100 protein-coding genes and 5 pseudogenes (1 of these 105 running past the window's edge) are annotated in these 112247 nt (G+C 70.9%); 54 read left to right on the forward strand and 51 right to left on the reverse strand.

The window, feature by feature from the left end; genetic code table 11:
* Positions 1-924 precede the first annotated feature (924 nt).
* The gene (locus tag ASG48_RS03610; protein WP_055845478.1) at positions 925-2001 is read left to right on the forward strand and encodes an acyl-CoA dehydrogenase family protein; all 1077 of its coding nucleotides are present in this window, start codon (positions 925-927) and stop codon (positions 1999-2001) included.
* Positions 1998-3347 carry a bifunctional PIG-L family deacetylase/class I SAM-dependent methyltransferase gene (locus ASG48_RS03615; protein ID WP_055845482.1) on the forward strand — a complete coding sequence of 450 codons (1350 nt, stop codon included), beginning with the start codon at positions 1998-2000 and terminating at the stop codon, positions 3345-3347. The genes ASG48_RS03610 and ASG48_RS03615 overlap by 4 nt, the downstream gene beginning before the upstream one ends.
* Here the strand turns inward: ASG48_RS03615 and ASG48_RS03620 are convergent.
* The gene (locus ASG48_RS03620; RefSeq protein WP_162243897.1) at positions 3262-4455 is read right to left on the reverse strand and encodes a glycosyltransferase family 2 protein; all 1194 of its coding nucleotides are present in this window, start codon (positions 4453-4455) and stop codon (positions 3262-3264) included. The two genes, ASG48_RS03615 and ASG48_RS03620, sit on opposite strands and share 86 nt — an antisense overlap.
* 68 nt (positions 4456-4523) lie before the next feature.
* On the opposite strand from ASG48_RS03620, the gene ASG48_RS03625 reads away from it, so the two are divergent.
* The gene (locus ASG48_RS03625; protein ID WP_244486748.1) at positions 4524-5501 is read left to right on the forward strand and encodes a hypothetical protein; all 978 of its coding nucleotides are present in this window, start codon (positions 4524-4526) and stop codon (positions 5499-5501) included.
* Here ASG48_RS03625 and ASG48_RS03630 read toward each other — a convergent pair.
* Both ASG48_RS03630 and ASG48_RS03635 read right to left on the reverse strand, forming a co-directional pair.
* Complete coding sequence (locus ASG48_RS03630; RefSeq protein ID WP_055845796.1) at positions 5492-6697, reverse strand: glycosyltransferase family 4 protein; 1206 nt, start codon at positions 6695-6697, stop codon at positions 5492-5494. The two genes, ASG48_RS03625 and ASG48_RS03630, sit on opposite strands and share 10 nt — an antisense overlap.
* A gap of 2 nt (positions 6698-6699) precedes the next feature.
* Positions 6700-7737: a glycosyltransferase family 4 protein gene (locus ASG48_RS03635; RefSeq protein ID WP_055845487.1), complete on the reverse strand. Its 1038-nt coding sequence runs from the start codon at positions 7735-7737 to the stop codon at positions 6700-6702.
* Between the two features lie 63 nt (positions 7738-7800).
* On the opposite strand from ASG48_RS03635, the gene ASG48_RS03640 reads away from it, so the two are divergent.
* Together ASG48_RS03640 and ASG48_RS03645 are read left to right on the forward strand one after the other, a co-directional pair.
* Positions 7801-9858 (forward strand): HAD-IIB family hydrolase, encoded by a 2058-nt coding sequence (locus tag ASG48_RS03640; protein ID WP_055845488.1) that lies wholly within the window; start codon positions 7801-7803, stop codon positions 9856-9858.
* The gene (locus tag ASG48_RS03645) at positions 9855-10718 is read left to right on the forward strand and encodes a galactosyltransferase-related protein (RefSeq protein ID WP_082529219.1); all 864 of its coding nucleotides are present in this window, start codon (positions 9855-9857) and stop codon (positions 10716-10718) included. The genes ASG48_RS03640 and ASG48_RS03645 overlap by 4 nt, the downstream gene beginning before the upstream one ends.
* Here the strand turns inward: ASG48_RS03645 and ASG48_RS03650 are convergent.
* The gene (locus ASG48_RS03650; protein ID WP_055845491.1) at positions 10711-11823 is read right to left on the reverse strand and encodes a glycosyltransferase; all 1113 of its coding nucleotides are present in this window, start codon (positions 11821-11823) and stop codon (positions 10711-10713) included. The genes ASG48_RS03645 and ASG48_RS03650 overlap by 8 nt on opposite strands.
* A gap of 171 nt (positions 11824-11994) precedes the next feature.
* A complete protein-coding gene (locus tag ASG48_RS03655; protein WP_055845492.1) occupies positions 11995-12612 on the reverse strand; it encodes a hypothetical protein in 618 nt (205 codons plus the stop codon).
* Positions 12613-12744: 132 nt separating this feature from the next.
* On the opposite strand from ASG48_RS03655, the gene ASG48_RS03660 reads away from it, so the two are divergent.
* On the forward strand, positions 12745-13068 hold the full coding sequence (locus ASG48_RS03660) for a hypothetical protein (RefSeq protein WP_055845495.1): 324 nt from the start codon (positions 12745-12747) through the stop codon (positions 13066-13068).
* 138 nt (positions 13069-13206) lie between these two features.
* Here the strand turns inward: ASG48_RS03660 and pyrC are convergent, their stop codons facing one another.
* Both pyrC and speB read right to left on the reverse strand, forming a co-directional pair.
* Positions 13207-14265 carry a dihydroorotase gene (pyrC, locus tag ASG48_RS03665; protein ID WP_055845499.1) on the reverse strand — a complete coding sequence of 353 codons (1059 nt, stop codon included), beginning with the start codon at positions 14263-14265 and terminating at the stop codon, positions 13207-13209.
* A gap of 69 nt (positions 14266-14334) precedes the next feature.
* Positions 14335-15273: an agmatinase gene (gene speB, locus ASG48_RS03670; RefSeq protein WP_055845802.1), complete on the reverse strand. Its 939-nt coding sequence runs from the start codon at positions 15271-15273 to the stop codon at positions 14335-14337.
* A 213-nt stretch (positions 15274-15486) separates the two neighbouring features.
* Here speB and ASG48_RS03675 point away from each other — a divergent pair, with 213 nt between their 5' ends.
* From ASG48_RS03675 to ASG48_RS03690, 4 genes are all read left to right on the forward strand, one after another.
* A complete protein-coding gene (locus tag ASG48_RS03675) occupies positions 15487-16032 on the forward strand; it encodes a prolyl-tRNA synthetase associated domain-containing protein (RefSeq protein ID WP_055845502.1) in 546 nt (181 codons plus the stop codon).
* The gene (gene trxA, locus ASG48_RS03680; RefSeq protein WP_055845504.1) at positions 16029-17015 is read left to right on the forward strand and encodes a thioredoxin; all 987 of its coding nucleotides are present in this window, start codon (positions 16029-16031) and stop codon (positions 17013-17015) included. The genes ASG48_RS03675 and trxA overlap by 4 nt, the downstream gene beginning before the upstream one ends.
* Before the next feature lie 121 nt (positions 17016-17136).
* Complete coding sequence (locus ASG48_RS03685) at positions 17137-17820, forward strand: LON peptidase substrate-binding domain-containing protein (protein WP_055845508.1); 684 nt, start codon at positions 17137-17139, stop codon at positions 17818-17820.
* Positions 17821-17826: 6 nt separating this feature from the next.
* Positions 17827-18015, forward strand: a complete 189-nt coding sequence (locus tag ASG48_RS03690) for a Trm112 family protein (protein WP_055845805.1) — start codon at positions 17827-17829, stop codon at positions 18013-18015.
* Between the two features lie 49 nt (positions 18016-18064).
* Here the strand turns inward: ASG48_RS03690 and ASG48_RS03695 are convergent, their stop codons facing one another.
* The 8 genes from ASG48_RS03695 to ASG48_RS03725 form a co-directional block, all read right to left on the reverse strand.
* Positions 18065-18409 carry a hypothetical protein gene (locus tag ASG48_RS03695; protein ID WP_055845510.1) on the reverse strand — a complete coding sequence of 115 codons (345 nt, stop codon included), beginning with the start codon at positions 18407-18409 and terminating at the stop codon, positions 18065-18067.
* A gap of 199 nt (positions 18410-18608) precedes the next feature.
* A complete protein-coding gene (locus ASG48_RS18150) occupies positions 18609-18770 on the reverse strand; it encodes a hypothetical protein (RefSeq protein ID WP_156381441.1) in 162 nt (53 codons plus the stop codon).
* Positions 18770-20512 (reverse strand): sulfate adenylyltransferase subunit CysN, encoded by a 1743-nt coding sequence (gene cysN / locus ASG48_RS03700; protein WP_055845513.1) that lies wholly within the window; start codon positions 20510-20512, stop codon positions 18770-18772. The genes ASG48_RS18150 and cysN overlap by 1 nt, the downstream gene beginning before the upstream one ends.
* A complete protein-coding gene (gene cysD, locus ASG48_RS03705) occupies positions 20512-21459 on the reverse strand; it encodes a sulfate adenylyltransferase subunit CysD (protein WP_200939563.1) in 948 nt (315 codons plus the stop codon). The genes cysN and cysD overlap by 1 nt, the downstream gene beginning before the upstream one ends.
* Positions 21460-21547: 88 nt before the next feature.
* Complete coding sequence (locus tag ASG48_RS03710; RefSeq protein WP_055845519.1) at positions 21548-22312, reverse strand: phosphoadenylyl-sulfate reductase; 765 nt, start codon at positions 22310-22312, stop codon at positions 21548-21550.
* A 6-nt stretch (positions 22313-22318) separates the two neighbouring features.
* A complete protein-coding gene (locus ASG48_RS03715; protein WP_055845521.1) occupies positions 22319-22828 on the reverse strand; it encodes a DUF934 domain-containing protein in 510 nt (169 codons plus the stop codon).
* Entirely contained in the window at positions 22825-24513 is a 1689-nt protein-coding gene (locus ASG48_RS03720) for a nitrite/sulfite reductase (protein WP_055845524.1), read from the reverse strand. The genes ASG48_RS03715 and ASG48_RS03720 overlap by 4 nt, the downstream gene beginning before the upstream one ends.
* A 104-nt stretch (positions 24514-24617) precedes the next feature.
* Positions 24618-24980, reverse strand: coding sequence for a DUF2849 domain-containing protein (locus ASG48_RS03725; RefSeq protein WP_055845526.1), 363 nt, complete (start codon positions 24978-24980; stop codon positions 24618-24620).
* A 442-nt stretch (positions 24981-25422) separates the two neighbouring features.
* On the opposite strand from ASG48_RS03725, the gene ASG48_RS18570 reads away from it, so the two are divergent.
* The 3 genes from ASG48_RS18570 to ASG48_RS18920 all read left to right on the forward strand — a co-directional run.
* On the forward strand, positions 25423-26163 hold a 741-nt coding region (locus tag ASG48_RS18570; protein ID WP_210168284.1), incomplete at its 3' end, for a flagellin.
* 676 nt (positions 26164-26839) lie between these two features.
* Complete coding sequence (locus ASG48_RS03730) at positions 26840-27790, forward strand: flagellin (protein WP_055845530.1); 951 nt, start codon at positions 26840-26842, stop codon at positions 27788-27790.
* Positions 27791-27818: 28 nt separating this feature from the next.
* A complete protein-coding gene (locus tag ASG48_RS18920) occupies positions 27819-27941 on the forward strand; it encodes a hypothetical protein (protein ID WP_280137997.1) in 123 nt (40 codons plus the stop codon).
* Between the two features lie 88 nt (positions 27942-28029).
* On the opposite strand, the gene ASG48_RS03735 is transcribed toward ASG48_RS18920, so the two are convergent.
* The 3 genes from ASG48_RS03735 to ASG48_RS03745 form a co-directional block, all read right to left on the reverse strand.
* Positions 28030-29268, reverse strand: a complete 1239-nt coding sequence (locus ASG48_RS03735) for a ubiquinone biosynthesis hydroxylase (protein WP_055845532.1) — start codon at positions 29266-29268, stop codon at positions 28030-28032.
* 165 nt (positions 29269-29433) lie between these two features.
* The gene (locus tag ASG48_RS03740) at positions 29434-30096 is read right to left on the reverse strand and encodes an outer-membrane lipoprotein carrier protein LolA (protein WP_055845808.1); all 663 of its coding nucleotides are present in this window, start codon (positions 30094-30096) and stop codon (positions 29434-29436) included.
* 176 nt (positions 30097-30272) lie between these two features.
* Complete coding sequence (locus ASG48_RS03745; RefSeq protein WP_055845535.1) at positions 30273-33521, reverse strand: DNA translocase FtsK; 3249 nt, start codon at positions 33519-33521, stop codon at positions 30273-30275.
* A 281-nt stretch (positions 33522-33802) separates the two neighbouring features.
* Between ASG48_RS03745 and ASG48_RS18705 the strand changes: the two are divergent.
* A pseudogene (locus ASG48_RS18705) lies at positions 33803-34288 on the forward strand (protoglobin domain-containing protein); the annotation flags it as partial.
* 54 nt (positions 34289-34342) lie between these two features.
* Positions 34343-34876 (forward strand): annotated as a pseudogene (locus tag ASG48_RS18710) (methyl-accepting chemotaxis protein); the annotation flags it as partial.
* 257 nt (positions 34877-35133) lie between these two features.
* Here the strand turns inward: ASG48_RS18710 and ASG48_RS03755 are convergent.
* The 4 genes from ASG48_RS03755 to ASG48_RS03770 form a co-directional block, all read right to left on the reverse strand.
* Positions 35134-36516 (reverse strand): ammonium transporter, encoded by a 1383-nt coding sequence (locus ASG48_RS03755; protein WP_082529225.1) that lies wholly within the window; start codon positions 36514-36516, stop codon positions 35134-35136.
* Between the two features lie 17 nt (positions 36517-36533).
* Positions 36534-36872 carry a P-II family nitrogen regulator gene (locus ASG48_RS03760; RefSeq protein ID WP_055845540.1) on the reverse strand — a complete coding sequence of 113 codons (339 nt, stop codon included), beginning with the start codon at positions 36870-36872 and terminating at the stop codon, positions 36534-36536.
* Between the two features lie 240 nt (positions 36873-37112).
* Positions 37113-37985 carry an acyl-CoA thioesterase II gene (gene tesB, locus ASG48_RS03765; RefSeq protein ID WP_055845543.1) on the reverse strand — a complete coding sequence of 291 codons (873 nt, stop codon included), beginning with the start codon at positions 37983-37985 and terminating at the stop codon, positions 37113-37115.
* 86 nt (positions 37986-38071) lie between these two features.
* Positions 38072-38953 carry an alpha/beta hydrolase gene (locus tag ASG48_RS03770; RefSeq protein ID WP_055845545.1) on the reverse strand — a complete coding sequence of 294 codons (882 nt, stop codon included), beginning with the start codon at positions 38951-38953 and terminating at the stop codon, positions 38072-38074.
* A gap of 161 nt (positions 38954-39114) precedes the next feature.
* On the opposite strand from ASG48_RS03770, the gene ASG48_RS03775 reads away from it, so the two are divergent.
* Positions 39115-39918: an exodeoxyribonuclease III gene (locus tag ASG48_RS03775; protein ID WP_055845549.1), complete on the forward strand. Its 804-nt coding sequence runs from the start codon at positions 39115-39117 to the stop codon at positions 39916-39918.
* A 90-nt stretch (positions 39919-40008) separates the two neighbouring features.
* On the opposite strand, the gene ASG48_RS03780 is transcribed toward ASG48_RS03775, so the two are convergent.
* Both ASG48_RS03780 and ASG48_RS03785 read right to left on the reverse strand, forming a co-directional pair.
* Positions 40009-40464 (reverse strand): Crp/Fnr family transcriptional regulator, encoded by a 456-nt coding sequence (locus ASG48_RS03780; protein WP_055845550.1) that lies wholly within the window; start codon positions 40462-40464, stop codon positions 40009-40011.
* Between the two features lie 309 nt (positions 40465-40773).
* Positions 40774-41457, reverse strand: a complete 684-nt coding sequence (locus tag ASG48_RS03785; RefSeq protein WP_055845553.1) for a response regulator transcription factor — start codon at positions 41455-41457, stop codon at positions 40774-40776.
* A gap of 119 nt (positions 41458-41576) precedes the next feature.
* Between ASG48_RS03785 and ASG48_RS03790 the strand changes: the two genes are divergently transcribed.
* Both ASG48_RS03790 and ASG48_RS03795 read left to right on the forward strand, forming a co-directional pair.
* Positions 41577-42107, forward strand: a complete 531-nt coding sequence (locus tag ASG48_RS03790; RefSeq protein WP_055845556.1) for a L,D-transpeptidase family protein — start codon at positions 41577-41579, stop codon at positions 42105-42107.
* A gap of 151 nt (positions 42108-42258) precedes the next feature.
* Positions 42259-44589 carry an FdhF/YdeP family oxidoreductase gene (locus ASG48_RS03795; protein WP_055845559.1) on the forward strand — a complete coding sequence of 777 codons (2331 nt, stop codon included), beginning with the start codon at positions 42259-42261 and terminating at the stop codon, positions 44587-44589.
* Between the two features lie 64 nt (positions 44590-44653).
* On the opposite strand, the gene ASG48_RS03800 is transcribed toward ASG48_RS03795, so the two are convergent.
* Positions 44654-45298 (reverse strand): 5'-methylthioadenosine/S-adenosylhomocysteine nucleosidase, encoded by a 645-nt coding sequence (locus ASG48_RS03800; RefSeq protein WP_055845562.1) that lies wholly within the window; start codon positions 45296-45298, stop codon positions 44654-44656.
* 43 nt (positions 45299-45341) lie between these two features.
* Positions 45342-45917, reverse strand: a complete 576-nt coding sequence (locus tag ASG48_RS03805) for a TetR/AcrR family transcriptional regulator (protein ID WP_055845564.1) — start codon at positions 45915-45917, stop codon at positions 45342-45344.
* 173 nt (positions 45918-46090) lie between these two features.
* Between ASG48_RS03805 and ASG48_RS03810 the strand changes: the two genes are divergently transcribed.
* Positions 46091-46321 carry a hypothetical protein gene (locus ASG48_RS03810; protein ID WP_055845567.1) on the forward strand — a complete coding sequence of 77 codons (231 nt, stop codon included), beginning with the start codon at positions 46091-46093 and terminating at the stop codon, positions 46319-46321.
* A 122-nt stretch (positions 46322-46443) separates the two neighbouring features.
* Here ASG48_RS03810 and ASG48_RS03815 read toward each other — a convergent pair whose 3' ends face one another.
* Positions 46444-48972, reverse strand: coding sequence for a heavy metal translocating P-type ATPase (locus ASG48_RS03815; RefSeq protein WP_055845570.1), 2529 nt, complete (start codon positions 48970-48972; stop codon positions 46444-46446).
* 109 nt (positions 48973-49081) lie between these two features.
* Positions 49082-51208 (reverse strand): heavy metal translocating P-type ATPase, encoded by a 2127-nt coding sequence (locus ASG48_RS03820; protein WP_055845574.1) that lies wholly within the window; start codon positions 51206-51208, stop codon positions 49082-49084.
* Between the two features lie 348 nt (positions 51209-51556).
* Here ASG48_RS03820 and ASG48_RS03825 point away from each other — a divergent pair, with 348 nt between their 5' ends.
* Positions 51557-52021, forward strand: a complete 465-nt coding sequence (locus tag ASG48_RS03825) for a helix-turn-helix domain-containing protein (RefSeq protein WP_055845577.1) — start codon at positions 51557-51559, stop codon at positions 52019-52021.
* Positions 52022-52147: 126 nt separating this feature from the next.
* Here the strand turns inward: ASG48_RS03825 and ASG48_RS03830 are convergent, their stop codons facing one another.
* The 3 genes from ASG48_RS03830 to hisD all read right to left on the reverse strand — a co-directional run bounded on the left by ASG48_RS03830 (position 52148) and on the right by hisD (position 56200).
* On the reverse strand, positions 52148-53710 hold the full coding sequence (locus ASG48_RS03830) for an aldehyde dehydrogenase (NADP(+)) (protein WP_055845580.1): 1563 nt from the start codon (positions 53708-53710) through the stop codon (positions 52148-52150).
* A 77-nt stretch (positions 53711-53787) separates the two neighbouring features.
* A complete protein-coding gene (locus ASG48_RS03835; RefSeq protein WP_055845583.1) occupies positions 53788-54714 on the reverse strand; it encodes a dihydrodipicolinate synthase family protein in 927 nt (308 codons plus the stop codon).
* A gap of 160 nt (positions 54715-54874) precedes the next feature.
* Complete coding sequence (gene hisD, locus ASG48_RS03840; RefSeq protein ID WP_055845585.1) at positions 54875-56200, reverse strand: histidinol dehydrogenase; 1326 nt, start codon at positions 56198-56200, stop codon at positions 54875-54877.
* A gap of 141 nt (positions 56201-56341) precedes the next feature.
* Here hisD and ASG48_RS03845 point away from each other — a divergent pair, with 141 nt between their 5' ends.
* From ASG48_RS03845 to ASG48_RS03865, 5 genes are all read left to right on the forward strand, one after another.
* A complete protein-coding gene (locus tag ASG48_RS03845; RefSeq protein WP_055845587.1) occupies positions 56342-56890 on the forward strand; it encodes a cupin domain-containing protein in 549 nt (182 codons plus the stop codon).
* A gap of 143 nt (positions 56891-57033) precedes the next feature.
* Positions 57034-58059, forward strand: coding sequence for an ABC transporter substrate-binding protein (locus ASG48_RS03850; RefSeq protein ID WP_244486754.1), 1026 nt, complete (start codon positions 57034-57036; stop codon positions 58057-58059).
* Positions 58060-58134: 75 nt separating this feature from the next.
* Entirely contained in the window at positions 58135-59202 is a 1068-nt protein-coding gene (locus ASG48_RS03855; protein WP_055845591.1) for an ABC transporter ATP-binding protein, read from the forward strand.
* Positions 59199-60377, forward strand: coding sequence for an ABC transporter permease (locus tag ASG48_RS03860; RefSeq protein WP_055845595.1), 1179 nt, complete (start codon positions 59199-59201; stop codon positions 60375-60377). The genes ASG48_RS03855 and ASG48_RS03860 overlap by 4 nt, the downstream gene beginning before the upstream one ends.
* 3 nt (positions 60378-60380) lie before the next feature.
* On the forward strand, positions 60381-61172 hold the full coding sequence (locus ASG48_RS03865) for an ABC transporter permease (RefSeq protein WP_055845598.1): 792 nt from the start codon (positions 60381-60383) through the stop codon (positions 61170-61172).
* A gap of 97 nt (positions 61173-61269) precedes the next feature.
* Here ASG48_RS03865 and ASG48_RS03870 read toward each other — a convergent pair whose 3' ends face one another.
* The 10 genes and pseudogenes from ASG48_RS03870 to ASG48_RS03915 all read right to left on the reverse strand — a co-directional run.
* Positions 61270-62643: an aspartate aminotransferase family protein gene (locus ASG48_RS03870; RefSeq protein ID WP_055845814.1), complete on the reverse strand. Its 1374-nt coding sequence runs from the start codon at positions 62641-62643 to the stop codon at positions 61270-61272.
* Between the two features lie 122 nt (positions 62644-62765).
* A complete protein-coding gene (locus ASG48_RS03875; RefSeq protein WP_055845601.1) occupies positions 62766-64397 on the reverse strand; it encodes an FGGY-family carbohydrate kinase in 1632 nt (543 codons plus the stop codon).
* 48 nt (positions 64398-64445) lie between these two features.
* On the reverse strand, positions 64446-65174 hold the full coding sequence (locus ASG48_RS03880) for an SDR family oxidoreductase (protein WP_055845603.1): 729 nt from the start codon (positions 65172-65174) through the stop codon (positions 64446-64448).
* A gap of 37 nt (positions 65175-65211) precedes the next feature.
* Entirely contained in the window at positions 65212-66459 is a 1248-nt protein-coding gene (locus ASG48_RS03885) for an ABC transporter permease (RefSeq protein WP_055845606.1), read from the reverse strand.
* Positions 66456-67277 (reverse strand): ATP-binding cassette domain-containing protein, encoded by an 822-nt coding sequence (locus ASG48_RS03890; protein WP_055845609.1) that lies wholly within the window; start codon positions 67275-67277, stop codon positions 66456-66458. The genes ASG48_RS03885 and ASG48_RS03890 overlap by 4 nt, the downstream gene beginning before the upstream one ends.
* A 161-nt stretch (positions 67278-67438) precedes the next feature.
* On the reverse strand, positions 67439-68503 hold the full coding sequence (locus ASG48_RS03895) for a sugar ABC transporter substrate-binding protein (RefSeq protein ID WP_055845612.1): 1065 nt from the start codon (positions 68501-68503) through the stop codon (positions 67439-67441).
* A gap of 122 nt (positions 68504-68625) precedes the next feature.
* The gene (locus ASG48_RS03900) at positions 68626-69726 is read right to left on the reverse strand and encodes a LacI family DNA-binding transcriptional regulator (RefSeq protein ID WP_055845615.1); all 1101 of its coding nucleotides are present in this window, start codon (positions 69724-69726) and stop codon (positions 68626-68628) included.
* A 355-nt stretch (positions 69727-70081) separates the two neighbouring features.
* Positions 70082-70549 (reverse strand): SRPBCC family protein, encoded by a 468-nt coding sequence (locus ASG48_RS03905; protein WP_055845618.1) that lies wholly within the window; start codon positions 70547-70549, stop codon positions 70082-70084.
* Positions 70550-70652: 103 nt separating this feature from the next.
* The gene (locus ASG48_RS17815; protein WP_082529227.1) at positions 70653-71756 is read right to left on the reverse strand and encodes a tlde1 domain-containing protein; all 1104 of its coding nucleotides are present in this window, start codon (positions 71754-71756) and stop codon (positions 70653-70655) included.
* Between the two features lie 383 nt (positions 71757-72139).
* A pseudogene (locus ASG48_RS03915) lies at positions 72140-72475 on the reverse strand (Lrp/AsnC family transcriptional regulator); the annotation flags it as partial.
* Between ASG48_RS03915 and ASG48_RS18715 the strand changes: the two are divergent.
* Positions 72472-72588: pseudogene (locus ASG48_RS18715) on the forward strand (ornithine cyclodeaminase); the annotation flags it as partial. The pseudogenes ASG48_RS03915 and ASG48_RS18715 overlap by 4 nt on opposite strands.
* Before the next feature lie 9 nt (positions 72589-72597).
* Here the strand turns inward: ASG48_RS18715 and ASG48_RS03920 are convergent.
* On the reverse strand, positions 72598-73623 hold the full coding sequence (locus tag ASG48_RS03920; RefSeq protein ID WP_055845817.1) for a GlxA family transcriptional regulator: 1026 nt from the start codon (positions 73621-73623) through the stop codon (positions 72598-72600).
* A gap of 150 nt (positions 73624-73773) precedes the next feature.
* Here ASG48_RS03920 and ASG48_RS03925 point away from each other — a divergent pair, with 150 nt between their 5' ends.
* The 10 genes from ASG48_RS03925 to ASG48_RS03970 all read left to right on the forward strand — a co-directional run bounded on the left by ASG48_RS03925 (position 73774) and on the right by ASG48_RS03970 (position 87376).
* A complete protein-coding gene (locus ASG48_RS03925) occupies positions 73774-75027 on the forward strand; it encodes a sarcosine oxidase subunit beta family protein (protein ID WP_055845621.1) in 1254 nt (417 codons plus the stop codon).
* A gap of 11 nt (positions 75028-75038) precedes the next feature.
* Positions 75039-75323, forward strand: coding sequence for a sarcosine oxidase subunit delta (locus tag ASG48_RS03930; protein ID WP_055845623.1), 285 nt, complete (start codon positions 75039-75041; stop codon positions 75321-75323).
* 11 nt (positions 75324-75334) lie between these two features.
* On the forward strand, positions 75335-78322 hold the full coding sequence (locus tag ASG48_RS03935) for a sarcosine oxidase subunit alpha family protein (protein WP_055845626.1): 2988 nt from the start codon (positions 75335-75337) through the stop codon (positions 78320-78322).
* The gene (locus tag ASG48_RS03940; protein WP_055845629.1) at positions 78315-78899 is read left to right on the forward strand and encodes a sarcosine oxidase subunit gamma family protein; all 585 of its coding nucleotides are present in this window, start codon (positions 78315-78317) and stop codon (positions 78897-78899) included. The genes ASG48_RS03935 and ASG48_RS03940 overlap by 8 nt, the downstream gene beginning before the upstream one ends.
* 81 nt (positions 78900-78980) lie before the next feature.
* Positions 78981-80258 (forward strand): aromatic ring-hydroxylating dioxygenase subunit alpha, encoded by a 1278-nt coding sequence (locus tag ASG48_RS03945; RefSeq protein WP_055845637.1) that lies wholly within the window; start codon positions 78981-78983, stop codon positions 80256-80258.
* Positions 80255-81367 (forward strand): hybrid-cluster NAD(P)-dependent oxidoreductase, encoded by a 1113-nt coding sequence (locus ASG48_RS03950; protein ID WP_055845642.1) that lies wholly within the window; start codon positions 80255-80257, stop codon positions 81365-81367. Before ASG48_RS03945 ends, ASG48_RS03950 begins: the two co-directional genes overlap by 4 nt.
* 42 nt (positions 81368-81409) lie before the next feature.
* Complete coding sequence (locus ASG48_RS03955; RefSeq protein WP_055845645.1) at positions 81410-83464, forward strand: NADH:flavin oxidoreductase; 2055 nt, start codon at positions 81410-81412, stop codon at positions 83462-83464.
* 5 nt (positions 83465-83469) lie between these two features.
* Entirely contained in the window at positions 83470-85413 is a 1944-nt protein-coding gene (locus ASG48_RS03960; RefSeq protein ID WP_055845649.1) for a DUF3483 domain-containing protein, read from the forward strand.
* On the forward strand, positions 85410-86624 hold the full coding sequence (locus ASG48_RS03965) for an electron transfer flavoprotein subunit alpha/FixB family protein (protein ID WP_055845652.1): 1215 nt from the start codon (positions 85410-85412) through the stop codon (positions 86622-86624). Before ASG48_RS03960 ends, ASG48_RS03965 begins: the two co-directional genes overlap by 4 nt.
* Positions 86621-87376, forward strand: coding sequence for a hypothetical protein (locus ASG48_RS03970; RefSeq protein ID WP_055845654.1), 756 nt, complete (start codon positions 86621-86623; stop codon positions 87374-87376). The genes ASG48_RS03965 and ASG48_RS03970 overlap by 4 nt, the downstream gene beginning before the upstream one ends.
* A gap of 129 nt (positions 87377-87505) precedes the next feature.
* Here ASG48_RS03970 and betA read toward each other — a convergent pair whose 3' ends face one another.
* The 4 genes from betA to betI are packed head-to-tail and all read right to left on the reverse strand — an operon-like array spanning position 87506 to position 92798.
* Positions 87506-89170, reverse strand: coding sequence for a choline dehydrogenase (gene betA / locus ASG48_RS03975; protein WP_055845657.1), 1665 nt, complete (start codon positions 89168-89170; stop codon positions 87506-87508).
* A gap of 18 nt (positions 89171-89188) precedes the next feature.
* The gene (betB, locus tag ASG48_RS03980) at positions 89189-90652 is read right to left on the reverse strand and encodes a betaine-aldehyde dehydrogenase (protein ID WP_055845660.1); all 1464 of its coding nucleotides are present in this window, start codon (positions 90650-90652) and stop codon (positions 89189-89191) included.
* 41 nt (positions 90653-90693) lie between these two features.
* A complete protein-coding gene (betC, locus tag ASG48_RS03985; protein WP_055845663.1) occupies positions 90694-92211 on the reverse strand; it encodes a choline-sulfatase in 1518 nt (505 codons plus the stop codon).
* The gene (gene betI, locus ASG48_RS03990; protein WP_055845666.1) at positions 92208-92798 is read right to left on the reverse strand and encodes a transcriptional regulator BetI; all 591 of its coding nucleotides are present in this window, start codon (positions 92796-92798) and stop codon (positions 92208-92210) included. The genes betC and betI overlap by 4 nt, the downstream gene beginning before the upstream one ends.
* 127 nt (positions 92799-92925) lie before the next feature.
* Here betI and choX point away from each other — a divergent pair, with 127 nt between their 5' ends.
* The 4 genes and pseudogenes from choX to ASG48_RS18720 all read left to right on the forward strand — a co-directional run.
* Positions 92926-93867 carry a choline ABC transporter substrate-binding protein gene (gene choX, locus ASG48_RS03995; protein ID WP_055845668.1) on the forward strand — a complete coding sequence of 314 codons (942 nt, stop codon included), beginning with the start codon at positions 92926-92928 and terminating at the stop codon, positions 93865-93867.
* A gap of 173 nt (positions 93868-94040) precedes the next feature.
* Positions 94041-94880 (forward strand): choline ABC transporter permease subunit, encoded by an 840-nt coding sequence (gene choW, locus ASG48_RS04000; RefSeq protein ID WP_055845670.1) that lies wholly within the window; start codon positions 94041-94043, stop codon positions 94878-94880.
* Positions 94877-95926, forward strand: coding sequence for a choline ABC transporter ATP-binding protein (gene choV / locus ASG48_RS04005; protein WP_055845673.1), 1050 nt, complete (start codon positions 94877-94879; stop codon positions 95924-95926). Before choW ends, choV begins: the two co-directional genes overlap by 4 nt.
* A gap of 14 nt (positions 95927-95940) precedes the next feature.
* Positions 95941-96039: pseudogene (locus ASG48_RS18720) on the forward strand (IS630 family transposase); the annotation flags it as partial.
* Between the two features lie 529 nt (positions 96040-96568).
* On the opposite strand, the gene ASG48_RS18725 reads toward ASG48_RS18720, so the two are convergent.
* Positions 96569-97294, reverse strand: coding sequence for a cell wall hydrolase (locus tag ASG48_RS18725; RefSeq protein ID WP_244486751.1), 726 nt, complete (start codon positions 97292-97294; stop codon positions 96569-96571).
* Positions 97295-97608: 314 nt separating this feature from the next.
* Between ASG48_RS18725 and rplU the strand changes: the two genes are divergently transcribed.
* The 14 genes from rplU to ASG48_RS04080 all read left to right on the forward strand — a co-directional run bounded on the left by rplU (position 97609) and on the right by ASG48_RS04080 (position 110076).
* Positions 97609-97995: a 50S ribosomal protein L21 gene (gene rplU / locus ASG48_RS04015; protein WP_055845675.1), complete on the forward strand. Its 387-nt coding sequence runs from the start codon at positions 97609-97611 to the stop codon at positions 97993-97995.
* A gap of 78 nt (positions 97996-98073) precedes the next feature.
* Positions 98074-98343, forward strand: a complete 270-nt coding sequence (gene rpmA / locus ASG48_RS04020) for a 50S ribosomal protein L27 (RefSeq protein WP_055845678.1) — start codon at positions 98074-98076, stop codon at positions 98341-98343.
* 127 nt (positions 98344-98470) lie between these two features.
* Positions 98471-99043 (forward strand): GNAT family N-acetyltransferase, encoded by a 573-nt coding sequence (locus ASG48_RS04025; protein WP_055845681.1) that lies wholly within the window; start codon positions 98471-98473, stop codon positions 99041-99043.
* The gene (locus ASG48_RS04030; protein WP_055845684.1) at positions 99040-99603 is read left to right on the forward strand and encodes a DUF3833 family protein; all 564 of its coding nucleotides are present in this window, start codon (positions 99040-99042) and stop codon (positions 99601-99603) included. Before ASG48_RS04025 ends, ASG48_RS04030 begins: the two co-directional genes overlap by 4 nt.
* 121 nt (positions 99604-99724) lie before the next feature.
* On the forward strand, positions 99725-100807 hold the full coding sequence (gene obgE / locus ASG48_RS04035) for a GTPase ObgE (protein ID WP_055845687.1): 1083 nt from the start codon (positions 99725-99727) through the stop codon (positions 100805-100807).
* Positions 100804-101958, forward strand: coding sequence for a glutamate 5-kinase (proB, locus tag ASG48_RS04040; RefSeq protein ID WP_055845690.1), 1155 nt, complete (start codon positions 100804-100806; stop codon positions 101956-101958). The genes obgE and proB overlap by 4 nt, the downstream gene beginning before the upstream one ends.
* 4 nt (positions 101959-101962) lie before the next feature.
* On the forward strand, positions 101963-103279 hold the full coding sequence (locus tag ASG48_RS04045; protein ID WP_055845691.1) for a glutamate-5-semialdehyde dehydrogenase: 1317 nt from the start codon (positions 101963-101965) through the stop codon (positions 103277-103279).
* Positions 103276-103941 carry a nicotinate-nucleotide adenylyltransferase gene (locus ASG48_RS04050; RefSeq protein WP_244486753.1) on the forward strand — a complete coding sequence of 222 codons (666 nt, stop codon included), beginning with the start codon at positions 103276-103278 and terminating at the stop codon, positions 103939-103941. The genes ASG48_RS04045 and ASG48_RS04050 overlap by 4 nt, the downstream gene beginning before the upstream one ends.
* Before the next feature lie 112 nt (positions 103942-104053).
* Positions 104054-104431, forward strand: a complete 378-nt coding sequence (gene rsfS, locus ASG48_RS04055; RefSeq protein WP_055845694.1) for a ribosome silencing factor — start codon at positions 104054-104056, stop codon at positions 104429-104431.
* An 82-nt stretch (positions 104432-104513) separates the two neighbouring features.
* Positions 104514-104996, forward strand: coding sequence for a 23S rRNA (pseudouridine(1915)-N(3))-methyltransferase RlmH (gene rlmH / locus ASG48_RS04060; protein WP_055845696.1), 483 nt, complete (start codon positions 104514-104516; stop codon positions 104994-104996).
* 195 nt (positions 104997-105191) lie between these two features.
* Positions 105192-106805: a peptidoglycan DD-metalloendopeptidase family protein gene (locus ASG48_RS04065; RefSeq protein WP_055845699.1), complete on the forward strand. Its 1614-nt coding sequence runs from the start codon at positions 105192-105194 to the stop codon at positions 106803-106805.
* Positions 106795-108159: a S41 family peptidase gene (locus ASG48_RS04070; protein ID WP_055845703.1), complete on the forward strand. Its 1365-nt coding sequence runs from the start codon at positions 106795-106797 to the stop codon at positions 108157-108159. The genes ASG48_RS04065 and ASG48_RS04070 overlap by 11 nt, the downstream gene beginning before the upstream one ends.
* Before the next feature lie 179 nt (positions 108160-108338).
* Positions 108339-109481 (forward strand): divergent polysaccharide deacetylase family protein, encoded by a 1143-nt coding sequence (locus ASG48_RS04075; RefSeq protein ID WP_055845704.1) that lies wholly within the window; start codon positions 108339-108341, stop codon positions 109479-109481.
* Between the two features lie 79 nt (positions 109482-109560).
* Positions 109561-110076: an RNA pyrophosphohydrolase gene (locus ASG48_RS04080; protein ID WP_055845707.1), complete on the forward strand. Its 516-nt coding sequence runs from the start codon at positions 109561-109563 to the stop codon at positions 110074-110076.
* Positions 110077-110145: 69 nt separating this feature from the next.
* On the opposite strand, the gene ASG48_RS04085 is transcribed toward ASG48_RS04080, so the two are convergent.
* From ASG48_RS04085 to atpD, 4 genes are all read right to left on the reverse strand, one after another.
* Complete coding sequence (locus ASG48_RS04085; RefSeq protein ID WP_055845712.1) at positions 110146-111474, reverse strand: MFS transporter; 1329 nt, start codon at positions 111472-111474, stop codon at positions 110146-110148.
* Between the two features lie 174 nt (positions 111475-111648).
* Entirely contained in the window at positions 111649-112053 is a 405-nt protein-coding gene (locus tag ASG48_RS04090; RefSeq protein WP_055845714.1) for a F0F1 ATP synthase subunit epsilon, read from the reverse strand.
* A complete protein-coding gene (locus ASG48_RS04095) occupies positions 112046-112246 on the reverse strand; it encodes a hypothetical protein (RefSeq protein WP_055845717.1) in 201 nt (66 codons plus the stop codon). Before ASG48_RS04095 ends, ASG48_RS04090 begins: the two co-directional genes overlap by 8 nt.
* On the reverse strand, positions 112246-112247 hold a 2-nt sliver of the coding sequence (atpD, locus tag ASG48_RS04100; protein ID WP_055845720.1) for a F0F1 ATP synthase subunit beta. The gene runs 1447 nt beyond the window's last position; only 2 of the gene's 1449 nt are visible here; the start codon falls outside the window, past its right edge — the gene reads right to left on this strand; the stop codon is cut by the window's right edge — 2 of its three bases fall inside, at positions 112246-112247. Before atpD ends, ASG48_RS04095 begins: the two co-directional genes overlap by 1 nt.

The raw sequence follows: 112247 nt of genomic DNA on the forward strand, positions 1-112247 counted from the left end.
TCGCAAAAATACCCCGCATCCCCAGCAAACCAGCAGCCCCCGAGGTCCATCCCACGGGGGCCTTCGCGCGTCCGGACCTCCGATCCGCAATGCAGGACAGGCAGCCGGGGCCCGAGCGAAGGCCTGCCGCCGAAAAGGCGGTGAGAGAGCGCGCGCGACTCCCGGCGTCGCAGCTCGAGCGATGTGACGCTCCGTTCTCCGAACTAAAGAAGCCAGCCAAACGTCCGAGGCCCGAGCCGCCACGCGTTATCGCTCCAAACCGAGCAGTCTTCCCTGGAGGCGGAAGGGGAGGGGCAGCTATCGGCCCCTGGTCGTGAGCGCATACAGCGCTATCGCCGCTCGTCGGCGGACCGACATCGTGTTCCCTGACGCGGCGGGGTTCGGAACGGTGAGCAGCTTTGCACCGCCTCACGATCGGACGTCCGCCTTGCGTCGCCTCTTCGCACAGGGTCCGGCCGCTTCCTGAAAAGATCGAAGACCGAGAGTCTCTATAGGGCTGGCGCGCCTCGACCGGTTCCTGACGGACCCCGCACGAGTCATGTCCTCCGACGCGCTCCGGGCCCCGCAACCGCGCGGGACCTCGCCCCAAACCACACACGCGGGTGTCCTGCCGCCGCGCCGACCGACGGTGCAGACACCGAAGGCCACACGGTGGGCTTGCCCTCCGAACGACGCATCGCATGCGTCGTAGCGCTAAGGCCTCTCATCGATCCGTCCGAACCATCGTCATTTCTGGAGCAGCCGGGCATTCGCTGCGAGGCTTTCGATAGCCGGCGCTTCGAAACGAGCACGCGAATCCCGCCCTGTCTCGGCCGCGCCATTGCTCCCCTACGCTCCACCGCTAGATTTCGCATGATCGTATGAACCCCTGGCTTTCGCGTCCTGCCGAGCCATGCCCATGCGCTGGCGGAGAGGCTGGACGACATGCTGGACCGGACGACATCCGACCCCGACGTCTGGCGTCGCGAGATCGCCGCCCTGACGGGAGCCGGCGGCGACGATCCGGCGCCCTTCATCGCGGTTCTGCACCGGCACGGGCTTCTCGAGCGCCCGATCGTCGGTCGGGACGATGGCGGGTATGGTTACGCCCTCTCCTGGCACGAGGCCTTCGAGACGCTCGTGGCGCTCGGCGCCGGCGACCTGTCGACGGCACGGCTCTACGAAGGGCATCTCAACGCCCTGCAACTCGTCGCCCTCTACGGTCGGTCCGGGCAACAGGCGCGCGTGGCGCAGGCGGTTCGCGCTGGCGTGCTGCTCGGCGTCTGGGGGGCGGACGCTGCGGTTCCCGTGACGGTGATGGCGATGCCGGAAGGAGGCGCGGTCTTCAGGGGCGCGAAACGCTACGCGTCGGGGACGGGGCATGTCGGCCTGGCTCTCGTGCCGGTGACGGCGCCCGACGGCGTGATGCAGCTTCATCTTCTCGACGTCGATGATCCCGGGCGTTCCGACGTCGCGGGCTGGGACATGCGCGGCATGCGCCGGTCCGCTTCCGGCAGCTACCGGTTCGACGGGATCCCCCAGCGGGTCGAGGATCTGATCGGGGGGCCCGACGACTATCGGCGCGAGCCCTATTTCGTCGGCGGCATCTGGCGCTGCGCGGCCGCGCAGCTGGGGGCCGTCGAGGCGATCACGGGGGCCATCGTCGACGATCTGACGGCGAGCGGGCGCAACGCCCATCCGCTCCAGGCCGCGCGGATCGGGCGGGCGATCCTCGCCGCGCGCACCGCACGCCTCTGGGTCGAGGATGCCGCGGCCCGCGTCGAGAGCGGAGAGGATGTCGATCGCGCGGTGGCGCTTGCCGCCTATGCGCGCCTTGCGACCGAGGAGGCGGCGATGACCGTCATCGACCTCGCCGAGCGCGGGGTCGGGCTCGCCTCCTTCGATCGCGGCCATCGGCTGGAGGCGATGACGCGCGATCTCGCCGTCTATATCCGCCAGGCCAATCCCGACGCCGTGCTCCTGCAGCATGGCCGCACGCTCGCGCGGGACTACGCGACATGACGGGCCCGGCGCCCGTCGCCGACACCTGGGGGGCGTTCCGGCGGCGGTCCGAGCAGGCGCCCCTTTGCGAGGCCGCGCGGCTGATCGGGCCCGGCGGCCTCGTCGTCATCGCGCCCCATCCCGACGACGAGAGCATCGGCGCCTCCGGCCTCCTCGTCGCGGCGGAGCAAGCGGGGCGACGCGTCGGACTCGCCGCGCTGACGGACGGCGACGCCTCGCACGATTTTCCGCGCGAGGCGCTCGCCGAGCTGCGGCGACGCGAGCAGGCGGCGGCGATGCGCGCGCTCGGATGCGGCGACGCGCCGATCCTGCGCCTCGGTCTTCCCGACGGCGGTTCTTCCCGCGATCCGGGCTTTGCCGGCGCCGCCGGAACGGTGGCCGCCTTCCTCGACGAGATCGGCGCCGACACGCTCGCCGCGCCCCATCCCGACGATCCCCATCCCGACCATCATGCCGCGGCGGATCTCGCGCTGGCGGTGCGCGCCCTGCGCCCCGCCCTGCGGCTTCTCTTCTACCCCGTCTGGTCGCTGCGCCTTGCCGACGCGGCGCCCTATCGCGGCGCCGATCTGACGCCGTTCCGGATCGCGACGGATGCCTTCGCCAAGATCCGCGCGATCGCCTGCCACGAAAGCCAGCTCGGCACCGTGAAGGCGCTGGAAGGGCGCGGCTTCGTGCTGCCGGACGCCTTCATCGCGGCCCATTCGACGGGTGTCGAGACCGTCTCCTGGGCCGCCATGCCGGGAAGGCCGCCGGAGCCGGCGCATTTCGAGCGTCTCTATGCCGGCGACGGCGATCCCTGGCATGTGCGCTCGTCGGCTTACGAAGCCGGCAAACGAGAGGCGACGATCGGGATTCTGGGCGATCTCCGGTGCGAGCGCGCGCTGGAGCTCGGCTGCGGCGAAGGCCATCTCACCGCCGCGCTCGCGACCCATGCCCGGCAGATCGTCGCCGTCGATCGGGATGCGGGCATCGTCGAACGGGCGCGGCGCGTCCACGGGGATCTTGCCGGCGCGCGTTTCGTCGAGGCGGCGATGCCGCGCGACCTGCCCTCCGGCCCGTTCGACCTCGTGGTGCTCTCGGAAGTCCTCTATTTTCTCGACGAGGCGGCGCTCGGCGAACTCGCGCAGACGCTGCGCGCCGCGATGCGGCCGGGCGCCGCCCTACTCCTGTGCAACTATCTCGGGGCGACCGGCACGCCCCTGTCGGGCCGGGATGCGGCGGATGTCTTCGTCTCGCTCTTCGGCCGGGATCTCGAGCCCGTCAGCCGCGCGCAGACGGACGACTATCTGGCCGAGCATCTTCGGTTTCGGCCACGAGGGCCCGAAGGGCGGGCAGATGGCGCCTGAGATCGGACAAAGTGAGTCGGCGGCGCAAAAGCCGCGGGCTCTCCTCTTCCGCCGCCTGGAAGGCCCGCACCGGCAGGGGATCGGAGAGAAGCGCCGCGATGCGGAGGGGCGCCAGATCCAGAAGGGCAAGGGCGTCCTGCCTTTCGCTCCGGCTGCGGTCCGAGGCGAAGGCGGCGCGCAGGCGAAGGCGCAGGGCGAGCCGCTCCGGCGGCTCCAGCGCCTCGTCGACGATGGGATCTGCCTCCAGCCGGTTGCGGCGCAATTCGTCCGAGAGGCCGCCGCTCGCGCGGCCGACGAGCCGGCAGGAGGTCTCGACGCGCGGGCCGTCGCTGTAGCGGATGCGCAGGCCCCGCGCCTCGACGGCGCGCCGCAGGGCGCGATCCTCGCCGAAGGGGACCAGCGGCAAGCGGCCCGCCGCGCGATAGGCCTGCGCGCGGACGGCGAAATTCGCCCCGCCGATATTGCCGTGATGGGGAAAGGGATTGTCGGCGTCGGGCGCGATCAGCGCGGCGAGGCGGCGCGACAGGGTCCGGTAGTCGCGGATGATGCGCTCGTGGTCGGGATCGGGCTCGGGAAGCTGCGCCGCTTCCTCCGGATCGAAGCCGATGCGCCCGCAGACGAGATCGAAGCCGCGGTCGAACTCCGCGCGATAGGCCGCTCGGTAGCCGGGCAGCACGCGCGTGTCGGCGTCGAGCGAGAGGAGAATGGCAGCGCGGTTCGCCGCGTCCGCGAGATCGAGCGCGATGCGGCGGGCCTGCGGGGCGCTTCCCTCGCCCTCGTGCCAGGCGAGGTCGATCAGCCGAAAGGCGAGGGCGCCGGCGCGCAGGCGCTCGGCGGCGATGGACGCCGTGCGGTCGTCGCTGCCGTTCACGACGAGCACCACCCCGTCGCCGGGTCGCAGTTCGGCCATAAGCGCGTCGAGGCAGCGGGGCATCCAGGCCTCTTCCCGGCAGGCGGGAATGCAGGCGATGACGGGCGCCGCCGCGAGATCGCCGCGGTCGAGGATCGAGGCGCTTGCGACCGGCAGGCCCGCAAGGAGCTGCGCGGCGGCCGCCGCGTCAAGGTGCCGGCGCGTCTCCTTCGATGCGTCGCGTCCTTCCCTGTCCATGTCGTGCCGCATCCCCGTCAGCGTCGGTGGACCGACGGCGTGCCGGGTTTCGCCGGCAGGCCGTCGTCGTGAGCGATCGCGGGCCGCGCTGTCCGGTCTGCGAGGCCGAGGATTTCCGGGCGACCCGGCGTGGGCTCGACTTCGTCGAAGGGGCGCGCGCCTTCCCGCTCGAATGCAGCCATTGCGGGCTGCTCGTCGATCGCGGCGCATCGCGGGCGGTGCTCGACGCGGCGCTGGCCGCTTCGATGGCGGCATCGGATCTCCGGCTCTCGCCCACCCTGCCGCTCGGCTTCGAGGCCTACACCGCCCGCACCGCCGCGCTGCGTCTCGGTCTCCTCTTCGAGCCCGCCGACGCGCGTCAGGTCGAGGCGCGGCACGCGCCCTACCACCGCAGACCGGCGGCGGGCGGGCTGCGGCCGCTCGCCGATCTCGATCCGCTGGCGATCTCGGTCGCCATTCTCTGCCGGCCGCAGGAGGAGGCGCAGGCGCGACGCCTCGCCGCCGAGCTCGGGACGTGGAGCGACGACGTCCTCCTCCTCCTCGACGCCGCGGAGGCTCATGAGAGGGAGGCGGAGGGCGACGGGCTGCGCCTTGCCGCACGCCCGCTCGGCGGCGACTTCTCCGCCCAGCGCAACGCCGCGCAGGACCTGGCGCGCCGCGACTGGGTGCTTCAGCTCGACGCCGACGAGACGATGGCGCCGGCCGCCCTGTCCTCGCTCGGTCGTCTCGCCGCGCTCGCCGAGCGGGACGGCTGCCTCTGCGTCGGCCTGCCCCGGCGCAATCTCGTCGACGGCGTCCTCTCCGCGCTGCATCCCGACATCCAGTACCGCCTCAACCGGGCAAGCGTGCGCTATCGCGGCAGGGTGCACGAACGCCCGGACCTGCCCGGCGGCTGGCGCGACAGCTTCATCGCGCCGGGGGCGGCGATCGACCATCATCTCGCGCGCGCCCATGTCCTGTCCCGTTCGAAGGCCTACGAGGCGATGGCGCCCGGCGAGGGACGCCTGTTCGAGATGCGCCGTCTCCTGACGCCCTTTCATGCCTGACGGCCCGTGCGCGAGACGCCGGGTCTGCGCTCGGCCAGCACGCGTTCGTAGAAGGCCTTCGTCTCGCGGCCGAGGCTCGCGCGGGTGAAGCGGCCCGAGGCGGCACGCGCGCGCTCGTGCAGATCGGCGCGAAGCGCGCCATTCGCGAGGAGGGGGCGCAGGGCGTCGGCGAGCGCGGCGGCCGTCGGCTCCGGGGCCAGAGCGCCCGCGCCGGGCTCCCCCACGAAGGCCCGGGCGCTCGCGTCCAGCGCCAGCCCGACGACGGGACGGCCGAAGGCGAGGGCCTCCTGATAGACGAGGCCGAAGGATTCGTAGCGCGAGGGCGCGACGACGAGATGGCAGTCGCGATAGGCCGCGTCGAGCGCGGCATCGTCGAGCCGGCCGGGCAGGGCGAGGCGTTCCCGCAGCGCCGGGGGCGCCGCCGCCACGTCGCCGGGCGCGATGCCGACGAGGGTCAGCCGGAGGTCGGGGCCGCCCCGCTCGGCTTCGGCGCAGAGGAGCGCCCCGGCCTCGAGGAGAAGGTCGAAGCCCTTGCGGGCCTCCGGGCGTCCGACGAAGAGGAGGCGGATCGGCCCGTCCGCCCCGCCGGGATAGGGCGCGTTCGCGGCCCGGGCCAGACGCTCGGGCGGCAGGGACAGGCCGATGACGGTGCGCGGCATCGTCGGCGGCAGGCGGTAGAGCCGCTCGATGGCGGCGCCGTGCTCGGCCGTGTTGGCGATGAGGCCGGCGCCGGCGCGGGCCGAGAAGGCCTCCAGCGCGCAGGCGAAGCGCCCGTCGAGCCGGTCGCGAAAGGGACCGGAGACGGCGCCCGTGCCCTGCGCCGGCGTCGAGGCACGGGTCACCAGCGGCAGGTCGCGCGACAGGGCGAGGAGCGCGCCCGGCGCGTACCAGTTGGTCGCCTCCACGAGAGCGAAGGGCGCGGCGCGATGCTCGGCCATGACGGCGCGCCGGAACCAGGCGGGCGCGACGAGATGGCCGAGCGCCGCGCGGCGGCGCAGGATCGCGCCAGCCCCCTCGCGTGCCGGACGGCAACCGACGAGCGTGACGCCGTTCTCCTGCGACCGCCCCACGCGGTCGAGCGTGAAGACGCTGACCGGGACACCGGCCTCGAGCAGGCTCTCGGCGATCTCGCGCGCGGCGACCGCGAGCCCGCTGGCGGAGGGCGGATAGTCGAAGGCGAGGAGGGCCGTTCGCAGCGTCATCGTGCGGCGAGCGTTTCGTAGAGCGCCAGATAGTCGGTCGCCATGCGCTCGGCGGTGAAGCGGGCCTCGAAGCGGCGGCGGATCGCGGCGCGGTCGAGCGTGTCGATGCGCCCGAGCGCCTCGATCGCGCCGGCCTCGTCCTCGACCACGAAACCGGTGACGCCGTCCTCGACGATCTCGGGCACCGAGCCGCGGCGAAAGGCGACGACCGGCGTGCCGCAGGCCATGGCTTCGATCATCACGAGGCCGAAGGGCTCCGGCCAGTCGATGGGGAAGAGGAGCGCCGAGGCATGGCCGAGAAGCGCCTGCTTGCCGCCATCGTCGAGGGCGCCGAGATGCACGGCGTCCGCGCTGAGAAGCGGGCGCACGCGCGTGTCGAAATAGGTGGGGTTGCCGACGTCGATCGCGCCGGCAAGGCGGATGTCGCGCCCGGCCCCGCGGGCGATGCGGATGGCGGCGTCCGGCTGCTTCTGGTCCGTCATCCGCCCGATGAAGGCCACGGGCCCGCCGCCGGGTCCAAGGTGGTAGCGCCCGCGCGCGATGCCGTGATGCACGATGCCGGCCCGGTTCGGCGCGGGGATGCCCGCCTCCTGCGCGGCGGAAATGGCGGCGACCGGAAGATCGGGAAAGGCCGCGAAGAAGAGCCGGCGGTCGAGTTCGTCCACGCGCCAGTGGATCGTCGTCAGCGAGTGCCGGCGCCGCTTGCCGAGAAGCGCGGCGTGGAAGAACTCGCCATGGCAGTGGACCACGTCGAACGTGTCGAGCCGCCGGCGCAGGGCCTCCATCTGCACCGCTTCCAGAACCTGCGGGATCGAGGGCGGCACGGATCCGTGCCGCGCCTCGAGACCGGAGAGGCTCGGCAGGTCGCCGATGCGCGCAATGTCGCAGGCCGAGTCGCTCGGACCGAAGAGGGTGACGCAAACGCCCAGCGACTCCAACGCCTTGGACAGATCGTGAACGATCCGTTCCGTTCCGCCGGACGTCAGAGGCGGTGTCGGAAATATGTTAGGTGCGACTTGGGCGACTCGAAGCATTTTCATAGCCCGCCATATGGCATCGAAACCTGTTTCGACAGGGCCCGCGAAGGAGTTTCGTGTATGTTTATCCTTCATATCGCTCTGCAAGGCTGTCTCAAGGGTCGCGACGTCGATTATGGACTGACCGCCGACACGGGCGGGCACATCAAATACTTGCTCGAACTGGTCGAGGCTTCGGCGCAAGACTCTGCGGTGACGCGTATCGTCATGGCGACCCGCCGCTTCGAAAGTCCCTACGGACCGGCTTACGAGGCCCCTCACGAACAGGTCTCGCCCAAGGTCGAGATCGTGCGCCTCGCCAGCGCCGATCCCGGCTATCTGCCCAAGGAGGCGCTGCACCGCGAGATCGAGAGCTACACGCGCGCCCTTCTCGACTGGATCGCCGCGCAGCCCTGCCGGCCGGACCTTCTCCACGCCCATTACGCCGATGCGGGCGCCGTCGCCGCGGCGGTGAAGCGGGCGACGGGCATCCCCTTCGTCTTCACCGCCCATTCCCTCGGCCGGGTGAAGGCGAGCGTGATGACGCTCGCGCCCGGCGAGGCGGCGGGCCTCGAGCGGCGCATCGCGGCGGAGGAGACGGCGCTCGCCAAGGCCGATCTCGTCATCGCCTCCTCGCGCGACGAGGCGGAGGTGCAATATGCCGGCTACCGCGCCTACGATCCGGGCGCCATCCGCATCCTGCCGCCGGGCAGCGACCTCTCCGCCTTCCGCGCCGCCAGCGCCAGCGCGAGCGCCTGCGCCCTGCTGACGCCCTTCCTGCGCGACCCGCAAAAGCCGCCGGTTCTCGCCATCGCCCGCCCCGTGGCCAAGAAGAACCTGCCCGCGCTGGTGCGGGCCTTCGGCGAGAACGCCTATCTGAGGGAGAACGCCAACCTCGTCGTCGTCGCCGGCATCCGCGGCGGGTTCGAGGCGCTCGACGACGAGCGAGCGGGCGAGATGCGCGCGATCCTCGAACTCGTCGACCGCTACGACCTCTACGGCAAGGTGGCGCTGCCCAAGTCCCACCGGCCCGAGGACGTGCCGGCGCTCTACGCCTTCGCGCGCGAGCGGCGCGGCGTCTTCGTCAATCCGGCGCTGAACGAGCCCTTCGGCCTGACGCTGCTGGAGGCGGCCGCCGCCGGCCTGCCGCTGGTCGCCACCGATTGCGGCGGCCCGAACGACATCATCGAGATGTGCCACAACGGCCTCCTCGTCGATCCGCGCTCGCCGGGCGCCATCGCCGGCGCCTGCGAGACGATCCTGCGCGACCCCGCCCGCTGGGACGCCTTCTCCAGGGCGGGCGCGCGGGCGGTGGATGCCTACGACTGGCCGCGCCATGCCGCGCGCTATCACGGGCTCGCCGCCCGGCTTCTCGCCGCGCCCGAGCCCGAAGCGCCGGTGCGCCAACTCCTCGTCTGCGATATCGACAACACGCTCGTGGGCGGCTCGGCCTGCGTCTCCACCTTCCGCGACTGGCACGCGCGCCAGTCGGGCCTCGGCTTCGCGGTCGCCACCGGGCGCTCGCTCCATTCGGCGCTCTCGATCCTCGAGCAGCAGGACGCGCCGAGCCCGCGCGTCATCGTCTCCTCGGTCGGCTCGGAGATCTATCGCCTGCGCGCCAACGGCACGACCTATCGCCAGGATGCCGGCTGGCGCGCGCATATCGCGGTCGGCTGGCAGCGCGAGGCCGTCGCGCGCGTTCTGGCCGGCATGGCCGGGATCGCGCCGCAGGGGCCGCTCGAGCAGCGCGCCTTTAAGCTGAGCTATTTCGCGCCCGGCGGGCGCGGCGTGGCGGCCGCGGTGCGGCGCCGGCTGCAGGAGGCGGGATTGTCGGCCTCCGTCATCCACAGCCATGGCAAGTATCTCGACATCCTGCCGGTGCGCGCCTCCAAGGGCGCGGCGGTCGCCTATCTGCGCAAGGCGTTCGATCTGGCGGAGAACGCCGTCTTCGTGGCGGGCGACAGCGGCAACGACATCGAGATGCTGCGCTCGGTCCCGCAGTCGATCATCGTGGCGAACTATTCCGACGGTCTCGCCGCGCGCCCCGATCTCGCTCATTCCTACGTGGCGCGGCAGGCCTACGCGCTCGGCATCATCGAGGGCGTCGCCCATTTCCGCCGCCGGGCGGCGCTCGCGTGAGCCTGTCGGTCCTGACGCTCGTGCGGGGACGGCGGGCCCATCTCGTCAACCTGATGAAGAGCCTCGCCCTCCAGAGCGAGGCGCCGGACGAACTGGTGATCGCCTGGATGCAGGAGGCGGCGGAGCCGGACCTGCCCGATCCCGGCTGTCCCGTGCGCCACGTCTTCGTGGCCGGCGAGGCCCTGCCGCTCGCCGCCGCCCGCAACGCGGCGGCCCGCGCCGCGCGGGGCGGGACGCTCGTCTTCCTCGACGTCGACTGCCTCGCCTCGCCGGGCCTCGTGGCGCGCTACCGCGCAGCCGCCGACGAGCACGACGGTCTGTTCCTCGGGGAGGTGCTGTATCTTCCGGGCGGCGCGGTGGGCGCGGCGCTCGATTTCGAGCGTCTCGACGCGCTCGGCCTCGTCCATCCCGCCAAGCCCGCGGTTCCGGAGCTTGGCCTTCGCCGCGAGCCGGACTGCGGCGAACTCTGGGGCCTCTCCTTCGCGCTGCGGGCGCGGACCTATGCCGCGCTCGGCGGCATGGACGAGAGCTTCGTCGGCTACGGGGCGGAGGAGACCGACTTCGCCCACCGGCTCGGCGCGGCCGGCGTGCTGCTCTACTGGACGGCGGGGGCGCGGGCCTATCACCAGCACCACGCCGTGCACGTGCCCCCGCTCCACCATTTCGACGCCATCCTCGCCAATGCCGCGCGGTTCCGGGCCAAGCACGGGCGCTGGTGCATGGAGTACTGGCTCGGCCAGATGACGCGCTCCGGCCATATCGAATGGGACGAAGCGGCCGAGGCGATCGCGCTGCGCCGGCGCCCGAGCGAGGCGGAGATCGCCGCCGCGCGCCAGCCGGACGCGGTTCGCTTCAGCTGACGGCCGGCGCCCCCTCCCAGAGCTCGTCCGTCAGCCCTTCCAGCCAGCGCGCGGCCTTCGTGGCGGCCTGCGGATCGTAGAGCGACTGCAGCGTCTCGACGGGCAGGGCGCGCGCGGCCTCGAGGAGGCGGTTCCAGTTCGGGATGTCGCCCGGCCAGGCGGGCGCGTGGATCGCGGCCCCCAGCCGCGCCAGCGCCTCGGCCTTGCGGCCCTGCTCGCCGAAATAGCGCCATTCCGGCACGACCACGAAGGGCCGCCCGACGCGGGCGATCTCGGTGACCGTGTTGTCGCCGGCCGAGGCGATGACGAGATCGGCGGCCGCGATATGGTCGGTCACCCCGCGCACCCAGCCGAGCTCCTTCAGATTGGAGAAGTCGGTCTCGTGGCCCTCCTTGTGCACCGGGCCGAGGACGAGCCAGAGCGCGTCGGGCGCGGCGCGCGCGCCCACCGTCAGCGGCGCGTAAGGGGTGCCCGAGCCGCCGCCGCCGGTGAGGACGAGGATGATCTCCTTGTCCGCCGGCAGGCCGAGGCGCGCGCGGGCCTCCTGGCGCGTCGGCACCGCGTCCGTCGTCGTGCACAGCCCGCCGGCATAGAAGGTGCGCGCCCGCTGGGCGGCGGGGTAGTCGTCCTGCTCCAGCCGCTCGTCGAAGGGCGCGAGCATGCCGACGCTCGCCTCGTAGGAGCCGATATGGCCGATGTCGGAGCGGTCGCCATGCATGCGGATCTGCGCCGCCGGGACGCTGGCGATGCGCGACAGGAGCGCGATCTCGGAGGAGACGTCGACGACGAAGAGCCCGGTGCCGCGCTCGTCGAGATGGTCGAGGATCATGCGCATGGTGCGGCGCATCTCGTTGAGGCCGAGCGGCACGCAGTGCATGACCTGAGGCGTCGCCTCCGCGAAGAGCCGGGGCGTCGGCACCGCCGCGCCGATCATGTTCGGCAGGGCGACGATCTCGATGTCGCGTGAGAAGCCGTCGAAGAGATGCGGGCCGGCGGTCAGCACCGAGACCGGGCGATCCGCCGAGAAGCGCTCGGCGATGGCCATGGTGCGGTTGGCATGGCCGCGCCCCTGATGGTGGACGAAGAAGGCGATCGGGCGCTTCATCGCGCCGGACCGGCAGCGTGTCTGGCAACGGTACGCTTGGCGGGCATGGCGTTCCTCTCGGGGGGCGCGCTGGACAGGCGCGGCGGCGAGGCAACCGTCGTCGCCCGGAGTGAACAGATAGCGGGGGGGCGCCGAAGGGCAGGCGCTATTTGCGTGGACGGCGCACGATCGTCAGCGTCCCGGCGGATGCAGGGCGAGGCGCCCGCGCTCCGCCTGCGCCTCGAAGAAGCGCCGCTCGGCCTCGAACCGGTGACCCGGCCAGCCCTCGAAGCCGAAGCCATAGGCCTCGATCCGCTCGCCGGGCGCGACCCGCTCCAGCGCCCAGAGAAGCCCGATCAGCCCGGTGGACGGCGCCGCCATGCCCCGCTCGGGCCGCGCATAGCCGATGACGCGGCAGGCCTTGAGGAAGAGGCGCGCCGGCAGGATCTCGACCGTCCGGCCGCCTTCGGCCGCAAGCCGCGCCAGCGCCTCGCCCGCGTGGTTGCGCCCGTCCGGCTCGGCGCGCTCGGCCGCGGTCAGCGGCGGGTCGTAGGCGTCGTCCTTGTCGGGATGGATCGGCAGGAGGATCGCCGGCGCGGCGCTCACCTGCGGGCGCTGTTCGAACTGCGGGTCGTCCAGCCACTCGCGCATCTGCCCGCCGCAATTGACGAGGAAGAGATGCGTGACGCGCCGCCCGGTCGCGGCGCCGAACCCGTGGGCGTTGTTGAAGCGCAGGACGGTCCCGCAGGCGTCGATGGCCTCGGCGGCGCCGCTCTGGCCGGGGGCGTTGCCGACGAGGCAGATGGTCATGGGTCCGTCTCCGGGAGGGCGGGGCGCAAGGGGAGCGCCCCGCCGAAGGTGGGGCGGCGCGCGAACCGGACCAGCGCCGGGATCGCGGCGAAGCCTTGCGCCGTTCTGCGGGGGACGGGGAGGCGCCGCGACATGGCCGAGGATCATCCGAGAACCCCGGACGGGCGCTACTTCGTGGTGCGCGGCCGGCTGTGGCGTCTGTCGAACCCGGCGCTCGGCGAGGAGGAGCGGGCGCGCCTCGTCTCAAGCCTCATGGCCGCGCGCCGGGCCGTGCGCGAGGCCGCCGGCGATCCGCCGGCCCTTGCGAAGGCACGGGCGCGGGTGGATGCGGCCAAGCGCGGCCTCGGAGAGCGCGGGCCGGTCTGGTGGCGGGACGGCGCGCCGGACCTGAACCGGCACATGGCGCGCAACACGCCCTATGCCGCATGGTACGAGGGGCTCGGGCTGGAGGACTGATACCGCCGCGCGTTGGGAAATGACCCATCTTGGCCTTTCCCGCGCGGCGGCAGCCCGCGCGGCGTCTTAGCGTTTCCCGGCACCGCATGGAGGGACCCGAAGGGGCACTTCATAAGCGGGCCGGTATGACGCCTGCCCTCAGGCCGCGACGCGCCCGATCGACCAGGGCAGGTCCTCGCCGCCGCGATAGACGACGACCTCGGTGTCCTCCACGGCCACCGCCGCGGGCATGCGGCCGGGCCGGCGCAGGAGTTCGATCGTGCCCGCGTTCACGGGGATGCCGTGGAAGTTCGGCCCGTTCAGCGAGGCGAAACCCTCGAAATGGTGCAGCGCGCCTTCCTCCTCGAAGACCTGGACATAGGTCTGCAGCGCCGTCGGGCCGACGAAGAGGCCGGCGCAGCCGCAGGCCGCTTCCTTGTCGCCGCGCCGGTGGGGCGCCGTGTCCGTGCCGAGGAAGAAGCACGTCTCGCCCGAGGTCGCGGCCTTGCGCAGCGCGAGGCGATGGCGCTCGCGCTTGGCGACGGGCAGGCAGTAGAGATGCGGGCGCAGGCCCCCCTGGAAGATCGAGGTGCGGTTGATCGTCAGGTGGTGCGGCGTGATCGTGCCGGCGACGCGGGGACCGTGCGCCCTGACGATGTCGAGCGTCTCGGCCGTCGTGATGTGCTCCAGCACGACCTTCAGCCCCTGATGGCGCTTCAGGAGCGGCAGCAGCGTCTCCTCCATGAAGATGCTCTCGCGGTCGAAGATGTCGGTCGCCGGATCGGTCGCCTCGCCGTGGATGGAGAGGGCCATGCCGATCCTCTCCATGCGCTCCAGGACGGGGGCGAGCGCCGCGATATCGGTCACGCCGTGATGGGCGTTGGTCGTGGCGCCCGCCGGGTAGAGCTTGGCGCCGAGCCAGACCTGTTCGGCAAAGCCCGCCTCGATCTCGTCGGGGCGCGTCGTGTCCGTGAGGTAGCAGGTCATCAGCGGCTTGAAGTCCGAGCCTTCGGGCCGCGCGGCGAGGATGCGCTCGCGATAGGCGCGCGCGGCCGAGACGTCCGTCACCGGCGGCACGAGGTTCGGCATGACGAGGGCGCGGGCGAACTGGGCGGCGGTGTGCGGCAGGACGGCAGCGAGCATCGCCCCGTCGCGGAAATGCACGTGCCAGTCGTCGGGGCGGCGGATGGTCAGCGAAGCGGGCACGGCGGCGCTCATCGGGCGGTCCTCGAGGTCTGTTTCGCGGGATCGCCCCGCTTTGGCACGAAGCGCCGCGCTCCGGAAGCCTCAGGCGCCCGTCATGGCGCAGAGAAGCTCGAACAGGATCGTGGCGCCGGTCAGCGCGGTCAGCCCCGTCGGATCGAGGGGCGGGGAGACCTCGACAATGTCGGCGCCCGCGATCGTCACGCCCTTCAGAGCCCGCACCAGGGCCTGCGCCTCGCGCGTCGTCACGCCGCCGATCTCGGGCGTTCCGGTGCCGGGCGCGAAGGACGGGTCGATAATGTCGATGTCGAAGGAGACATAGGCCGGCGCCGCCCCGACGAGCGCGCGCGCCTCCTCCATCACGTCGGCGATCCCGCGCGCCGCGAGCTCCTCGATGAAGACGATGCGGATGCCCTCGGCCTTGGCGAAATCGTAGTTCGAGGCATCCGAGATGGCGCCGCGGATGCCGATCTGGATCATCCGCTTCGGATCGAGCAGACCCTCCTCGACGGCCCGGCGGAAGGGCGTGCCGTGATTGTAGCGGTTGCCGAAGAAGCTGTCATAGGTGTCGGAATGGGCGTCGAAATGGATGAGGCCGAGCGGCGTGCCGGGCGAGATGCCGCGCAGGATCGGCAGCGTGACCAGATGGTCGCCGCCCGCCGTCAGCGGCCTTGCGCCGGCGCTCGCGATCTCGCGGAAGAAGCGCTCGATTCGCTCCAGGCTGTCGGCGGGGTCGACGGGGTTCACCGGCGCGTCGCCGCAATCGGCGATGCGGGCGCGCTCGAAGGGCGAGAGGCCGCTGACGTGATGGACCGGGCGCACGAGGCTCGACTGGTTGCGGATCTCGCGCGGCCCGTGGCGCGCGCCCGTGCGGTTCGTGGTGCCGCCGTCGAAGGGCACGCCGACCAGCGCGATGTCGACCTCGGACGGGGCCGCCAGCGGCAGGCGCATGAAGCTGGCGGGGCCGGCGAAGCGCGGCACCGTGCCCGAATCGAGCGGGCGGAACGGGGTCTCGAAGCTCATGCCCGGCGACCTCGGCCGGGCGCTGCGCATCGGGGCCGGAAACGGGGGAGCGGCATGTCTGTCCTCCTGCGCGGAAGGCCCGCCGATCGGCGCGATCGCGAAAGGCCCGCCCCTGTTGGATAGAACGCCCGCGCCGCGCGAGAAAGGCCTCTTGCATCGAAGCGCCGATGGCCGGCATGTGACGCCCGACCGCGACACCCACGAGGCGACCCCATGTCCGACGAACAGAGCCCGGACGGCAGCAATCGCGAGGCGCGCGCCGCGCTCTTCGCCCATCTCGAACGGCTCGGCATCAAGACGCGCACGGTGGAGCACGAGGCGCTCTTCACCGTCGCGCAGTCGCAGGCGCTGCACGAGGCGGTGGCGGGCGGCCACACCAAGAACCTCTTCGTGAAGGACAAGAAGGGCCAGCTCTTCCTCATCGTCGCCGAGCAGGCGACGGCGGTGGACCTGAAGAACCTGCACAAGGTGATCGGCGCCTCCGGCCGCCTCTCCTTCGCCTCGCCCGAGCAGATGCGTGCCCATCTCGCCGTCTCGCCGGGCTCCGTCACCGCCTTCGGCGTGATGGCGGACAGGGCCGGGGCGGTGCGGCTCGTTCTTGATGAGCGGCTGACGATGCACGATATGGTCAACTGCCATCCCATGACCAACGAGGCGACGACGACGATCGCCCGCGACGATCTTCTCGCCTTCTTCCGGTCCACCGGGCACGAACCGCTGGTCGCCGACCTCAGCGAACGACAGGACGCAACCGCATGAGCGACAATCGATACGGCGCCGCCCAGGGCGGCTATGGCGCGCAGACCACGAGCGCGATCGGCGGCGGCAAGCCGGCCGTCGCCGGTTTCGGCGCCGCGCCGGCCGCGCCCGCCGGCGATCTCGTGAAGGACACGACGACGGCGAGTTTCGCGGTGGACGTCGTGCAGGAATCGCGCCGCCAGCCGGTGCTCGTCGATTTCTGGGCGCCCTGGTGCGGCCCCTGCAAGCAGCTGACGCCGATCATCGAGAAGGCCGTGAAGGCGGCCGGCGGCGCGGTGAAGCTCGTGAAGATGAACATCGACGACCATCCCTCGATCGCCGGCCAGCTCGGCGTGCGCTCGATCCCGGCCGTCTTCGCCTTCGTCGACGGCCAGCCGGTCGACGGCTTCATGGGCGCGCTGCCCGAGAGCGAGGTGAAAGCCTTCATCGAGCGCCTGACCAAGGGGCGCGGGGGCGACCCGATCGCCGAGGCGCTGGAGGAGGCGAAGGGCCTTCTGGCGGCCAAGGATCTCGGCGGCGCGGCCGAGCTCTTCGGCGCCATCCTCCAGCACGAACCGGGCCACCAGGGCGCGAGCGCCGGCCTTGCCGAATGCTACATCGCGGCCGGCGACACCGAACGCGCCAGGGCGCTGGTCGACGCCCTGCCCGAGGCGCCCGGCGAGGACGCCGCGCTCTCGGCCGTGCGCACCAAGCTGAAGCTCGCCGCCGAGATCGCCCATCTCGGCGATCCCGTCGCGCTGCAGGCGCGCATCGAGGGCGATCCCGACGACCATCAGGCCCGCTTCGACCTCGCGCTCATCGCGCAGGCGAAGGGCGAGCGCGATGCCGCCGCCGGCCATCTCCTCGAGATCATCCGGCGCGACCGCGCCTTCGACGACGACGGCGCGCGGCGCAAGCTCCTGGAATTCTTCGAGGTCTGGGGTCCGATGGACCCGGCCACGCGCGAGGCGCGCCGGCGCCTCTCCTCGCTCCTCTTCGCCTGAGGGCCAGCGGGGCGCCGGGCGAGGAGCCGGGCGCCCTGCGGCCGTTCGGCTCAGCCTCTGCGCCGGGGCCTTGAGTTCGCCGCCGCGTGCCACAGATCACCACGGGTCACGGAGGCCCGAATTGGTTCACGCCGGGAATTACAATTACACGGGCGAGGCCGACCTGCCGAAGACGATCCCCGTCTTCCCGCTGTCGGGCGCCTTGCTCCTTCCGGGCGGCCAGATGCCGCTCAACATCTTCGAACCGCGCTATCTCGCGATGATCGACGAGGCGATCCGCGGCGACCGGCTGATTGGCATGATCCAGCCGCGCCTCGACGGCGCCTTGCGGCCGGACGGCGAGCCGGAACTGTGCGCCGTCGGCTGCGTCGGTCGCATCACCTCCTTCGCCGAGAGCGGGGACGGTCGCTACGTCGTCAACCTCACCGGCGTCGTGCGGTTCCGCGTGCTGGAGGAACTGGAGAGCCGCGAGCCCTTCCGCGTCTGCCGCATCGCGAGCTTCGTCGCCGATCTCGACCTCGGGCTCGGCGCCGGCGAGGTGGACCGCGACAGTCTCCTGACCGCCTTCCGCGACTATCTGGAGGCCAACCAGCTCGAGGCGGACTGGGAGAGCGTGTCGCGCTCCTCGACCGAGACGCTCGTCAACGTGCTCTGCATGATGATCGCGCCCAACGGCCCGGCGGAGAAGCAGGCGCTGCTCGAGGCGCCCGACCTTCGCACCCGCGCCGAGACGCTCGTCGCCATCACCGAGATCAGTCTCGCGCGCGAGGCCGGCGAGGACGGGCCGACCCGCACGCTGCAATAGATGTCCATGGACCAGAAACGCCCCCGCCGGCCCGACCCGAAGCTGCTCGAGCTTCTGGTCTGCCCGCTGACCAAGGCCTCGCTGACCTACGACCGCGAGCGAAACGAGCTGGTCTCCACGGCGGCCAAGCTCGCCTTTCCGATCCGCGACGGCATCCCGATCATGCTCCCCTCCGAGGCGCGCGTCCTCGACTGAGAATGGCGGGCCGCCGAAACGCGGCCGCGTCTCCTCGGGGATGTCGCCTTTATCTGGCGGGCGCGGCCGGCGCCGCGCCGGGCGCGCGGGCCTGAAGCTTCAGAACCACGTCGTTCTGGGCGAGCACGAGGGCGCGGATGCACTCCGCCTCGGCACCTTTGCCCTGTGCCGTGCGGGCGGCGTCGATCTGCGCCTTGGCGCCGGACGTGTCGATCCCGTCGCCTTCGGCCTCCTTCACCAGCGCCTCGATCTGCGGCAGCGCCTCCGCGCAGGACGGCGTCTCCTGCGGCTCGCCCATGCCGGGGGGCGCATATTGGGCGCGGGCGGCACCGCCCGACGCGAGAGCGATGGCGAGGCCGAAAGCGGCGGCCCGAAGGCTGAAGCTGGCATGCATGGCGTTTATTCCTCCATCGCCGCGACGGCGGGCCCCGAGCGTCCGAAGGGATCGGGGCGGCAGCGTCGCGACCGTCGGGCACGCGCCGACGGCGGCGCGGCCCTTGTCCCGGTGTCCGCCTGCGATGAACGCCAAGACGGGCCCGCCCGCAAGCGGCAAGCGGGCGACGGGAGGGCGCGCCGCCCCAACGATCGCGTGTTCAGGGGGCGAGGCCGCAGACGAGCGCGAGGCACACGGCGAGCGACAGGGCGAAGAGGACGCGCTCGGCGACCGGCGCGCGACGCGCCTCGGCATAGCGCGCGAACCGGGCCTCGCGGGCGCTGGGCGCGGACTCGCTCTGCGCGCAGATATCGCGACCCATCAGATGCCCTCGCCGTCGCGCCCGCTCGACGGATCGGTCGAGATCCGCGAGGAGACTTCGCCGCCGAGGACGAGATAGGCGATGAAGGGCCGCACCGCGAAGTCGATCGCGCCCATGAGAAGGGCGAGGAGCAGCGGCAGGCCGAAGAGCGAAGCGACGAAGGCGACGAAGAGCGAGCCGAAGGCGCGCGAGCGCAGGACCGCCCGGCGCCATTTCGCCCCGCCCGGCGCGAGCGCCCCGTACCAGATGGCCGCAAGCCCCGAGAGCGCGCCCTCCTGCGCGGCGGCCGGCACCGGCGCCGCCTCGTCCTGCACCGGCGCGACGCCCGTCTCGCGCACCACGCCGAGCGCCACGGTCTCGTTGGAGAGCGGATCGATGAGGATGAGCGAGCCGAGTTCCCGGTTCTCCTCGTAGCGCGTGGCGACCGGCGGGCGCTCGAAGGCGAGCGTCACGCGGCCGATCTCGTTCATGAGGAGCGTGTTGGCGGGGCGGCGCTCGTAGGAATGGATGTCGACGCTCTCGTCGAGCGTCCTCACCGTCGCGGGCGTCTGCGCCGAGCCGAGCTTGGCCACGAGCCGGCCGCCGGCCACGAGCGGACGGTCGACCATCCAGAGGATCTCGGCCACGACCTGGCGCTGCGGCGCGGCCGTGTCGCCGTCCGCCACCAGCACGTCGCCGCGCGAGACGTCCACCTCGTCGGCGAGCGTCAGCGTCACGGCCTCGCCCGCGCCCGCCTCGTCCACCCAGCCGTCCGGACCGTAGAGGCCGGCGACGCTGGAGCGCCGGCCGCTCGGCAGGACGGTGATCGCCGCCCCCTTGGCGATGCGCCCGCCGACGATGGTGCCGGAGAAGCCGCGGAAGTCGAGATTCGGGCGGTTCACCCATTGCACCGGCAGGCGGAAGGGCTCGGCGCCCGCGTCGAAGGTCTGCGGCGTCGCCGTCTCGAGATGGCCGAGCAGCGTCTCGCCCTCGTACCAGGGCGTGTTCGCCGAGCGCGTCGTGATGTTGTCGCCGTTCTTGGCCGAGAGCGGGATGAAGGCCACGTCGGTGAAGCCGAGCCCGGGCAGGATCGCCCGATAGCCCGCCTGGATCGCCTCAAAACGCTCCTGCGAGAACTCCACGAGGTCCATCTTGTTGACGGCCACGACGATGCTCTTGATGCCGACGAGCGAGGCGATGAAGGAGTGGCGCCGCGTCTGGGGCAGGATGCCCTTGCGCGCGTCGACGAGGATGATCGCAAGCTCCGCCTGGCTCGCGCCCGTCGCCATGTTGCGCGTGTACTGCTCGTGGCCCGGCGTGTCCGCGATGATGAAGGCACGGTTGGCCGTGGAGAAGTAGCGATAGGCGACGTCGATCGTGATGCCCTGCTCGCGTTCGGCCGAGAGGCCGTCGACGAGGAGCGCGAAGTCGAGATCGGCGCCGGTCGTGCCGAACTTGCGGCTGTCGCGCGTCAGCGCCTCCAGCTGGTCCTCGTAGACGGCGCCGGTCTCGTAGAGGAGACGGCCGATGAGGGTCGACTTTCCGTCGTCCACCGAGCCGCAGGTGATGAAGCGCAGGAGCGAGGCCGCCGGCGAGACGAGCGGCGCCATATGCGCCTGCGGATCGACGATCGCGCCCCCGTCCGGGGCGGGACCTGCGAAGCGCGCGTCCTCGGCGAGGACGGCGGGCGAGGGGGAGCCGGCGGCGGCCGGGGCGCTCGCGGGGTCGAGCGGCGAAGGCTTGGGCGCGAGGGCGCTGGTCATCAGAAATAGCCTTCCTGCTTCTTCTCTTCCATCGAGGCGCCCGAATCCTGGTCGATCACCCGGCCCTGGCGCTCGGAGGTGCGGCTGTCGCGCATCTCGGAGATGATCGCGCCGAGATCGCCGGCCGAGGATTCCACCGCGCCCGTCAGCGGGTAGCAGCCGAGCGTGCGGAAGCGCACCATCATCGTCTCGACGCTTTCGCCCGGCCGCAGTTCCATGCGCTCGTCGTCGCGCATGATGAGCGCGCCGTCGCGCTTCACGATCGGGCGGGGGGCGGCGAAGTAGAGGGGCACGACGGGGATGTTCTCGAGCGCGATATAGTCCCAGACGTCGGCCTCGGTCCAATTGGACAGGGGGAAGACGCGGAAGCTCTCGCCCGGCTTCTTGCGCGTGTTGAACAGGCGCCAGGGCTCGGGACGCTGGTTCTTGGGCTCCCAGCGGTGCTCGGCCGAGCGCAGCGAGAAGACGCGCTCCTTGGCGCGGCTCTTCTCCTCGTCGCGCCGGGCCCCGCCGAAGGCCGCGTCGAACTTGTACTTGTCGAGCGCCTGCTTCAGCGCCTCGGTCTTCATCACGTCGGTGTGGACGCGGCTGCCGGAGGCGAAGGGGTTCACGCCCGCGCGCACGCCCTCCTGGTTGATGTGGACGATGAGGTCGAGCCCGAGCTCGCGGGCGCGCCGGTCGCGGAACTCGATCATCTCGCGGAACTTCCAGGTCGTGTCGACATGGAGAAGCGGGAAGGGCGGCTTGCCCGGCGCGAAGGCCTTCATGGCGAGATGCAGCATGACCGCCGAATCCTTGCCGATGGAATAAAGCATCACCGGGTTCTCGGCGGTGGCGGCGACCTCGCGCAGGATGAAGATCGACTCGGCCTCGAGCCGCTGCAGATGGGTCATGGGCTTCATGGAACACGTCCTCGTCCGGGCCGCGGAAGAGCCGCGGCGGCGGATGGCGAAACGGGCGCGGGAGAACCCGGCGCCCGCGAAGGGAAAGGGGAGGGATGGCCCAAGGGCGGGCGGACCTGGGCCCGGCCGGCCGTCAGATGCCGGCGCCGTCCACGATGTCGCCGCCATTGGCGACGGCCGTCGCGTCCGCGACATGGAGCCCGCATTCGCGCTTGGTCTCCTCCTCCCACCACCAGCGGCCGGCGCGCTCGGGCTCGCCGGGGCGCAGCGCCCGCGTGCAGGGCGCGCAGCCGATGGAGAGGAAGCCCTTGCCGTGCAGCTCGTTGACCGGCACGCCCTCGCGCGCGGTGAAGTCGGCGACGCGGGCCCGGCTCCAGTCGAAGATCGGATTGGCCTTGATGAGCCGGCGCTGCCCGTCGAAGGAGACGAAGTCCATGCCCTCGCGATTGGCCGACTGGTCGGCGCGAAGGCCGGTGATCCAGCCCGCCGCGCCGTCGAGCGCGCGCTTCAGCGGCTCCACCTTGCGCACGCCGCAGCAGGCCTTGCGGAACTCCGGCGCATAGTAGAATCCGTCGATGCCCTGGTCCTCGACGAGGGCCTCGAGGCTTTCCGCCTGCGGATACTTGGCGTGGATGCGCCGGCCGTATTTCTCCTCCGTCTCGCGCCACACGGCGTAGGTCTCGGGAAAGAGACGGCCGGTGTCGAGCGTGACGACGTCGATCCTGATGTCGTTGGAGAAGATCAGATGGGTGATCATCTGGTCCTCGATGCCGAGCGAGGTGGTGAAGACCAGCTTGCCCTTCACCTGCTCGCGCAGCATCCTCAGGCGCTCCAGCGGGTCGACGCCCGCGAAGGCGGCGTCGAGCGTCTCGGCGAGGAGCTTGGGATCCTGGATCATGGGAAATCAGCCTTTCCGCGCCGCGAGGCGCTTCTGAAGGATGCTGTCGCCGGTGCCGTAGCCCGTCTGATAGTGGTCGCGCACGATGGTGCGGGCCGCCTCCCACTGCGCGGCCGGCTGGCGCGCGGCGGAGGGCTCGGGCAGTTCCACCTCGTCGAAGCCGCAGGCCAGCGCCTCGGCGAACTGGTCGGCGATCAGCGGGCCGCTAGCGCGCAGCGTGCCGGAAAAGCCGGCGCGGCGCAGGCGCCTGGCAAGGCTCAGGCCCCGCCCGTCCGAGAAGGACGGGAAGGCGACGGCGATGAGATCGACGCTGCCGAGATAGGGCTCGAGCGCAAAGACCGGCGTGTCGTTGGAGACGATGAGCCCGATCGGCGCGTTGCGCCGGTCGGCGAGCGCGGCCTCCACGACGGTCAGCGGAACGAGGATGGGCCCCGAGGCCAGCGACAGATCCGCCGCCGTCTCGACCCTGGCATAGGCGTCCGCCGCCTCGCCGCCCTGCGTGATCAGCATCGTCATTGCGCGGCCTCGCTCGTCGTCTCCGCCTTGCCGACGAAGGCCTGGAAACCGGACTTGAAGGGCTCGAGCCCGGTGCGGCGCAGCGTGTCGAGGAACTCCTCGCCCGGCCGGCGTTCGGCGAGATAGACCGCGACGATCGCCTCCACGGCGCCCGGCACGTCCTCGGCGTCGATGCCGGGGCCGAGGCGCTCGCCGAGCGCTGCCTTCTCGGTGGCATCGCCCCCGATGGTGATCTGGTAGTTCTCGCGCCCGCCCTTCTCGAGGCCGAGAATGCCGATGGCGCCGACGTGATGGTGGCCGCAGGCGTTGATGCAGCCGGAGATCTTGATCGGCAGATGGCCGATCTCGCGCTGGCGCTCCTCGTCGGCGAAGGCCCTGGCGATCTCCTGCGCGATCGGGATCGACTTGGCGGTGGCGAGCGCGCAGTAGTCGAGGCCGGGGCAGGCGATGATGTCGGTGACGAGGCCGGCATTGGCGCTGGCGAGCCCCGCCGCCTTCAGCGCCGCATGGACCGCCGGCACGTCGTCGAGCCGCACATGCGGCAGGACGAGGTTCTGGTTGTGCGCCACGCGCAGCTCGTCGAACGAATAGCGCTCGGCGATGTCGGCGAAGGCCTCCATCTGGTCGGCGCTCATGTCGCCGGGCACCTCGCCGACGGCCTTCAGCGCCACGGTCAGCGCGATATAGCCGGGCTGGCGATGGGCAAAGCCGTTCTGGTCGACGAAGCGGTCGAGTTCGCGGTCGGCGGCGCGGGCGCGCTCCAGAGCCACGCTCGTTTCCGGCAGGGTCTCGTAGGCGGGCGGGGCGAAATAGGCCGCGATGCGCGCGACCTCCTCCTCCGGCGCGTTCACGCTCGGGCCGTTCATCGCGGCATATTCGGCCTCGACGCGGCGGCGGAACTCCTCCTCGCCCGTCTCGTGGACGAGGATCTTGACGCGCGCCTTGTACTTGTTGTCGCGCCGGCCTTCCGCGTTGTAGACGCGCATGACGGCTTCCAGATAGGCGAGCAGCTCGTCCTTGGGCAGGAACTCGCGCACCACCTTGCCGATCATCGGCGTGCGGCCGAGGCCGCCGCCCACGATCACCTGATAGCCGACCGCGCCCGCCTCGTTGCGGCGGATCTTCAGGCCGATGTCGTGGACGAGGATCGCCGCCCGGTCGTGCTCGGCGCCGGTGACGGCGATCTTGAACTTGCGCGGCAGCCAGGAGAATTCCGGGTGCAGGCTCGACCATTGCCGGATGAGCTCGGCGGTCGGGCGCGGGTCCTCCACCTCGTCGGCGGCGACCCCGGCGAACTGGTCGGAGGTCACGTTGCGGATGCAGTTGCCGCTCGTCTGGATGCAGTGCATCTCGACATCGGCCAGGAGATCGAGGATCTCCGGCACGTCCTTCAGCTTCGGCCAGTTGAACTGCAGGTTCTGGCGCGTGGTGAAGTGGCCGTAGCCCTTGTCGTAGTCGCGCGCGATGCGGGCGAGCTGGCGCAGCTGGCGCGAGCGCAGCGTGCCGTAGGGCACGGCGATGCGCAGCATATAGGCGTGGAGCTGCAGATAGAGCCCGTTCTTCAGGCGCAGCGGCTTGAACTCGTCGTCGGACAGCGACCCGTCGAGGCGGCGCTCCACCTGGCTGCGGAACTGCGCGACCCGGTCGCGCACGAAGCGCTCGTCGAACTCGTCGTAGCGATACATCTCGTCTTCCTTCAGCGGCTCGGGCGGCGAGCCCCGGTCATGCGTCTCGTCGAGGGGCGGGAGCGGGAGCCCCTGCGGGCACGCCGCGCAACGGCCGCGGGCCGTCAGGGGCGCGGGCCGAACTCGGCCTGCTTGCCCATGTCGGGATGGATGGAGGGCCCCTTCTGGCGGATCGCCTCGCGGAAATGCAGGGCGCGGGCGAACCCGTCCGCCTCGATCGCCACGGGCACCAGATAGGGCTCGACGATGAGGTTGGCAGCCGCGGCCGCCTTGCCTTCCGCCTCCATCGCCTCGGCCTCCTCCGCGGACTGGCCGACGCGGGCCGCGCGCGGATCGCGCGTCCAGCCGTCGACGCCCAGATAGACGACGTCGCCCTCCAGGAGATCGTTGCCCGAGAGGATGACGGGAAGCTGCGGCCCCTTGCTCTTGGGCGTCGCCTTCGGCCCAGCCTTGATGTCGCGTGCCATGGTCGTTGTTCCCGGCCCGTCGCGGGCCCGTTTCGAAGCGGATCGCCGATGCGATGACGGCCCGGCCGGCCGGAAAGCCGACCGCCCGAGTTTGTAGACGCTCTAACTAGGCCTGTCTGCCCGCCGCCGCCGCGTACGGCTTTGCGAATTGTGCGCCCGCCGCGAAAGATTTTGCTCCGCCACGCGCGGCGTCGCCCCGAGCGACGCCGAAAGACCGGTCATCGCCGCGCGGAGCGCGCCGTCCGTTTCGCCGTGCTCAAGACTTTTCGTAAAATGCGATGGATCGGCAGGCAAATAAAAACCATCTAAAGTCATCGCGTCTCGCAGATGGCAGATGCGTAAAATGCGATATATTGCAGAATGCAGTCGTTCCGACTTGGCGCGCTATCCCTGTTCTCGAAGCAGACACAAGCAAGCTTCGAACGAAAACGGGGAAAATACAATGGTTTCGATCAACTCTTCCGCCACGCTCGCCATCCGTAATCTTCAGTCGATCACCAAGTCTCTGGCCGAGACGCAGGGTCGCATGACCACCGGCTTCAAGGTCCGCTCGGCCAAGGACAACGCCTCGGTCTGGCAGGCTGCGACGACGCTGCGCTCGGAGATCAAGACGAGCTCGGCCATGTCCGCCAAGCTCGACGGCGTCCAGGCCGCCGCCGACATCGCCGTCGTCGGCGTCGACACGATCGTCGACACGCTTGGCGCGATGAAGTCGAAGCTGACCGCCTACGGTCTGGAAAGTGACACCGACCGCAAGGCGATCCTTCTCGTCGACATTAACGCCCTGAAGCGCGAGATCATCACGACGATCTCCGCCGCCGAGTACAACGGCGCCAACTGGCTTGACGGCTCGGCCACGACCATCAGCTACAGCGCGACCTTCGAGGCCGATGGCGACGAGGAAAGCACCTCCTTCACGCTGACCAACCTCAAGACATCCCTGTCGACGCAGACCACCGACATCACGGATTTGTTGACGATCGACACGACGACCGAGATCGACGCGATCAACACGGCGATCGATGTGAAGATCAAGGCGGCGAAGCTCTACTCATCGCAGATTTCGGGCCTCAGCAGCCGCATTACCTCGCAGCAGGACCTTCTCCAGAAGATCGCGGACGTGAAGGAGACGGCGCTCGGCTCGCTCGTCGACGCCGATCTGGAGGAGGAGGCCGCCAAGGCCNACCTCGCAGCAGGACCTTCTCCAGAAGATCGCGGACGTGAAGGAGACGGCGCTCGGCTCGCTCGTCGACGCCGATCTGGAGGAGGAGGCCGCCAAGGCCAGCGCGCTCCAGGTCAAGCAGCAGCTCGCCTATCAGGCGATCTCCATGTCCAACGCTTCCACGCAGAACATCCTGCGCCTCTTCCAGTAAGGCCGGCTCGCGGCGCGAGCGTCTCCCCGTCGCGAAGCGTCGCGACCGGACTTGCTGCAATGCCCCCGGTGCCGAACGGCGCCGGGGGNCTTCCAGTAAGGCCGGCTCGCGGCGCGAGCGTCTCCCCGTCGCGAAGCGTCGCGACCGGACTTGCTGCAATGCCCCCGGTGCCGAACGGCGCCGGGGGTTTTCTTGCGTGCAGCGTCGAAGAAGGGCCGCAGGGCAGTGCGTGCTGACCAGAACTCGCCGCCCGATCCGTTAGTTGCCGCCGCGCGGAGGGCGCCGTCAGTTTCGCCGCGCTCAAGATTTTTCATAAAATGCAACGGATCGGCAGGCAAATAAAAACCATCTAAAATCATCGCCTCTCGCAGATGCCGGATGCATAAAATGCGAGATATTGCGGAATGCAGTCGTTCCGACTTGGCGCGTTATCCCTGTTCTCGAAGCAGACACAAGCAAGCTTCGAACGAAAACGGGGAAAATACAATGGTGTCGATCAACTCTTCCGCCACGCTCGCCATCCGTAATCTTCAGTCGATCACCAAGTCTCTGGCCGAGACGCAGGATCGTATGACCACCGGCTTCAAGGTTCGCTCGGCTAAGGACAACGCCTCGGTCTGGCAGGCCGCGACGACGCTCCGCTCGGAGATCAAGACGAGCTCGGCCATGTCCACCAAGCTCGATGCCGTGAAGACCGCCGCCGATGTCGCTCTGGTCGGCATCGACACGATCACCGAGACCCTCGGCGACATCAAGTCCAAGGTCACGGCTTACTCGCTCGAAGGCGACACGGGCAGAAAAGCCGTCATCGCGCTCGATATTGCCGCGCTGCAGAAGCAGATCGTCACGACGATCGCCGCGGCCGAGTATAACGGTGCCAACTGGCTCGACGGCTCCGCCACGAGCATCAGCTACAGCTCGACCTTCGAGGCCGACGGCGACGAGGAAAGCACGAGCTTCACCCTCACCGATTTCGAGGACAAGGTGACGAACAGCGCCATCCATGACGATGCCGACAATACCAAGGACATCACGACGTTCGTCACGACCTTCACCGCGACGGATATCGCGAAAGTCGATGGCGTGACGAACATCAACGCCGACATCGACACCTACATCAAGGCGGCGAAGCTCTACTCGGCACAGATTTCGGGCCTCAGCAGCCGCATCACCTCGCAGCAGGACCTTCTCCAGAAGATCGCGGACGTGAAGGAGACGGCGCTCGGCTCGCTCGTCGACGCCGATCTGGAGGAGGAGGCCGCCAAGGCCGGACTTGCTGCAATGCCCCCGGTGCCGAACGGCGCCGGGGGCTTCCGGCGTTTTCCCGGCCGCCGTTTACCATTCCTGAAGAAAGACGCGGGGCGCGGCGGTTCGTTCACAGGTTCGTTCGCGTTTGGCCGCTATGGCTGGACGAGACGACCTCAAAACTCCGCCTGAGCCAAGGCGGCCGGACCGAAGACGCGCCATGACGGCTGACCCGAAACCCCCGATCCCCTTCACGCCGCGGCGGCGGCCGACGCTGGCCGCCCTGCCGGCCCTGCCACCGCTCAGTCCGAAGGTCGAGACGGTTCTGGCCCTGTTTCGCTGAGGAGCCGGTTCGCCAATCCGGCGCTCGGCCGCGTTGACGAACCGGCTCGCAGGATCCGCCATCCGCCCCGTGCCGCCCGCGACGCGCCTCAGATCGGCTCGCCGCGCAGGAGCCGCGGTGCGCCCGTGTCGCCGCGCCCCGCCGCTTCGCCGATGAAATAGCCCTTCAGCATCGGCGCCCGGTCGACGAGCGACAGGCCGAAGCCGCGCGCCGCCCGCAGGAGCGGGTTGTCGTTGGAGAAGAGGCGGTTGAGCACGTCCGTCGTCAGCCCCATGCGCACCGTGTCGAAGCGGCGCCAGCGCTGGTAGCCTTCGAGGACGTCGATCGAGCCGATGTCGAGGCCGAGGCGCGCGGCTTCCACCACCGTCTCGGCGAGCGCCGCCGCGTCCTTGAAGCCGAGATTGAGACCCTGGCCGGCGATCGGATGGATGCCGTGCGCGGAATCGCCGGCAAGCGCGATGCGCGGGCGCACGAAGTCGCGCGCGAGCGTCAGCCCGAGCGGGAAGGCGCGCCGGCCTCCCTCCAGCGAGAGGGCGCCGAGCTTGTGGCCGAAGCGCTGCTCCAGCTCCAGCTCGAAGAGCATGTCGTCGGCCGCCACCAGCCGCTCGGCCTCGCGGGTGGATTCGGTCCAGACCAGGGAGGAGCGGTTGCCGGTCAGCGGCAGGATGGCGAAGGGGCCGGAGGGCAGGAAATGCTCCTCGGCCCGGCCGTGATGGGGGCGCTCGTGGCGCACCGTCGTCACGATGCCGGACTGGCCGTAATCCATCGAGACGGTGCGGATGCCGGCCATGGCGCGGATCCTGGAATGGAGCCCGTCGCAGGCGACGAGGAGCCGGGCGCGCAGCGTGTCGCCGCCCGAAAGCGTCACCTCGACGTCGCCGGGGCCGATATCGAGCGCGGAAACGGCGCTCGCTCCGCGAATCTCGATGCCGAGCGCCTGCGCTCGCTCGCGCAGCGCCCCGTTCAGCGCCACGTTCGGCACCATATGCGCGAAGGGCTCGCCAGGGGCGGCCGTGTCGCCGAAGGTGAGGAAGGTCGGGCGTACGGGATCGGAGCGGCGCGAGTCGGTGACGATCATCTCGGTGATCGGCTGCGCCTCGCGCGCGATCTGCGGCCATACGCCGAGTTCCTCCAGCATGCGCACGGCCGCCGCCGCGATCGCCGAGGCGCGCTCGTCGCGCCGCCAGACCTCGCCAGGCGCCGCGTCCACCACCGCCACCCTCATCTGCGGCGCGGCCTGCGCGATCGCCACCGCGACGGTGAGGCCGACATAGCCGGCGCCCGCGACGAGAATGTCGAGGACTTGCGGGGGGGCCTTGTCGGTCATGGTCTGTCGCGTCCCGTTGCTCAGGGGGCGGGGCGCTCGCGCGCGGCCGCCGGTGCGACCACACTTGGAACGCCGATGCCCCGCCTGCAAGCGCGCGCCCGCCATTTCGGCGTGGCGCCGCGTCGCAAGCCGGGTCGAGAGCGTCCGGGCGACCCCGGGGCCGGCCTACTTCTTCTTGTTGCCGGTCTGCCCTTGCGCGATCGCCGTGTAGGGGATGTCGAAGGCCGAGTTCTGGATGTCCGTGCCCTGCTGCACGTCGTAGATCATCACCGTCGTGTCCTTCCCCTGGCCGTCGCGGATGGTCCACTGCTTCAGCTCGTAGGATTTGGGATCGAACATCATGGTGATGCGCGAGGAGCCGAAGATCGAGCGGTCGCCCATGACGATCGTGGTGAGGTCCGGCTCCTCCTTCACGCTCTGGATGTTGGCGGCCGAGAGGTCGATGCGCTGGTCGAGCAGGAGCTTCAGCGGCGTCTTGGAGAGCGGGTAGAGGTCCCAGGTGTTGAGCTTGCGGTTGTTGATCGCGACGTTGTTGCCGTCGGCGATCACGCGCAGCGGCGTGCCGGAATAGTCGAAGCGCACGCGGCCCGGGCGCTCGATGTAGAACTTGCCCTCGGTCTGCCGGCCGCCCGGATCGAACTGCATGAAGGTGCCGCTCATCGAGCGCACGCTGGAGAAGTGGTCGGCGATCTTCTGCGCCGTGGCGCTGGCCTGGGCGCTGGCGGGCGTCGGCAGGCTCACGGCCCCGAGACCGGCCGCCCCGAGGGCGAGGCCGAGCGCCAGGGCGGCTCTCGCGGTGAAGGGGGCGGGCTTCGTCGTCTTTGCCATCGTGGCGGTCCTCGCGTTCGTCATGCGTCCCTTGCCGTCGGTCCGGGGCTCGAGGGCGCCGTGCGCCCCGAGGCGCGCCCCGAAGAGAAGAGGGCGCCGGACCTCTCGACCCCGCGCCCGCCTTCAATGTCGTGTGTCATTCTCCGACGGCAATGGGGCGGCCCCAAGACGGGGCTTCACATTCTGTCGCCTTCCGTCGGCACGAGGATCTCGCGCTTGCCGGCATGGTTGGCAGGGCCGACGATGCCCTCCTTCTCCATGCGCTCGATGATCGAGGCGGCGCGGTTGTAGCCGATGCCGAGGCGCCGCTGGACGTAGGAGGTGGAGGCCTTGCCGTCGCGCAGCACCACGGCGACCGCCTGGTCGTAGAGATCGGCCGATTCCTCGCCGCCGACCGCACCCGAACCCGCGCCGCCGCCGGAGGCGGCCGCCTCGGCCTCCTCCTCCTCGTCGACGAGGATCGCGTCGAGATAGTCCGGCGCCCCTTGCGCCTTCAGGTGCTTGACGATCTCCTCCACCTCGCCGTCGTCGACGAAGGGGCCGTGCACGCGCTGCGTGCGCCCGCCGCCGGCCATGAAGAGCATGTCGCCCATGCCGAGCAGCTGCTCGGCGCCCTGTTCGCCGAGGATGGTGCGGCTGTCGATCTTGGACGTCACCTGGAAGGAGATGCGGGTCGGGAAGTTCGCCTTGATCGTGCCGGTGATGACGTCGACCGAGGGGCGCTGCGTGGCCATGATGACATGGATGCCGGCCGCGCGCGCCATCTGCGCGAGGCGCTGCACGGCGCCCTCGATGTCCTTGCCGGCCACCATCATCAGGTCGGCCATCTCGTCGATGATCACGACGATGTAGGGCAGCGGCTGGAGGTCGAACTCCTCGGTCTCGAAGATCGGCTCGCCGGTCTCGCGGTCGAAGCCGGTCTGCACGGTGCGCGAGATCGTCTCGCCCCGTTCCAGCGCGGCGGCGACGCGCGTGTTGAAGCCGTCGATGTTGCGAACGCCCACCTTCGACATCTTGCGGTAGCGGTCCTCCATCTCGCGCACGGTCCATTTCAGCGCGACGACGGCCTTCTTCGGGTCGGTGACGACCGGCGAGAGGAGATGGGGGATGCCGTCGTAGATCGAGAGCTCCAGCATCTTCGGGTCGATCATGATGAGCCGGCACTCGGCCGGCGTCATCCGGTAGAGGAGCGAGAGGATCATCGTGTTGATCGAGACCGACTTGCCCGAGCCCGTCGTGCCGGCGACGAGAAGATGGGGCATCTTGGCGAGATCGGCGATGACGGGCTCGCCGCCGATCGTCTTGCCGAGCGCCAGCGCCAGCTTGCCCTTGTTCTGCTGGAAGACCTCCGAGCCGATCATCTCGCGGAAATAGACCGTCTCGCGCCGCTGGTTCGGCAGTTCGATGCCGATGGCGTTCTTGCCGGGAATGACGGCGACGCGCGCGGCGATCGCCGACATCGAGCGGGCGATGTCGTCGGCAAGGCCGATGACGCGCGAGGACTTGATGCCGGGCGCGGGTTCCAGCTCGTAGAGCGTGACGACGGGGCCGGGGCGCACCTCGATGATCTCGCCCTTGACGCCGAAATCCTCGAGCACGCCTTCGAGAAGGCGGGCGTTCTCCTGGAGCACTTCCGGAGACAGGGTCGAATCCTTGCCGCGGGGCTTGGGCGGCGTCAGGAACTCGACGGAGGGCAGCTCGAACCGGCCGGGATCGAAGGCGTGCGTCGACGGCTTCAGGGCCACCGCGCGGCCCGAACCCGTGCGCAGGCGCTGCTGCTCGGCCGAGACCGTGCCGGACGAGACGGCGCGCGCCGCCTCGCCGCCGTGAAGGGCGGGCGCCGAGGCGCGGGCGGCCGGGGCGGCGGCAGGCATCGGCGCGCGCGGCGCGTCCTCGGCGCGGCCCGGGCGACGGCCGGGAAAGGCGACGATGTTGGCGGCAAGGCCGCGCCAGCCGCCGGCGGGCGCCTCGTCCTCGTCCTCGTCCATCGGCGCGGGCGCGTCGGCGCGCGGCACGATCGCGGGGCCGGCGCGGTCCGGCGCGCCGGTGAGGCGGCCGTCGTCCTCGGGCGCCTCGTAGCCGAGTTCATCCTCGAAGGGCGCGTCGTAGGGCGCGTCGAGAATCTCGCCGGTCTGCGGATCGAAGGCCTCCGGCGCGTCCGCGACGTCCCAGGGCTCGGGGCCGCCGGCCGGCAGGGCCTCGCCCGGCGCCGCGAAGGGCTCGGCCTCGAAGGAGGGTTCGCGGCGCTCGTGGAAGGCGGCGGGCACGGGCATCTGCGAGGGCCGGGGCGGGGCGAGGGTCGGGGTGGCGCGCGAGCGCACGCCCTGCGGCATCACCGTGTCCTGCAGGCGCCCGACGGGCGCGGCACGCTCGGCCGGACGGCGCGCGGCGGGCTCGCCGTCGAGGGCGCCGGCGCCGAAATAGGGCGTGCCGCTGCGAAGGGCGGGCTCGGCGCGCAGCGCCGGTTCCTCGCGCAGGACGGGCGCGGCCGGCGCGGGGGCCTCCTGGCGCATCGCGGGCTCGCGGCGCTCCGTGACGGTGGCGGCGCGGGGCGGGACGGCGTCGAACGCGTCCTCGTCCATCGGATCGACATAGGTGTCGGCGAAGGCGGCGGGTGCGGTGACGCGGATGGTGCGGGCGCTGCGCGGGGTCGGCGCCAGGACGGGCTCCTCCTGCCAGTCGCGGAACGTGTCGCCGAACTCGGGCTGGTCGCGGCGCGGGGCGCGGGTGGCGGCCTTGCGGGCCAGGGCCGAGCGGGCGGAATAGGCGAGATGGGCGAGGGCGCCGAAGGCGAGCGCGAAGCGGCCCTCGCCTTCGTCCTCCTCGTCCTGCGTGGCGGCGGGCAGGCGCGCGCCGTCCTCGAGGCGCGGCTTGGCATGGCCGACGAAGCCCGCCCCGTTGGCGCAGAGCCAGAGCGCGGGCACGGCCAGCACGGCGGCGACGGCCATGCCGAAGGCGCCGGCCGGATAGACGCCGGTGACGAGGGCCGGGATCTTCAGGACGAGATCGCCGGCGACGCCGCCGAGGCCGATCGGCAGGGGCCAGCCGGCGGGCGCCGCGAAGCAGCCGATGGCGCCGGCGCCGAGCACCGCGCCGCCGAGCGCCTGCCAGGCGCGGCGCCAGATCTGGTCGACCCGCCGGCCGGCGATGAGCATCAGCCCCCAGACGGCGGGGAAGGCCACGACGAGCGCGGCGCCGAGCCCGAAGACCTGCATCAGGATGTCGGCGACCGCCGCCCCGGTGGCCCCGCCCCAGTTGTCGATGCCGTTCTGGTTGGACTGGCTGAAGGACGGGTCCGTCACCGTCCAGGTGGCGCAGGCGATGCCGAGGAAGATCGAGACGCCGATCAGCGCCGTCGCCCCGCCGATCTCGCCCTGCCGCCGCATGAAGGAAGTGGTGCCGCCCTTGGCCGTGGAGATCGCCATATGCCCCTGCCGTCGCTTTGTGCCGAAATCCGAGCCGGATTCGGACGCATGTTTGCGGCCAAGGCTAGCGGCGACGTGGTTAAGGGGTGGTTTAGACGGCGCCTTCCGGCGGCCTGCGCGCCGCGCCGGACCTGCTGCCCGACCCGCCGCGCGACAACCGCAGATTGAAATCGGGTTTGGTTCCGATCCGGCTAAGGAAACAGGAAGATATCCTTAGGGGATCCTTAATGGATCGCCGCCTAAACAGAAGGCGAAGCATTGCCAATAACGTCGAGGTAAAGATGAGCGGCGATCAAAGCCTGAGCGATCGGCTCTGGTTCATGGACTTCGGCGACGCCGACAAGGAATTGGCCCGGCGGCATGGTCCCGCCCTCCAGGCAAGCATCGCGGTAGGCCTCGACGCCTTCTACAAGAAGGTGCAGGAGACGAACGAGCTGGGCGGTTTCTTCCGGGACGCCGAGCATCTTCAGCGCACCAAGTCCGGGCAGGCCAAGCACTGGGCCGAGCTCCTGACCGCCAAGCTCGACGACGACTATCTCGGCCATGCCCGCTCCATCGGCCAGGGCCATGCCCGAATCGGGCTGGAGCCGCGCTGGTACATGGGCGGCTACGCCGTCGCGCTCGGCGCCATGATCGCCAATCTCACCGAGCGCCTTCCGGGCCGCAGCCGCTTCTTCCGCCGCTCGAAGAATACCGAGGACGGCAAGGTGATCGCGCTTCTGGTGCGCCTTGCCATTCTCGACATGGACATCGCCGTCTCGACCTATATCGACGCCCTGCAGGCCGAGCGCGACCGGGTCGACGAGGAGCGCCGGGCGCTCGCCCGCGAGCAGGCCCGCCAGCTCGAGCAGGCCTCGGCCGCCATGGAGGAGATGAGCGCCAACATCCGCCAGACCGCCGACAACGCCACGCGCACCGAGACGCTCGCCGTGGCCGCCGCGCGCAATGCCGGCGAGAGCGGCGAGGCGGTGGAACGCTCGGTGGAGGCGATGCGCACCATCGCCGGCAAGATCCGGGTCGTGGCCGAGATCGCGCGCCAGACCGATCTCCTGGCGCTGAACGCGGCCATCGAGGCGGCCCGCGCCGGGCAGAACGGCAAGGGCTTCGCCGTGGTGGCGAGCGAGGTGCGCAAGCTCGCCGAGCGCGCCGGAGTCGCGGCCGCCGACATGGACAGGCTCACCGACGAGGCGGTGGGCATCGCCGAGACCGCCGGCGGGCGTCTCGCCGCCCTCGTGCCGGACATCCAGCAGACCTCCGTCCTCGTCGCCGAGATCTCGGCCGCCTGCCGCGAGCAGACGATCGGCTCGGACCAGATCAACGACGCCATCCAGACGCTCGACCGGATGAGCCAGGAAGGCCTTTCCGACGAAGGCGTCCGCGGCCCCGGCCATCGCGCCGCGCGCCCCGGCGCCCCGGCGCCCGCGCGCCGGCCCCTCGCGCTCGCCTCCTGACACGCGGGCGGCGCGCCACCCTTCCGAGCGCCCGAAACGAGAAAGGCCCCGGCGGAGCGATCCGCCGGGGCCTTTCTCGTGATCGTCTGGGAGGACGCTCGACTTGCCTGTGAAGAGGGAATGGAGGGGCGGGGCCGGCGTCGCGGCCCCGCCGGACGGTCTTACGAGTGGTAGGCGACTTCGCCGTGATAGGCGAGGTCGAGGCCCTCGCGCTCCTGCTCGACGGTCGGGCGCAGGCCGACGACGAGATCGACGACCTTGTAGAGGATCGCCGAGACGATGCCGCCGTAGACGATCGTGATGAGGACGGCGACGACCTGCGAGTAGACCTGGCCGCCCATCGTGACGCCCTCGGCGAAGCCGATGCCGCCGAGCGAGGACGAGACGAAGACGCCCGTGCCGATGGCGCCGACGATGCCGCCGACACCGTGAATGCCGAACACGTCGAGCGAGTCGTCGTAGCCGACCTTGGGCTTGACCACCGCCACGAAGAAGTAGCAGGCGGCCGAGGCGATGGCGCCGAGCACGATGGCGCCGACGGGACCGACGACGCCGGCGGCCGGCGTCACGGCGACGAGGCCGGCGACGATGCCCGAGACGGCGCCGAGCATGGAGGCCTTGCCGCGCGCCATCGACTCGATGACGGCCCAGGCGACGGCCGCGCCGGCGGTGGCGGTGAAGGTGTTGATCATGGCCAGGGCTGCCCCGCCATTGGCCTCGAGGTTGGAGCCGGCGTTGAAGCCGAACCAGCCGACCCACAGGATCGCGGCGCCGACCATGGTCAGCGTCATGGAGTGGGGCGCCATGTTGTCACGGCCGAGACCCGTGCGCTTGCCGACCAGGAACGAGCCGACGAGAGCCGCGATGCCGGCATTGATGTGGACGACGGTGCCGCCCGCGAAGTCGAGCGCGGCCACGCCCCCGGCATGGGCGCCGGTGAAGATCAGGCCGTTCGCGTCCCAGACCATGTGGGCGACCGGGAAGTAGACGATCGTGACCCAGAGGATCGTGAACAGAACCACCGCCGAGAACTTGATGCGCTCCGCGAAGGCGCCGACGATGAGCGCCGGGGTGATGCAGGCGAAGGTCATCTGGAAGCAGATGAAGACGAGCTCGGGGATCACCACGCCGTCGGTGAAGGTCGCGGCCATGGTGTCCGTGCCGATGCCGGCCAGGAAGAGCTTGGCCGTGCCGCCCCAGAAGGCGCTGGTCGAGCCGCCGAAGGCGAAGGAATAGCCGTAGAGCACGTAGATGATGATGACGATCGAGGTGATCATCACGCACTGCATGAGCACCGACAGCATGTTCTTGGCGCGCACGAGGCCGCCGTAGAACAGGGCGAGGCCCGGCAGGATCATGAACAGGACGAGCACCGTGGAGATGAGCATCCAGGCGACGTCGCCCTTGTTCATCTCCTGGGCGACCGCGGCGGCGGCCGGGGCGGTCTCGGGAGCGGGCGCAAGGCCCGCGTCCTGCGCGAAGGCGGCGAGCGCGAAGCCCGCGTTGGTCAGGGCCGCGAGAGCGGAAGTCTTGAGGAGTCTCATCGGTTTTACAGCTCTCCTTACAGGGCGTTCGCGTCGGTTTCGCCGGTGCGGATGCGCACGGCCTGCTCGATGCCGAAGACGAAGATCTTGCCGTCGCCGATCTGGCCCGTCTTGGCGGCGCTCTGGATCGCCTCGACCGCGCGGTCGACCATGTCGACGGCCACCGCCACCTCGATCTTCAGCTTCGGCAGGAAGCTCACGGCGTATTCGGTCCCGCGGTAGATCTCGGTATGGCCCTTCTGGCGGCCGTAGCCCTTCACCTCGGTGACGGTCAGACCCTGGATGCCGACCGCGGTCAGCGCTTCGCGGACCTCGTCCAGCTTGAATGGCTTGATGATCGCCATCACGATTTTCATGTTCACCTCGAACCTTGGGCGGTCGCGGGCGCGCCGCTGTGGGAAGCCATCCGACGCCGCGGCGCGACGAGCGCGCCCGGCGGGGACTGACCTTCCCTATCCAAGGCCCGTGCCAAACGGCCCGGCCAACATGGTTTCGACGCAATTACGCCATCTGCCGCCCTTTCGGCAGGCAAATCCGGGCTGCCCGAAAAATCGGCAGCGCGGATTTGATGCCGTAACCGGCAGGATGGTCAAATCTTATGCAGACTTGTCGCGGCGCGGCCGGATGAGGCCCTCCTGCGCGACGGAGGCGACGAGCGTGCCGTCGAGCGCGTAGAGGCTGCCGCGCGTCAGGCCGCGGGCCCCGGAGGAGGAGGGGCTGTCCTGCGCGTAGAGGAGCCAGTCCGAGCAGCGCAGGGGCCGGTGGAACCACATGGCGTGGTCGAGGCTGGCGGCCTGGATGCGTTCGTCGAACACCGAGAGGCCGTGGGCGAAGAGCGCCGTGTCCAGAAGCGTCATGTCGGAGAGATAGGCCAGCACCGCCGCGTTCAGCGCCCGGTCGTCGCCGATCTCGTCGGTGCAGCGAACCCAGATGCGCTGCACCGGCTCCAGCTTGTCCTGCGTCAGGTAGTGGTCGAGCGAGACGGGGCGGAACTCGATCGGGCGCGGGCGCTCCCAGTAGCGGCGCACCGCGGGCGGGGCCTTGGCGAGCAGGGTCTCGCGCAGCGCCTCGGCGTTCGGCAGATCGTCCGGCCGCGGCACGTCGGGCATCGTCGCCTGATGGGTCAGCCCGGGCTCGTCGGTCTGGAAGGAGGAGGACAGCGAGAAGATCACCGCGCCGTGCTGGATGGCGTTGACGATGCGCGTGGTGAAGGAGCCGCCGTCGCGGATGCGCTCCACCTGGTAGATCACCGGCGTCTTCGGGTCGCCCGGCCGCACGAAGTAGCCGTGCAGCGAGTGGACGAAACGGTCGGCGGGCACGGTGCGCTGGGCGGCCACGAGCGCCTGGCCGATGACCTGGCCGCCGAAGATCCGCTGCCAGCTCTGGTGCGGGCTCGTGCCGCGGAAGAGATTGTCTTCCAGCGTCTCGAGGTCGAGCGTCTCCAGAAGCCTCATCGTCACGTCGTTCATCTCTGTCTGTCCTGCCCTGATCGAAGCGTGGCGCGTGCGCTCTCGTGCCGCGCCGCGCCTTTCCTGTCAAAAGCGTCCGTTCCGCCTCACGCCGCAAGGAAGCGCGACAGGGCCTCCAGAACCGCGTCCGGCGCCTCTTCGACGAGGAAATGGCCGCAGTCGATCCCCTGTCCCTCGACATGGGCCGCCCAGCGCCGCCAGATCGCCTTCATGTCGCCGCCCTTCGAGGCGTCGTAGGCGGCGCCCCACAGGACGAGGAGCGGCGCCTCGATCACGGCGCCGCGCGCCCGGTCGGCGCGGTCGTCCTCGACGTCGATCGTGGCGCCGGCGCGATAGTCCTCGCAGGCCGCGTGCACGCCGCCCGGACGGGCGAAGGCGGCGCGATACTCCGCAAGGGCCTCCGGCGGGAAGGCGCGCAGCGACCTGTCGGCCGTCCAGCTCGCGAGCGTGTGGTCGAGATAGTAGACGGGATCGGCGGCGATCAGCGTCTCGGGCAGGGGTTCGGGCTGCGCGAGGAAGGGCCAGTGATAGGTGGAGATCGCGGCCTCGGCGCCCATCGCCTCCCAGACCTCGACGGTCGGCGCGATGTCGAGGACGGCGAGGCGCTCGACGCGGTCCGGATGGTCGAGGGCGAGGCGATAGGCGACGCGCGCGCCCCGGTCGTGACCGGCGAGCGCGAATCGCCCATGGCCGAGCCGTTCCATCGCCGCCACCATGTCGGCCGCCATGCGGCGCTTCGAATAGGCTTGGCCGCGGGCGCTGTCGGGGGCTTCGGAGCGCCCGTAGCCGCGCAGGTCGGGCACCACCACGGTGAAGCGCTGGGCGAGCTTCGGTGCGATGCCCGCCCACATGGCGCCGGTCTGCGGGTAGCCGTGGAGGAGGAGGAGCGGCGGGCCGGACCCGGCGATGCGGCAGAAGATCGAGGCGCCGTCGCCTTCGACCTGGCAGTCCCTGAAACCCTCGAACATGCCCACTCCCGTTCGTCCGTCCGTCCGATGCCCGTCCGCGAGGCAAGATCGAGCCCGCGCGCGCCGCGGCAAGGGGGCGGCCGTCCGCCGCAGGCTTGGCAAGGCGAAGGGTGGCGGCCTATGGCTGCGCGACCTCACGCGCCGTCCGGACCCGAACGCCCATGCCCTTCAAGCTCGCCACCTGGAACATCAACTCCGTGCGCCTGCGCCTGCCGATCGTGGAGCGCTTCCTCACCGAGGAGGCGCCCGACGTCCTGTGCCTGCAGGAGACCAAGTGCCCGAACGAGCTCTTCCCCCACGCCGCCTTCGAGGCGCTGGGCTACGGCCATGTCGCGATCCACGGGCAGAAGGGCTATCACGGCGTGGCGACGATCTCGAAACTGCCCTTCGAGGACGTGGTGCGCCAGGACTTCTGCGCCATCGGCGACGCGCGCCACCTTTCCGTGCGCCTCCAGGCCGGCGACAGGCGCATCCGCGTGCACAATCTCTACGTTCCGGCCGGCGGCGACGAGCCGGATCCGGCGGTCAACGTGAAGTTCCGGCACAAGCTGGATTTCATCGAGGAGATGCGGGCGCTGCGCGCGGGCGGCGAGCCGGACGTCTCGGCGATCCTCGTCGGCGATCTCAACATCGCCCCTTACGAGAACGACGTCTGGTCGCACAGGCAGCTCCTGAAGATCGTCTCGCACACGCCCGTGGAGACCGAGGGGCTGATCCGGGTGATCGAGGAGGGGGGCTGGACCGATCTCGTGCGCCAGCACATGCCCGAGCCGCAGAAGCTCTACACCTGGTGGAGCTACCGCGCGAAGGACTGGGACGCGGCCGACAAGGGCCGCCGGCTCGACCATGTCTGGAGCTCGCCCGACCTCTCGGCGCGCCTGCGCGACGCGCGCGTCTATCGCGAGGCGCGCGGCTGGGACCGGCCCTCCGACCACGTGCCGGTGATGGTGGCGCTCGACCTCTGAGACCGCCCGCGCGTTCGCGACGACCCGTCTCGGCCCGCGCGGCGATGGAGCGTCGTCCGGCACCGGATGACATGACCCGAAGGGTCGGCGTCAGTCGGCGAAGCGGCTTTCCATCGCGGCGATGCGGCGGGTCATGTCGGCGAGCTGGCGGGCGAAGCGCTCGTGAAGGGCGCCCGCGATCGCTGGGAACTCCTCCAGCATGCGCCGGAAGACGGGGCGGGGAATGCGGATGAGGGCGCAGTCGCTCTCCGTGCGCGCCGTCGCCGGGCGGCGCGTCTCGGTGACGAGGGCGATCTCGCCGAGCAGCGTTCCCGGCCCGAAGCGACCGACGACGCGCTCGCGCGCGCCCTCGCCCTGGACCATCACCACGGTGCCGCTGACGATCACGAAACCCGCATCCGCGCGCGCGGCCTCGCGGAACAGCACCTCGCCCGCCCGCAGCTGCCGGTGGTCGGCGCCGAAGGCGAGAAGGCGCAGCTGATCCGTCTCGAGATCCTCGAAGAGCGGGACCTGTCGCAGGGTGCGGATGTCGCCTTCGAGGCTCATGAAATTCGGTGCACCGCTTCCCCCGGCTTCGCCCCGCTCTCGATCCGCGACGCGCGGCTCCGATTCGGCGCCGCTCCGCGTCTCTCCCACAGGATGGCGCGGCGCGAAAGCGTTCGCCGGTCCGCGCCGGTCCCGGCCATCCGTGACGGATGGCTGATGATGATCCTTAAAAGTGAAGAGAAGGGCAATGCGCGCGCCCGGCGCTCCCCGAATGGAACGCCGGTGCGCGAGAGGGGCGGTCGCGGCCGCCGGCGCGCCGGACCGTGTCGCCGAAGCGCCGCGGCGAAGCGCCTCGGCCTTCGCCGGAGATCAGGGCAGGAGCTTGTAGCCGCCCGATTCCGTCACGATGATGCGCGCGTTGGAGGGATCGGGCTCGATCTTCTGGCGCAGCCGGTAGATATGGGTCTCGAGCGTGTGGGTGGTGACGCCCGAATTGTAACCCCAGACCTCCTCCAGGAGGACGTCGCGCGTGATGACCTTGCGGTCGGCGCGGTAGAGGTAGCGGATGATCGCCGTCTCCTTCTCCGTCAGGCGGATCTTGCCGCCCTTCTCGTCGAGGAGCACCTTCTGGCTCGGCTTGAACACGTAGGGGCCGACCTGGAACGTGGCGTCCTCGCTCTGCTCGTGCTGGCGCAGCTGGGCGCGGATGCGCGCGAGCAGGACGGCGAAGCGGAAGGGCTTGGTGACGTAGTCGTTGGCGCCCGCCTCGAGGCCGAGGATCGTGTCGGATTCGGTGTCCTGCGCCGTCAGGATGATGATCGGCGCCTTGAAGCCCGACTTGCGCAGGACCTTCACCGCCTCGCGCCCGTCCATGTCGGGCAGGCCGACATCCATGACGACGAGGTCGATGAGCCCCATGCGGGCCGCGTTGATGCCCTTGGTGGCCGTTGGCTCCTGGCTGACGGAGAACTCCTCGTGCAAGGAGAGCTGCTCGGCGAGGGTCTGTCTGAGATCGTCGTCGTCGTCGACGATCAGGATGCTGCGTGCGCTCATGCGGGGCTCTGGCTCGCGGATAGGCCCGGACCGGAAAGGCAAGGGCTTTGTAACAATTCGTGAGAATAAATAGGCGTTTTTTTCACGCCGCCACCGACCCCCGACGAAAAAGACGACTCATGCCTTCCCTGACGTCCATCCTCGTGCGCCGCTCGCCCCTGTCGCCCACGCGCGGCATCCTCGCCGCCGGTCCCCTGCGGCTCGCCTGCGCCCTCGGGCGCTCGGGCACGAGCATCCTCAAGCGCGAGGGCGACGGGGCGACGCCGGTGGCGGCGATGGCGCTGCTCTCGGCCTTCCGGCGCGGCCGGCGCGTTCCGGGCCTCGCCACGACCCTGCCGCTGCGCCGCGTCGTGCCCGGCCGCGACGGCTGGTGCGACGCGTCGGGCCACGCCGCCTACAACCGCCCGGTGCGCCTGCCGTTTCCCGCCAGCACCGAGAGCCTTGCGCGCGACGACCGGCTCTACGACGCCGGTTTCGTCCTCGACTGGAACGTGCGGTGCCGGGCACGCAACCGGGGAAGCGCGATCTTTCTGCACGTGGCGCGCGAGGGCTACGCGCCGACCGAGGGCTGCGTCGCGCTCAGCCCCGGCGACCTGCGGCGTCTTTTGCCCTTCCTCCGGCCGGGGACGGTGCTGCGCGTCCTGCGCTGATCGCGATCCTGGCCGCGCGGGCGGGCCCGGCCCGGCCCGGCCCGGCCGGAGCTGCCCGCTGCCTTCAGTCGCACCGGCTCGGCGACCGTCGCGGGAACGGGCACGGGCGCGGCTCGTTTGAGGTCGAGCAACGCGACCGAGAGAGACCGCCATGAAGCGCAGCGAGATCACCGACGAACCCGTGATCGAGGCTTACGACAAGCCGTCCGGCGGATGGGGGTCGCTGAAGTCGGTGACGGAGAAGGCGGCGGCCGAGGGCCTTCTGGCCTCCACCGTCTGGATGGAGCTGGAGCGCCAGAACAAGCCCGGCGGATTTGCCTGCGTCTCCTGTTCCTGGGCCAAGCCGGCCGAGCCGCATGCGGCCGAGTTCTGCGAGAACGGCGCCAAGGCGACCGTCTGGGAGCTGACGCCCAAGCGCTGCGACCGCGAATTCTTCGCCAAGCACCGGATCGCCGAGCTGAAGGACTGGACGGACTACGAGCTGGAGTCGCAGGGCCGCCTGACGACGCCGATGCGCTACGACGCGTCGCTCGACCAGTATGTGCCGGTGAAATGGGCCGACGCCTTCCGCGAGATCGGGGCCGAGCTCCAGAAGCTCGACCCGAAATCCGTCGTCTTCTACGCCTCGGGCCGCGCCTCGCTCGAGACCTCCTACATGTACCAGCTGTTCGCCCGCATCTACGGGTCGAACAACCTGCCGGACTCGTCCAACATGTGCCACGAGTCGACCTCGGTCGGCCTCAAGGAGCAGATCGGCTCGCCGGTCGGCACCGTGCAGCTGGAGGATTTCGACCTCTGCGACATGATCTTCTTCTTCGGGCACAACACCGGCACGAACGCGCCGCGCCTGCTGCATCAGGTGCATGACGCGCGCAAGCGCGGGGTGCCCGTCGTCACCTTCAACCCGCTGCAGGAGCGCGGGCTGATGCGCTTCAAGGATCCGCAGTCGCCGGTGGAGATGCTGACGCCCGACGACGGCGTGAAGATGTCGAGCGACTATTTCCAGCTGCGCGGCGGCGGCGACATCGCGGCGATGACGGGCATCGCCAAGGCGCTCCTGGCGCTGGACGACCAGGCCGTGGCGGCAGGGCGCGCGCGCGTCCTCGACACCGCCTTCATCGAGCAGCACACCAAGGGTTTCGAGGCGTTCCGCGCCTTCGTGGAGAAGGCCGACTGGCCGGGCATCGAGCGCTGCTCGGGTCTTGCGCGTGGCGATCTCGAGCATGTCGCCCGCGTCTATTCCAAGGCCGAGCGCGTCATCGCCAATTACGGCATGGGCCTCACCCAGCATCGCCACGGCATCGACAACGTGCAGATGCTGACGAGCCTCCTCCTGATGCGCGGCAATATCGGCAAGCCCGGCGCGGGCATCTCGCCCATTCGCGGCCATTCCAACGTGCAGGGCCAGCGCACGGTCGGCATCTCGGAGAAGCCCGAACTCGTCCCCCTCGACACGCTCGCCGAGTTCTACGATTTCACGCCCAATCGCGAGAAGGGGCTCGACACGGTCGAGGCCTGCAAGGGCATTCTCGACGGTTCGGTGAAGGCCTTCATCGGGCTCGGCGGCAACTTCTCGCGCGCGGTGCCCGAGACGGCGCTCATCGAGGAGAACTGGCCGCGCATGCGCCTGCATGTGCAGATCTCCACCAAGCTCAACCGCAACCACCTCCTGCCGGGCGAGGTCAGCTACATCCTGCCCTGCCTCGGCCGCATCGAGCGCGACACGCAGGCGAGCGGCGACCAGACCGTGTCGATCGAGGATTCCACGGCCTGCATCCACGCGTCCTTCGGCCGGCGCGAGCCCGCCTCTCGCGAGCTCCTGTCCGAGCCCAAGATCGTCGCCGAGATGGCCAAGGCGACGCTTGCCGGCAAGGGCCGCGTGCCCTGGGACGAGTGGGTGGCGGATTACGCGAAGGTGCGCGACGCGATCGAGCGGACCTATCCCACCGACTTCAAGGACTTCAACCAGCGCTTCACCACGCCCGGCGGCTTCCATCGCGACATCGGCGCCTGCTACCGCGAATGGCGCACCGAGGAGAAGCGCGCGCTCTTCATGGTGCCGCAGGGTTTCGACGTCGATCCGAACGTCTCGACCAAGGGGCCGGACGTCTTCAACCTCCTCACCGTGCGCTCCAACGACCAGTTCAACACGACGGTCTACGGCTATGACGACCGCCTGCGCGGCGTGTCGGGCACGCGCATGGTCATCCTGATGAATGCCGAGGACATGGCGGCGATCGGGCTCAAGGACGACGACCGCGTCGACGTGGAGACGAATGCCGACGACGGGGTGACGCGCAAGGTCTTCGACTACCGCGTGCACGCCTTCTCGATCCCGCGCGGCGACGTCGCGGGCTACTATCCCGAGCTCAACCCGCTCATCCCGCTCTGGCACCATGCCGAGCGGTCGCATGTGCCGGCGGCCAAGTCCGTGCCGGTGCGTCTCGTCAAGCGCGGCGTCCAGGCGCAGGCGGCCGAATAGGCTGGACATGCCGGCCCGGCGGCTCCCGAGGGAGCGCCGGGCCGGGCGTCACGGCGCGATATGGTCAGAGAGCGAGCGTTCCGGCGTCGAGAGTCGCCTCGAGCCGGTCGATATCGGCGGCGAGGCGCTCGTCGATGACGTGGAGATAGCGCGTCCAGTCCTGCAGCGTCGACAGGTCGGAGCGCCCGTCGGAAATGCCGCGCAGCCCGATCATCGGCACGGCGAAGCGCTGGCAGGCGCGAAGGACCGCGAAGCTCTCCATGTCCACCATGTCGGCGGCGATGCCGTCATAGCCCGCGCCCGAGACGATGCTGGCGCCGGTGGCGATCGAGGCGGCGGGAAGACCGGGAATGCGATGGGGGAGGGGCACGACCGCCGGCAGGTCGAGGAAGGGCGTCACGCCCCGGACGAAGCCGAGCGGCGAGGCGTCCATATCGCGGTAGGAGACGCTGGAAATCTGGTAGGTCGCCGCGTGGTCGAGCGTTCGCGAGCCGGCCGAGCCGAGCGAGACGACGAGATCGGGCAGGCGACCGGCGCCTTTCATCGATCCCAGCGCCGCAGCGAGCGAGACGGCGGCCTCGACTGGGCCGACGCCCGTCATAAACGGCTCGATGCGGGCCTTGAGATGGGGGCCGTATTCGGCCTCGGCGGCCATGGCGAAGAGGACGGTCCGGCCACCGAGCACGGCGGTGTCGGGCACCGGCGTCATGTCGGCGGACTTCGCGACGGTCGGATTGCGAGGCCCTCGGCGATCACCGCACGAAATGCCCGATCGCGGTGCGGGCGCAGTCGGCGAAGCTGCCGCCCGGGCCGTCCCGGCCCATCGCCTGGCGGCTGACGCGCGCCCCTTCCACCATCAGGGACAGCGTATCGGCGAGGTGCTCGGCCTCCTCGATCCCGGCCTCGCGACACAATTTCACGAGGCGCGAGCGCTGCGTCGTCTTGAAGGCCGCGATCGTCTCGCGCACCACGTCGCAGGCCTCCGGCAGTTCGATGGCCGCGTTCGAGACCTCGCAGCCGCGATTGTCGAGCAGCGCGAGGTCGACCGCCTCCACCCAGGCCGTGAGCTGCGCGCGCGCGTCGCCGGGCGCGGCTTCCTCCACCCGTGTCCAGAGCGCGTCGGCGTCGTCCGAGGCCTGCTGCAGGCAGGCGACGATGAGCGCGTCCTTCGACTGGAAATGACGGTAGAGCGTCATCTTGTTCGTGCCCGCCGTCTCGGCGATGGCGTCGACCCCCGTCCCGCGGATGCCGCATTGCCGGAACAGGCTGCGCGCCGTTCCCAGAATGCGATCCCGCGGCCGGCTCGCAGCCGAAACCAGATCCGTCATTGCAGTTCTCAATCTCCGTTCGGGTTCACCCTTGACGGGATGTTACCGATCTGTCACCTCTGCCTGGTACTGACCAGTAACACCCGTTTCGGGGGGTTGCAAGGACGAGGCGGGTTTTCCACCGCTTGTGGACAAGGCGGTCGAAGACGCTGCGAATACAAGGAGTTGAGGCGATGTCGAACTGCGCGCTCTACGAACCGACGATCGACGAGATCATGGCCGACCCGACCGTGCTGGCCCTGATGAAGGCCGACCGCGTGAACACCGACCGTCTGCGCAGCAAACTCTTCCGCCTCGGCGAGCTCATGGCGCTGCGCGAGGGCGCCTCGCGGCCGGGGGCGCTGCCGCTGCGCTCCGACCATGCGGCGCCCGGCGGTCCCGCCGGCGGACCGGCCTTCGGCTGAAAGGGCGCGAAGCCCTGCGGGGCCCGACGCCGACCTGAACCCGCCCTCCCAACGGCCGGCGGCGCGAGACCCCTCGCGCCGCCGGTTCTGCGTCGATCACTCCGCCCGCTCGTCCGATCCCGTCAGGCCGCGACGGGCCCGCGGACGGGCGCCGGGGCCTGTGCGGCCCCGGCGGACGGCGCCTTGAAGGTCTTCAGCCGCAGCGCGTTCGAGACGACGAAGACGCTCGACAGCGCCATGGCGCCCGCCGCCAGGATCGGCGAGAGCTGCATGCCGTTGACCGGGTAGAGCACCCCCGCCGCCACCGGAACCAGCGCCACGTTGTAGGCGAAGGCCCAGAAGAGGTTCTGGCGGATATTGCCGATCGTCGCCTTGGAAATGGCGATGGCGTCCGCGACGCCGGCGAGCGAACCCGACATCAGGACGACGTCCGCCGCCTCGATGGCGATGTCCGTGCCGGTGCCGATGGCAAGGCCGATATCGGCCGAGGCCAAGGCCGGCGCGTCGTTGATGCCGTCGCCGACGAAGGCGAGCGTGCCGCAGCGCCGCTTCAGGTCCTTCACCGCCTCCACCTTGCCGGCCGGCAGCACCTCCGCCACCACCTCGTCGATGCCCAGCCGCCGGGCGATGGCCTCTGCCGTGCGGGCGTTGTCGCCGGTGATCATCGCCACCTTCAGGCCGAGCGCGTGCAGCGCCGCGATGGCCGCGGGCGTCGTCTCCTTCAGCGGATCGGACACGGCGATGGAGGCCGCCAGCCGCCCGTCGATGGCGGCGTAGAGCGGCGACTGGCCCGCGTCGCCGAGTCGCCCGGCCGCCTCGCGCAGCGGCGCCAGATCGTGGCCGAGCTCTTCCATGAAGCGGTCCGCGCCGATCTCGACGCGGCGGCCCGAGACGAGCGCGCGCACCCCGAAGCCCGGCACGGCCTCGAAGGCCTGCGCCTGCGCGAGCACGAGCCCGGCGCGTCCGGCCGCCTCGACGACGGCGCGCGCGATCGGGTGCTCGGACCTCGTCTCCACGGCGGCGACGAGCGCCAGCGCCTCGTCGCGCTCGAATCCCGCCGCGGGCGTGAACTGCGTCAGCTCGGGCCGGCCGAGCGTCAGCGTGCCCGTCTTGTCGAGGGCGACGACCTTCGCGTCGCGCAGCGTCTGCAGCGCCTCGCCCTTGCGGAAGAGGATGCCCATCTGCGCCGCGCGCCCGGTGCCGACCATGATCGAGGTGGGCGTGGCAAGGCCCATCGCGCAGGGGCAGGCGATGATGAGGACGGCGACGGCGCCGACCAGCGCGTGGGTCAGCGCGGGTTCGGGGCCGAAGACGAGCCAGGCGAGGAAGGTGAGGGCGGCGATCGCGAAGATCGCGGGCACGAACCAGAGCGTCACCCGGTCGACGATCGCCTGGATCGGCAGCTTGCCGCCCTGCGCGTCCTCCACCATGCGGATGATCTGCGCCAGCACCGTCTCGGCCCCGACCTTGCCGGCCCGCACCGTGAGGGCGCCGTTGCCGTTCACCGTGCCGCCGACGACGGGCGAGCCGGTCTCCTTGCGGGCGGGGACCGGCTCGCCGGTGATCATCGATTCGTCGACGAAGCTCCAGCCGGCCGTCACGGTCCCGTCGACGGGCATGCGCTCGCCCGGGCGCACGGAGACGAGATCGCCGGTCGCCACCTCGCCGACCGCGATCTCCACCTCGCGCCCGTCGCGCAGGACATGGGCGGTGCGCGGCGCCAGTTCCACGAGGCGGCGGATGGCGGCGGAGGTGCGGCCCTTGGCGCGCGCCTCCAGAAGCCGGCCGAGAAGGACGAGCACGACGATCACCGCTGCCGCCTCGTAATAGACGTTGACCGCGCCCGGCGGCAGCATCGCCGGCGCGAAGGTCGCGACCAGCGAATGGCCGAAGGCCGCGGCGGTGCCGACGGCGACGAGCGAGTTCATGTCCGGCGCGCCCTTCAGGAGGGCCGGCACGCCCCTGGCGTAGAAGCGCCGGCCGGGACCGGCGAGGATGGCGAGCGTCAGCGCGAATTGCAGAATCCAGCTGCCCTGCATCCCGATCGTGCGCCCGATCGCCGCGTGGACGCCCATGAAGAGGTGCGAGCCCATCTCCAGCACGAAGACGGGCGCGGCGAGGAGGGCGGCGAGGGTCAGCTGGCGCGAGAGCGCGGCTCGGTCCGGCGCCTGCCGATCTTCCGCCGCCGCCTCGCCGCGCGTCTCCGGCCGCAGGAGGCGGGCCTCGTAGCCGGCTTTGGCGACGGCATCGACGAGACTGGCGGGATCGGTTCCGCGCGGCGCGAGGACGCGGGCGCGCTGCGTGGCGAGATTGACGCTCGCCTCGCGCATGCCGGGAACGGCACCGAGCGCCCGTTCCACGCGCCCCGCGCAGGAGGCGCAGGACATGCCGGAGATCGCGAGGTCGAGGCTTTCGCCGGGCACCGCGTAGCCGGCCGCCTCCACGGCACGGATCGCGGAAGCGAGATCGGGCGTGCCGGAAAAGGTCACGGTGGCGCGGCTCGTGGCGAGTTTGACGTCGGCCCTCTCCACGCCCGGCACGGCCTTCAGCGCGCGTTCCACGCGGCCGGTGCAGGAGGCGCAGGTCATGCCCTCCACGGGAAAGGCGAGGGTGTGGGACGCCGGATCGGACCGGATCGACGAGGTCTCCATGGCGGACCCCTTTCGTTGGAGAATGGCGCGCGAGAGGCGCTTTCCCTTCAGATGGCGCTTCCAGTCGTGGGAAGGTCAAGGGCCCGCCGCCGCTTCGAAGGCGCGACGATCAGGCCGTGGCCGGCCCGTGCGCCGGGTCCACGCCGTCCGGTTCCCGTTGCCGGCGGCCGCGGAAATGGCCGAGGAGCCGCAGCGCGTTCAGCGTGACGAGGACGGTCCCGCCGGTATCGGCGAGGATGGCGATCCACAGGCCGGTGAGGCCTGCGAGCGTCGTGGCGAGGAAGACCGCCTTCAGCCCGAGAGCGATGGCGATGTTCTGGCGGATATTGGCCATGGTCGCGCGCGACAGGCGCAGGAGGCGCGCGACGTCGCCGACGCGGTCGCGCAGGAGCGCGGCGTCGGCCGCTTCCAGGGCGACATGCGTGCCCCCGCCCATGGCGATGCCGACATGGGCGCTGGCGAGCGCCGGCGCGTCGTTGATGCCGTCCCCGACCATGGCGACCTTGCCGCCGACCGAGAGGGCCTTCACGGCCTGGGCCTTCTGCTCCGGCACCATCTGCGAGCGCGCCTCGATGCCGAGCGCCTCCGCGATGGCGGCACCGGCGCGGGCGTTGTCGCCCGTCATCATCACGGTGCGGATCCCCATGGCGGTCAGCGCCGCGATGCCGCTCGCCGCATCCGCGCGCGGCTCGTCGCGCAGCGCGATGAGGCCCGACAGGCGCGCCCCGCGCAGGACGACGACGACGGTCTTGCCTTCGGCCTCGATCGCCGCGATCCGCTGCGCGACAGGGTCGCCGAGCGTGGCGCGCTCGGCGGCGAAGCGGGGTGCGCCGACGAAGACCGGCTCGCCCGCGACCTCGCCCGCCATGCCCTGGCCGGGCACCGCCTCGACATGCCGTGCCTCGAGCGGGGCGAGGCCAAGGCTCGCCGCATGGTGGGCGATCGCCTGCGCCAGCGGATGGCTCGACTGGCCTTCGAGACCCGCGACGCGCGCCAGAAGCTCGCTCGCCCCGCCTTCGAGGGCGACGACGTCCGTCACGGCCGGCACGCCGCGCGTCAGCGTCCCGGTCTTGTCGAAGACGATCGTGTCGATCTCGGACAGCGTCTCCATCACCGCCCCGCCCTTGACGAGCAGGCCCTGGCGCGCGGCCGCCGACAGACTGGAGGCGACCGCCGCCGGCACCGATATGACGAGGGCACAGGGGCAGCCGATGAGGAGAAGCGCGAGCGCGCGGTAGGTCCAGAGCGACCAGTCGCCGACGACGAGCGGTGGCACCAGCGCGACGAGGACGGCGAGCCCGACGATCGCCGGCATGTAGAAGCGCGAGAAGCGGTCGATGACGCGCTCGGTCGGCGCCTTGGCCTCCTGCGACTCCTCCACGAGGCGCACGATGCGGGCGATGGTCGTGTCGGAGGCGGCGCTGCGCACCTCGACCCGGAGCGCCGCCTCGCGGTTGATGGACCCGGCGAAGACCTCCGAACCCGGCTCCTTGGCGACCGGCACGGACTCGCCGGTGATCGGCGATTCATCGACGCCGGATCGGCCGGCGACGACCGTTCCGTCGGCGGGCACGCGGTCGCCCGGGCGCACAAGAACCCGCTGGCCGATGCGGAGCTGCGCGGCGGCGATCTCGCGCGGTCCGCCGTCCTCGTCGAGAAGCGCGGTCTCGGGCACGAGGGCTGCGAGCGCACGGATGCCGGCGCGCGCCCGCTCGGCGGCCACGCCTTCCAGCACCTCGCCGACGCAGAAGAGGAAGACCACGACCGCCGCCTCCTGCGCGGCGCCGATGAGAAGCGCGCCGAGAACGGCGATGCTCATCAGCATCTGGATCGTGAAGGGCGCCCCGGCCCGCGCCGCCTGAAACGCGCGGCGCGCGATGGGCGCGGCGGCCACGAGGGTCGCGGCGACGTAGAGCGGTTCGCCGAGGGCGGGCACGAGCTGTTCGCCGAGCGCCGCCGCGGCGAGGAGAAGGCCGGCGGCGCCGGCGATCCGCCCCTTGGCGGTGCGCCACCAGGACGGTGCGGCGACGAACGGCCCGGCGGGCGCGTCGCGCGCGATCGGCCTCGCCTTGTAGCCGAGCTTCTCGATCCGGCCCACGATGCCGGCAAGGTCGGCCTGTCGCTCGTCGACCACCATGTCGAGCCGCTCGGTGGCGATCGAGATGCGGATGTCGGACAGGCCCGGCAGGCGCTCCATGGCGGTTCGGATCGTGGAGGCGCAGCTCGCGCAGTCCATTCCCTCGATCGCCCAGGACCGCTCGCCGGCGCCGGCGGGCCCGGACCCGGCCGTCGGATGGAGGCCCGCCGCGCCCTCATGGCCGTGCGGCGTCCCGCCATGGCCATGCGACGGGGAAGGATGTCCGCCCGGCCCGCAGCAGGGTGCGGCGGCCGCCCCATGGTTCCTGCCGCCTTCGGGTTTCGCGTCGCGGGAGGAGGCGCCGCAGCAGGAGGGGGCGGCGGGATCGTGGCGGTGGGTCGGGGCGTCCATACGGGTCTCGTCCGGTTCTGCCGCGCGCTTGCGCATTGACGTCGGACGCCCAAACTAGTTCCTCTAGTCGCTAGAGGTTCAAGCGGAGATTTCGCGATGGCGGATTTTTTCTCGATCGGCCGCGTCGCCGAGGCGACCGGATGCAAGGTGCCGACGATCCGCTTCTACGAGGAGATCGGCCTCCTGCCCGAGCCCGAGCGCACGCATGGCAACCAGCGGCGCTACGTCTCGCGCCATGTCGAGCGGCTGCGCTTCGTCATGCATGCGCGCGAACTCGGCCTGCCGCTCGGCTCGATCCGCCGGCTGATCGATCTCAGCGAGAACCCGACCGCTCCGTGCGCGGAGGCCGACGCCATCGCCCGCGAGCAGCTGGGTCTGGTGCGCGAGAAGATCGCGCGCCTGCGCGCGCTCGAAGCCGAACTCGAGCGCGTGCTCGCCGCCTGCGACCGGGGCGTGGCGCAGGACTGCGCGGTGCTGCAGGTGCTGAGCGAGCACGAGACCTGCCGCCACGGACATGGCGGCGCCGCGGGCCTCGGCGAGGAGCCGGATCGCGACGCCTGAAGCGGAGAGGGCGGCACGCCCTCGAACGCGGCCGCGGCCCGGGCGGGGACCGGCGCGTTTCCCCCGCAGTCCGGGTTCAGAACCCGGCGGGCCCTGCCGGCCACCGGACCGGCAGGGCCTTGCGTCCTACGACGGGTCGATGCGCTGCGGCACATTCCAGGGATTGGCGTCGCGCAGCGCCTCGGGCAGGAGCGCGTCGGCGAGCGACTGGTAGGAGACGGGCCGCAGGAAGCGTGCGATGGCGAGGCTTCCGACCGAGGTCGTGCGCCCGTCCGAGGTCGCGGGGAAGGGCCCGCCATGGACCATGGCATGGGCGACTTCCACGCCGGTGCCGAAGCCGTTGGCGACGATGCGCCCGGCCTTCTTCTCGAGGAGCGGCAGCAGGGCCTTGGCCTCCGGCTCGTCGCCCGCGTCGAGATGCACCGCGATCGTCAGTTGGCCTTCCATCTGCGCGATCACGGCGCGAAGGCTCGCCTCGTCCTTGCAGCGCACGATGAGCGAGGAGGCGCCGAAGACCTCCTCCTGCAGCTCGGGATGGGCGAGGAAGGCCTCGTCCGTCGTCTCGAAGAGAGCCGCGCCCTCTCCGCCCTCGCCGGGTGTCCCGCCCGCCAGCGTCCTGACCTCGCCATGGGCCCCGGTCCGGGCGACGCCCTCGCGATAGGTGCGCGCGATGCCGTTCGTGAGCATGGTCTGGCGCGCGGCGGCCTCGACGGCGGCGCCGGCGGCCGAGGCGAAGGCCTCGTAGCCCTCGCCGCCAAGCGTCAGGACGAGGCCGGGATTGGTGCAGAACTGCCCGGCGCCGAGCGTCAGCGCCGCGACGAATTCGGTGCCGATCTGAGCGCCGCGCGCGGCCAGCGCGTTCTTCAGGATGACGACCGGGTTGATGGAGCTCATCTCGGCATAGACCGGGATCGGCTCGGGGCGGTTCGCCGCGATCTGCATCAGCGCCGTGCCGCCGCCGCGCGAGCCGGTGAAGCCGACCGCCTTGATGCGCGGGTCGGCCACGAGGCCCTGGCCGATGGCGCGGCCCGTGTCGAAGAGAAGCGCGAAGGTGCCGGCGGGCAGGCCGCAGTCGGCGACCGCCTTCTGCACCGCCCGGCCGACGAGCTCGGACGTGCCGGGATGGGCGGAATGGGCCTTGACGACGACGGGGCAGCCGGCGGCCAGCGCCGAGGCCGTGTCGCCGCCGGCGACCGAGAAGGCGAGGGGGAAGTTGGAGGCGCCGAACACCGCGACCGGGCCGACCGCGATGTTGCGCAGGCGAAGGTCGACGCGCGGCATCGGCGTGCGCTCGGGCAGCGCCTTGTCGATGCGCACGTCGAGGAACCGCCCCTCGCGCACCACGGCGGCGAAGAGGCGCAGCTGGCCGACGGTGCGCCCGCGCTCGCCCTCGACGCGCCCCTTGGGCAGGCCCGACTCGGCCATGCAGCGCTCGACGAGTTCGGGGCCGATCGCCAGGATGTTCTCGGCGATGGCCTCCAGGAAGGTGGCGCGCGCCTCGAGCGAGGTCTCGCGATAGGTGTCGAAGGCCGCGTCGGCGAGGGCGCAGGCCTCTTCGAGGTCGGACGCCGTGGCGCCGCCGAAGGCCGGCTCCAGCGCCTCGCCGGTGGCGGCGGCAAGGCCGCGCAGCGCGCCGTTGCTGCCGCGGCGGCCTGTGCCGCCGATGAGGTTTTCGCCTGCGATGGTCATGGGGAAGGGTCTTTCGTTGTGTCGTCTCTGGCGGAACGGGGCTTCGGGCGAGCGCCGGGGCGCGCGCCCGGCGGGCCTTACTGCGCCCAGCGCATGACGAGGGGTTCGGTGCGGCGCACGAGCTCGATGAGGCCCGCGCGCGTTTGCGGATGGATCTGCTCCAGCGGATGGCGCACCGCCTCGCAGCCGATGACGCCGAATTCGGCCATGGCCGTCTTGGCGGCACGCAGGCCGCACTGGCGGTTCTCGTAGTTGATGAGCGGCAGGATCTTCTCGTACGCGTCCGCCGCGCCTTCCCGGTCGCCCGCGCGGTGCTTGTCGAAGACCGGGCGGATGAGATCGGGCAGGAGCGCGCTCGACATGGTGCCGGTGGCGCCCGCGTCGAGATCGGCCATCAGCGTGATCGCCTCCTCGCCGTCGAAGGGCCCGACGATCGCCTCGCCGCCGGCCGCGATGAGCGCGCGCAGCTTGGCCGCCGTCTGCGGCGTCTCGATCTTGAAATGGCGCACCAGCGGCAGTTCCCTGGCCAGGCGCACGAGGAAGGGCACCGAGAGCGTCACGCCCGAGAGCGGCGCGTCCTGCACCATGATCGGCAGGCCGCTCGCCTCGCCCACGCGCTGGAAATGCTCGAGCGTCAGGCTCTCGTCGATGCGCATGCCCGTGCCGTGATAGGGCGGCATCAGCATGAGGAGGCTGGCGCCGCACTCGGCCGCGAACTTCGCCCGCTGCGCCGCCACGCGCGTGGAGAAGTGGCTGCACGTCACCATCACCGGCACGCGGCCCGCCACGTGCTCGATGCACAGGCGCGTCAGCGTCTCGCGCTCGTCGTCGGAGAGGAGGAACTGCTCGGAATAGTTGGCGAGGATGCAGATGCCGTCGACGCCCTGGTCGATCATGCAGTCCATCACCCGGCGCTGGCCCTCGAGGTCGAGGTCGCCATTCTCCAGGAAGGGCGTCGGCGCGACGGGAAAGAGGCCGGAGAAGACGGGCGGGGTCGAAGACATCTGAAAGGGCTCCCGGGCGTGGATCGGGCGGGACCTGAACGACCCGCGCAAGCCTCATAGAACAGGCCGGGGCCGGCTGCAGCAAAAAAGTATGATTTTTATCGCCCGCGACGGACCCGGCGGTCGCGCGCGCCCGGCCCGTCCTCTCGCTGCGCTCGCCCTACCGTGCGGACGGCGCCGCGCGGAACAGGTCCGGCCTCTCCAGCCGCAGCGCGGCGGCGCGGCGGTGGCCTTCGAGCCCCTCGCTGGCGCTCTGGCGCACGGCCGCCGGCGCCACGGCCGCGACGCCCTCGGGCTCGATCCACTGATGCGTGGCGACCTTCACGTAGGAGCCGACCCACAGGCCCCCCGTGTAGCGCCCCGCGCCCATCGTCGGCAGCGTGTGATTGGTGCCGCAGCACTTGTCGGAATAGACGACGCTCGCCAGGGGGCCGATGAACAGGGAGCCGTAGCCCGACAGCTTTTGCGCGAAGGCGCGGGCGTCGCGCGTGTGCACCTGCAGGTGTTCGGCGGCGATATGGTCGGAATAGGCGATCATGTCGGCCTCGTCGGCGCAGACCGTGACCTCGCCCTGACGCTCCCAGGCGACGCGCGCGACGCCGGCGGTGGAGAGGGTCAGGAGCTGGCGCTCGACCTCGGCCACCACCGCCTCGGCGAGCGGCCGATGCGTGGTGATGAGGCCGACGCGGGTGTGGATGTCGTGCTCGGCCTGCGCCAGGAGATCCGTCGCGATGATCTGCGCGTTCCCGGTCTCGTCGGCGAGCGTGTAGATCTCGCTCGGCCCCGCCAGCTGGTCGATGCCGACCGGCCCGAAGACCTGCCGCTTGGCCTCGTTCACATAGGCGTTGCCGGGTCCGACGATCTTGTCGACCGAGGGGATCGACGCCGTGCCGTAGGCCATGGCGGCGATGGCCTGCGCCCCGCCGACGCGGAAGATGCGGGTCGCGCCCGAGAGATGGCAGCCCGCCACCATCGCCTCGGCGGCCGTCGGCGGCAGGCAGGCGATCACCTCGGCGCAGCCGGCGACCTTGGCCGGCACGATGGTCATCACCGGGGCCGACAGGAGCGGATAGCGCCCGCCCGGCACATAGGCGCCGACGCGCCCGACGGGGATGACGCGGTGGCCGAGATGGAGGCCCGGCAGGAGCTCGATCTCGAGCGGCAGGATGGTGGCGAGCTGCGCCTGCGCGAAGGCGCGCACGTTGGCGATGGCGAATTCGGTGTCGGCGCGCGTCTGCGGATCGAGCGCGGCGACCGCCGCCTCGCGCTCGGCCATGCTCACCTCGAAGGCCTGCGGCTCCACCCCGTCGAAGGTCCTGGAGAAGCGGCGCAGGGCGGCGTCTCCCTCCGTCCGCACGGCGGCGAGAATGCCCGTCACGCTCTCGCCGACGCTGGTCTGCGTGGCGGCGTCGGCGACGGGCGCCTTGATCCGCACGAGGCGCGCCGTCAGCGACTTGATCGGGTCGGACTTTACCGCTTCGGACATGGGGCGCTTCCTTCTTGGGCGTTCCGGCGCCGGGAAGCTCGCAGAAGCGGCAGAAGGGGACAATGGCGCCGCCGCGCCGCGACCAGTATTCTCACCGGCAGACGCCGCGCGACCGGCGAAGCCAAGCGAGGAGACGACGCCATGCCGGCCATCGGAGCGGGACTGCGGGAATTGCGGCGCCGCCGCCAGCTGACGACGCGCCAGCTGGCGGCGCGCTCGGGCATCTCCCACTCCACCATCTCGCTCCTGGAGCGCGACCGCATGAGTCCTTCGGTGGACACGCTCGGCGCCATCCTCGAGGCCATGGGCTCGACGCTCACCGGCTTCTTCTCCGAGCTCGGCGACCGCATCCCCCACTCGCCCTTCTATGCCGGGCCCGACCTGCCGGAGATCGGGCGCGTCGACGGCATCTCCTACCGCATGGTCGGCATCAACCACCCGAACCGGCGCCTCCTCATGCTGCGCGAGACCTACCGGCCGGGCGCCGACACGGGCGAGGCCTTCTCGCACACGGCGCACGAGGCGGGCATCGTCACGAGCGGGGCGGTGGAGATCACGGTGGGGGCCGAGACGCGGCGGCTCTCGGCGGGCGACGCCTACTATTTCGACAGCGCCACGCCCCACCGCTTCCGCAATGCGGGCGAGGAACCGGCCGAGCTCATCAGCGCCATCACGCCGCCGACCTACTGACGTAGCCCCGCCCGCGCGGACCGCAAGCTTGGAAATTTTTCCAACCAGCCTCGCAAAGCCGTTTGTGTCCCTGCGCTTTCGTGCTTGAGTTTGAAACCGTTCAATCCTGGAGAAGCGCGATGTCTGCGACGAAACTGGCGAAGATGATGGGTGGGCTGCTGCTGGGGTCGCTCATGGCGATGGCCCCCGCCGCCGCGCGCGACCTGACGGTCGTCTCCTGGGGCGGCAACTATCAGGACGCCCAGCGCACGATCTACTTCAAGCCCTTCGCCGAGAAGAGCGGCAAGCCGCTTCTCGACGAGTCCTGGGACGGCGGCTACGGGGTGCTCTCGGCCAAGATGCAGGCCGGCACGCCGAACTGGGACGTCGTCCAGGTGGAGGCCGAGGAACTGGCGCTCGGCTGCGCCGACGGCATCTACGAGGCGGTCGACTGGTCGAAGCTCGGCGGCGAGGACAAGTTCATCCCCTCGGCCGTCAGCGAATGCGGCGTGGGCGCCATCGTCTGGACCACGGGCCTCGGCTACGATGCGGACAAGCTGAAGGCCGCGCCGACCAGCTGGGCCGACTTCTTCGACACCGCCAAGTTCCCCGGCAAGCGCGCGCTGCGCAAGGGCCCGAAATACTCGCTCGAATTCGCCCTCATCGCCGACGGCGTCGACCCGAAGGAGGTCTACGAGGTGCTGGGAACGCCCGAGGGCGTCGACCGCGCCTTCAAGAAGCTCGACACGATCAAGGGCGACCTGATCTGGTGGGAGGCGGGCGCCCAGCCCATCCAGCTCCTGGCCTCCGGCGAGGTGGTGATGACCTCGGCCTATAACGGGCGCCTGGCCGGCATCAACAAGAGCGAGGGCAAGAACTTCCAGATCGTCTGGCCGGGCTCGATCTACGCGGTGGACAGCTGGGTCGTGCTCAAGGGCTCGCCCAACAAGGACGCCGCCTTCGACTTCATCCAGTTCGCGAGCCTGCCCGAGAACCAGTCGAAGCTGCCCGACTACATCGCCTACGGCCTGCCGAACGTGGCGGCCGGCGAGATGCTGAAGCCCGAGACCGCCGCCGAACTGCCGACGGCGCCCGCGAATCTCGAGAGCGCCATCCCGCTCGACACCGATTTCTGGGTCGACAACATCGAGGCGCTGACGACGCGCTTCAACGCCTGGGTGGCGCAGTAAGGATCGACGTCGCGCGGGGGCTCAGGCGCCATCGCCGGTCCCCCGTTCCCGCGAACCCAACCCCTCAAGGGCTCGATGAAGACCTTCATCCACTTCCAGGACGTCTCGAAGTCCTTCGGCCAGACGAAGGTCGTGGAGAATCTCGATCTGGCGGTGGAGAAGGGCGAGTTCCTGTCGCTGCTCGGGCCTTCCGGCTCGGGCAAGACGACGATCCTGATGATGCTCGCCGGCTTCGAGAACGCCAGTTCCGGCACGATTCTGATGGATGGCGAGCGCATCGAGGACCTGCCGGCGCACCGGCGCGGCATCGGCGTCGTGTTCCAGAACTACGCGCTCTTCCCCCATATGACGATCGCCGAGAACGTCGCCTTCCCGCTGCAGATGCGCAAGCTCGGCAAGGCGGAGATCGCCGAGCGCGTGAGAACGGGCCTCGAGCGGGTGCGCCTCGGCCATCTCGGCGACCGGCGGCCCGACCAGCTCTCCGGCGGCCAGCAGCAGCGCGTGGCGCTGACGCGCGCCCTCGTCTTCGAGCCCAAGGTCGTCCTCATGGACGAGCCGCTCGGCGCGCTGGACAAGCAGCTGCGCGAGGAGATGCAGCTGGAGATCCGCGAGCTCCACCGCAGGCTCGGCCTCACCGTCGTCTTCGTCACGCACGACCAGGGCGAGGCGCTGACCATGTCGAACCGCATCGCGATCTTCGACAAGGGCCGCATCTCGCAGATCGGCACGGCCGCAGAGGTCTACGACCGGCCCGCCAACAGCTTCGTCGCCCAGTTCATCGGCGAGACCAATCTCCTGCCCGCGACCGTCGTCGGCGCGGACGGCGAAGGCCTTCTCCTCGATCTAGGGGAGGGGGCGCGGATCCGCGCGGCGCCCGCGACCGGCCGGCCGCTCGGCGCCGGCGCCGGCGCCCTCGTCTCCATCCGGCCGGAGCGGCTGTCGGTCCAGCCGGCGGGCGGGGCGGGGACCGTCGAGGCGCGAGTGGACGACGTCGTCTACCAGGGCGACCACCTGCGCCTGCATCTGTCGCGCGGGCCCCTGCGCTTCGTCGTGCGGTCCGAGCGCCGGGCGAGCGCGCCCGCCATCGGCAGCCTCGCGCAATTGCGCTTCGATCCGGCCGACTGCGCGGTCTTCCCGGCATGATCCGGGCCGGCGCCTCCCTGCGCAGCGCCGCGCTCGTCGCGCCGCTCTTCCTCTTCCTCGCCGTCTTCTTCGTCTGGCCCCTGTGGACCATGATCTCCGTCTCGGTCCGCGACGGCGCCGTCGCCTCCGTCCTGCCGCAGACGGCCGCCGCCATCGGCGACTGGTCGGGGGAGAGCGTGCCGGACGCCGCGATCCAGGCCGCGCTCGTCGCCGACCTGCGCGTCGCCGCGACGATCGACCTCGGCCCCGCCGTGCGCCGCCTCAACAGCGACGTCTCGGGCTTCCGCACGCTCATCCCCAAGACCGCGACGGCGGCGCGCGAGGCCCCCGAGGGCACGCCGGTCGACCTTCCCGCGCTCGACCGGCGCTGGGCGGACCCGCGCTTCTGGGCCGCGATCCAGAGCGCCTCCTCGGCCTATACCGACCGCAATCTCCTCGCCTCCGTGGACCTGACGCGCGACGAGGCGGGCGCGGTCGTCTCCATGCCCGCGGGAAGCTCGGCCAACCGGCTCATCATCGGGCGCACCTTCCTGATCGCGGGCGTCATCACGCTGTGCTGCCTGGCGATCGGCCTGCCCTACGCGATGCTGATGGCCGCGACGTCCGGCTGGAAGCGCAACCTCCTCCTGATGGCCGTGCTCCTGCCGCTCTGGACCTCGCTCCTCGTGCGCACCGCCGCCTGGTTCATCCTCCTGCAGGATCAGGGCCTCATCAACCGCACCCTGATGGCGCTCGGCGTGACCGACGGGCCGCTGCCGCTGATCTTCAACCGCACGGGCGTCGTGATCGCCATGACGCACGTGCTCCTGCCCTTCATGGTCCTGCCGATCTACAGCGCCGTGAACGCCATCCCGAAGACGCTGATGCCGGCCGCCGCCTCGATGGGCGCCAACAGGTTCGCCGCCTTCCGCCGCATCCTCCTGCCGCTCGCGATGCCCGGCATCCTGTCGGGCGCGCTCCTCGTCTTCATGGTGGCGATCGGCTACTACATCACGCCCGCCCTCGTCGGCGGGGCAAACGACCAGATGATCTCCTCGATCATCGCCTTCTACGCGCTGCAGACGGCCAACTGGGGCATGGCGGGCGCGCTCGGGCTGATCCTCCTCGTCGTCACCACGATCCTCTATCTTCTCTACGGCCGGCTCTCGCGCTCCGGCTCGCCGCTGGGAGCCTGAGCCATGCTGCGCAGCGTCCAGGTCCTGTTCGGCGCGGCGGCGGTGGTGTTCCTGCTCCTGCCGCTCGTGGCCATCCTGCCGCTCGCCTTCACGTCGGGCATCTTCCTGAACTACCCGATCCCCGCCTTCTCGACCCGCTGGTTCGGCGAACTCGCCGCCGCCGACGTCTGGCGCCTGTCGATCGTCAACTCGCTCGTCATCGGCCTCGGCGCGACGATGCTCTCCGTCGTCCTCGGCACGCTCGCCGCGCTGGGCCTGCGCAACGGGCTCATCCCGTTCCCGAACGTGATGCGCACCTTCTTCCTCCTGCCGATGGTGGTGCCGGCCGTGGTGCTGGGCGTCGGCCTGCAGATCTCGCTGGTGCGGCTCGGCCTTGCCGGCGGCTATGCCGGCGTCATCCTCGCCCATGCCGTCCTGTGCGTGCCCTTCGTCGTGATCAGCGTCTCGACCGCGCTGCAGGCGATCGACCGGCGGGTGGAGCGGGCGGCGGCGAGCCTCGGCGCCTCGCCCGTCACCGTCTTCCGGCGCGTGACCTTCCCGCTGGCGCTGCCGGGCATCGTCACCGGCGCGGTCTTCGCCTTCGCCACGTCGCTCGACGAGGTGGTGCTGACGCTCTTCGTCGCCGGGCCGAACCAGCGCACGCTCGCGCGCCAGATGTTCTCCTCGATCCGCGAGAACATCTCGCCGGCGATCGCGGCGGCCGCCTTCCTCCTCATCGTCGGAACGCTGCTCCTGGCCGCCCTGGTCGGGCTGATGAACCGGCGCCGCCGCGCCGCCGTCGCGCCGGGCGTCTGATACCGGCCCGCTTCGCCGACGGAAGGCCCCAACGAAGAAGGCCGGCGCGCGGGCGCCGGCCTTCTTCGTTCTTCCCGTGCGGGCCTGCGCTCGAGCCTCAGGCGGCGGCGAGCGCCTCGGCCACCTCGTCGAGCGTCTTGGCGAAGCGGGCGACCATGTCGTGGATCTCCGGCTCGGTGATGATCATCGGCGGGCAGAAGGCGATCTGGTCGCCGATGGCGCGGATGATGAGGCCGTTCTCGTGGCCCTTGGCGAAGACCATGGCGCCGACGCGCCCGACCGGGTCGAAGCGCGCCTTGGTCGCCTTGTCGGCGACGAGCTCGATCGCGGCGATGAGGCCGGCGCCGCGCACCTCGCCGACGAGCCTGTGCCCGGCGAACTTCCGCAGCTCGGCCTGCATGATCTCGCCCATGGCGCGGGCGTTCTCCACGAGGCCCTTCTCGACGATGATGTCGAGATTCTCGTTGGCGACGGCGCAGGAGACCGGATGGCCGCTGGTGGTGAAGCCGTGGCCGAACGTGCCGATCTTGGCGGTGTTGTCGGCGACGCCCTGATAGATCTTGTCGGAGAACAGGATGGCGGCCAGCGGCAGGTAGGAGGAGGTCAGCTGCTTGGAGAGAACGAGCACGTCCGGCTCGATCCCGTAATAGTCGCAGGCGAACATCGTGCCGAGGCGCCCGAAGCCGTTGATGACCTCGTCGGCGACGATGAGCACGTCGTGCCGGCGGCAGACCTCCTGCACCTTCTGCCAGTAGGTGGCCGGCGGCGGCAGGACGCCGCCCGCGCCCATCAGCGGCTCGCCGATGAAGGCGGCGATCGTGTCGGCCCCGGCCTCCAGGATCGTGGCTTCCAGCTCCTCGGCGAGGCGCGTGGCGAAGTCCTCCTCGCTCTCGCCGGGCTGGGCGTTGCGCCAGTAATGCGGGCAGGTGACGTGCTTGACGGGGATCGCCGGCAGGTCGAAATCGCGGTGGTTGGTGGGCAGGCCCGTCAGCGAGCCGGAGGCGATGGTGATGCCGTGATAGGCCGTCTGGCGGGCGATGAAGGTCTTCTTCTTCGGCCGGCCGATCGCGTTGTTGTAGTACCAGATCAGCTTGACGACCGTGTCGTTGGCCTCCGAGCCGGAATTGGTGAAGAAGGCGCGGTCGAGGCCGGCCGGGCTCATCGCCACCAGCCGCTCGGCCAGCCGGATCATCGGCTCGTTCGATTTGTGGCTGAACGTGTGGTAGAAGGGCAGCTTCTGCATCTGCCGGTGCGCGGCATCCGCGAGGCGCTTCTCGCCGAAGCCGACGCCCACGCTCCACAGGCCCGCCATGGCCTCGATGTAGCGCCGCCCCTCCGTATCGTAGACATAGATGCCCTCGCCGCGATCGATGACGATCGGCCCCGCCTCCTCGTGCCGGCGCGCGTTCGTCACCGGGTGCAGGACATAGGCGACGTCGCGCCCTTCGAGGGAGTTGGGCAGGTAGGTCATCGAGATCTCCTTCGGCAAGCCGGCGTGCCGCAAGAACCGTGGGTCCTCCCGTGGTATCAGACAAAGCGGGCGATGCCAGCAGACAGTTGGGCCTGTCCAGAAAAGTGAGCGGGCGGGTGTCGTCACTGCCCGTCGAACAGGGCGCGGATCTGCCGCTCGCTTCTCTGCAGGATGGAGAAGGCCGCGTATTTGGCGGCATGGAAGGGCGCCGCGTCCGGGTTCGGCGCGATGGCCGGGCCGCGATGGCACATGGCGCCCGCTGCCGCGGCGAGGTCGGCATGCGTGCCGGAAGCCACGGCCCCGAGCATCGCCGCGCCCAGGAGCACCGGTTCGGGCGTTCGCGGCAGCGCCACCTTCAGCCCCGTCGCGTCCGCCAGGATGCGCCGCAGGAGGCGCGAGCGCGCCGCCCCGCCCGAGACGACGATCGTCTCGAAGGCGACCCCCTTTTCGAGATTGGCCTCGATGATCTGCCGCGTGCCGTAGCACAGGCCGCACAGGGTCGCGACGAAGAGGCGCGTGAGATCGGCCTCGTCCGCGCCGAGCGTCAGCCCCGCGACGACGCCCGTCGCGTGCGGGTCGGCCTCGGGTGCCCGGTTGCCGAGGAGTTCGGGCACGACATGCAGGCGCGACGAGAGTTCGGCCGCCGCCTCCAGCGAGCCGGCGAGCCGCACGGCCTCGGCCTCCAGCCGGTCGAAGATCGTCATGCCGTCCGTCGCGGCCGCCCGCGCCGTCGCGCCGTGGGCGGGATGGGAGGCGAGGAGATGGTCGAGCGCCGCCCCGTAGGCGGACTGGCCGCCCTCGAGGAGCCAGTAGCCGGGCAGGAGCGCGCCGAAATAGGGGCCCCAGACGCCGTCGACGAAGACCGGCTCCCGGGTCAGCGCCATGGAACAGAGCGAGGTGCCCATGATGAGGGCGAGTTCGCCGGCCGGATCGCCGGGCGTGCCGTCGGGCGCGGCCGCGCCCAGCGTGCCGACGCCGCCCGCATGGGCGTCGATCAGCGAGGCGCCGACGGCGATGCCCGCCGGCAGGCCGAAATCGGCCGCCGCCTCCCGCGTCAGTCCGCCGGCCAGCGGCGTCGCGATGTCGACGACGCGCGCGCCGATGCGCTCGAACCCGTTCCGGGCCAGTTCGCCGAGCCCGATCGTCTCGAAATAGTCCGCGTCCCAGCGCCCCTCGTGGGCCATGTAGGTCCATTTGCAGGTGACGGTGCAGACCGAGCGGTCGGCCGAGCCGGTGGCGCGCAAGGTCAGGAAGTCGGCGAGATCGAGGAAGTGGCGGGCCGCGGCGAAGGTGTCGGGCCGGTTCTCCTTCAACCAGAGGAGCTTGGGGGTCTCCATTTCCGGCGAGATCGTGCCGCCGACATAGTCGAGGACGCGATGGCCGGTGGCGTTGATGCGGGCGGTCTGGTCCATCGCCCGGTGGTCCATCCAGACGATGACGTTGCGCTGCGCCTCGCCGCTCGGGCCGACGGGCAGGGGCCTTTCGTCCGCGTCGAGGACGACGAGCGAGCAGGTCGCGTCGAAGCCGATGCCGCGCACCGTGGCGGGATCGACGCCCGAGCCCGCCACCGCCTCGCGCACGCAGGCCGAGACCGCCTGCCAGATGTCGTCGGAGGACTGCTCGACGATGTCGCCCGCCTCGCGCCACATCGCGATCGGGCGCTTGGCGGAGGCGAGGAGCGTGCCCGCGCCGTCGAAGAGCCCGGCCCGGGCGCTGCCGGTGCCGACGTCGATCCCGATGAAATGCGCGGTCATGGCGTTGCGTCCCGTTGGGCCTGGCGTTTCGTGCATGATCGGCCTGCGTCAGAGATCGACGCTGGTCGGCAGGATGACGAGGTCGCGGATCGTGACGCCGCGCGGGCGCGTCAGCATGAAGAGGACGGCGTCGGCGACCTCCTCGGCCTCCATCAGGCTGCCATTGGCCTTGGCCTCGTCGAGCTTGGCCTGCGGCCAGTCGGCGATGAGGGCGGTGACGACGGGGCCGGGCAGGACGGCGCCGACACGGATGCCGTGCTTGATGACCTGGCGGCGCAGCGTGTGGACGAAGGCCTGAACGGCGAACTTCGAGGCGGTGTAGACCGGCTCCCAGACGACGGGGACGACGCCGGCGACCGAACTTGTGACGAGGATGTCGCCGCTGCCGCGCTCGGCCATGTGCGGGAGCACGGCGTGGACGGAGCGGAAGACGGCGTTGACGTTGAGGTTCAGCATCCGGTCCCAGGCGGCGGGATCGCCCTCGATCACCTCGCCGCCGACATAGGCGCCGGCATTGGCGTGGAAGATGTCGAGGCGCCCGGCCGTCTCGACGATCTGCGGCATCATTCGGGCCACGCTGTCGGGATCGAGCATGTCGACCTTCAGCGGCATGGCGGCCTCGCCGAGCTCGGCGCAGGCCGCCGCCAGCCCTTCGTCGGAGCGATCGACGACGAAGACGCGCGCGCCGGCCTGCACGAGCGCGCGCGCGCAGGCGAGCCCGATGCCCGACGCCCCGCCGGTGATGGCCGCGACCTTGCCCGAGAGACTTGCGTTCATGGCGGGGATACTCCTGAGACCTTGGAACGGGGCCGCGTCAGGCGCGGCCGTGGGAGACGCGGGACTGGCGCGCCAGGCTGTCGACGATGACGGCGATGGCGAGGACGCCGCCGGTGATCATGTAGCGAAGCGAGGAGGAGAGGTTGAGAAGCGTCAGGCCGCTGGCGATCGACTGGATGACGATGATGCCGAGAAGCGCCGACCAGGCGCTGCCGCGCCCGCCGAAGAGGCTCGTCCCGCCGATGACGGCGGCGGCGATGGCGTTGAGGTTCACGTCGCCGGTGCCGGCCTGCTGGCTGGCGGAGGCGAGGCGCGCCGAGGAGAGGACGCCGCCGAGCGCGGCGAACATCGAGCACAGGACGAAGGCGCTGGAATAGACGCCGGCGACGTTGATGCCGGCGCGCCGCGCGGCCTCCGCGTTGCCCCCGACGGCGGTCATGGAGCGGCCCCAGCGGGTGCGGGTGAAGGCGTAGTTCATGACGACGACGAGCGCCACGAACAGGCCGAACATCCAGGGCACGCCGCGCCCGGAATTGAGATAGAGCACCACGGCGACGAGCCCGGCGGTGAGGATGCCGGCCTTCAGGACGAGGCCGGTCAGCGAGCCCGCCGAGAGATTGGCCGCCTCGCGGCGCGCCCGCGTGCGCTGGCCCATGACGAGAAGGACGAGGCCCGGCACGACGGCGAGCGTCAGCGACACCCAGTCGGGCATGATCATCAGCTGGCCGAAGTTCACGGGGAAGGAGCCGTAGGGCAGGTTGATGGAGCCGGTATTGCCGAGCAGGTAGAGCTGCAGGCCGAGAAGCGCGAGGAGGCCGGCGAGCGTGGAGACGAAGCTCGGCATGCCGAGCCGCGTGCGCAGCGCCGCGTAGAGGAAGCCGACGACGGCGCCCAGCGCCAGCGCGCCGGCGATCGCCAGGATCAGCGGCACGCCCTGGTTCACCCACATGACCCCGACCAGCGCCGAGCCGACGCCGCTCATCGAGCCGACCGAGAGATCGATCTCGCCGAGCATGAGCACGCAGACGATGCCGAGCGCGATGACGCCGATGGTCGAGCAGTCGAAGAGCAGGTTGACGAGGTTGTTGGCCGAGAGGAACACCGGGTTGAGGACGGTGAACACGGTCCAGATGATGACGAGGCCGACGACGACGGGCAGCGAGCCGACGTCGCCCGAGCGCACCCGGTCGAGGAAGGCCTTCACGGTTCCGCCGAGCCCGGTGGCGTGGGCGACGCGGCTGTCGCTGCGGTCGAGGCGCGCCGGCGCCTTGGTGGTCTCGCTCACGTCCGTGCCTCCTCGGTCTGCGGCATCGCGGCCTGGCGCCGTTCGGCGCGCCGCGAGACGGCGTTGTCGGTGGCGCCGGTGATGGCGCCGACGAGATCTTGGTTGGAGGCGTCCGGCGTGAAGACGCCGTTGTTGCGCCCGAGCCTCAGGACCACGATGCGGTCGGCGACGGCGCGCACGTCCTCCATGTTGTGGCTGATCATCAGGACGGCGAGGCCCTTGGCGCGCACGCGCTCGATGAGGTTGAGCACCTCCGCGGTCTGCGCCACGCCGAGCGCGGCGGTCGGCTCGTCCAGCATGATGACCTTGGGATTGAGAAGGAGCGAGCGCGCGATGGCGACCGTCTGGCGCTGGCCGCCCGACAGCGAGGCCACGACGTCGCGCACGTCCGGAATGCGCGCGGCCAGCTCGTTGAGGAGCGTCCAGGCCCGCACCTCCATCGCCGTCTCGTCGAGATGATAGGGGCTCAGTTCCTGGCCGAGGAAGATGTTGGCGACGACGTCGAGATTCTCGCACAGCGCCAGATCCTGGAAGACGGTGGCGATGCCGAGCTCCAGCGCCGCGCTCGGGCCGTCGAGCGTCACGGGCCTGCCCTGGAAGGTCATGGTGCCCGAACTCGGCTGATGGACGCCGGCCAGCACCTTCACGAGCGTCGACTTGCCGGCGCCGTTGTCGCCGACGAGGGCGACGACCTCGCCGGCATGGAGCTCGAGGTCGATGTCGGTGAGGGCGGCGACGGCGCCGAAATTCTTCGAGATGTTGCGAAGGCCGAGAACGAGCTCGCCTCGGGCGGGTCTTTCGACCGGAAGATTGGACATGGCGGCCTGGCCTTTCGCAGCGAGGAAGCGTTGGTCGCGGGCAATGGTCGGGTGGCGGGCGGGGTGCGGCACGCGCCGCCGGTCGAGGCGGGCGGCCCGTCCCCGGGCCCGGATCGCGGCGGTCGGTCCGGCGGCGGTGCGCCGCCGGACGCGCTGCGCCCTTACTGGATGCCGAGCGCCTTGCAGCCTTCGGCATAGCGGCCGGTGCACAGTTCGGCGGCCGTGTTGATCTTGGTGTCGATGATCTCGGCCTTGAGATTCTCGGCCGTGATGACCTTCGGGATGAAGAGTTCCGAGGGCGTGTCGTAGAGCGTGGTCTTGGGCTCGGGCGTCTTGCCCTCCAGAAGCTGCACGGCGACCCTGGCGGCGGCGGCGGCGACGATCTCGCTCGGCTTGGAGATCGTGTTGTACTGGTCGCCCGCGATGATCAGCTGAAGGCCGGCGATCGTCGCGTCGTTGCCGGTGACGGGGGGCACGGGATCGACGCCGGCCGCCTTGAAGGCCGCGATCGCGCCGCCGGCCGTGCCGTCATTGGCCGCGACCACGCCCTTGATGTCGGCGCCGAAGCGCGTGATCTGGCCGCTCGTCCATTCCTGCGCCTTGGGCGGGGCCCATTCCGGCGTGTCGTATTCCGACAGCGTCTTGTAGCCGCTGTCCTTCAGGCCGGCATGGATGCCGTCGCGGATGAGGCCGGCGGCCGCGTCCGTCGGCGAGCCGTTGATCTCCAGGACGCCGCCTTCCGTGGTCGGCACGCCCTTTGCCTTCAGATGGGCGACGAGCGAGTCGGTGATGGCCTTGCCGATGCCGGTATTGTCGAAGGAGACGTAATAGGCGGCCGGCACGCTCGGAATCGGGCGGTCATAGGCGATGACCTTGACCTCCTGGCTCTCGGCGAGCTTGACCAGCGAGGCGGCGGCGGTGGAATCGACGGGGTCGAGCACGATGACCTTGGCCCCCTGCGAGATCACCGAATTGAACTGCTGCTGCTGCTGCGAGGCGTCGGCATCGGCGTTCTGATAGATCACCGTGCATTTGGGGCAGAGCTTCTCCATTTCGGCCTTGAAGCCGGGAAAGTCGTGCTGCTCGTAGCGGGTCGACGCCTGGTCGGGCATCAGGAAGGCGACGGTGCCCTCGAGATCGCTCGACTGGGCGAAGGCCGCGCCGCCGGCGAAGAGGCCGAGCGCCAGGGCGGCGAGGCCGGTCGTCATCTGTGTCCTGCGGATCATGTGGAAGTCCTCCCGTTGGGTTCTCGTGTCGTCTGCGCGTCTGCGACCGGTGGGGATCGGCGACGCATCGCCCGGCGCGGCCCGGTCCTCCCCGGCGCGACGAGCCATCCTGCCGGCGCGCCTCAATGCACGCGCGGACCCGTCTCCTGCGCCGCCTCGTCCGGCGCCTCGCCCGCCATGCCGGCCGCCTCGGGCCGGGCCGGCGGGCGGGGCGGCCTGTGGCTCACCGAGGAGCGCACGACGAGCCCCGCGTCGAGGACGGTGGAGAGCGGCGGAGCGGGGGCGTTCGCCTCCATCCGGAAGCGCAGCCGGGCCCAGGCGGCCTGGGCGATCTCCTCCAGCGGCTGGCGGATGGCGGTGAGGCCGGTGTTGCGCGCGCTCATCCAGGCGTAGTCGTCGAAGGCGACGATGGAGGCGCGGTCGGGCACGGCGATGCGGAACTGCGCGAAGGCGGACAGGACGCTGAGCGTCGTGACGTTGGTCGTCGCCATCACCGCGTCCGGCACGGGATGGCGCTCCAGCCAGCGCGCGAAGACCGATGCGCCCTTCTCCACGTCCGTGCCGAGTTCCAGAACGGTCGCCCGGCAGCCGGTCTCGCGCCGGATGTGCTCGGCCGCCGCCTCCACGCGCTCTGCGATCGGCAGGATGTCGAGCCGCGAGGCGGCGAGCACGATGTCGCGGTGGCCGTGCTCGACGAGGTGGCGGGCGGCGACCTCGCCGGCGTCGCGATTGTCGATCGTCACCGTGTCGGCGACCGCCGACGGCACGGCGACGCGGTCGACGAGCACGACGGGCATGCGCGCGGCCTCCGCGACGAGCGCGTCGGGCACCTCGTTCGAGCAGGGAACGGCGATGACGCCGGCGAGGCGCCAGGCGAGAAGAGCGTCGAGCCGCGAGGCCTCGATCGCCGGGTTGTCGCGCGAGCTCGCCACGATCACGTCGTAGCCCTCGGCCTGCGCGAGCGCCTCGAACCGGGTGACGAGCGTGGCGAAGAAGGCGTCGGTGAGGTCCGGCACCAGAACCGCGACGACGTTGGTGCGGCCGGAGCGCAGTTGCGAGGCGGCGCGGTCGGGTTGGTAGCCGAGCGTGGCGGCGGCCTCGCGCACGCGCTTCTGAAGCGCCTCGTTGACAGGCTTGCGGCCGCTGAAGACGTTGGAGACGGTGGCCGCGGAAACGCCGGCCAGCGCGCAGACGTCCTTGATCGAGATGCGGCTCTTGGCCATCGCGCGACGCCTCCCAACGTCGTAAAACGATTTACTGAAAATCGTTTTACTCGGCGCGCGGGTCGCTGGCAAGCGGGATCGGCAAGGGTGGAGGGGTTTTTTTGATGCTGACGACTGTCGCAGCGTCCGTGAGAAGACCCAGCGGCCATCGGGGGAGATCGGAGGGCGTTCCCCGATAGGCCGCGAGACAACGTCCGGCGACCGTGCGTTCAGGCGTCGGTCGCGGCGTGCCGGACGGCCGTCAGACCAGCCCCCCCTAGGAACCGGCCCTTCGGGCCCGTTCATACGTGGCCGAACGGCTCTCGGGCGCCGCGCGGCGAATGGCAGGAGACGTCATTTCGAGCGCGCGGCGGTATCAGGAGCGTTCGCGCGCCGCAGATTCCGCGAGGTCCGCGAGCTGCGCGGCGACGGCCGACCAGCCGGGCTCGAACCCCATCGCGGCGTGCCGGTCGCGGTCCTCCCCGGTCCAGTGCCGGGCCGATCCCGTGTAGCGCGTCCGCCCGCCCTCGTCGGCGAATTCCATCGTGCCGACCATGAAGGGCGTCTGCGGGACCCAGCCCACCCGGAACGCGTCCGTGAAGACGAAGCGGCGCTCGGGCGTGACCTCCAGGAAGACGCCCTCCTGCGGCATCGCCTCGCCCGCCGGCCCGTGCATGACCACGGCGCTGCGCCCTCCGGCCCGCCAGTCCTGCTCGACGATCTCGACGCGCCAGGGCTTCGGGCACCACCATTCGGCCAGGCGCTGCGTCGCGACGCGCCAGACGACGGGCACCGGCGCCTCGATCAGGCGCGTGACGCTGAGCACGAGTGGATCGTCCGACACCGAAGTCGCTCCCGTTCGCCGCGGTCGCCGAGCGCAACAGAGAAATGCGCCGGGAAGAGGGCGCGACAGGCCGCCTGCGGCTGGGAAGGCCTCTTCCCCGCCCTCAACGGCGGCGGAACAGGCCGCTCATCAGCGAGGACGACTTCTTCAGGCTGGCGACCACGACGAGGCGCTTGATCTCGCCGCGCTTGAAGGCCGCGAGGAAGCGCTTGTAGTCCTTGAAGGAGACGCAGCCATTGGAGTCGCCGCGGGGGCCGAGAAGGTAGGTGTGGGCGAGCAGTCCGACCCGGTTGTGGATCCGGCTCGCGCCGCCGACCGGATGAAGGCGGATCGCCTCGACGCCATGGAAGAGGCTCTCGCGCATGGCGAGATTGTAGGTGTGCGGCGGCGTCGGGCCGCGATTGCGGTGACGCACGTAGCGCACGTCGTCGCGCATCGGACCGAGGCCCGAATGGGCTTCCAGCCGCTCGCCGTTCGGCAGGTAAACGGTGGAGGCGGCGATGTCGTAGATCGCGGTGCCGGCGCCGAATTTCGGGGCGGGCGCGGGAGCGGGCGCCGGCCCCGGGGCGGGCGTCAGCGGAAAGCGGTCCATCAGCGAGCGTCCCCCGCCGCCGCCGAGCGCTCCGGCATCGGGACGGGCATAGGCGAGGAGGGCGGCCGGCGCGCGGTTGCGGCGCACGATCGCCGGCGCGGCGGGCGCGCGGCGGGCGGGGCGAAGGGCCGGTGTCGGCACGGCGACCGCAAGTTCGCGCTCGACCTCGCGCTCCAGTGCCGCCCGCGCGATCCCGCGCGGCGCGGACGCTACGGCGGCAGGCGCGCCTTCGACGACGGCCGCGGCGTCTGCGCTGCTCGGAAGAGCTGCGAGCATCGTCGTTTCACCGGCGGGCGCGATCGGCGCGCGGGCGACGAGCGTTCCGGCCGCCTGCGGGGCGGGGACGGACCCGGCCGGCGCGAAACCCGCCCGCGTGCCGAGCCATGCCGAGGCCAGGAGACGGCTCGCCTCGCGCGGGGCCGGCGCGGACGGACCCGCGGGGCGGCGGCCGCGTTCGGCGAGGGACGCCGCGCCTGGCCGTGCGGCTGCGGGCGCCGCGCGGGGCGTCGGGGCGGGCGGCGTGACGACGCGCATCGCCGTCGCCTGCGCCGCCTCTGCGGGTCCGCGCGCCGGGATCGGGGCCTGCGCCAGACGGGCGTCGTGGACCGGCGTCATCGTGGCGAGGCAGGCGAGGGTTCCAAGACCGGCGAGGATCGCGGCCGCCCGGGGCCAATGCGGCCAACGCGTCCCGCGGGCGGGCCGGGCGGGCGTCGATGGTCCCGCGCGACGCGGCTTCGTGGTCTGGCGCTCAGTCATGATCGTCGAGCCGCTCCGCCGCGTTCATCGGTCAGGCCGGGCGCTCCCGCGAAAGGATGCGGGTGCGATGGCCGGCTGCGGTCATGATGCGGGCTTATGGTTACCAAAAGCTGAGGATGGAGGCCGTGCCGGGCCGGGACGAAGCCGCCTGCGCCGGCCGAGCCTGCCATCGCGGCGCGACGCGTTTGCGTGGCGCCCCGGCATGGGCCTTGCGGGACGGGCGTCGCCTCAGGCCGCCCTCGTCACAGCCGCGCCCTCGTGCTGCGCGGGGTGGCGAGGAAGAGATTGGTCTCGGAGGCCGCGATGCCCGGCACGGAGCGCAGCCGCCGCAGCACCGCGTCGAGATCGGTCAGGCTCTGCGCGGAGATCTCGAGGATCAGGTCCCGCTTGCCGTTGGCCGTGGGCACGGCGCCGATCTGCGGAAAGCCGACGAGCGCGTCCACCCCGCGGTCGAGCCTGCGCCCCTCCACCTCCACCATGGTGAGGCCCCGCACGGGCGCGCAGACGGCGTCCGCGCGAAGGACGACCGTGTGGCCGACGATGTCGCCGCGCTTCTCCATTCGCTCGATGCGCGCGCGCCCGTCTCGACGGCACCGGGCTCTTCGAGGATCCCGACCTCCTCGCCGACCCGGACGAGCCGCGCGACCTTTTCGGCATGTTCCTGCGCGAGGCGCAGCGCGCGGCGGCCTGACGGTTCGGTTCAGGCGGCGGCGCCCTCGGTCGGTGCGGGCGCTGGGGTCCGGCGCACGGAGCGCGGCGGCCCGCCGAAGAAGCTGCGGAACTGGCGCGCGAAATGCGAGCCGTCGCTGAAGCCCGCCTCCAGCGCCACCTGCGTCACGCTCTTGCGCGTCGTCTCCAGGAGGTCGCGGGCGAAGTGCAGGCGCAGGCTGCGATAGGCGCTGGCCGGGCTCTGGCCCGTCGCCTCGTGGAACAGGCGCTCCAGTTGGCGGGAGGAGATCTGGAGCTTGCCGGCGATCGCGTCGATGCCGAGCGGGTCGGCGATATGCTGCTCCATGAGGAGGATCGCGCGGCGCACCCGCTCGTCCTCGGCCGCCTCCAGTCCGCGATGGGGCTGGGCGTCGGTGCCGGCGCGCGCGTCGCGCATCTGCAGGACGTGCAGGCTTTTCTGCGCCGCCGCCCGCCCGACATGGCGCCCGATCAGATGGGCCGCGAGATCGGCGACGCCCGAACCGCCGGCGCAGGTGATGCGGTCGCGGTCCTCGATGAAGAGCCGGTCCGCGTCGGGCACGAGATCGGGAAACTCCGTCTCGAAATCGGCGCAATGGTACCAGGAGACGCAGCAGCGCCGCCCCTGCATCAGGCCGGCGCGCGCGAGGATGAAGGAGCCGGTGCACACGCCCACCAGCGTGATGCCGCGCGCGGCGGCCAGACGCAGATAGTCCAGCACCGCCTGATCCACCTGCTCGCCCGCATGCAGGACGCCGCCGACGACGACGACATAGTCGAACGCGGCGGGATCGACGAGCGGGCTGTTGCGGAAGATCTGCAGGCCGCAGCTGGAGCGCACCGGCTCGGGCCGGGCCGACATGACGGACCAGGAACAGTGGATCGGGCGCGAGCGGTCGCCCTCGTCGGCGGCGAGCCGCAGCGCGTCGACGAAGAGCGACAGGGCGCTCAGCGTGAAATTGTGCGCGGGGAGGAAGCCGACGCGCAGCTCGGCCGGGCGCCTGTCGCGGTCGGCGCGGGACGGGGACGTCGCGCTCATCTCCACCTCCTGCAGGGGCGCCGGCTTCGGGCCCTGATCCGAGCCTTGGCGCGCCATGTCGCTTCTAGCACGTTCGCCGTCGCTTTTGTACGGGCGCGCCACCCGGGGATGGGCGCATAACCTTTGCGCATCCGGCCGAGGAGGTCCTTTATGCGCCACTTCTCCCTCGCGAGCCTCCTGAAGGAAGCCGTCAACGGTCATGCCGGCTGGGAGCGCCAATGGCGCAATCCCGAGCCGAAGAAGGCCTACGACACCGTGATCGTCGGCGGCGGCGGGCACGGTCTGGCGACGGCCTACTATCTCGCCAGCGTCCACGGCATCACCAATGTGGCGGTGCTCGAGAAGGGCTGGATCGGCGGCGGCAACACCGGCCGCAACACGACGATCGTGCGCTCCAACTACCTCTTCGACGAGAGCGCCGCGCTCTACGAGCATGCGATGAAGCTCTGGGAGGGGCTCAGCCAGGCGCTGAACTACAACGTGATGTTCTCCCAGCGCGGCGTCCTCATGCTCGCGCACAATCATCACGACATCGTCTCCTTCAAGCGCCACGTCTATGCCAACCGGTTGAACGGCATCGACAACGAATGGCTGAGCGCCGAGGAGTGCCAGGCCTTCTGCCCGCCGCTGACGCTGTCGAAGGACATCCGCTATCCCGTGCTCGGCGGCGCGCTGCAGCGGCGCGGCGGCACGGCCCGCCACGACGCGGTGGCCTGGGGCTATGCGCGCGGCGCCGACGCGCGCGGCGTCGACATCATCCAGAACTGCGAGGTCCTCGGCCTGAAGCGCCATGCCGACGGCTCGGTCGCCGGCGTCGAGACGACCCGGGGCTTCATCGGCGCGGGCCGCGTCGGCGTGGTGGCGGCCGGCAACACGAGCGTCGTGATGGACCGGTTCGGCCTGCGCATGCCGCTGGAGAGCGTGCCGCTGCAGGCGCTCGTCTCCGAGCCGGTCAAGCCGTGCTTTCCCTGCGTCGTCATGTCGAACGCCGTCCACGCCTATATCTCTCAGTCCGACAAGGGCGAGCTCGTCATCGGCGCGGGCACGGACCAGTACGTCTCCTATTCGCAGCAGGGCGGCATCCACGTCACCAACCACACGCTGGACGCCATCTGCGAGCTCTTCCCGCAATTCACCCGCATGCGCATGCTGCGCTCCTGGGGCGGCATCGTGGACGTGACGCCCGACCGCTCGCCGATCATCGGCAAGACGCCCGTGCCCGGCCTCTTCGTCAATTGCGGCTGGGGCACCGGCGGCTTCAAGGCGACGCCGGGCTCCGGCCATGTCTTCGCCCACACGCTCGCCACCGGCGAGCCGCACAAGATCAACGCGCCCTTCGGCCTCGACCGGTTCCGCACCGGCCGGCTGATCGACGAGGCGGCCGCCGCCGCCGTCTCGCACTGAGGGAGGCCGCCATGCTGCTCATCCGTTGCCCCCATTGCGGCCAGCGCCCGGAGACCGAGTTCCATTGCGGCGGCGAGGCCCATATCGCGCGGCCCCACGCGCCGGCCGAGATGGGGGACGCGGCCTGGGCCGAGTTCCTCTACTACCGCACCAACCCGCGCGGCCCGCATGCCGAGCGCTGGCTGCACGGCCATGGCTGCGGCCGATGGTTCAACGCGCTGCGCGACACGGTGAGCGACAGGATCATCGAGACCTACGAGATGGGCGCGCCGCGCCCCGTCCCGGCCACGGCGTGAGGCAGGCGACCATGACGCAAGAGAGCTTCCGACTGCCGCGGGGCGGCCTCGTCGACCGGTCGAAGCCGATCGCCGTGACGTTCGACGGGCGCACGCTCCACGGCTATCGCGGCGACACGATCGCCTCGATGCTCCTGGCCTCCGGCTCGCATCTGGCCGGCCGCTCCTTCAAGTATCACCGCCCGCGCGGCATCCTCTCGCACGGCTCGGACGAGCCGAGCGCGCTCCTGTCCGTCGACTGGCGGGCGACGGGCGGGCCCGGCCGCCGCGACCCCAACAACCGCGCCTCCGTCGTGGAGGCGCGCGACGGGCTCGTGGCGCGCTCGCAGAACCGCTGGCCCTCGCTCGAGTTCGACGTCGGCGCGGTCAACGACCTCCTGTCGCCGGTCTTCGTGGCGGGCTTCTACTACAAGACCTTCATGTGGCCGAAGGGCTTCTGGGACAAGGTCTACGAGCCGGTCATCCGCGCCGCCGCGGGCCTCGGCACCGCGCCCGAGACGGCCGACCCCGACCGCTATGCCAACCGCCACGCCCATTGCGACGTCCTGGTCGTCGGCGCCGGCCCCGCCGGCCTCTCGGCCGCGCTCGCCGCCTCCGCCGACCCGGCGTCCCGCGTCATCCTCGCCGACGAGGGCTTCGCCTTCGGCGGCTCGCTCCTCAACGACGCGACCTCCACGATCGACGGCCGCCCCGCGCTCGACTGGGTGAACGAGGCGGTCGCCGCGCTCGACGCGCGCGAGAACGTCGTGCTCCTGCCGCGCACCACCGTCTTCGGCTACTACAATCACAACCACGTCGTGATGACCGAGCGCGTCGCCGACCATCGCGACGAGGCGGCGCCCGGCCTTGCCCGCGAGCGGCTCTGGCAGGTGCGCGCGGGCCGCGTCGTCATCGCGAGCGGCGCCCACGAGCGCCCGCTCGTCTTCGCGAACAACGACCGGCCGGGCATCATGCTCGCCGAGAGCGTGCGCGCCTTCCTCAACCGCTACGCGGTCGCGCCCGGCCGGCGCATCGTCTTCGCCACCAGCGGCGCCTCCGCCTATACGGCCGCGCTCGACGCAAGGCGCCTCGGGCTCGACGTGACCATCGTCGACATCCGCCTCGAGGCCGATTGCGGGCCGGAACTGCGCGACGCGCGGGAGGCGGGCATCGCGGTCCTTGCCGGCCATACGGTCATCGGGGCGACCGGCACCAAGCGGGTGTCCGGCCTCGTCGTCGCGCCGATCGGGACGGGCGGGCGCATCGGGGCCCATGCGACGCTGCCCTGCGACTGCGTCGGCATGTCCGGCGGCTGGACGCCCTCGGTCCATCTCTTCTCGCAGTCGCGCGGCAAGCTCGCCTTCGACGCCGCGCTCGACGCCTTCGTGCCCGGCCAGTCGGTGCAGGCGGAGGTCTCGGCCGGTGCCTGCCGCGGGATCTACGACCTCGCCGCCGTCGTCGCCGACGGCGCTAAGGCCGGCGGCGGCGAGGCCTTCGTCGAGGCGACGCCGACGCGCACGGGCTTCCAGCCGGTCCGCGTCCTGCCGACCGACGCCGATCCCGCCAAGGTCAAGGCCTTCGTCGACTTCCAGAACGACGTGACGGCCAAGGACATCCGCCTCGCCGTGCGCGAGGGCTTCGAGTCGATCGAGCACGTCAAGCGCTACACCACGACGGGCATGGCGACGGACCAGGGCAAGACGTCGAACATGAACGCGATGGGCCTCGTCGCCGGCCTTCTCGACCGCCCGCTGCCCTCGGTCGGCACCACGACCTTCCGCCCGCCCTACACGCCCGTCACCTTCGGCGCGCTGGTCGGCCCGGCGCGCGGCGCCCTCTTCGAGCCGGTGCGCAAGACGCCGATCGATCCGTGGGCAGAGGCGCAAGGGGCCGTGTTCGAGCCGGTCGGCCAGTGGCGCCGGGCGCGCTACTTCCCGAAGGCCGGCGAGACGATGCAGGCCGCCGTCGACCGCGAGTGCCTTGCCGTGCGCCGCACCGTCGGCATGTTCGACGCGTCCACGCTCGGCAAGATCGAGGTCGTGGGGCCGGACGCGGCCGAGTTCATGAACCGCATCTACACCAATGCCTGGGCCAAGCTGAAGCCGGGCGGTTGCCGCTACGGGCTTATGCTGCGCGAGGACGGCTTCGTCTACGACGACGGCGTCGTCGCGCGCCTTGCCGAGGACCGCTTCCACGTCACCACGACCTCGGGCGGCGCGCCGCGAGTCCTGCGCCACATGGAGGACTATCTCCAGACCGAGTGGCCGGACCTCGACGTCTTCCTGACCTCGATCACCGAGCACTATGCGGTGATCGCGCTGCAGGGGCCGAACGCGCGCAAGGTTCTGGCGCCCTTCGTCAGCGACATCGACCTCTCGGACGCCGCCTTCCCGCACATGACCGTGCGCACCGGCTTCGTCTGCGGCGTGCCGACGCGCCTCTTCCGCGTCTCCTTCACGGGCGAGCTGGGCTTCGAGATCAACGTGCCCGCCGATTACGGGCTGGAGGTCTGGAAGACGCTCTTCGAGGCGGGCCAGGCCTTCGGCCTCGTGCCCTACGGCACCGAATCCATGCATGTCCTGCGCGCCGAGATGGGCTATGTCGTCGTCGGCCAGGAGACGGACGGCACCAACATTCCCGAGGATATCGGCCTGTCCGGTCTCGTCTCCAAGGCGAAGCCGGATTTCGTCGGCAAGCGCTCTCTGGCGCGGCCCGACATGGTCGCCAGGGGGCGCAAGCAGCTCGTCGGCCTTCTCGCCGCCGACCCGGCCGAGGTGCTGGAGGAGGGCGCGCAGATCGTCGCCGATCCCGCAGAGGCCATCCCGATGACCATGCTCGGCCATGTGACGTCGAGCTACCACTCGGCCAATTGCGGCCGCTCCATCGCCATGGCCATGCTCGCCGACGGGCAGGCGCGCATGGGGCAGACGCTGCACGTGACGACGCCGACCGGCTTCACGCAGGCCGTCGTCGCCCCGTCCGTGTTCCTGCAGCCGACCGGGGAGAAGACCGATGCTTGAGTTCAACCTCCTCCGCCGCACGTCCGCCGTCGTGCCCCTGCCCGAGACGCCGGGCGCCTCGGTCGGCGTGACGCCGCTGCCCCCGGAAGGGCGGCTCTCGTTTCGCGCCAGGGCGAAGGCGCTCGCCGGCCGCGCCGATGTCGCGGGCTTTCCCCTGAGCGGGGCGATGAACACGCGCACGCTCGCCGGCGAGCGCGCCGCGCTGAAGGTCGGCCCGGACGAATGGGTGCTGGTCTGCCCGGCCGGCGAGTGCGAGGAGGCGATGGAGGCGGTGGCCGCCGCGATGGGCGGGGCGCCCCATTCGCTGGTCGACGTCTCGCATCGCGACGTCTCCTTCGAGGTCGCCGGGCCGGATGCGGCGGCCGTCGTCAATGCCGGCTGCCCGATCGACCTGTCGCCCGCGGCCTTTCCCGTCGGTTCGGCGACGCGCACGCTCCTCGGCAAGTCCGACATCGTCCTGGCGCGCACCGGCGCCGACACGTTCCGCATCACCGCCTGGCGCTCCTTCGCGCCCTACGTCCAGGCCTTCCTGGCGGACGCCGCCAGGGATTTCGGCCCCGGCCACGTCCGGGACTGACTTCGATATCAGACACATAGTAGAATGCGGGCCCATGGCCGCCGGGCGCGGCCGCGGTCATCCAACCGGGAGACATCAGGAATGACCGATCTCGTCTCGCAGCTGATGAACCGGCGCAAGGGCCACACGCTGCCCGCGCCCTTCTACACCGATCCCGCGATCTTCGAAGCGGACATGGAGGTCATCTTCGGCCGCCACTGGCTCTTCGTGGGCGTGGAGCCGGACGTGCCCGAGCCCGGCGACGTGATGGTCGTCGATATCGGCACGAACTCCGTCGCGATCCTGCGCGACGACGACGGCGTGGTGCGCGCCTTCCACAATGTCTGCCGCCATCGCGGCGCGCGCCTCGTCCACGAGGAGAAGTCCACCGTCGGCAATCTCGTCTGCCGCTACCATTCCTGGGTCTACGACACGACCGGGCAGCTCATCCATGCCGAGCACATGGGCGAGGGCTTCGACAGGTCCTGCCACGGGCTGAAGCCCGTGCACGTGCGCTCGCTCGAGGGGCTCATCTTCGTCTGCCTCGCCGAGGAGCCGCCGCAGGACTTCGACGAGCTGGAGCGCGTGATGGCGCCCTATCTCGCGCCCCACAACCTGCGCGAGACGAAGGTGGCCTACAGCCACGACCTCATCGAGCCGGGCAACTGGAAGCTGACGATGGAGAACAACCGCGAGTGCTATCACTGCGGGGCGAACCATCCCGAGCTCACCGTGCCGCTCTTCGCCTACGGCTTCGGCTTCGCGCCGGAGGAGCTCGGCGAGGAGGAGCGCGAGCACGCCGCCGCCTATACGTGCCTCCTCAACGACAATCACCGCGACTGGGAGGCCGCCGGCCTGCCCTCGCGCGAGGTCGACCGGCTGGACGACATGGTGACGGGCTTCCGCACCGAGCGCCTGCCGCTGGCGGGGGCGGGCGAGAGCCATACGCTGAGCACCGAGCGCGCCTGCCGCAAGCTTCTCGGCGACATGACCAACGCGAAGGCCGGCGCCCTGCATTTCTGGACCCAGCCCAATTCCTGGCACCATTTCATGGGCGACCATGCCGTGGTCTTCTCGGTCCTGCCGCTCGATGCCGGCCGCTCGCTCCTGCGCACCAAATGGCTCGTCCACAAGGACGCGGTGGAGGGCGTCGACTACGACCTCGAGAATCTCATCGGCGTGTGGATGGCGACCAACCAGCAGGATTCCGACCTCGTCGGCTACTGCCAGAAGGGCGTGACCTCGGCCGGCTACGAGCCCGGTCCCTACTCGCCCCACACCGAGATGCTCGTGGAGAAGTTCATCGACTGGTATGTCGGCCGGATGCTGTCGCATCTGGGCGAGACGCCGTCGGTCTTCGGAAAGATCGCCGCCGAATGAACGCGCCCGTCGCCAGCCCGCCCGGCCAGCCCGTGCCCACCGGCTCCTTCCGCTGGGAGCCGGAGGAGGACGACGTCCTCCTGTGCCGCGCCGTGCGCGAGGAGACGCACGACGTGAAGACCTTCGTCTTCGCGCCGCGCAACGCCCGCCAGTTCGCCTTCCTCTCCGGCCAGTTCCTGACCTTCGAGTTCGAGATCGGCGGCGAGACGATCCATCGCTGCTACACGATCTCCTCGGCCCCGACGCGGCCCGACACGGTCTCCATCACCGTCAAGCGCGTGCCGGGCGGCCCGGTCTCCAACTGGCTGCACGACCATTTCAGGCCGGGCATGATGCTGCGGGCGACCGTGCCGATGGGCGACTTCACCTGGTCCGGCATGAAGGCGCCGAAATATCTCTTCCTCTCGGGCGGCTCGGGCGTCACGCCGATGATGTCGATGACGCGCTCGTCCTACGATCTGGCGCTCGTCGCCGACATCGCCTTCGTGCACGCCGCCCGCACGCCCGCCGACATCGTCTTCCGCGACGAGCTGGAGATGATGGGCCGGCGCAACCGCTCGATCCGCCCGACCTTCGTCGTGGAGGCCGACAGCCCGGCCGAGACCTGGACGGGCTATCGCGGCCGCCTCGACGAGGCCAAGCTTTCCGCCATCTGCCCGGACTTTCGCGAGCGCGTCGTCTTCGTCTGCGGCCCCGCGCCCTTCATGACGGCGGTGCGCGCCATGCTGCAGGCCGCCGGGTTCGACATGGCCCGCTACCACCAGGAGAGCTTCGACTTCTCCGAGCTTGCCGCCAGCGAGCAGGCCGAGATCGCCGACGCGCAGGGCGCCATCGATTCCACGGCGCGGGTGTTCCAGCTGGACTTCGCCAAGAGCCGGCGCATGGTCGAGTGCCCCGAGGGCATGACCGTGCTGGAAGCCGCGCGCCGCGCCGGCCTGCGCCTGCCCTCGTCCTGCTCCAAGGGCCTGTGCGGCACCTGCAAGTCGAAGCTGACCTCGGGCAGCGTCGACATGAAGCATGGCGGCGGCATCCGCCAGCGCGAGATCGACGCCGGCATGGCGCTGCTCTGCTGCTCCCGCCCCTTGAGCGACCTCGTCATCGAGCGCTGACCCGGCCCCGCGCCGCCGACCCGAAGGAAGGGCCACAGCACCATGATCGCCAACGCCGAAGCCCTCCTGAAGCCCCTGACGATCAAGGGCCTCACCATCCGCAACCGGGTGATGTCGACGAGCCATGCGCCGGGCTACGGGCGGGACGGCAAGCCGCAGGAGCGCTACCAGCTCTATCACGAGGAGAAGGCGAGGGGCGGCATCGGCCTCACCATGTTCGGCGGCTCCTCCTCCGTCGCGCTCGACAGCCCGGCGGCGCCCTGGAACCAGATCTCGGTCGCCGACGAGTCCGTCGTCCCGCATTTCCGGGCCTTCGCCGACCGGGTCCACCGGCACGGCGCCAAACTGATGATCCAGCTGACGCATATGGGCCGGCGCACCAAGTGGGACACCGAGCACTGGTTCCCCGTGGCCTCGCCCTCCGCGACGCGCGAGCCCGCCTCGCGCTCCATCGCCAAGGAACTGGAGCCGGAGGAGATCGCGCGCATCGTCGCCGACTTCGCCAGCGCTGCCCGCCGCTGCAGGGAGGGCGGGCTCGACGGCTGCGAGATTTCCGCCGCCCACGGCCATCTCGTCGACCAGTTCTGGTCGGCCCGCTCCAACCGACGTACGGACAAGTATGGCGGCAGTCTGGAGAACCGCATGCGTTTCGGCATCGAGGTTCTGACGGCCATGCGCGAGGCGGTCGGCGACGACTACGTGATCGGCATGCGCATGTCGGGCGACGAGATGCGCCGGGGCGGCCTCAGCCAGGAGGACTGCATCGCCATCGCCGTCGACTACGCCGCGCGCGGGCTCGTGGACTTCCTCAACGTGATGGGCGGCGAGGCGAGCGACCATCTCGCCCATGCCGTCTCGCTTCCCAATATGTCCTTCCCCGTCGCGCCCTTCCTGCCGCTCGCCTCGGCGGTCAAGCGCGAGGTGGACGTGCCGATCTTCCACGCCCAGCGCGTGACGGATCTGGCGACGGGCGCGCGCGCGCTCGCCGAGGGCCATGTGGACATGATCGCCATGACGCGCGCCCACATCGCCGACCCCCATCTCATGCGCAAGCTGATCGAGGGCCGCGCCGACGACATCCGCCAATGCGTCGGCGCCGGCTACTGCATCGACCGCATCTATGCCGGCGGCGACGCGCTCTGCATCCAGAACGCGGCGACGGGCCGCGAGGCGACCATGCCCCATGTCGTGGAGAAGGCGCCGGCGCGCAAGGTCGCGGTCGTCGTCGGCGGCGGCGTCGCGGGGCTGGAGGCGGCCCGCGTCCTCGCCGAGCGCGGCCATAAGGTGACGCTCTTCGAGAAGTCCGACCGGCTCGGCGGGCAGGTGACCATCGCCGCGAAGGCGACCTGGCGCGAGGCGCTCTCGGGCATTCCGCGCTGGCTGGCCGCGCAGGTGACGAAGCTCGGCGTCGACGTGCGCCTCAACACCGAGGCCGGCGAGGCCGAGATCGCGGCGCTATCGCCCGACATCGTCGTGGTGGCGACGGGCGGCCTTCCCGTCCGGGGCGAGGCCGTCGGCCACGAGAACGCGGTCACCACCTGGGACGTCCTGGAGGGGCGCGTCGAGCCGGCCGGCACGGTCCTCGTCTACGACGAGATCGGCGGCCACAACGCCGCCTCGACCGCCGAAGCGCTGGCGCGGCGCGGCTGCCTCGTCGAGATGGTCACCCACGACCGCATGGCGGCCGAGGAGGTCGGCACCACCAACCAGCCCGTCCATCTGCGCGAACTCTACAGGCTCGGCGTCGTGATGAGCCCGAATCTCGAACTCATCGAGATCTATCCGGAAGGCAACCGGATGATCGCGGCCCTGCGCAACACGATGACCGACGCCGAGGAGGAGCGGGTCGTCGACGGCGTCGTCGTCGACTACGGCACGCGACCGGTGGACGACCTGCATTTCGCCCTGAAGGCGGGCGCCAGGAACCGCGGCCTCACCGACCAGGGCGCCATCGTGCGCGGCGAGCCGCAGCCCTTCGAGGTCAACGGGGCGGGCGAAGCGCCGGGCTACACGCTCTACCGCATCGGCGACGCGGTGGCCGGGCGCAACATCCACGCCGCGATCTACGACGCGCTGCGCCTCTGCAAGGACCTGTGACGGCGATGGCGGGCGCCGCGCTCCTGCCCTGGCTGGTGATCGCGATGGCGCTCGTCGCAGCCGTCCAGATCGGTCGCCGGATGCGGCTCTGGCGCGCCGGCCGCCCCGCGCCGGTCGACTGGATCGCCGGGCTTAAGGCGCTGCCGCGGCGCTATCTCGTCGACGTGCACCATGTCGTCGATCGCGAGCCCGGCGCCTCGCGCATGCATGTGCCGGTGGCCGGCGGGCTGGTGGCGGCCTGCACGCTCTCGCTCCTCGCCCTCGTCCCCGCGCTCGCCGCCTCGCGCCTCGTCTGGGCGGCCGTCGCGCTCGCCTTCGCCGCCATGCTCGCCGGCGCGCTGAGCGTCGGCGCGCGGCGCTATCCCCGCAAGCTGCCGCGCCTCTCCGCCGGCCGCTTCATGCGCCTGCCCGTCCTGCTCCTCGCCTTCGCCGGCGGGGGGCTCGCGGCGGCGGGCCTTGCGGTGGCGGGCGATCCGCTGCCGTCCCTGTCGCTCGCCGCCGTCCTCGTCGCGGCTCTCGGCGGGCTGTCGCTCGCGCTCGAAGTCGCGCGCGGGCCCATGCGGCATGCCCTCGCGGGCGCCGCCCATCTCGTCGCCCATCCAAGGCCCGAGCGGTTCGTGTCCGAAGGCCCGCGCGGGGCCGCCACGGGTCTGGCGCCGCTCGATCTGACCGCCGGGACGCTCGGTGCCGGGACGCCGTCGGACTTCGCCTGGAACCGCCTCCTCTCCTTCGACGCCTGCATCCAGTGCGGGCGCTGCGAGGCGGCCTGTCCGGCCTTCGCCAGCGGCCAGCCGCTGAGCCCCAAGCATCTCATCGTCGATCTGGCGATGGCGCAGGCCGGCGGCGCGTCCGCCTATGGCGGCGCGCCCTATCCGAACGCGAGGGCCGTCTCGGGCGAGGGCGGGCTGCACGCGCCGGTGATCGGCACCGGCGCGATGGTCCATCCCGACACGCTCTGGTCCTGCACGACCTGCCGGGCCTGCGTCGAGGAATGCCCGATGATGATCGAGCATGTCGACGCGATCGTCGACCTGCGCCGCTTCCAGGTGATGGAACTCGGCGCCGTGCCGAAGAAGGCCGTGGCGCCGCTCGACCATTCGCGCGGCTGCGACGAGCCGAACGGCCGCGCGCTCGCCGCCCGCACCGATTTCGCCGCGGGCCTCGGTCTGCGCACCTTCGCCGAGGTGCGGCGCGCCGACGTCCTCCTCTGGCTCGGCCAGGGCGCCTACGACATGCGCGTGCAGCGCACGCTGCGCGCGGTGATCGTCCTCCTGCAGAAGGCGGGCGTCGATTTCGCGGTGCTCGGGCCTGAGGAGCGCGACTGCGGCGACCTCGCCCGCCGCCTCGGCGACGAGGCGACCTTCCAGCGGCTCGCGCGCGACACGATCGAGACCCTGTCGCGCTACGCCTTCGCCCGGATCGTGACGGCCGATCCGCACGCGCTGCACACGCTGCGCAACGAATACCGCCCCTTCGGCGGGACCTGCGAGGTCGTCCATCACAGCGCCTTCCTCGCCGAACTCGTGGCGGAGGGGCGCCTTGCGCCGGGCGCTCTCGCCGGCAGCGTTACCTATCACGACCCCTGCTATCTCGGCCGCTACAACGGCGAGTTCGACGCGCCGCGCGCCCTTCTCGACGCTCTCGGACTTGAACGGCGCGAGATGGCCCGCTCGGCCCGCCGGTCCCTGTGCTGCGGGGGCGGGGGCGGCGCGCCCGACGCGGACGTTTCGGGAACCGTGCGCATTCCCGACCTGCGCATGGCGCAGGCGAAGGAGACCGGCGCGGCCACGCTCGCCGTCGCCTGCCCGCAATGCATGGGCATGCTCGAAGGCGTCACCGGCGAACGGCCCGAGGTGCGCGATCTCGCCGAACTGCTGCTCGAGGCGGTCGAGCGCGGCCGGCCGGGTGTGCCGGCGACAGTGCCGGCGCGCGCCGCGGTGCCGGCATGAGCCGGCCGCGCCGCGATCCGAGGGCCGAGCGCAAGGCGCATGCCGTGCCCGCCGCCCGGCCGCGCTTCGACCTCGGCGCGACGCCGTCCGCCCCGCCGCCCCGCCCGCGCCGCGATCCGAGGCGCGCGCTCGCCGCCGCGACCGTCCGCGACACGCCGCGCCTTCGCCTCGACCGCATGCAGGGCGAAAGCCGGCCCGTCGCAGAAGCCCTTGCCCGCCCGCTGCCGCGCCCCGAGGCGCCGGCGGTCCGCCGCGTCGAGGCGCCGGCCTTCCATGTCCTGGCGGTGCTGGACGCCCCGGACGGGCGGCTCTCGCGCCTCGACCGCCAGGTGCTCGCCGCCGCGCGCATCCTCGCCGATGCGCGCAAGGACGAGGCGGGCGCCGTCCTGGCGCTCGGCGCCCGTCCCGTCGAGGGCGCGGGCGCGGCGGGCGCCGACCGGCTGGCGCTCCTGCCGGCGCTCGGCGCGGACGACCCGGCGCTTGCTCTCGCCGCCCTTCGCGCCGTGGACGAGGCGCTCGCGCCGCGACACGTCCTCTTCGGCGAGACGGGCGTCGGCGGCGATCTCGCGCGGCGCCTCGCGGTCGCGCGGCGCGAACCCGTCATGACCGCGATCGAGCATTTCACCGCGCGCGCCGTCGCGAGGCCGACGAAGGGGCGCCGCGCCGAACGGGCCGGGCCGCCGCCGCGCCTGATGACGCTCGGCGAGGACCGCGTCGCGGACTATGCGGGCCTTCCTTGCGAGGCCCGCCCGCTCGACATGGAAGTTCCGGCGGTGCCCGCCGAGGCGGGCGTCTGGGACGTCGAGACGATCGTCGCCGATCCCGCGAGCCTCGGCCTGTCGGACAGCGACTTCGTCGTCTCGGCCGGCAACGGCGTGACGGATTTCGAGGGGTTTGGCGCGCTCGCTAGGGCGCTCGGCGCAACCCCCGGCGCGAGCCGCGTCGTCTGCGATGCCGGCCTGATGCCGCGCGAGGCGCAGGTCGGGGCCTCCGGCACGGTGCTCGCGGCCAATTGCTATCTCGCCCTCGGCATCGCCGGCGCGCCGCAGCATCTTCAGGGCATCGCCGGCTGCGAGCATGTCGTGGCCGTCAACACCGATCTTCACGCCGCCATGGTGGAGCGGGCGGGGCTTGCCATCGTGCAGGATGCGCAGGCCGTGATCCCGGCGCTCCTGGCGCTCCTCGCGCAGCGGCGGGGGGGCCGTCCGTGAAGGTCGTCGTCCTCCTCTCCGCCGGCCTCCACCCCGTCAGCGGCCGGCCCGTTCTGCCGCGGATCGAGGCGCAGGCGATCGCGCTCGCGCAGGGGCTGGAAAGGGTCGGCGCCGAGGTCTGCGGCCTTCATGCCGGCCCCGAGGCGGGACTGCCGCGCGAGGCGCTCGGCCACGGACTCTCGCGCCTCGTCCATCGCGAGAGTCCGGCCGGCGCCGATCCCGTGCCCGCGCTCGCGGCGGCGCTGGCGGAGGCGGTGCCCGATCTCGTCCTTGCCGGGCGGCGCGGGGAGGGCGGCGAGGACACCGGCCTCGTGCCCTATCTCCTCGCCGAAACGCTCGGACTGCCCCTCGTCGCCGACCTCGTCGCTATCGAGGGTCTCGACGCCGCGCCGCCCGCGGCCCGGTTCGAACAGATCGTCTCCGGCACGACCCGCCGCCGCTTCACCCGCCGCCTGCCCGTTCTGGCGACGGTGCACCCGCGCGCCCCCGACCCGCTCCCCTTCGCCTTCGCCCGCATGCGGCGGGGCACGGTGGAACGGCTCGACGGCGCCGTCGCCGAGACGCATCGCGACGGCTTCGAGGAACGCCCCTACCGGCCCCGCCCCAAGCTCATGCGCCGCGCCGGCCCCGGCGCCTCGGCGCCGTCCAGCGAGACGGTGATCGTCGATCCGACGCCCGAAGAGGCCGCTCGCCTCATCCTCGACCATCTCGAACGCCTGGGCATCCGCCGGTTCGGCCCGGACGGGCGGTGAGGGGCCGGCGCGGCCGGGCGACGTCTCAGCGCCGCCGCCGCGCGATCTCCACCGCCCTGCGACGTCGTCTCCCGGCGGGCGGAGACGGGTGAGCGTCGCCGTCCGTGTCCCGGCCCTCCCGGCCCCGGCCTACCGGTCCGCCACCGCCCAGCGCGGGTTGATCCAGGGCTCCACGTTGGAGGCCGGCAGCGGGGGGCGGCCGAGGATGGCGTCGGCGGCCTTCTCGCCCACCATGATCGAGGGGGCGTTGAGGTTGCCGTTGGTGATGCGCGGGAAGATCGAACTGTCGACGACGCGCAGGGAATCGACGCCGATGACGCGGCAGTGAGGATCGACGACGGCGCCGGGGTCGTCCGCCCGGCCCATGCGCGCCGTGCCGCAGGGATGGTAGGCGCTTTCGGCATGTTCGCGGATGAAGTCGTCGATCGCCGCGTCGCTCGTCACGCCCGCGCCCGGCTGGATCTCCTTGCCGCGATAGGGGGCGAAGGCGTCCTGCGCGAAGATCTCGCGCGAGAGCCGCACGCAGCGGCGGAAGTCGATCCAGTCCTCCTCGTGGCTCATGTAGTTGAAGGCGATCTTCGGCGGGTCGTGCGGATCGGCGCTGCGCAGCGTCACCGCGCCGCGCGAGGGCGAGCGCATCGGGCCGACATGGACCTGGAAGCCGTGGCCCTCGGCGGCGGCCTTGCCGTCGTAGCGCACGGCCATGGGCAGGAAGTGGAACTGGATGTCGGGATAGTCGACGCCGGCGCGCGAGCGCAGGAAGGCGGCGCTCTCGAACTGGTTGGACGTGCCGAGCCCGGTCTTGAAGAACAGCCACTGCGCCCCGGCGAAGGCCTTGCCGTAGAGGTTCCAGTGCTTGAACAGTGTGATGGGCAGCGTGCAGGCCTGCTGGATATAGACCTCGAGATGATCCTGGAGATTCTGCCCGACGCCCGGCCGGTCGGCGCGCACGGCGATGCCGTGGTCGGCGAGATGGGCGGCCGGCCCGATGCCCGACAGCATCAGGATCTTCGGCGAGTTGATCGAGGAGGCCGAGACGATCACCTCGCGGCGCGCCCGGACCACCTGCGTGCGGCCCCCGCGCGACAGTTCCACGCCGACGGCGCGGTTGCCCTCGAAGACGATGCGCTGGGCGAAGCCGTGGAGGAGGCGGACATTGTCGCGCCGGAGCGCGGGGCGCAGATAGGCGTTGGCGGTCGACCAGCGCCGGCCCCGCCAGACCGTCTGCTCCATCGGTCCGAAGCCCTCCTGCTTCTCGCCGTTATAGTCGGCGGTGAGTTCGAAACCCGCCTGCCGGCCGGCTTCCACGAAGGCGGAGAAGAGCGGGTTGTCGCGCTTGCCGCGCGTCACGTGCAGCGGGCCGTCCGTGCCGCGCCAGGCGGGATCGCCGCCATGGCCGCCGTCGTGCCAGTGCTCCATGCGCTTGAAATAGGGGAGGACGTCGGCAAAGCCCCAGCCGGTGGCGCCCGTCTCCGCCCAATGGTCGAAGTCGCGGGCATGGCCGCGCACATAGACCATGCCGTTGATCGAGGAGGAGCCGCCGATCACCTTGCCGCGGGGCGTGGCGAGCCGCCGTCCGCCCAGATGCGGTTCGGCCTCCGAGACGAAGCCCCAGTCGTAGCGCTTCATGTTCATCGGGTAGGAGAGGGCGGCCGGCATCTGGATGAAGGGGCCCATGTCCGTGCCGCCGAATTCCAGGACGATGACCGAATGGCGCCCGTCCTCGCCGAGTCGCGCGGCGAGCGCCGAGCCGGCCGAGCCCGAGCCGATGATGACGAAGTCCGCTTCAGCCATGGGAGGGGGTCCGCTTCATCAATAGGGGCTGTCGACGCCGCCGAGGCAGACGTGGATCGTCTTGGACTGCGAGTAGAAGTCCATCGCCGCGCGCCCGTTCTCGCGCCCGATGCCGGACCGCTTGACGCCGCCGAAGGGCGCCTCGACGGGCGTCAGGTTGTAGGCGTTGATCCAGCAGATGCCGGCCTGCAGCGCTTCGGCGACCCTGTGGGCGCGCGCGATGTCGGCGGTGAAGACGCCCGCCGCCAGCCCGAAGGGCGTGGCGTTGGCGCGCGCCACCGCTTCCTCCTCGGTCTCGAAGGAGAGGACCGACATGACCGGCCCGAAGATCTCCTCGCGCGCGATGGTCATGTCGTCGGTCACGTCGGCGAAGACCGTCGGCTCGACGAAGGCGCCCTTCTCGTAGCCCTGCACCTTCGGCACGCCGCCGCCCGCGACGAGGCGCGCGCCCTCGCGCCGGCCCGCCTCCACGAAGCCGAGCACCTTCTCGCGATGGGCGAGGGAGACGAGAGGGCCCATCTGCGTGTCCGGGTCGAGCGGATCGCCGATGCGGATGGCGCGCGTGCGCTCGGTAAGCCGGCTCAGGAATCGATCCAGGAGGCCCGTCTGCACGAAGACGCGCGTGCCGTTGGAACAGATCTGGCCGGCCGAGTAGAAATTGCCGAGCATCGCTCCGCCGATCGCGGCCTCGATACTCGCGTCGTCGAAGACGAGGATCGGCGACTTGCCGCCGAGCTCCATCGTCACGTGCCGCATGCCGGCGGCGGCCGCCGAATAGACCTTGGCGCCGGTGGCGACCGAGCCGGTGAGCGAGACCTTGGCGGTGTCGGCATGGGTGGCGAGCGCGGCGCCGACATCGCCGAAACCCTGCACGACGTTGAAGAGCCCGTTCGGCGCGCCCGCCTCGATCAGGATCTCGGCAAGCTTCAGCGCGCCGAGCGGGGTCACCTCGGAGGGCTTGAAGACCATGGCATTGCCGCAGGCGAGCGCGGGCGCGGCCTTCCAGCAGGCGATCTGCGTCGGGTAGTTCCAGGCGCCGATGCCCACGCACACGCCGAGCGGCTCGCGCCGCGTATAGGCGAAGTCGCGCCCGAGCGGCACGCTCTCGCCCGCGATCGTGGCGGCGAGCGCGGCGAACCATTCCAGCGCGTCGGCCCCGGAGGCGGCGTCGGCGACGAGCGTCTCCTGGATGGGCTTGCCCGTGTCGAGCGTCTCCAGCTCCGACAGCGCCCGGTTTCGCTCGCGGACGATCTCGGCCGCCCGGCGCAGGACGCGGGCCCGCGCCGCCGGGGCGACGGCGGCCCATTCGCGCTGGGCGCGCACGGCCGATGCCATCGCCGCCTCGACGATGCCGGATGTGGCGGCATGGAGACGGGCGATCGTCTCGCCCGTCGCGGCGTGGACGCTCTCGAAGGGGCGGCCGGCCGCGTCCTCCACATAGGCGCCGTCGATGAAGTGGCTGGCGGTCGGCTGGGCTTGCATGGGGGTCTTCCAGTTGGCGGTGTCGATGTCGCTCGAAGGGCTCAGTCGCCGCGCGGCCAGCGCTGCGAGGCTTCCAGGACGTTGAGATCCATGTGGTTGCGCATGTACCGCTCGGAGGCCTTCTTCAGCGGCTGGAAGTCCCAGGGGTAGTAGGAGCCGTTACGCAGCGCCGCGTAGACGACGTGCCGGCGCGCCTGGCTCTCGCGCACCTCCGCGTCGAAGGCCGCCATGTCCCAGTGGCGGCGCACGAGGGCGGCCATCACGGCCGCGGTCTCGCGATGGGCGGGGTCGGCGGCGAGGTTCGTCAGCTCGTGCGGATCGGCCTCCATGTCGAAGAGCTGCGGCGGGTCGATCTCGCAATGGTTGTATTTCCAGCGTCCGTCGCGGATGGAGACGAGGGGCGCCTGAGAGGCCTCGGCGGCATATTCCATGCGCACCGGCGCGCGCCGCGCCGCGCCCTGGCTCAGGGGGCGCAGCGTCTCGCCGTCCGTCCAGGGCGCGACCTCGCCGAGGTCGATGCCGGCGAGATCGGCGAGCGTCGGCGTCACGTCCATGGTGGAGACGGGCGTGTCGATCCGGCCCGGCGCCATGCCGGGGGCGGCGATCATCAGGGGCACGCGGGCCGAGCCGTCGTAGAAGTTCATCTTGAACCAGAGCCCGCGCTCGCCGAGCATGTCGCCGTGGTCGGAGAGGAAGACGACGATCGTGTCCTCGACCTGGCCGGTGCCTTCCAGCGCCGTCATCACCTGGCCGATCTTGTCGTCGCAATAGGAGATGTTGGCGAAATAGGCCCGGCGCGAGTCTCGCACGTGCCGCTCGGTAATGTCGAAGCTGCGCCAGTCGTTGGCATCGAAGATGCGGCGCGAATGGCTGTCCTGCGCCTCGTAGGGGATCGGCCCGATGGCGGGGTCGAGATGGGCGCAGTCCTCGTAGAGGTCCCAGTATTTGCGGCGCGCGACATAGGGGTCGTGCGGATGGGTGAAGGAGACCGTCATCATCCAGGGGCGGTCGTCGCCGCGCCGCCCGAGATCGTAGATCTTGCGCGTCGCCTCGTAGGCGACCTCGTCGTCATATTCGAGCTGGTTGGTGATCTCGGCGATGCCCGCCCCCGTCACCGAACCCATGTTGTGGTACCACCAGTCGATGCGCTCGCCCGGCCGGCGATAGTCCGGCGTCCAGCCGAAATCGGCGGGGTAGACGTCGGTCGTCAGGCGCTCCTCGAATCCGTGCAGCTGGTCGGGGCCGACGAAATGCATCTTGCCGCACAGGGTCGTCTGGTAGCCGGCGCGCCGCAGGTGATGGGCGTAGGTCGGGATGTCGGAGGCGAACTCGGCGGCGTTGTCGTAGACACGGGTGCGCCGCGGCAGCTGGCCGGACATGAAGCTCGCCCGGCCGGGCGCGCAGAGCGGGGAGGCGGTGTAGGCGTTGGCGAAGCGCGTCGAGCGGGCCGCGAGGCGCTTGAGGGTCGGCGCGTGGAGGAAGTCGGCCGGCCCGTCGGGAAAGAGCGATCCCGTGAGCTGGTCGACCATGAAGATCAGGATGTTCGGCCGGGCGGTCATGCCGTCTTCTCCGTGGCGAGGCAAAGGTCGAGATAGCCGGTGACGAGGGCGGCGGCGGCCGGCCCGTCGAGCGGGCCGTGCGCGAGGGCGGTGCGGATGTAGAAGCCGTCGATCATCGCCCCGATGCCGAGCGCGATCCGCCCGGCGGCGGCGCGGGGCACCAGGGTCACAAGTTCGTGAACGAGATTGGAATGCAGCCTCCGGGCGTAGATGGTGAGAAGCCGACGGGCCTCGGGAGACTGTTGCGCTTGCACGTAGAAGGCCAGCCAGGCGGCGACGACGGAGGGATCGAACTGCGTCGTCTCGAAACAGGCCTCGACGATGGCCGACAGCCGGTCGCGCGGGTTTTCGGCGGCCCGCAGACGCACGCGCACCGCCGTGCCGAAATCCTCCAGGATGCGCTGCATTCCGGCGAGGAGGATCTGATCCTTGGACCCGAAATAGTGGTGGGCGAGCGCGGCCGACACGCCGGCGCGGCGCGCGATGCTGCCGACCGTGACGTCGAGCGAGCCCGCGGCGCCGATCTCGGCGATGGCGGCGCGGATCAGGGCGTCGCGTCGCAGCGGCTCCATCCCCACCTTCGGCATGCGTCCCCCTTTTGTGTAATCATTGGGCAGTGCAGCATGCTGCCCCTGTTTACATCAGCTCTAACATGACCCTTAATTGAGGGATCAATCAACCACGTCGCAAGACGGAAATCACGAGAGGCACGACATGACGAAGACATACGGTTCGCTTTTTGCCCTGACCGTCCTGGCCTCCACCGCTCTTGCCGGCGTCTCGCGGGCCGAGGAGGCAGCGGCGTGCAGGACGGTGTCCTTCTCGGATGTCGGCTGGACGGACATCACCACGACCACCGCCACCGCCAAGCACATCCTCGAAGGGCTCGGCTACGAGACCGACACCAAGATCCTCTCGGTGCCCGTCACCTTCGCCTCCCTGAAGAACAACGATATCGACGTCTTCCTCGGCAACTGGATGCCGGCGCAGAAGGGGGCGATCCAGCCCTATCTCGACAAGGGCGAGATCGACGTCGTCTCGACCAATCTCGAAGGCACCAAATACACGCTCGCCGTGCCGAAATACGCCTATGACGAGGGCCTGAAGTCCTACGACGACATCGCCAAGTTCAAGGACCAGCTCGGCTCGAAGATCTACGGCATCGAGCCCGGCAACGAGGGCAACGGCTACCTCGTCTCCCTGACCAAGGAGAACAAGCACGATCTGAAGGGCTTCGACGTCGTCGAGAGCTCCGAGCAGGGCATGCTCGCCCAGGTCAGCCGCGCCTACAAGAAGAAGGAGCCCATCGTCTTCCTCGGCTGGACGCCCCATCCGATGAACGCCAATTTCGACCTTATGTACCTGCCCGGCGGCGAGGACTTCTTCGGCGGCGAAGGCATCGTCCAGACAGTGACGCGCAAGGGCTATGCCAGCGAGTGCCCGAACGTCGGCAAGCTCCTGCAGAACATGAAGTTCTCCCTGCCGATGGAAAACCAGATCATGGTCGAGATCACCGACCAGAAGAAGGACCCGGCCGAGGCCACGCAGGCCTGGCTGAAAGCCAATCCCGCCGAGTGGGCCGGCTGGCTGGACGGCGTGACGACCGTGGACGGCAAGCCCGGCCTCGAGGCCGTGAAGGCGTCCATGGGCCTCTGACCCCTTCCCTGCGGGCCGGCGCTTTCGGGCCCCTCGCGGGGCGCCGGACCGTCCGATCCTGCGGAAGGATGGAGCGCCCCTCGCGCGTCCCGCCGGACGCCCGGCGCTCGAGCGCATCGCAGCCCCGGCCGCCGCGGCCGGGGACGTCTTGACGAGGGCAGGGGGCGCGACGCTTGGATTGGTTGACGGACTACAAGATCCCCGTCGGGGCGGTGGCCGAGGACGTGTTCGACTGGCTGCAGACCCATGGCGGCTGGTTCTTCGACGGGCTCGCCGCGGGGATGGAATGGCTGATCGACGGCCTCCTCTTCCTGTTGCAGGCGCCCCCGCCGCTCCTCGTCGTCGCCCTCGCCACGGCGCTCGCCTGGTGGGTGCACAGGAGCCTGTCGATCACGCTCCTCGTGCTCCTCGGCTTCCTGTTCATCCTCAACCAGGGCTACTGGGAGCAGACGATCCAGAGTCTGACGCTCGTCATCTCCGCCTGCCTCGTCTGCATGGCGGTCGGCGTGCCAATCGGCATCGCCTCGGCCCACCACCCGAACTTCTATCGCGGCCTGCAGCCGGTGCTCGACCTGATGCAGACGCTGCCGACCTTCGTCTATCTCATCCCGGCCATCGTCTTCTTCGGCATCGGCATGGTGCCGGGCCTCCTCGCCACGGTCATCTTCGTCCTGCCCGCGCCGATCCGGCTCACCCATCTGGGCGTCTCCTCGGTGCCGCGCTCGCTCCTGGAGGCGGCCGACGCCTTCGGCGCCACGGGCTGGCAGAAGCTGGTGAAGGTGGAACTGCCGCACGCGCTGCCGCAGATCATGGCCGGGCTGAACCAGACGATCATGCTGGCGCTCTCCATGGTGGTCATCGCCGCCCTCGTCGGCGCCAACGGCCTCGGCGTGCCCGTGATGCGCGCGCTCGGCCAGGTCAACACGGCGCTCGGCTTCGAGAGCGGCTTCATCATCGTCGTCGTCGCGATCATGCTCGACCGGGTTCTCAGGATCAAAGGGGCGCGCTCGTGAACAAGGCCGTCATCTTCGACGACGTGAACATCGTGTTCGGGCCGAGGCCCGTCGCCGCCCTGCCGCTGATGGACGCCGGCCAGAAGCGCGGCGAGATCCAGGCGGCGACCGGCCAGGTGCTCGGCGTCCATGCCTGCTCGCTGGCGGTCGACGAGGGCGAGATCCTCGTCCTCATGGGCCTGTCGGGCTCGGGCAAGTCGACGCTCCTGCGCGCCGTCAACGGGCTGAACCCGGTCTGCCGGGGCAAGGTCCTCGTCAATGACGGCGCGGGCATGACCGACATCACCAATGCCGACGCGCGAACCCTGCGCCGCATGCGCCTCACGCGCGTCTCCATGGTGTTCCAGCAGTTCGGCCTCCTGCCCTGGCGCAACGTCCTCGACAATGTCGCGCTCGGCCTCGAACTCTCCGGCCTGCCGCGCCAGGACTGCCACGAGCGGGCGCGCCGCCAGCTGGAGCTCGTCGGCCTCACCGACTGGGCGGACCGTCTGGTGGGCGAGCTCTCCGGCGGCATGCAGCAGCGCGTGGGCCTGGCGCGCGCCTTCGCGACGGAAGCCCCCATCCTCCTGATGGACGAGCCCTTCTCCGCCCTCGACCCGCTCATCCGCGCGCGCCTGCAGGACGAGCTTCTCGAACTGCAGAGCCGGCTCCAGCGCACGATCATCTTCGTCAGCCACGATCTCGACGAGGCCTTCAAGATCGGCGACCGCATCGCCATCATGGAGGGCGGGCGCATCATCCAGTGCGGCACCCCGCCCGAGATCATCCGCAACCCCGCCGACGCCTATGTCGCCGACTTCGTCGCCCACATGAACCCGCTCGGCGTCCTGCGCGCCTCCGACGTCATGTCCAGCGGCGAGGTGCCGGAGGGCGCGCCGACGATCGAGGCCGAGGGCCATCTCACCGACGTCATGGCCCTTCTCGGCCAGGGAGCGACCATCCGCGTCCTCGGCCCCGCCGGAGATCCCGTCGGGCGCATCGTGCCCGCCGACGTCGTCGCCGCACTCGCCCCCACAGAACGCCCCGCCGCGAGCAGGCCTGCCTGAAGAGCCGACGCGTTCTGCCGCCCTATTCGCCCAACTCCGATCTCATGGAGACGGCCTTCTCCAGGCACGAGGCGCTCATGCGGGCAGAGGCCGAGCGGACCGTCGCGGCGCTCCGGGGAGCCGTGGGCAGGCTCACTGCCGTTTCCGGCTGGAATCCGGCGACAATCGGCGGATCCAGAGCATCGGTCAATCATCGCGTGCCGATCCAGCGACCGCGAGGAGGTTCCAGCTTTCGTGGGGGCCGAGGCGATCGCAGATGTTGCCGACGGCGCGCCAAAGAGCGTCGAAGGTTTGTGCCTCGGCCTTCCGCAGGTGTGTCGTCCGCTTGGCGAGGGCCATCTCGATCGGGCCGAGATCGGGCGAGCAGAACGGCGGAAGCAGGAACCAGTCTCCTTTCGCCTCGAGGATTCCGGTGGCCCTGGCGCTTTCGTTCGCGACGAGGTGTCGAGATCGAACGTGCCGCCTTTCTGAAGCGTCGACGCGAATTGGGTCACGTCATGCGGTGCCGGAAGACGCTCGATCGCCGCGCGGGCTGCCGCCGGGGGAAAACGGCCAGGAAGGGCCGTTTTGAACGCACGGAGACTCCAGCCGATCGGCCTCCGGGAAACCCGGCCGGTTCCCTCTTCCCGGCCGCAGAACGCTCTAGAACCGGCCGGCCTCGATGAGATCCTCGATGCGGATGGGGTCGAGGGCTTGGGCCGGGCGCGGGGCGGCGCGCGTCGGGGCGGGGGTGTCGAAGGCGACCTGGGCCGGTGCCGGGGCGAGGGCGGCGGTGCGAAGGAGCGGGCGGGGCGCCTCGGCGGGGAGGGCGGCTGAGAGGCCGCCTTCGCTCGCCTTGCCCTCGCCGGGGCGGCCTTCGCCCGTCCGGCCGGGATTGACGAAGGGCGGGTCGGAGAGGCGCCGGGCGTTCTTGCGCTTCTCGTAGAAGACGTTGCCGCCGGCCTCGATGAGGTAGTGCATGTTGGTGTAGGGGAAGGTCATGCCGGCGGTGTGGAAGAACATCGCCTTGCCCACCGTGCGGTGACGGGCGCCCTTCAGCACCTGCGTGGCCATGCGCGAGGCGAGGTCGCGGCCCGCTTCCATGGGGCGGGTAAGGACGCCGGGGGCGAACTGGTTCTTCTGGCCGACGACGCCGCAGATCGTGGTCGGATAGCGGCCCGAGTTCAGGCGGTTCATCACCACCGTGCCGACGGCGATCATGCCCTCCTCGCTGGAACGGTTCGACTCGAAATACATGACGCGCGTCATGCATTCGTGCTCGCTCATGCCGCGCGCGGTGAAGGACTTCTTCTGCGCGCAGCCGGCAAGGCCCGCAAGCGTGCAGACGGCGAGCGCGAGGAGGATCTGGCGGGACGTCGGAAAGGGCATGGCGGGATCCGGGCATCGTTCGCCCGGACCCTGCCCAAACAGGCTTAACGAAGCCTTCCGCAGCGCCGAACGGCGCCTCGCAACGCCCGATCAAGGTTAACGCATCGTAGCGCCGCGCCGCGCCCGACACGCCTTCGGCACGGCGCTTGCATCCTTGACCGGGCGGACCTGCCGCTATATGACGCGGGCGTGCGCAGACCGCCGTCCCTCGAGGCGGCGGCTGTCGCGTGCGGCCTTCGGGCCGCGTCCTCAAAAGCCATAAGAAGACGGCCCGCGCCGAAAAGGCGGGAGAGCCGGACGAACGGAGCCAGACAATGTTCGCAGTCATCAAGACCGGCGGGAAGCAGTATCGCGTCGCCGCCAACGACGAATTCACTATCGAGCGCATCCCCGGCGAGGCCGGCGACACGGTCACCTTCGGCGAGGTCCTCATGGTCGGCACGACCATCGGCGCCCCGACGGTCGCCGGCGCCACGGTCACTGCCGAGATCGTCGCCCAGACGCGCGGCAAGAAGGTCATCTCCTTCAAGAAGCGCCGCCGCCAGAATTCCAAGCGCACGCGCGGTCACCGTCAGGACCTGACGCTGGTGCGCATCGGCACCATCAACGGCGCCGGCACGGACGGTGCGCAGAAGGCCGAGAAGCCGGCCAAGGCCGCAAAGCCCGCCAAGGGCGCCGAAGCCCCGGCCGCCGAGGCCTGAGGCCCGCCCGCACCGCAACTGAAGCATTCTGATCGAGGGGTTCGCCCTTCGAGCCTCGTGAAGGCAGGAGATTGAACGATGGCACATAAAAAAGCAGGCGGTTCCTCGCGCAACGGTCGCGATTCGGAGTCCAAGCGCCTCGGCGTCAAGAAGTTCGGCAGCGAAGCCGTCATCCCCGGCAACATCCTGATCCGTCAGCGCGGCACGCGCTGGCATCCGGGTGCGGGCGTGGGCATCGGCCGCGACCACACGCTCTTCGCCAAGGTGGCGGGCAATGTCGTCTTCCAGAAGAAGGCGAACAACCGAACCTACGTGTCGATCATGCCGAAAGCCGAAGCCGCCGAGTAGTGACCGGAGCTTCGAGCGCCGGCGTTCCTTCGAACCGGCGCTCTGAAGCTTCCGACCACGGGTCGGGCGAGACGAGCGAAAGGGGAGATGGGTCGCCATCTCCCCTTTTTCGTGAAGAGCCCTTTCCATGACCTGCGACGAACTGAGACCGGACAGCGACGAAGACTACAGTATCGGCTCGGCCCGGCTGATCCTGCGCTCCCTGCGCCGGAGCGATGCGGCCGAACTCGCCCGGCAGGCCGGCGACCGGCGCATCGCCGAGATGACCGGGCGCATCCCCCATCCCTACACGCTCGCCCATGCCCACGGCTTCATCGCCGACCAGGACGGCGAGTTCGTGCTGGCGATGACGCAGAAGGGCGAGGGCCGGCTGATCGGCGTGTGCGGGCTGAAGAGCCGGGCCGAGGGCAAGGCCTTCGAAATCGGCTACTGGGTGGGCCGCGAGCACTGGGGCAAGGGGTTCGCCACCGAGGCCGCGCAGGTCCTGATCGACGTCGCCTTCCGTCAGCCGGGCATCGAATGCGTCCATGCCTCCTGCCGGGTCATCAACCGCGCCTCGCGCCGGGTCCTGGAGAAATGCGGCTTCCAGATGCGGCGCATGGGCACGATGGATTCGGTCTATGCCGGGCGCGTCTCGACCGAGGACTTCCATCTCGACCGGCGCGCCTGGATGGCGCTGAAGGCGTGGGGCGGACGATGAGGCGGGCGGCGGGCGCGGGACTGGCGCTTCTCCTCGCCCTGGCGGGCGGCTGCGCGCGCCCGCCGGATCCCTCGCCCGGCGGCTTCTCGGTGCCGGCCTTCTTCGAGGGGGCGTCCGTCTCGAAGGGCACGGTGAAGGTGGCGCTGGTCTCGACCACGGCCTTCACCGCCCGGTTCGAGGGCGTGCGCAAGGGTTCGAGCCTCGTCCTCGACGAGCGCTTCCTCTTCGAGGACGGTCCGCGCCTGCAGCGCTGGCGGCTGACGGAGGTCTCGCCCGGCGTCTATCGCGGCACGGTGGAGACGCAAGGCGAGGGCGAGCGCCTCGCCCCGCCCGTCCCCGTCGAGGGCCGCGCGACGCGGGACGGCGCGGTTCTCGTCTATGACGGGATCGCGCCGGGCGGCGGCGGCACGCGGCTCGGCTTTCGCCACGTGATGACGGCGCGCCCCGACGGGACGGTCTCCAACCATGTGACCGTGTCGAAGTTCGGCCTTCCCATCGCGACCTCCGCCGTGGTCTTTGCCAAGACCGCGGCCGCGCTGGACGCGGCGCCGCCGCCGTGAGGCGCATCGATCGAGAGGCGGCCGCGCGCTTTGCGCCGGCGGGCCTCAGGCGTTAAGGACAGAGCGGACCGGACGGGCCGAGAGGCCGGCGGTCGCGCATGACGACGGAAGAAGAGATCCCATGAAATTCCTCGACCAGGCGAAGGTCTATATCCGGTCCGGCGACGGGGGCGCGGGCGCGGTGTCCTTCAGGCGCGAGAAGTTCATCGAGTTCGGCGGGCCGGACGGCGGCGACGGCGGGCGGGGCGGCGACGTGTTCGTGGAGGCGGTCGCCGGCCTCAACACGCTCATCGACTACCGCTACCAGCAGCATTTCAAGGCCAAGACCGGCATGCACGGCATGGGCCGCAACCGCACCGGCGCCAAGGGCGACGACATCACGCTGAAAGTGCCGGCGGGCACGCAGATCTTCGCCGAGGACAACGAGACGCTCCTCTGCGACCTCACCCATGTCGGCGAGAAGGTGCGCATCGCGGCGGGCGGCAATGGCGGCTTCGGCAACGCCTATTTCAAGTCCTCGGTGAACCAGGCGCCGCGCCACGCCAATCCCGGCCTCGAAGGCGAGGAACTGACGCTCTGGCTGCGCCTGAAGCTCATCGCCGATGCCGGCCTCGTGGGCCTGCCCAATGCCGGCAAGTCCACCTTCCTCGCCTCCGTCACGCGGGCGCGGCCCAAGATCGCCGACTATCCGTTCACCACGCTCCATCCCGGCCTCGGCGTCGCCAAGATCGACGAGGCCGAGTTCGTCATCGCCGACATTCCCGGCCTGATCGAGGGCGCGCACGAGGGCGTGGGGATCGGCGACCGATTCCTCGGCCATGTCGAGCGCACGAGCGTCCTCCTGCATCTCGTCTCGGCGACGGAGGACGACGTCGCGAAGGCCTATCGCACCGTGCGCCACGAACTGGCCGCCTACGAACACGGTCTGGCCGAGAAGCCCGAAATCCTCGCCCTCTCCAAGGTCGATCTCCTCGACGAGGACGAGCGCGCCGAGAAGATCGCCGCGCTGGAGGCGGTGGCCGGCGTGAAGCCCATCGAGCTTTCGGCCGTGACGCGCGAGGGCATGACGGTGGCGCTGCGGCGCCTGCGGGCCGAGATTTCCGGCCTCAACCCCGTGGAGGAGCCCGAGATCGACCGCTTCGCCGAAGCGGCGCGCGAGCGCGAGGCCTTTGGCGAACGGGATGGCGAGGACGGGACGCGATGAGCGACCTTCTCGCGGGACATTCGCGCATCGTCGTCAAGATCGGCTCGGCGCTTCTCGTCGACCGCGAGCGGGGTCTCAGGCGCACCTGGCTGGAGAGCTTCGGCGAGGACGTGGCGCGGCTCGTGGCCGAGGGGCGGCAGGTGCTCGTCGTCTCCTCGGGCGCCATCGCGCTGGGGCGCAAGCTCCTGAAGATGCCGAAGGGACCGCTGAAGCTCGAGGAGAGCCAGGCGGCGGCCGCCGTCGGCCAGATCTCGCTGTCGCGGACCTATTCGGAAATCCTCGGCCGGCACGGGCTGGAGACGGGGCAGATCCTGCTCACCCTCTTCGACACCGAGGAACGCCGCCGTTATCTCAACGCACGCGCCACGATCGGCACGCTGCTCTCGCTCGGCGCCGTGCCCGTCATCAACGAGAACGACACGGTGGCGACCTCCGAGATCCGCTACGGCGACAACGACCGTCTGGCCGCCCGCGTCGCCACGATGATGGGCGCCGACCTCCTCGTCCTCCTCTCCGACATCGACGGGCTCTACACCGCCCCGCCCGCCGAGGACCCTTCGGCGACGCACATTCCCCATGTCGAGCGCATCACGCAGGAGATCGAGGCGATGGCCGGGGCGGCGGGCTCGGAACTCTCGCGCGGCGGCATGAAGACCAAGATCGACGCCGGCAAGATCGCCACCGCTAGCGGGGCGGCGATGATCATCACCGCCGGCAACCGCCTCTATCCGCTCTCGGCCATCCAGCGCGGCGAGAAGGCGACCCTCTTCGCCGCGTCCGAGAACCCGGTGACCGCGCGCAAGCGCTGGATCGCCGGTCATCTGTCGACCGCGGGGCGTCTCGTCGTCGACGAGGGGGCGCTGAAGGCGCTGCGCAGCGGCAAGAGCCTGCTTCCGGCCGGCGTGCGTCTCGTGCACGGCACGTTCCGGCGCGGCGACACGATCGCGGTGGAATCGGAGACGGGCCGCACCGTCGCGCGCGGGCTCGTGGCCTACGACGCCGAGGAGGCGCGCCGCATCGCGGGGTTGCGCAGCCAGGATCTGGAGGCGGCGCTCGGCTACGAAGGGCGCGCCGTCATGATCCATCGCGACGATCTCGTCGTGGAGGGCGGCGACGAGGTCGCCCTGACGTCTACCGTGCAGGAGGCCTGACGCCATGGCGAGCACAGCCACCCTCGGCCGGGCCACGAACGATGCGCCGACGAGCGAGGACGCGGATATCGCCGGCCTGATGCATGCAATCGGCCAGCAGGCCCAAGCCGCCGCCGCCGTGCTGGCGCTCGCGCCGCGCGCGGCCAAGGACAAAGCCCTTCTCGCCGCGGCCGATGCAATCGAGGCGCGCGCCGGCGCGATCCTGGCGGCCAACGAGGGCGATCTGGCGCGGGCGAGAGCCAACGAACTGGCGCCCTCCTTCATCGACCGGCTGACGCTGACGCCCGAGCGGATCGCTGGCATTGCCGGGGCGCTGCGCGAGGTCGCGGCGCTGGAGGACCCGGTCGGGACGGTCATCTCGCAATGGGAGCGGCCAAACGGCCTGTCCATCTCGCGCGTGCGCACGCCGCTCGGGGTGATCGGCGTGATCTACGAGAGCCGGCCGAACGTGACGGCCGATGCCGGGGCGCTGTGCCTCAAGGCCGGCAATGCCGTGATCCTGCGCGGCGGCTCGGATTCGTCGGCCTCCTCGGCGGCGATCCACGCCTGCCTCGCCGAGGGCCTGCGCGTCGCGGGCCTGCCCGAAGCGGCGATCCAGATCGTGCCGGTGAGCGACCGGGCGGCCGTCGGCGAGATGCTTACGGGCCTGTCGGGCGCCATCGACGTGATCGTGCCGCGCGGCGGCAAGAGCCTCGTGGCGCGGGTGCAGCGCGAGGCGCGCGTGCCGGTCTTCGCCCATCTCGAAGGCCTCTGCCATCTCTATCTCGACGGGGCGGCCGACCTCGCCATGGCGGTGGAGATCGCGCTGAACGCCAAGATGCGGCGCACGGGCGTCTGCGGCTCGGCCGAGACGCTTCTCGTCGACCGCGCGGGCGCCGGACGGCTGCTCGCGCCCGTCCTCGACGCGCTGGCGGCGGCCGGCTGCGAGATCCGCGCCAGCGCGGAGGCGAGGGCCCTCTATCCCGCCGCCGCTTTGGCGAGCGAGGCGGATTTCGACACCGAATATCTCGACGCCATCATCTCCGTCGCCCTGGTCGACGGGCTGGACGGGGCCATCGCCCATATCGCCCGCCATTCCTCGCACCATACCGAGGCGATCGTGACGCAGGACGCGGCCGTCGCCGAGCGCTTCCTCGCCTCGATCGATTCGGCCATTCTCCTGCACAACGCCTCCACCCAGTTCGCCGACGGCGGCGAGTTCGGCTTCGGCGGCGAGATCGGCATCGCGACGGGCAAGATGCACGCGCGCGGGCCGGTGGGGGTGGAACAGCTGACGAGCTTCAACTACCGCGTGCGCGGGACGGGCCAGACGCGCCCGTGACGGTTTCACGCCTGCCATCGTCCGATCTGGCGGGGCTCTCGCCGCAGGCCCTGAGCCTGCCGCCGGCCGGCCGGGGCCAGGCGATCGGCCTGTTCGGCGGCTCCTTCGACCCGCCGCATGCGGGCCATCTCCTCGTGGCCGAGACGGCGCGCCGGCGCCTCTCGCTCGACGCGGTCTGGTGGCTCGTCACGCCCGGCAACCCGCTGAAGCGGCGGGGCACGGCGGCGACGCTCGCCGAGCGCCACGCGTCCGTTCTGGCCCTGGCGGGGGGGCCGGGAACGCGCGTTACCTCCTTCGAGGCCGCGCAGGGCCTGCGCTATACGGCCGAGACGCTCGCCTATCTCCGGGCGCGGCGGCCGGACCTCGACTTCGTCTGGATCATGGGCGCCGACAGCCTCGCCAGTTTCCACCGCTGGCGGGACTTCCGCTCGATCGCACAGGCCATGCCCATCGCGGTCGTGGATCGCCCCGGCTCCACCTTCGCCGTGCTCTCGGCGCCCGCCGCGCAGGCGCTGTCCCGTTTCCGCCTGCCCGAGCGGCGCGCCCGCGCGCTGCCCGGGCTAACACCTCCGGTCTTCACCGTGCTGCACGGCCCGAGATCGGCCACCTCGTCCACGGCCTTGCGCAAGAGCCGCATGATGCGGCCAAGCATCGCGTCTTGAAACCGTGACGATAACTTGCCACTCTTTACGAGGCGACAGGCAACGGGCCTGTTCCGCCCCCGCGAAAGGAAGAACGACGCTGAGACCTGCGGCTGAAACGGAAGAGACCCTCGTGACGTCTCCTTCCGAAGCGAAAGCCTTCGACCGGTCGGTCGAACGCACCGCGCTCGCTCTCGTGATCTCGAGCCTCGACGACTCGAAGGCCGAGGACATCGTCTCCATCGACATGACCGGCAAGTCGGCCCTCGCCGACGCCATGGTGATCGCCTCCGGGCGCTCGCATCGACATGTCGCCGCCGTCGCCGACCATCTGCTGCGCGACCTCAAGGAGGCGGGCTTCGGCAATGCCAAGGTCGAGGGACTGCAGAACGGCGACTGGGTGCTGATCGATGCGGGCGACATCATCGTCCACATCTTCCGCCCCGAGGTGCGCACCTTCTACAATATCGAGAAGATGTGGACGGTCGGAGACGACGCGACGGTCCACTGATCGCCGCTGCGATGACCGGGGGCGCCGGCCGGGCGCCCCGGAGCCGAACGCCGCGCGGACGGCCGCCCCGGAGACCGGCGCCATGCGCGTGAGCCTTGCCGCCATCGGGCGGATGAAGGCCGGCCCCGAGCGCGAGCTCGTGGACCGCTACCTGCAGCGCTTCGGCGCGACGGGCGGGCCGGTCGGCCTCGACTATGCCGGCCTGTCCGAGTTTCCCGAGTCGCGCGGCGCCCAGGCCGAGATGCGCAAGCGCGAGGAGGCCGCGCGCCTCGCCGCGACGCTGCCGGAAGGCGCCGCGTCGATCGTCCTCGACGAACGCGGCAGGACGCTCTCCTCGGAGGAATTCGCCCGGGCGATCGCCGATCTGCGCGACGGGGGGCGACGGGGTCTCGGCATCCTGATCGGCGGGCCGGACGGCCACGATCCGGCGCTGCGCCAGCGCGCCGACCTCGTCCTGGCGCTGGGACGCATGACCTTTCCGCACCAGATCGCGCGCATTCTCCTGGCCGAACAGCTCTACCGCGCGGTGACGATCCTCTCCGGCCACCCTTATCACCGGGTCTGATCGGGCGTAGTTTGAAGCCGGCCCGTCGCCGGCCCGCGCCTTCGGGTCCGGCCGCGGAGGCGACGCGCCGGCCATGGTTGATGAAATCTTAAGGGCCTTCAGCCAGGATCGGGCATGGCAGGCGGTTCGGGGAGATCGCGGGTGAGGCGGAGCGGTGCTCTGGGCAGCAGCGGGACGACGAGGGGAGGAAGCGCGATGGGCGCGCTCGCCCTGGCCCTCGCGGCTGCCTGGCTCTCGGGCGCGCCGGCGCTCGGTGCTCCGCCGCCCGCGTCCGAAGCCGGCGCGACGGCCGAAGGTCGCTCGAGCCAGGGCACGGCCGGTCTCGATCCGGCGCCCACCGGCACGATCATGGGCCCCGCGCCCGAGAGCCGCGCGCTCATCCTCGAGAACCAGCGCCTGCGCACGGTCCGGGAACTCGCCGCGATCTCCAGTTCGATCGAGCTCGGCACCGAGACCGTGCGCGACCTCGACGCGGAGATCGCCGCGCTGTCGCGCGACCGCGACCGGCTGCGCGAGGCCATGGTCACGGCCGCCGCCCGCCAGAAGGATCTGAGCCGGGCGTTGTCCGACACCGGCCAGCGCATCGCCGGGCTCTCGCAGGAGGAGGGCTCGATCAAGGCCTCGCTCGTCGAGCGCCGCTCGCTTCTGGCCGAGGTGCTGGCCGCGCTCGAGCGCATGGGCCGCACGCCCCCGCCGGCCCTTCTCGTCAAGCCGCAGGACGCGCTCGGCTCGGTGCGCAGCGCCATCCTTCTCGGCTCCGTCGTGCCGTCCATCCGCGACGAGACGCGCCGGCTTCTCGCCGATCTCGAACGCCTCTCCACCGTGCGCGCCAGTATCGTGGCCGAGAAGGAGCGGTTCGCGACCGACCTCCGCGCCGAGCGCGAGGAGGAGGCGCGCCTCGGCAGGCTGTTCCTGGAAAAGGAACGGCTGGAGGCGACGAACCGCGATCGGCGCGCGAGCGAGGCGGCGCGTGCGAGCGAACTCGCGGCCAAGGCCGGCGACCTCAAGGAGCTGATCGCAGCGCTCGAGGCGGATGCGGCCAAGGCGCGGGCGAGCGAGGAAGAGGCGGCGCGGCAGGCGGCCCTGCGCGAGGCCGAGGCGGCACGGGCGGCGGCGCTCGCCGCGCAGGCCGAGCGCACGCGCCTTGCGGCCCTGGCCGAGGCGGAGGCCGCGCGCCTGAAAGCCGAGCGCGAAGCCCAGACGCGGAGCGCCGGGACGGCCGCGACCCCGCCGGCGGACATCGAGTCGCCGAAGCCGCAGGAGCCGCAGATCGCGGCCCTCGAGCCCGCGCCGCCGGCGGCCCCCGCCTACGACGTGGCGTCACTTCGCCGTGACCTGAAGCGCCTGGAGCCGGCCGCCGCATTTTCGACAATGAAAGGCCGTCTGTCCGGGCCCGTCGGTGGACGCCAGATCGCGGGTTTCGGGGACCGCGACGATATCGGGCGCCTTTCGACCGGGGCGACCTTCGCGGCGCGCGCGGGCGACGTCGTGACGGCGCCCTCCGATGCCAATGTCTTGTACTCAGGGCCCTTTCGCTCTTACGGCCAACTCTTGATCCTCGACGCCGGCGATGGCTATCATGTGGTTCTGGCTGGGATGAACCGGATCGACGTCGAGGTCGGCCAATTCGTTTCCGCAGGAGAGCCCGTAGCGGTGATGGGAGACCGGCGGCTCGCAAGCGTGGCAGGTGCCGATTTCGACGCCTCCGAGCCTGCGCTTTACGTCGAGTTCCGCAAGGACGGCAAACCGGTCGATCCGTCCCCTTGGTGGACGAAGGGACCTTCTGGAAGGACGAGGAATGATCCGTAAGCTTTCGATACTCTTCGCCGGCGCGCTGATGGGGGCGACGGCGATGACCGTCATCGTCAGTCAGCAGCCGGGCGTCGCCAACGCCGCCGGCTCCGACACCTATCGTCAGCTTGCGATCTTCGGCGACGTCTTCGAGCGCGTGCGCGCCCAGTATGTCGACCAGCCCGACGACCAGAAGCTGGTCGAGACGGCCATCAACGGCATGCTCACCGCGCTCGACCCGCACTCCTCCTACATGAACGCCAAGGAAGCGGCGGACATGCGAACGGAGACGCGCGGCCAGTTCGGCGGCCTCGGCATCGAGGTCACGATGGAGAACGAGCTCGTCAAGGTCGTCTCGCCCTTCGAGGGCACGCCCGCCGACAAGGCCGGCGTTCTGGCCGGCGACCTCATCGCCGAGATCAACGGCGAGGAAGTGCGCGGCCTCACCCTGTCGGACGCGGTCGAGAAGATGAAGGGCGACATCGGCACGCCCGTCACCCTCACGATCGTGCGCGATGGCGCCACCAAGCCCATCCGCCTCACGCTGACGCGGGACGAGATCAAGGTGCCCTCCGTGCGCCACACGGTGGAGAACGACGTCGGCTACATCAAGCTCCTCAAGTTCAACGAGCAGACGACCGTCGGGATGGAGGAGGCCATCGCCGACATCACGCAGAAGGTCGGGGCCGACAAGCTGAAGGGCTTCGTGCTCGACCTGCGCCGCAATCCCGGCGGCCTCCTCGACGAGGCGGTCTCGGTCTCCGACGCCTTCCTGGAGAATGGCGAGATCGTCTCGACGCGCGGCCGCAACCCGGAAGAGACGCGCCGCTACAACGCCCGCCAGGGCGATGATATCGGCGGCAAGCCGCTGGTCGTCCTCGTCAATGGCGGTTCGGCCTCGGCCTCCGAGATCGTCGCCGGTGCCCTGCAGGATCAGCGCCGCGCCACCGTCGTCGGCTCGCGCTCCTTCGGCAAGGGCTCGGTTCAGACCATCATCCCGCTCGGCGGCAACGGCGCGCTGCGCCTGACGACGGCGCTCTACTACACGCCGTCCGGCCGCTCCATCCAGGGCCGCGGCATCGATCCGGACATCACGGTCGAGCAGCCCCTGCCCGACGAGATCAAGAAGCAGATGGGTCTCGAATCCACCGCCGAGGTCGTGCGCGGCGAATCCTCGCTGCGCGGCCACATCACCGGCAAGGAAGAGAATGCCGAGGGCTCGGGCTCGCTCGACTACGTGCCGCCGGAGATGAAGGACGACCTGCAGCTGCAATACGCGCTGGATCTCCTGCGCGGCACCAAGACCAACGCCTCCTTCCCGCCCAAGCGCGAGGCGAACGCCGCCGCCGCGACGACGAAGGCCGCCAACTGAAGGCAGGCGGAACCGGGACGCCTCCCGGGTCCGCGCTGCGATCACGGCATCGGGCCTTCGTGCCCGGCGCGACCCACGAAAGGCCTCGGCGCATGCCGGGGCCTTTTTCGTTCACGCCTCCCGCCTCGTGGCCCGGAAGCGGCGAGCCCCGAGAAAGCCTCGCGGCCTAGAAACGGCTCATGCGCGCCTCACTCTACGAACCCCTCGGCCTCGACAGACCCGACCGGCGATCCGCCCGGCGCCTTTCGGTCGGCGATCTCGCCGCCGGCGCGGCGCTCGCCCTCGTGCTCGCCGCTTCCGGTCTCGCTTCTTTCGGACAAGGGCAGTTCGGCCGCGAGGATCTCGGGGCACCGCAAGCGAGCGCGGCGCCGCCGGCGCCGGTCGCCATCGCCGCACCCCTTCCGCGCAGGCCCGAGCCGCCCGCGCCGACCGTGATCCGCGGCGTCGGCCCGGACGACTTCGCCGCCGCGCCGGCGACGTTCGAGGTCTTCGATCCCGGATCGCTGCGCCAGCCCGCGATGATCGCCCATCGCCCCGAGCCCGACCTCGTGGAGGACAGCGCCTATGGACCGCTGCCGATCCGCGCGGCGGACGGGCGACGGCCCTTCGACGTCTATTCCGCGCCCTGGAGCGGCGTCGCCGGGCGGCGTGTCGCCATCGTCGTCGGCGGCCTCGGCATCAGCCAGACGGGCACGCAGGCGGCCATCGCCCGCCTGCCCGCGGGCGTCACCTTCGCCTTCGCGCCCGCCGGCAACAGCCTCGACCGCTGGATGCAGGAGGCCCGCCGCGCCGGCCACGAACTCCTGATGCAGGTGCCGATGGAGCCGGTCGGCTATCCGCAGGTCGATCCGGGCGAGAACACGCTGACGATCGCGAGCGCCCGGGCCGGCGCCTTCGAGGCGCTCTATGCCGCGCTCGGCCGCACCACCAACTATGTCGGCATCACCAACTATATGGGCGGTCACTTCGCCACAGACCCCGGCGCCATGCAGGGCCTCATGGACGAGCTGTCGCGGCGCGGCCTGATGTATCTCGACGATTCGAGCGCGCTGCGCTCGCTGTCGAAGGACGCGGCGCTTCAGGCGGGCGTACCGGCAGCGGCGGCGAGCCTCGTCCTCGACCGCAGCCAGGACCCCGCCGACATCGCCGCGGCGCTGGACCAGCTCGAGGCGGTGGCCCGCGCCGAAGGCACGGCGATCGGCGTCGCCTCGGCCTTCGACACGTCGGTCGCGGCCATCGCGGCCTGGAGCGCGGAGGCGCGCAAGCGCGGGGTGGAGATCGTGCCCGTTTCCGCGCTCGCCTTCGATCCCGGCGCCCGCTGAGAACCCGGCCGCGCTTGCCTCGCACGGGGCGCGCCCTCTAATCCCGTCTGGCCACGTTGAGACCGCGGGAGTTGCCGGCATGAAACCCATCGAATTCGAGACGCTGCCCTATCGGCCCTGCGTCGGCATCATGGTGCTGAACGCGAAGGGTCAGGTCTGGACGGGCCGGCGGCTCGTCGAGGACAAGGGCGAGATGACCGGGGCCGTTCAGCTCTGGCAGATGCCGCAGGGCGGAATCGACAAGGGCGAGGACCCGCTGGAGGCGGCGCGGCGCGAGCTCTATGAGGAGACGGGCATCCGCTCGGTGACGCTTCTCGGCGAGACGCCGGACTGGATCCGCTACGATCTGCCGCCCCATCTCGTCGGCGTCGCGCTCAAGGGCCGCTATCGCGGCCAGGAGCAACGCTGGTTCGTGTTCCGCTTCGAGGGCGAGGAGAGCGAGATCCAGATCGCGCCGCCGCCCGGCGGTCATGCGCAGGAGTTCGACGGCTGGGCGTGGAAGTCGATGGACGAGGTGCTCGACCTTGTCGTGCCGTTCAAGCGCGGCGTCTACGAGGAGGTCGTGCGGGCCTTCCGGCCGTTCGAGCTGGTCTAGGTCCGTCCGGCCTCGGCCGAAGGCGGGAGGGGGGCGGAGCCTTCGCCCGCTCCGGGCAGAGGCGAGACCTCAGCGCGTGCGCTCGCCGAGGCCGCGCACCGGCAGGGCCGGCCGCGCGTCGCGCCGAAGGGCGCCTTTCACGACGAAGACGAGAACGGCCGCCACCGCGAGGCAGGCGGCGAGAAAGAGCATCGGCGCGAGCTTGCTGCCCGTCGCGTCGCCGATCCAGGGCACGACGCTCTGCGCGACGAAGCCGCCGAGATTGCCGACCGAGTTGATCGCGGCGATGCCGGCGGCCGCCGTCGCGCCCTTCAGGAAGGTCGGCGGCAGGCTCCAGAAGACCGGCTGGCCCGCGAAGATGCAGGCGGCGGCGACGCAAAGGCAGGCGAACTGCAGCACGGGCGAGGGCGCGACGACGCTGAGCACGAGCGCGAGCGCCCCCAGGAGCGCGGCGCCCGCGATATGCCAGCTCGTCTCGTTGGTGCGCGCGGCATGGCGCGGCGTCCACCACAGGGCGAAGGCGACGAAGATCCAGGGAATGATGTTCAGGAAGCCGTTGACAGTGTTTGACACGCCGAACCCGGCGACGACGGTCGGCAGCCAGTAGCTGAGCCCGTAGGCGGCGAGCGGAAAGGCGACATAGAGAAGCGCGAGAAGAATGACGCGCTTGTCGAGCAGCACCTTGAGGGGATTGCCGTGCTCCACGTGCGGCGTCTCGGCCTCCTCGCGCCGCAGCGTCTCGGCAAGCCACCCCTTCTGGTCGGCGGACAGCCAGGGCGCGTCGCCCGGGCGGCTCGGGAGCTTGAAGAACACGACCACGGCGAGGAGGACCGCCGGCACGCCGGTGGCGAAGAAGACCCACTCCCAGCCGCGATAGCCGAGGAACCCGTCGAGATCGAGGAGCATGCCGCCGATGGCCGCGCCGACCGCGTTGGCGATGGCGCTCGCGATCATGAACCAGCCGACCATGCGGCCGCGGTGGCTCTGCGGGAACCAGAGGGTGAGGGCGTAGAGCACGCCGGGAAAGAAGCCGGCTTCGGCGACGCCGAGAAGGAAGCGAAGGATGTAGAACATCGTCGGGCTCGACGTGAAGCCGAGCAGGATCGTGATGAGGCCCCAGGTCGCCATGATGCGGGTGAACCAGAGACGGATGCCGACCTTTTCCAGGATGAGGTTCGAGGGCACTTCGAAGAGGAAGTAGCCGAGAAAGAAGAGCGAGGCGCCGAGGCCGAAGGCGAACTCGCTCATGCCGAGATCGCCGACCATCTGGAGCTTGGCGTAGGAGACGTTCTGCCGGTCGATATAGGCGATGAGATACATCAGCCCGAGCAGGGGCATCAGCTTCAGCGTCACGCGCCGGATCGTCGCCTCGCCGAGGAGCCCATGGCTCTGGGTCATCGTCTGTCCTCCCCGCGGCCGTCCCCGCCGCCATCGACGGTTGTAGGGCGCGGGGCGCCGAGGTGAACATTGCGAGGGTGGATGAAACCGCCGGACGAACGAAAAAACCCGGCGCGGGGCCGGGTCTGGTCGTCTTGTCCTGTATGTGTCGCAGCTCCCGGGAGCCGCCGGTCCTCAGAGGCCGAGGGCGGCCCGCGAGTCCTTCAGCTGGGCGAGCGCGTGGGCCGCACGGGATTTAGCTTCGGGGGTCGACGCGTCCGCGACGTCCTCCTCGGCATCCTTGATCTGGCGGTCGAGCTCGGCGGCGTTCATCTCCTCGACGGGCGTCGCGCGCTCGGCGAGAAGGGTGAAGCCGGACTCGTTCACGTCGGCGAAGCCGCCGCGCACATAAATGCGCTTCTCGGTGCCGCTCTCGAGCGTCGCGGAGATGACGCCCGGCTTCAGCGTCGTCATCATCGGCGCATGGCCGGCCATGACGGTGAAATAGCCTTCGCTGCCGGGCACGTTCACCGCGGTGACGCTCTCCGAGAGGAGCTGGCGCTCGGGCGAGACGAGATCGAACTGGAAGCTCTTAGCCATGGGGGCCCTGCCGCTTGAGCGCGTCCTCGAAGGCGAGGACGGCTGTCTCGAACTTGTCGCGGCAGCCGGGATTGCAGAAGCCGACCACCGCGTCCTTGTAGGTGGTCAGGGAGTCCGGCGACACCGGCTTCCCCGACCACGGGCATGTCTCGTTCACGGCGTCCGCGATGCGCAACCCGCCGTGATCGCTCATC

The sequence above is a fragment of the Aurantimonas sp. Leaf443 genome (assembly GCF_001425575.1).
In the GTDB taxonomy this organism is placed as follows: domain Bacteria; phylum Pseudomonadota; class Alphaproteobacteria; order Rhizobiales; family Rhizobiaceae; genus Leaf443.

What these genes read in the sequence shown, in the direction of transcription:
- ASG48_RS03610 (WP_055845478.1), top strand. Translation starts at nt 925, where the DNA reads ATGCTGGACCGGACGACATCCGACCCCGACGTCTGGCGTCGCGAGATC.
- ASG48_RS03615 (WP_055845482.1), top strand. Translation starts at nt 1,998, where the DNA reads ATGACGGGCCCGGCGCCCGTCGCCGACACCTGGGGGGCGTTCCGGCGG.
- ASG48_RS03620 (WP_162243897.1), bottom strand. Translation starts at nt 4,455, where the DNA reads ATGGACAGGGAAGGACGCGACGCATCGAAGGAGACGCGCCGGCACCTT.
- ASG48_RS03635 (WP_055845487.1), bottom strand. Translation starts at nt 7,737, where the DNA reads ATGCTTCGAGTCGCCCAAGTCGCACCTAACATATTTCCGACACCGCCT.
- ASG48_RS03640 (WP_055845488.1), top strand. Translation starts at nt 7,801, where the DNA reads ATGTTTATCCTTCATATCGCTCTGCAAGGCTGTCTCAAGGGTCGCGAC.
- ASG48_RS03650 (WP_055845491.1), bottom strand. Translation starts at nt 11,823, where the DNA reads ATGAAGCGCCCGATCGCCTTCTTCGTCCACCATCAGGGGCGCGGCCAT.
- ASG48_RS03655 (WP_055845492.1), bottom strand. Translation starts at nt 12,612, where the DNA reads ATGACCATCTGCCTCGTCGGCAACGCCCCCGGCCAGAGCGGCGCCGCC.
- ASG48_RS03660 (WP_055845495.1), top strand. Translation starts at nt 12,745, where the DNA reads ATGGCCGAGGATCATCCGAGAACCCCGGACGGGCGCTACTTCGTGGTG.
- pyrC (WP_055845499.1), bottom strand. Translation starts at nt 14,265, where the DNA reads ATGAGCGCCGCCGTGCCCGCTTCGCTGACCATCCGCCGCCCCGACGAC.
- speB (WP_055845802.1), bottom strand. Translation starts at nt 15,273, where the DNA reads ATGAGCTTCGAGACCCCGTTCCGCCCGCTCGATTCGGGCACGGTGCCG.
- ASG48_RS03675 (WP_055845502.1), top strand. Translation starts at nt 15,487, where the DNA reads ATGTCCGACGAACAGAGCCCGGACGGCAGCAATCGCGAGGCGCGCGCC.
- trxA (WP_055845504.1), top strand. Translation starts at nt 16,029, where the DNA reads ATGAGCGACAATCGATACGGCGCCGCCCAGGGCGGCTATGGCGCGCAG.
- ASG48_RS03690 (WP_055845805.1), top strand. Translation starts at nt 17,827, where the DNA reads ATGGACCAGAAACGCCCCCGCCGGCCCGACCCGAAGCTGCTCGAGCTT.
- ASG48_RS03695 (WP_055845510.1), bottom strand. Translation starts at nt 18,409, where the DNA reads ATGCATGCCAGCTTCAGCCTTCGGGCCGCCGCTTTCGGCCTCGCCATC.
- ASG48_RS18150 (WP_156381441.1), bottom strand. Translation starts at nt 18,770, where the DNA reads ATGGGTCGCGATATCTGCGCGCAGAGCGAGTCCGCGCCCAGCGCCCGC.
- cysN (WP_055845513.1), bottom strand. Translation starts at nt 20,512, where the DNA reads ATGACCAGCGCCCTCGCGCCCAAGCCTTCGCCGCTCGACCCCGCGAGC.
- ASG48_RS03710 (WP_055845519.1), bottom strand. Translation starts at nt 22,312, where the DNA reads ATGATCCAGGATCCCAAGCTCCTCGCCGAGACGCTCGACGCCGCCTTC.
- ASG48_RS03715 (WP_055845521.1), bottom strand. Translation starts at nt 22,828, where the DNA reads ATGACGATGCTGATCACGCAGGGCGGCGAGGCGGCGGACGCCTATGCC.
- ASG48_RS03720 (WP_055845524.1), bottom strand. Translation starts at nt 24,513, where the DNA reads ATGTATCGCTACGACGAGTTCGACGAGCGCTTCGTGCGCGACCGGGTC.
- ASG48_RS03725 (WP_055845526.1), bottom strand. Translation starts at nt 24,980, where the DNA reads ATGGCACGCGACATCAAGGCTGGGCCGAAGGCGACGCCCAAGAGCAAG.
- ASG48_RS03730 (WP_055845530.1), top strand. Translation starts at nt 26,840, where the DNA reads ATGGTGTCGATCAACTCTTCCGCCACGCTCGCCATCCGTAATCTTCAG.
- ASG48_RS18920 (WP_280137997.1), top strand. Translation starts at nt 27,819, where the DNA reads ATGACGGCTGACCCGAAACCCCCGATCCCCTTCACGCCGCGGCGGCGG.
- ASG48_RS03735 (WP_055845532.1), bottom strand. Translation starts at nt 29,268, where the DNA reads ATGACCGACAAGGCCCCCCCGCAAGTCCTCGACATTCTCGTCGCGGGC.
- ASG48_RS03740 (WP_055845808.1), bottom strand. Translation starts at nt 30,096, where the DNA reads ATGGCAAAGACGACGAAGCCCGCCCCCTTCACCGCGAGAGCCGCCCTG.
- ASG48_RS03745 (WP_055845535.1), bottom strand. Translation starts at nt 33,521, where the DNA reads ATGGCGATCTCCACGGCCAAGGGCGGCACCACTTCCTTCATGCGGCGG.
- ASG48_RS03755 (WP_082529225.1), bottom strand. Translation starts at nt 36,516, where the DNA reads ATGAGACTCCTCAAGACTTCCGCTCTCGCGGCCCTGACCAACGCGGGC.
- ASG48_RS03760 (WP_055845540.1), bottom strand. Translation starts at nt 36,872, where the DNA reads ATGAAAATCGTGATGGCGATCATCAAGCCATTCAAGCTGGACGAGGTC.
- tesB (WP_055845543.1), bottom strand. Translation starts at nt 37,985, where the DNA reads ATGAACGACGTGACGATGAGGCTTCTGGAGACGCTCGACCTCGAGACG.
- ASG48_RS03770 (WP_055845545.1), bottom strand. Translation starts at nt 38,953, where the DNA reads ATGTTCGAGGGTTTCAGGGACTGCCAGGTCGAAGGCGACGGCGCCTCG.
- ASG48_RS03775 (WP_055845549.1), top strand. Translation starts at nt 39,115, where the DNA reads ATGCCCTTCAAGCTCGCCACCTGGAACATCAACTCCGTGCGCCTGCGC.
- ASG48_RS03780 (WP_055845550.1), bottom strand. Translation starts at nt 40,464, where the DNA reads ATGAGCCTCGAAGGCGACATCCGCACCCTGCGACAGGTCCCGCTCTTC.
- ASG48_RS03785 (WP_055845553.1), bottom strand. Translation starts at nt 41,457, where the DNA reads ATGAGCGCACGCAGCATCCTGATCGTCGACGACGACGACGATCTCAGA.
- ASG48_RS03790 (WP_055845556.1), top strand. Translation starts at nt 41,577, where the DNA reads ATGCCTTCCCTGACGTCCATCCTCGTGCGCCGCTCGCCCCTGTCGCCC.
- ASG48_RS03795 (WP_055845559.1), top strand. Translation starts at nt 42,259, where the DNA reads ATGAAGCGCAGCGAGATCACCGACGAACCCGTGATCGAGGCTTACGAC.
- ASG48_RS03800 (WP_055845562.1), bottom strand. Translation starts at nt 45,298, where the DNA reads ATGACGCCGGTGCCCGACACCGCCGTGCTCGGTGGCCGGACCGTCCTC.
- ASG48_RS03805 (WP_055845564.1), bottom strand. Translation starts at nt 45,917, where the DNA reads ATGACGGATCTGGTTTCGGCTGCGAGCCGGCCGCGGGATCGCATTCTG.
- ASG48_RS03810 (WP_055845567.1), top strand. Translation starts at nt 46,091, where the DNA reads ATGTCGAACTGCGCGCTCTACGAACCGACGATCGACGAGATCATGGCC.
- ASG48_RS03815 (WP_055845570.1), bottom strand. Translation starts at nt 48,972, where the DNA reads ATGGAGACCTCGTCGATCCGGTCCGATCCGGCGTCCCACACCCTCGCC.
- ASG48_RS03820 (WP_055845574.1), bottom strand. Translation starts at nt 51,208, where the DNA reads ATGGACTGCGCGAGCTGCGCCTCCACGATCCGAACCGCCATGGAGCGC.
- ASG48_RS03825 (WP_055845577.1), top strand. Translation starts at nt 51,557, where the DNA reads ATGGCGGATTTTTTCTCGATCGGCCGCGTCGCCGAGGCGACCGGATGC.
- ASG48_RS03830 (WP_055845580.1), bottom strand. Translation starts at nt 53,710, where the DNA reads ATGACCATCGCAGGCGAAAACCTCATCGGCGGCACAGGCCGCCGCGGC.
- ASG48_RS03835 (WP_055845583.1), bottom strand. Translation starts at nt 54,714, where the DNA reads ATGTCTTCGACCCCGCCCGTCTTCTCCGGCCTCTTTCCCGTCGCGCCG.
- hisD (WP_055845585.1), bottom strand. Translation starts at nt 56,200, where the DNA reads ATGTCCGAAGCGGTAAAGTCCGACCCGATCAAGTCGCTGACGGCGCGC.
- ASG48_RS03845 (WP_055845587.1), top strand. Translation starts at nt 56,342, where the DNA reads ATGCCGGCCATCGGAGCGGGACTGCGGGAATTGCGGCGCCGCCGCCAG.
- ASG48_RS03850 (WP_244486754.1), top strand. Translation starts at nt 57,034, where the DNA reads ATGATGGGTGGGCTGCTGCTGGGGTCGCTCATGGCGATGGCCCCCGCC.
- ASG48_RS03855 (WP_055845591.1), top strand. Translation starts at nt 58,135, where the DNA reads ATGAAGACCTTCATCCACTTCCAGGACGTCTCGAAGTCCTTCGGCCAG.
- ASG48_RS03860 (WP_055845595.1), top strand. Translation starts at nt 59,199, where the DNA reads ATGATCCGGGCCGGCGCCTCCCTGCGCAGCGCCGCGCTCGTCGCGCCG.
- ASG48_RS03865 (WP_055845598.1), top strand. Translation starts at nt 60,381, where the DNA reads ATGCTGCGCAGCGTCCAGGTCCTGTTCGGCGCGGCGGCGGTGGTGTTC.
- ASG48_RS03870 (WP_055845814.1), bottom strand. Translation starts at nt 62,643, where the DNA reads ATGACCTACCTGCCCAACTCCCTCGAAGGGCGCGACGTCGCCTATGTC.
- ASG48_RS03875 (WP_055845601.1), bottom strand. Translation starts at nt 64,397, where the DNA reads ATGACCGCGCATTTCATCGGGATCGACGTCGGCACCGGCAGCGCCCGG.
- ASG48_RS03880 (WP_055845603.1), bottom strand. Translation starts at nt 65,174, where the DNA reads ATGAACGCAAGTCTCTCGGGCAAGGTCGCGGCCATCACCGGCGGGGCG.
- ASG48_RS03890 (WP_055845609.1), bottom strand. Translation starts at nt 67,277, where the DNA reads ATGTCCAATCTTCCGGTCGAAAGACCCGCCCGAGGCGAGCTCGTTCTC.
- ASG48_RS03895 (WP_055845612.1), bottom strand. Translation starts at nt 68,503, where the DNA reads ATGATCCGCAGGACACAGATGACGACCGGCCTCGCCGCCCTGGCGCTC.
- ASG48_RS03900 (WP_055845615.1), bottom strand. Translation starts at nt 69,726, where the DNA reads ATGGCCAAGAGCCGCATCTCGATCAAGGACGTCTGCGCGCTGGCCGGC.
- ASG48_RS17815 (WP_082529227.1), bottom strand. Translation starts at nt 71,756, where the DNA reads ATGACGCCGGTCCACGACGCCCGTCTGGCGCAGGCCCCGATCCCGGCG.
- ASG48_RS03920 (WP_055845817.1), bottom strand. Translation starts at nt 73,623, where the DNA reads ATGAGCGCGACGTCCCCGTCCCGCGCCGACCGCGACAGGCGCCCGGCC.
- ASG48_RS03925 (WP_055845621.1), top strand. Translation starts at nt 73,774, where the DNA reads ATGCGCCACTTCTCCCTCGCGAGCCTCCTGAAGGAAGCCGTCAACGGT.
- ASG48_RS03930 (WP_055845623.1), top strand. Translation starts at nt 75,039, where the DNA reads ATGCTGCTCATCCGTTGCCCCCATTGCGGCCAGCGCCCGGAGACCGAG.
- ASG48_RS03935 (WP_055845626.1), top strand. Translation starts at nt 75,335, where the DNA reads ATGACGCAAGAGAGCTTCCGACTGCCGCGGGGCGGCCTCGTCGACCGG.
- ASG48_RS03940 (WP_055845629.1), top strand. Translation starts at nt 78,315, where the DNA reads ATGCTTGAGTTCAACCTCCTCCGCCGCACGTCCGCCGTCGTGCCCCTG.
- ASG48_RS03945 (WP_055845637.1), top strand. Translation starts at nt 78,981, where the DNA reads ATGACCGATCTCGTCTCGCAGCTGATGAACCGGCGCAAGGGCCACACG.
- ASG48_RS03950 (WP_055845642.1), top strand. Translation starts at nt 80,255, where the DNA reads ATGAACGCGCCCGTCGCCAGCCCGCCCGGCCAGCCCGTGCCCACCGGC.
- ASG48_RS03955 (WP_055845645.1), top strand. Translation starts at nt 81,410, where the DNA reads ATGATCGCCAACGCCGAAGCCCTCCTGAAGCCCCTGACGATCAAGGGC.
- ASG48_RS03960 (WP_055845649.1), top strand. Translation starts at nt 83,470, where the DNA reads ATGGCGGGCGCCGCGCTCCTGCCCTGGCTGGTGATCGCGATGGCGCTC.
- ASG48_RS03965 (WP_055845652.1), top strand. Translation starts at nt 85,410, where the DNA reads ATGAGCCGGCCGCGCCGCGATCCGAGGGCCGAGCGCAAGGCGCATGCC.
- betA (WP_055845657.1), bottom strand. Translation starts at nt 89,170, where the DNA reads ATGGCTGAAGCGGACTTCGTCATCATCGGCTCGGGCTCGGCCGGCTCG.
- betB (WP_055845660.1), bottom strand. Translation starts at nt 90,652, where the DNA reads ATGCAAGCCCAGCCGACCGCCAGCCACTTCATCGACGGCGCCTATGTG.
- betC (WP_055845663.1), bottom strand. Translation starts at nt 92,211, where the DNA reads ATGACCGCCCGGCCGAACATCCTGATCTTCATGGTCGACCAGCTCACG.
- betI (WP_055845666.1), bottom strand. Translation starts at nt 92,798, where the DNA reads ATGCCGAAGGTGGGGATGGAGCCGCTGCGACGCGACGCCCTGATCCGC.
- choX (WP_055845668.1), top strand. Translation starts at nt 92,926, where the DNA reads ATGACGAAGACATACGGTTCGCTTTTTGCCCTGACCGTCCTGGCCTCC.
- ASG48_RS18725 (WP_244486751.1), bottom strand. Translation starts at nt 97,294, where the DNA reads ATGCCCTTTCCGACGTCCCGCCAGATCCTCCTCGCGCTCGCCGTCTGC.
- rplU (WP_055845675.1), top strand. Translation starts at nt 97,609, where the DNA reads ATGTTCGCAGTCATCAAGACCGGCGGGAAGCAGTATCGCGTCGCCGCC.
- rpmA (WP_055845678.1), top strand. Translation starts at nt 98,074, where the DNA reads ATGGCACATAAAAAAGCAGGCGGTTCCTCGCGCAACGGTCGCGATTCG.
- ASG48_RS04025 (WP_055845681.1), top strand. Translation starts at nt 98,471, where the DNA reads ATGACCTGCGACGAACTGAGACCGGACAGCGACGAAGACTACAGTATC.
- ASG48_RS04030 (WP_055845684.1), top strand. Translation starts at nt 99,040, where the DNA reads ATGAGGCGGGCGGCGGGCGCGGGACTGGCGCTTCTCCTCGCCCTGGCG.
- obgE (WP_055845687.1), top strand. Translation starts at nt 99,725, where the DNA reads ATGAAATTCCTCGACCAGGCGAAGGTCTATATCCGGTCCGGCGACGGG.
- proB (WP_055845690.1), top strand. Translation starts at nt 100,804, where the DNA reads ATGAGCGACCTTCTCGCGGGACATTCGCGCATCGTCGTCAAGATCGGC.
- ASG48_RS04045 (WP_055845691.1), top strand. Translation starts at nt 101,963, where the DNA reads ATGGCGAGCACAGCCACCCTCGGCCGGGCCACGAACGATGCGCCGACG.
- rlmH (WP_055845696.1), top strand. Translation starts at nt 104,514, where the DNA reads ATGCGCGTGAGCCTTGCCGCCATCGGGCGGATGAAGGCCGGCCCCGAG.
- ASG48_RS04065 (WP_055845699.1), top strand. Translation starts at nt 105,192, where the DNA reads ATGGGCGCGCTCGCCCTGGCCCTCGCGGCTGCCTGGCTCTCGGGCGCG.
- ASG48_RS04070 (WP_055845703.1), top strand. Translation starts at nt 106,795, where the DNA reads ATGATCCGTAAGCTTTCGATACTCTTCGCCGGCGCGCTGATGGGGGCG.
- ASG48_RS04075 (WP_055845704.1), top strand. Translation starts at nt 108,339, where the DNA reads ATGCGCGCCTCACTCTACGAACCCCTCGGCCTCGACAGACCCGACCGG.
- ASG48_RS04080 (WP_055845707.1), top strand. Translation starts at nt 109,561, where the DNA reads ATGAAACCCATCGAATTCGAGACGCTGCCCTATCGGCCCTGCGTCGGC.
- ASG48_RS04085 (WP_055845712.1), bottom strand. Translation starts at nt 111,474, where the DNA reads ATGACCCAGAGCCATGGGCTCCTCGGCGAGGCGACGATCCGGCGCGTG.
- ASG48_RS04090 (WP_055845714.1), bottom strand. Translation starts at nt 112,053, where the DNA reads ATGGCTAAGAGCTTCCAGTTCGATCTCGTCTCGCCCGAGCGCCAGCTC.
- ASG48_RS04095 (WP_055845717.1), bottom strand. Translation starts at nt 112,246, where the DNA reads ATGAGCGATCACGGCGGGTTGCGCATCGCGGACGCCGTGAACGAGACA.